The organism is Streptomyces poonensis, from assembly GCF_014650915.1.
Taxonomy (GTDB): Bacteria; Actinomycetota; Actinomycetes; order Streptomycetales; family Streptomycetaceae; genus Streptomyces; species Streptomyces poonensis.
Map to the genome: position 1 here is coordinate 115,344 of NZ_BMVW01000002.1, position 113,617 is coordinate 228,960.

Consider the following 113,617-nt stretch of genomic DNA (forward strand, 5'->3'; position numbering starts at 1 on the left):
GGCCTGGCCGTCCGCTACGCCGTCCAGCACCTCGGTCTGGACACCGGCACCCGGACCGCCGTCACCATCGCCACACCCCACCACGGCAGTCCGTGGGCCAGGACCGCACCCGGGATCGCAGCCGCCCAGATGCGCCCCGGCTCCACCCTCCTGACCACGCTGCCCGACCTGCCCGACCTGCCCGATCCGCCCGGCCTGGGGGACGACCACTCCGTGTCCTGGCTGCTCCTGTACAGCGACAGCGATCCCGTCGTCCCGTCGGCCAGCGCCACCGCCGGCAGGCCCGCCCGCGCCGTCCGGATTCCCGGACACGGGCACCTCAGTCTGCTCGCCTCGGCCCGGACAGCACAGACCGTCACCGCCCACCTGCGACGCGCCGAGACCGGCGCCGCGGCCGAGAGCCGTCGGTGTCTGCTCACCGCAGCGTGAATCCGGCCGGGGTCACGCCCGGCGGGGCACGGTGAAGTAGTCATGGCCGGAGGAGGCCAAGCCGCCGAGGCTGAAACTGAGGACGGTGCCGTGACGGGCCCGCGCGGCCGCCACGCTCATCGGGGACGCCGGAGCGGTCAGGCAGCGCCGGTAGATGAAGAAGCCGTCCGGGGGGCACGGGCCGGGCTCCTCGATCAGGTTCGGGAGCGGCAGGTCCGGCCTGTCCCAGTCGATCCGGAGCCCTGCGGCTGCCAGTGCCGGCGCGGACATCAGGGTGCCGTCCGGGCGCCGGCCCCGGGCTCGGTGGTAGTCGAGCGCATAGGTCACCGTGCCGGCCGCGTACGGCATGTCCTGTCCCTCGCCGTCCTGCGGCCCCCAGGCCGCGATGCCGGCCGCGCGGATGCGGGGCAGCACGTCGGTGATGTCTCCCCGGACACCGAAGTAAGCGACGGCCCCCATGCTGCAGGTGAGGACGTAAGGTGACCGGTTGTTCTCGAAGAGCGAGCCGTTGTAGGGCCTGGCGCAGGAGTCGGTGAGGCGAGTGAGGACGTGCTCCAGACCTTCCACAGCTGCCAGGCGTTCGATCAGGGAGCGCATCTTCTGCTCCTCCACCGCCCTGCGGGACTTCGCCGCGGGCGACGTGGCCTGCGACCGCAGGTTCTTCTCCGACGGCTCCCGGGAGCACGCCGTCGCCAGCCCCACCAACGCGAACGTCAGCAGCAGTCCGCCCGCCTGGGCACACCGCCTGCGGATCCGGCGCGACCAGGTCACCACGGTCTCGTTCACGATCCACCTCCACGCCCACCTTCCGGTGCGGAGGGATCGGGTGCATGAGTACGCGTACTCAAGTCCCGTTCTCCGGTTCCTGACTGACCGCCAACGGGAAAAGGCGCGTGCGTACGGGATCCCGGCCGTGCAGGATGGCGTCGGGAAGCGAGGTCTCGTGGACGAGTCGAAGAGATTCCGCCGGGCGCTGGTCGCGTGGGCGGCCGCCGGACCGGGGGCGGGCGCGGCCGCCGTGGTGGCGCGGGAACTGGCCGGCGGTGTGCGGACGATCGTGCTCGTCGAAGGGAGCAGTGATCAGGTCGCCCTCGAAGCGCTGGCCGCACGCCACGGCCGCGACCTCGGTGCGGAGGGCGTCGCGGTGGTCCCGCTCTCGGGCGCGACGAACATCGGGCGCTTTCTGGACGTGTGCGGTCCTGCGGGACTCGGTCTCCCGTTGGCCGGGCTCTGCGACATCGGCGAGGAACGGCACTTCCGGCGTCATCTGGAGCGGGTCGGGCTCGCCTCCGGTCTCACGCTCGCCGGGCTGGAGGAGCTCGGGTTCCATGTGTGCGTCGCCGACCTGGAGGACGAACTGATCCGCGCGCTCGGGGCCGAGGGTGTGCGGCAGGTGATCGAGGCTCAGGGCGAGACGCGCCCCTTCCGCACCTTCCGGAACCAGCCGGCGCAGCGGGAACGGCCCGTGGAGCATCAGCTGCGGCGCTTCCTGGGCACGCACAGCGGCCGCAAGGCGCTCTACGCGCAGGCGCTGGTCGCGCGTCTGGACCTCGAGCACGTACCCCGGCCACTGGAGCGCCTCCTCACGCACGTCTGACATGTCTTGCGTCGCAGTCGCCCTGCCGATGTGCGGTGCCGCACGGGCCGTAGCGCACACCCCCTGACGACCGGCCCGGCCGTCAGGGGGCGGTGAGGGGCAGGGAGTCCGTGTAGCCGTTCGACGGGCGGTCGATCCGCTTCACCGTACGGGCGTCCAGCGCGACCTCGGCGGAATCGGTTCCCAGGCTGCCGCCTCCGCCGGAGTGCCAGGAACCGGTGACCGACACCCACGTGTCCGCCTTCGGCGGCTCGCCCCCGTGGATCCGCACCTTCACCGACTGCGCGTCCGCCGCACAGCAGCTGAGCATCAGCCGGGTCAGGTACCAGCCGCCGTCCCCGTCGTCGGCGGGCGTGACGAAACCCGTCATCAGGACCGTCCGTCCCTTGATGTACTGCCGCTCGTCCTGCTGCACCCGGCGCGTGAAGTCGCTGAGTGTGATGGGAAGGGGCGAGGTGGCGGGCAGCGGCTCGAACTCCTCCTGCTCGCTGACCACCTTGGTCGCCTCACGGGCCGCTGTGTAGGAACCGAGCGCGGGAGGGGCGTAGAAGAGCAGGCTCAGGGCAGGGAGGAAGAGCAGCCAGGCGACGCGGGGAGTCGAGTGTTCACCGTGCCCGCCGTGCTCGCCGTGCGTGTCGTGTTCACCGTGCCCGTCGTGCCCGCCGAGCTCATCATGCTCACCGTGGCCGTCGTCGTTCTCGTCGTGCTCCCCGTCTGCGGTGCGCCGGATCTCCCGGTACGACGTCCAGGCCTCCGCCAGTCCCAGCGCGAGCAGGACGACGCCGGAGGCGATCAGCAGCGGGCGCATCCCCTCCTTGACGTACCGGAGGAACTGGTCGGTGAACAGGGCCGTGTGCAGCAGGCCGAGACCGCTGAGGGCGAGCAGGGCCGCCTGCAGGGGGCGTCTCACAGCAGGATCCCTCCGACGAGCGCACTGGCCAGGACGGCCACCACCGCTGTGGCCGCCGAGAACCGGAAGGCGAACGCCCGGCCGAACGTGCCCGCCTGGAGGGCGATCAGTTTCAGGTCGACCATCGGCCCCACCACCATGAACGTCAGCCGTGCGACCGGCGAGAAGCCGCTGAGCGAGGCCGCGACGAACGCGTCCGCCTCCGAGCACACCGCGAGCACCACCGCCAGCGCGGCCAGGAACAGCACCGACAGCCAGGGTGAGTCGGCGAAGGTGTCGAGGACCGAGCGCGGGACGGCCACGTTGAAGGTGGCCGCCGCCATGGCCCCCACCACCAGGAAGCCTCCCGCGTGCAGGAAGTCGTGCTGGAAGCCGCTGCGGAACTCCGCCCACCGGCTGTGTCCGTGCCGGTGCCCCGTGTGCCGTACGGCGGGCCGCAGCCACTCCTCCTTCCCCAGCAAGAGCCACAGCCAGCCCATCACGGAGGCGGCGGCGAGGGAGGCGAGCAGGCGGGCCAGGACCATGGCGGGGTCACCGGGGAAGGCGATGGCCGTGGCGGTCAGCACGATCGGGTTCACGGCGGGGGCGGAGAGCAGGAACGCGAACGCGGCGGCGGGGGTGACGCCGCGTCCGATCAGGCTGTTCGCGACGGGTACGGACGCGCACTCGCAGCCCGGGAGTACGACCCCTGCCGCGCCGGCGACGGGTACCGCCAGCGCGGGCCGCTTCGGCAGCAGCCGCTGGAACACCGACGCCGGCACGAAGGCGTTGATCGCCCCCGAGAGCGCCGTACCCAGCAGCAGGAACGGCATCGCCTGAACGGTGACCGCGAGCGCGACCGTGCGCCACGCCTGCATCGCGGGCGCTTCCGCCCAGCGCCCGAAGAGGAAGAGCGCCGCGCCGGGGAGCAGGGCCGCGCCGAGCAGCAGGAGGGGCCAGTGGCGGGGCCAGGCGCGGGTGGCCCCCGCGAGGGGCGGTGGCGCCTCCTCGGCGCGTTCCGCTGTGCTCTGCATTCCGGCTCCGCCCGTCACATGTGTGTCTCACCTTCGGTGATCAACATATCGGCAGCGGGGTGGGCCTCCCCATTCCGGTACAGGGGTCGGCTGCCTTCCCGACGGGTCCGAGGTGCTCGGCCACCGGGCCGCCTCGACGAACCACCGACCGACGGTCACGCCCGGAGCTGAGTGATGAACGTGTGGGCCGTGCCGAGAGGCCTGTTGACGTTTCTTGCTGAAAGGCGGCAGTAATTCTTGCGGTCGAGAGCGCACGATCCCCGTCCCCACTGGTCAGCCCTTCCGGTCAACCCTTCCCGCACGGGCTCACTTCCTCACGACAGGAGCCCAAGACCAGGCAGCCGTCCGGTGATTGATCTTTGAAAGCCCTTTCGCAACCCTTGCAGTGGTGTTACGTTCAACCACACTTCCGATCCGGCGGGCCGGAGGGACGGGGCTTTCCCGCATCCTCACGCGCCCGGCCTGCCGGACCGGTCGTACGGCCGGAGCGCCGGGGTCGCCTGCCGCCCCGCCGCCTCGTTGTCCCTGCACTGCTGGGACCCAGCGTCCGGGGACTCGACGGCGTCCGTTCCCCGGGCTCTCAGCCCTCCGGCACTCCTCCCGGCCTGCGGCCCTTCAGCCCTTGAGGCCGTAGAAGTGCACCGGCGAGTTCGGGCGGAAGCCGATACGCGGGTACACCGGCGCCCCGGCGGCGGTCGCGTGCAGAGTGGCGCGGGTCAGTCCGGTGGACCGGGCGCCCTCGTACAGCGCCTTCCGCGTCACCGCCTCGCCGTACCCCCTGCGCTGCCACTCCGGGTCCGTGGCGACCAGCACGACGAAGAGGCGGCCGTCCGCCTCGACCGTCCCCGCGCACGTCACCGGGACGTCGTTCCGCATGCCCAGGTAGGCGTACACCTCCTCCTTCCACAGCCTGGAACCGCCGAGTCCGTCACGGCCGTCCTCCAGAGGGAATCCATAGGCGCGCGAGTTGAGGTCCGCATAGGCCCTGAGCTGTTCGTCGGTGGTCACGCGCACGAATGTCAGGTCGGGGTGGACGGGCTCGGGGACGGGGAGCAGGTCTCCGGCCATGCCCGTACCGGGAAACGCGTACTCGAGGCCTGCCCGCCCGGCCGCCGCCCCCAGTGCCGACCGTGCCCCGTCGTCGAGGAGGTCCTCGAAGAGCCACAGGAAGCCCGGGTGCCTCTTCGCGCGCATGATGTCCGCTGCCTGGCGCAGACGCCGCTCGAGGAGCTCCGCGTCCGCGCCGACATCGGTCAATGTGACGCAGTTCCAGAAGGCGAACCGGCAGTCGGCCCAGCGCACGGCGATGCCGGGAAGATCCCGCACGTCCGCACCCGCATCACGGTCGAGCACCATGGCACGCCAGACCACGGCGAGTTGCTCCATCGACTCGATCGGCTCCGCAAGATCAGTCACCATGCCTCCATGAGTTCGCGCGTTGCCCTGCTCATGCCACTCCGACTCGGCTCGGCCTGAAACGGTTGCAGCGGGCCGCTCGGAATCCCCACGCGTCGGACGCCGGCCGCACCACCGGCACCCACCCCGCGCCCTGCTCCCGTCACCGTGAAGGGGACACTGGACAGCCGTACCATCGATATCCGGAGTCCCGCATGAGCGCATCATCGGCCGCCCTGGCGGGCGCGGCCGCCTTCACCTGGCTGGGCATGGTCCTGGCGATCTCCTTCCTGGAGGCGCCGCTGAAGTTCCGTGCCCCGGGCGTGACCGTCCCCCTGGGTCTGGGCATCGGCCGTCTGGTGTTCCGCGCGCTGAACATCGCCGAGGCCGTTCTCGCCGTGGCCGTCGTGGTGGCGGTCGCCACCGGGTCCCCCACCGACGCGGTCACCGTGCTCACCGCCGCCGTCGTGGTGGTCCTGGCGGTCCAACTCATCGCTGTCCGGCCCGCCCTCAACCGGCGCAGTGACCGTGTCCTGGCCGGCGAGGACCTGCCCCGCTCCCGCGCACACCACGCCTACATCGCGCTGGAGCTCCTCAAGACCGCGGGCCTGGTCGCGCTGGGTGTGACGACCCTGGCCGCCGCCGTCTGACGGTACGTCATGGGCGGCCGGCCGGCTCCTCGGCGGACGGCCGGCCGGTCACTCCCGGTCGTCGCCGATCCACTTCCGCAGCAGCGCTTCGCGCTCTTCACGGGGAGGGGTGCCGTGGTCGACGTGGTCACGTCGCCACGCGAGCAGCACGTCGACCGGCGTGCCGCCGTCGGCGAGCCGTGCCAGGAGCGTGCGGGAGAGCGCGTACTCGTCGGGCGTATAGATCCCGCCCACGACCGCTGAGACGACACTCACCTCCACGACGCCGTCGGCGGTCTCCACGGCCACGGTATAGGCGGGCGGGAGCTCGCCGTCCCCCGTCACCGCCACGACCAGGGAGTCGAAGGCCAGGGTCGCGAAACGCCGGGCGGTCGACCGTACGGCCACGTCGCGGACGTCGATGCTCCGCACCTCGCTCCAGCTCCATGACCTGCCGTGGTCGATGCCCAGGGCTTCGACGCCGTCCGCCGACAGCCGAACGCCGGATGCGGTACCGACGGGCTCGGCCCCCACATACACGGAGTCGTCGGTGATCCAGAACAGGCCTACCATGGCCATGAGGTGCCTCCAAGCAGCGATGTTTCAGGGGCAAGCGGACAGCGGCGCTCACGCCCGCGTGCCGGTGATCTAGACGCCGCGGACAGCCACACGGTTTCGCACGCAGCGGGGGAGGCTGGTCGGCCTGCTCGCACGAACCCTTTACGCCCCTGACATGTACGGGTAATCTCCGACCACCTGCAAGACATTGCTGCAAATTTCCGAGTAGCGAAGCGTCGCAGGCGTGGGCGTATCGGAGCCTCGAGGCGCGTCAAGGCAGCCGTCCCGCGTCCACGAGGAGCCGCACCCACCCCACCGCACTGGAGACGCGCATGAGACGCCACCGACCACTCGCCCGCCCCTGGGCGGCCGGAGCGCTCGCGGCGGGCATTCTCGCCCTGCCGGTCACCACCCTCTCCCCACTCGACGTTTCCGACGCCGAGCCGGCGGCCGCGACCGCCGGCTCGGCCACGGTCTTCTACTACACCAAGACCAAGAACTGGACGAACCACTACCTCCACTACGCCCCCGACGGGGGAACGTGGACGACGGTGCCCGGTACGCGCATGGAAGTCGCCTGCACGGACTGGGTGAAGCAGACGGTCGACCTGGGCTCCGCCACCGGGCTGCAGGCCACCTTCAACAACGGCTCCGGCACCTGGGACAACAACGGCGGGAAGAACTACGCCCTGGGCACCGGCAGCATCACGGTCAAGGACGGCGTGGTGGCGCACAGCGACCCGTGTGCCGGCACCGGAACCGACCCGGGGACGTCCGGCTCGGCCACGGTCTACTACTCGACCCAGACCCTCGGCTGGACCACCGCCAACCTGCACTACCAGCCGGCCGGCGGTTCCTGGACCACCGTTCCCGGCGTGGGCATGGAAGCCGCCTGTACCGGCTGGTGGAAGAAGACCGTCGACCTCGGCTCCGCCGCCTCGCTCAAGGCCGCCTTCAACAACGGCAACGGCACCTGGGACAACAACAACGGCTCCGACTACACGATCCCGTCCGGCACCAGCACGGTGAGGAACAACACCGTCACCGCGGGCGCGAAGGACCCGTGCGCCGCACAGACGCCCGACACCGAGGCGCCCGGCGTCCCGGCGAACGTGCGGGCGAGCGCGACGGACACCTCCGTCGTCGTGACCTGGGACGCCGCCACCGACGACGTCGGCGTGACCAAGTACCAGGTCACCCGCACCGGCGGCACCAAGGGCACGATGGTCACCGATGTCTCCTCCACCGTCTGGTCCGACACCGGCCTGGAGGAGGAGACCACCTACACCTACACGGTCAAGGCGGTGGACGCGGCCGGCAACACCTCCGCCGCCTCCGCCGGGGCGAAGGCGACCACCGGCAAGAAGCCTGCCACCCCGGCGTCCGGGACCCCGCTGGGCACCGACCCGCGCAAGGACCCGATCTACTTCGTCATGACCGCCCGCTTCTACGACGGCGACAGCTCCAACAACCGGGGCGGCAGCCAGCATGTGAAGTCCGGCAACGCGGCGAACGACGACCCCATGTTCCGCGGGGACTTCAAGGGCCTGGTCGAAAGGCTCGACTACATCAAGGCACTGGGCTTCTCGGCCGTCTGGATCACCCCGGTCGTCCTCAACCGCTCGGACTACGACTACCACGGCTACCACGGCTACGACTTCTACGAGGTGGACGCCCGGCTCGAGTCGGCCGGCGCCTCCTATCAGGACCTGATCAACGCGGCCCACGCCAAGGGCATGAAGATCTACCAGGACGTGGTCTACAACCACTCCTCCCGCTGGGGCGCCGAGGGCCTGTTCACCCCGACCGTGTACGGCGTCCGGGACACCCAGTGGAGCTGGTACTACGACGAGAGGAACGACGGCTTCGAGTACGACGGCCTGACCGTCGAGCCCAAGTCCGGGAAGTCGTACTACAACGGCGACCTGTGGTCGACCGCCGAGCCGACCGGTAACACCTGCCTCAACTGGGGCAAGCCCACCGGCGGCAAGAGCGCCGAGGGCTACACGATCTACAACTGCCAGTGGCCGAACCCCACGTCGGGCATGTTCCCGAAGACCTACTACCACCAGTGCTGGATCGGGAACTGGGAGGGCGAGGACTCCCGTTCCTGCTGGCTGCACGAGGATCTCGCCGACTTCAACACGGAGTCGACGGCCGTGCAGAACTACCTCATCGGGGCCTACGACAAGTACATCGACATGGGCGTCGACGGCTTCCGCGTCGACACCGCCGTGCACATCCCGCGCGTCACGTGGAACCGCCGCTTCCTGCCCGCGATCCAGGAGCGCGTCACGCAGAAGTTCGGTGCGGAGGCGGCGAAGAACTTCTTCGTCTTCGGTGAGGTCGCGGCCTTCGTCAACGACAAGTGGAACCGCGGGTCGGTGAACCACTCGGCGCAGTTCTACACGTGGAAGGAGCGCAAGGAGTACAGCGCGGACGACGCCACGGCGGCTCTGGAGCAGTACACCTACGAGAACGGCCAGGGCACCGGGAACCAGCCGACCTCCACCAACGCCTTCCTCGACGGCAACACGTACCACGCGCCCGACCACAGCAAGTTCTCCGGCATGAACATCATCGACATGCGCATGCACATGAACTTCAGTGACGCGCAGAACGCCTTCAGCAACGGCAAGGACTCCGACGACAGCGTCAACGACGCAACCTACAACGTCGTCTACGTCGACAGCCACGACTACGGCCCCAACAAGTCGAGCACCCGCTACAGCGGCGGCACCGACGCCTGGGCCGAGAACATGTCCCTGATGTGGACCTTCCGCGGCATCCCCACGCTGTACTACGGCTCGGAGATCGAGTTCCAGAAGGGGAAGCAGATCGACTGCGGCCCCACCTGCCCCCTGGCCACCACCGGACGCGCCTACTACGGGGGCCATCTGACCGGTGACCTGAAGGTGTCCGGCTTCGGCAAGGTCGACTCGGCCGACGGCGAGGTGGCGGACACCCTGAGCCAGCCCCTCGTCCAGCACCTCCAGCGGCTGAACCAGATCCGCCGCGCCGTCCCGGCCCTGCAGACGGGTCAGTACTCCACCGAGGGCGTCTCGGGCGGCATGGCCTTCAAGCGCCGTTACACCAGCGGCGGCACCGACAGCTTCGCGCTCGTCACCGTGTCCGGCTCGGCCACGTACACCGGCATCCCCAACGGGACCTACCGCGACGCCGTCACCGGCGACGTCCGGACGGTCTCCGACGGGAAGCTGAGCGTCGCGGCACCCGGAAAGGGCAACCTCCGGGTCTATGTCCTCGACGGTCCCGGGAAGATCGGTACGGACGGTCCCTACCTGAAGTAGGGGGCTCTCGATCACGAAAGCGGGTCCGCCGGAAGGGCGGACCCGCTGTGCCGTGCCGTGCCGTCCGACGATCAGTGTCTGCCCGCCGGCTTCAGCACGATCGCCCCGGAGTCGTTCCCGGGGTTGCCCTCGTTCGGCATCGTGTACCCGAAGAACGCCCGTCCGGTGGCCTTCTTGATCACCTTGTCGACGTGGAGGCCGAAGGTGAAGGTGCTGGCGGCGTCCTCCAGGATCGGCGTGTCGATGAAGCAGGCGTAGTCGCCCTCGGCGCCCTCCCCGCCGGGTTGGCAGCCCTCGGGAACCGTGGTGGCCGTGGTACCCGGGGGCAGGTCGACCCAGAAAAGAATCGGCTCGCCGCCGGAACGGAGCGAGGCCAGCCAGGCGGGACCGTGGTTGGCGAAGCCGATGTCCACCGACACCGTGTCGCCCTTGCGGACCCGCAGCCGCTCACCGGTCAGATCGAGGTCGAAGGTGTTCGTCGTCGGGAGGTCCATCTCCGCCCAGCGGCTGTAGCCGGCCGGGTCCGCCTCCGGCAGGCGGACCAGCTCCAGCGCCGGCCCCTCCCCCGCCTCGTAGTCGCCTTCGGCCAGCAGTTCCCGCGCCTGCTCGGCGGGCACCGCGCTGAAGCTGTAGGACAGCGCGTCGTAGAGCGCGAACCCGGCCGTGTCGACCGGGAAAGGCGTGCTCAGCCCGTACGCCGCCTCGCCGGCGAACTCGCTGTCGAAGACGCAGAGGGCCGTGGAACTCCCGAACAGATCGTCGGGGTCACGCGGCTCGTACCAGCAGTTGCCGAAGGAGCTGGGGAAGGACAGTCCCCGGCTGCCGTGGATGCGCAGCACGACGCCGTCGCCGCCCAGCCCGCCGACGTTGCGGAAGCCCAGCGGTGCCTGGAAGGTGTCACCGGCCTGGAAGCCCTCGGGCTCGGTCAGCTGCTTCATCAGCAGCTCCGGGCCGCCCACCAGTACGTCCACCGTGTGCCCGGTGAAGGACAGGCCCTCGCCCGCGGCCGTGATCTCGATGGTGCCGAAGTCGCCCGCGGCGCTCTCGTCGGTCGGGTCGAGGCGGATGCCGCCGAAGTCGTTGTAGTCCTGGCCCGCGTAGATCTCGTAAGCGCTGCAGGTGGCGACGAGCCCGTCGACGGAGCACCCCTGCCACCCGCCGAGCCGGGAGAAGTCCACCGCGGCGACGCCGGCCAGGGAGCTCGCGTCCACGGTGACCGTGTAGTCGCCGGTGTGGATCGGCCAGATGATGCCGTCCTCGTCCGGTACCGGCTCGCCGGGCGCCCGGAGCCCCAGCTCGATCTGCGGCTCACCCGGCTCGCCCGGCTCACCGGCCTCCGGGTGCAGCGAGAGGTTCACGCTGTCGGGGCCGGTGATCGAGACGGGCAGCGGTTCGTCCTGGGCCTGGGCAGGTCCGGTCAGCGCCGTGCCGACCAGCGCGGCCAGCGCGAACGCGGAGACGGTACGCCGCACGGCGGCGAAAGGTGTCATGAGAACCCCGTAACTCAGACATCACGCACACCTGATTGGTGACGCATACCCATGACCCACGAAGGCCCCGGAAGGTTGCATCACGGCTTCGGTCCGGCGGGGTGAGCCGGTGGTCCGACGACAAGTGCGGCGACATCCGGGGCCTGTTCACCGAAGTACTGCCGCAGATGGCGCTGGATGAACCGGTCACCGCTGCTCAGGAGGTACGCACGGCCCGCCGCGGTGCGGCCGAGAACCTGGTAGCGCAGGAGGTTGGCGACCAGCAGGGGCGGCACGGCCCAGGGCAGGGCCGGAGGCAGCCGCAGGTCCCGCATGCCCCGGCGGCCGAGGAAGTAGCGCAGCATGCTCAGCAGTCGCGCCCGGGCACAGGCGCGGCGCACCCGGGCGAAGCGGGTGAAGTGCAGGTCGCCCTGGGCTTCCACGAGGGCGTTGGCCAAGGGTGGTCCGGCCGAACCGCCGTAGCTCTGGGTGAGCAGTAAGTGGTAGTTGAGGCGGTGCTGCCGGAGTTCGTGGTCGCAGAGCCAGTCCTCGTCCACGCCCATCAGATGGCCGACGTACTTCCACAGGTGCATGAGCGCGCGCGACTCGGCACGGGTGACGCGTACCCCGAGCAAGCGGACTCCGAGGAGCTGGACCGCGTTGAACAGGCCCAGGGTGGCGGCCAGATCGGACCGGTTGACCGGGAGACCCCAGCGGCCGGTGTCCCAGCGGCCGCCGCGCTCGACCTGGTGGTTGACCAGGGCGTGCATGAGGCGGATGTGCACCGTGAGGTGGAAGCCGCGTCCGGTGCGGCGCATGGCGTCGTGGCCGGTGACCGCGGTCGCCCACTGCTGGGTCTCGGCGATCCTGCGCAGGGCGGAACCGCCGGTCAGACCGCCCGTCTCGACCAGAAGACGCGGTGGTCCGTCGAACCGGTAGGAACCGATCAGCGCGAGCTGCATCATGACGTCGGCGGCGTTGCGGCCGAATCTGCGGGCCACCCGCCCGCCCTCGTCGACCAGGTCGAAGTCCACCCAGTCCGGCACCGGATCGACCGCGGCGAAGAAGTCCCTCAGCGCCCGCGGTGGGTTCGGCACCGTGTCGATGCCGTCGGCGAGCGCACGGCGGAACTGTGTCATCGTCACCTTGCCCGGATGCGCGGTGTCGGTGATGCGCAGGGCGTCGGCCAACGCGGCGCCGTTCTCGTCGCGCGCTGTCAGCCGCTCTCCTATGGTGGCGAGCAGCCGCTCGTCCACACCGCCCCGTCCCACCAGCAGCAGGCGCAGCGGCCTCCCCCTGCGCCGGTTGAGCCGCTCGGTCTCGCGGAAACGCCGGGGATACGGGAACGGGTGCGGATGCGGGTACGGGTGCGTCGTCGTGTCACTCGGCCTGACAGAGGTATCACGCTGTGACGGCTCGTGTGCGACCATGGGTCGATGCTGACGGCCTGTCGTACTCGCGTTCAATTCGCCTTCTGACGCCCATGCCGCCGCCCCGCCGGAGCCCTCGGCGCACCGCGGGCGCTCGCGTTTCCCCGCGCAGAACACCGCGCCAGGAGCGGTCCCGGGCCATGGTGGGACGCATCCTGGACGCCGGCGGGCAGGTCCTGGCGGAGCACGGCTACGAGGGCGCCTCGACCAGCCGCATCGCGGCGGCGGCCGGGATCAGTCCCGGCTCGCTGTACCAGTACTTCCCCCACAAGGACGCGATCGTCCTGTCGGTGTTGGAACGCTACAGCGACACCCTTGTCTCCAGCGTCACCGCCCGGATGACCGGCCAGTTCGAGCAACCCGCGCCCGTGATCGTCCGGTCCACCCTCGCCACCCTGCTCGACGGGCTCGACGTGGCACCGCCGTTCCTCCGCGCGGCCGTCGAGCACGGTCCGCGGCTCGACGACGGCCGCGCGCTACGGGCCTTCGAGGAGCGCATCGGTGAGCTGGTCCTGGCCTATCTGACGACACAGCGCCCCGGTCTGCGCCCGGACACCCCCCTGGACACGGCGGTGTGGATGCTGGTGCGCACGGTCGAACACCTCACCGTGCGCTATCTGCTGGACCGGCCGCCCATCCCGCGGGAGCGGTTCCTGACGGAGCTCACCCATCTCGCGCTGAACTACCTCAGACCGACGTCATGACGGCCCGTCCGTACGGTGGGTGGCCATGGGCTGTGCATCTGCGCCACGACGTTGACTCCGGTCGGCTGATCGACCGCCGCTCCGGCCCCAACTGCTTCGGCCCGGCGCGGGATTGACCGGGCGTGAGAGAGCCCACCGTCCCTGGCCGTGATCGTGAAGCCCCGGTAGGTTGCCGATCATGTCTGACGGAATCGAGTGGATACATGAGGCCCTGAACGGGTGGGGTTTCCAGCTGGTCGCGCTGAAGGACGCCGGGGTCGAGGAGCTCGCGGTGATGCTGGGCGCGGAGCCGGGCACCGTCATGGCCGCGCCCGCCTTCAACGCCCTGGTGGCCGCCGCCGGTTCGACGGTGCGGCTGCCGGACCTCGCCCGGCTGGGCACCTGCGGCGGGTGGGCGTTCGCGTTCGAGACCGGAGGAGGCGTCTTCCGGCTCGACCGGGACCACCTGAGTCACCTGTGGGAGGGCCGCACCTATGTGCGCGTCAGCGACACCATGATGGACCCACCGACGCTCCACGCCGTCGTGGACGGTGCGTGGGACTGGAGGTACTTCGACGGCGTGGTCCACGAACAGGTCAGAGCCGATCACCCGCTCACCGCGCGCATGACCGCCGAGATCGGGCTCGGCGGCGCCGTACCCGACCCCGACTTCCCCGACGACCCCGACGAGTGGGCCCTGTACGTCCCGGCCATGGCCGATGTGTACCGGCTGTTCGGCGAGCACTACGGGCTGACCCTCCCGCGCCTGGCCATCGGTGAGCCGTACCACTACGGGAACACCGAGCTGTACGGGGTGTTCACCGCGCCACGCACCCTGCCGGACGGACGGCCGAACCCCAAGTACGAGAGTGTCCCGCGGCCCTGACCGAAGCACCCGTCGGACTCCCGTCACCACTCGCGTACCCTGCTCCCCGTGCCGCCAGCCTCCTCCCGCCTCCGTCGTGTCGCCGTGCTCGTGCTCGAGGGGGCGAAGCCGCTCGATGTCGGCATTCCCGCGCAGGTGTTCACCACCCGCGCGAGCATGCCGTACGAGGTGCGGGTGTGCGGCGCGGCACCGGGGCTCGTGACCGGCGGGGACGGTCTGGCGTACCACGTCGCCCACGGTCTCGACGCGCTCGCCTGGGCCGACATCGTCTTCGTCCCCGGCTACCGGTTCCCCGACCGCGAGGACCCGCCACGGGCCGTCGTCGACGCGCTGGTCGCCGCCCACGACGGGGGCGCCCGGCTCGCCGCCATCTCGACGGGCGCCTTCGCCCTCGCCGCCACGGGCCTGCTCGACGACAGGCGCGCCACGACGCACTGGCACTACACACGGGCGCTGGCGGAGAAGTATCCGCTGGTGCGGGTCGACGAGAACGTCCTGTTCGTCGACGAGGGCAGCGTACTGACCTCCGCCGGCGCCGCCTCGGGCATCGACCTGTGCCTGCACATACTCCGCGGCGACCTCGGGGTCGCCGCGTCGAACCACGCGGCCCGGCGCCTGGTCGCGGCCCCCTACCGCAGCGGCGGCCAGGCACAGTACGTGCCGCGCAGCGTGCCCGAGCCGCTCGGCGAACGGTTCGCCGCCACCCGCGAATGGGCGCTGCACCGGCTCGGCGAGTCCCTCACCCTGGAGATGCTCGCCCGGCATGCGGCGGTGTCGCCGCGCACGTTCTCGCGGCGCTTCGTCGAGGACACGGGGTACACACCGATGCAGTGGGTCATGCGCGCCCGCGTCGACAGGTCCCGTGAGCTGCTGGAGCGTTCCGAGCTGAGCGTCGAGCAGATCGCCGCCGACGTCGGTCTCGGCACCGGTGCCAACCTGCGGCTGCACTTCCAGCGCATCCTCGGCACCACACCGAGCGAGTACCGGCGCACCTTCGCCCGGGGCGAGTAGCCCGCCGACGGCCCGCCACCCCCCTGGCGCGATCCTTGCGAACCGTGGCATTCATGCCGCTGTCCGGGACGGACGCCGGGCGCGAACCTGATGGCGAACGGAAGGGACACCATTCATGACTCGCATCGCCATCAACGGATTCGGCCGCATCGGACGCAATGTGCTGCGTGCCCTGCTCGAACGCAACAGCGACCTCGAGGTCGTCGCCGTCAACGACCTCACGGAGCCCGCCACCCTCGCGCGGCTGCTCGCCTACGACACGACGGCCGGCCGGCTCGGCCGCCCGGTGACCGTGGACGGCGACACCCTCGTCGTGGACGGCCGGCGTATCAAGGTGCTCGCCGAGCGCGAGCCGGCGCAGCTGCCCTGGGCCGAACTCGGCGTCGACATCGTGCTGGAGGCGACCGGCCGCTTCACCTCGGCCAAGGCCGCCCGCGCCCACCTCGACGCCGGCGCGCGGAAGGTGCTCGTCAGCGCGCCGTCCGACGGCGCCGACGTCACCCTCGCGTACGGCGTGAACAACGACGCGTACGACCCGGCCGTGCACACGATCGTCTCGAACGCCTCCTGCACGACCAACGCGCTCGCGCCGCTGGCCGCGGTGCTCGACGAACTCGCCGGCATCGAGCACGGCTTCATGACGACGGTGCACGCCTACACGCAGGAGCAGAACCTGCAGGACGGGCCGCACCGCGACGCCCGCCGCGCCCGCGCCGCCGCCGTCAACATCGTGCCGACCACGACGGGCGCCGCCAAGGCGATCGGCCTGGTGCTGCCGAACCTCGACGGCAAGCTGTCGGGCGACTCGATCCGGGTACCGGTCCCGGTGGGCTCGATCGTCGAGCTCAACACGACGGTCGCGCGCGACGTGACGCGTGACGACGTGCTGGCGGCGTACCGCGCCGCGGCGGAGGGGCCGCTCGCCGGCGTCCTGGAGTACTCCGACGACCCGCTCGTGTCGGCCGACATCACGGGCAACCCGGCCTCGTCCGTCTTCGACTCGGCCCTGACCCGCGTGGACGGCCGCCACATCAAGGTGGTCGCCTGGTACGACAACGAGTGGGGCTTCTCGAACCGCGTGATCGACACGCTCGAACTCCTCGCCGGCCGCTGACCCGACGCCGGCAGGTCATGCAGGTCACGCCGGGGCCCTCCCGCCGAGGAGCGCCCCGGCCGCGGCCTGCGCCCACCGCGCCGGGCCGGAGCACGGTGATCCGTACTCGGCGGCGGTCGGCCGGTGGTCGACGGGCCGGTTACACCGGCCCTGTGCCTTGCAGGTACGCCCCCCGCGCGGCGGCCGCGGCGGCCGCGGCGGCCCGGTCCGCGGCGGCTTCGTCGAGGGGGGCGCCGCTGGTCAGCAGGCGGTAGCAGAGAGGCGCGGAGACAGCACGGACAGCCTCGTGCGGGTCGGTGCCCTCGGGTACCTCGCCCCGGGCGACGGCCTGCTGGACGCAGGGAGCCCACTCCTTGACGCGGATGTCGTAGAAGCGGTGCAGGGCCTCGGCCGTTCTCGCCTCGCAGGTGGCGGCCGCGATCACGGCCTTGAACAGTGCCCCCTGCCGCGGATCGGCCAAGAAACCCTCGGCCGGCGTGCAGGCCTTGCCCGCGGCCGTGTCGGCGGCCGAGGCCGGTCCCGCCGCCCACGTGCCCGAGGCGCCCAGCGTGATCAGGAAACTGCACGACGGCTACCACTGACACTCCGGACGCGCCGTCCCCCGTGCAACAGACGTCGGCATCGCAGGACCGGATGTGCCGGAGGTCTCTCAACCGCCCACCAGGGCGACCAGCTTGACGAAGACCAGGTCCGGATCGACGGTGAGATCGACGACTTCGTCGAGGTCCTCGACCTGGCGGTCGCCGGCCAGCACGAAGAACCCGTTGGACAGGAAGGCTCGCTGGGCTGTCTCGGCCTGGCGCTCCCAGTCGATGCGGCGGGGCTCGCGGAGCCGGTAGCCGTTCAGCTCGGTCTCGGCGTCGTCGGGGCGGACGAGGCCGTTGAAGCGGTTGCCCGGGCGGGCGTTGTACCGGGTGACCTCCTCGCGTACCCGGAGCCTGATCAGCTCCCGTACGGTCATCCGTTCCGGCAGCCCGGTGACTTCCCACTCGGCGACCGGGCGGCCCGTCGCGGTCTCGTCCCGGAACTTCACCGTGGCCATCAAGCACCTCGCTCGATCTGTACGAGGATGGACTCGTCGGTGATCTCGGTGTCGGCGGCGAGCAGGAACGCCTTGCTGAGGATCAGGGAGAGCCGGTCGTCCTCGAACGGCAGGAACACCTTGCCGTTCCCCGGGCGCCGTGCCGGGACGATGCACAGGTAGCTGTCGTCCGGTTCCATCAGGATGTTGGCCGAGCCCAGGTGGATCCGGTACGTGCGCAGATCGCCGCGGACGGTCAGGAAGCGGCCGTCGAGCGCGCACCGGTCGGCGATCTTCAGGCGCGGCAGGATCCGTTGCAGGGCTTCCCGGCGCGCCTCGGCGCTCTCCGTCAGCGCCGCGAAGGAGGCCCGCTCCCAGTAGGTGCGCCCAGGGCCGCCGTCGTTCCAGTCGGGATCGGCGGCGATCGAGGTCACGCCGACGAAGAGGTCCACGTCGCGCATCGCCTCGCTGAACAGCAGCGGGGGCACGTCGGCCAGCGGTGCCTCACGCCAGGCGCCCTCCACCCGGCGTTCGAAGCGCACCCGGTCGGTCGAGGCGAGTTCCTCGTCGCCCGACCAGTCGGCCCAGGAGTGGAAGAAGTGGACCCGCCACTCCCCCGCCGCGAGGGTGCGCTCGGCCGCGTCGCCGTCCCCTCCGTCCCAGGGGCCGAGCCGGTCGCTCCGCCATCCCCTGGTCCGGAACAGGGCACGCATCGTGCGGTAGCGGACGAGGTGCGCGGCGAAGCGGTTGGAGTACACGCGGGTCTGCTCCTCGGCCGGGGTGAGGAGGTATATCTCGCGGAACGCCTGCTTGAAGGGCTGCCGTATGCGCCGCTCGGTGAGCAGGTCACGCCAGGCCCGTACGGTGTGGAGGTCGGAGCGGAGCGGGTGCCAGAGCCGTACGGAGGCGTCGTCGGGCGCGTCGGGAAGGTGTTCGCCCGTCTCGGGGAGTACGGCCCGCCACTCGCCGGGTGCGATCTCGATTTCCCAGATCAGCCGGCGCACCAGGGTCCGGGCGAGGGGGTGCCCGGCCAGCTCGGTGCGCCACCAGCCGTACGGGTGGACGGCGTCGACGGTGAATCCGCCCTCCATCGCACGTAGCAGAGTGGCGAGTTGGGCATCCACGCGCTTCACCAGGTCACGCAGCTCCTTGACCAGGGCGGCGTGGTCGCGGCGGACCGGCGCCGGGACACCGCGCAGCGGGCGGCCGTCCTTCTCCCAGGTCAGTGTGGCGGTCTCGGCGACCGTGACGACGGCCTCGTAGTCGCCGGCCGTCCGGCGCAGGACGCCGCCCGCGACGGAGCCACTGGTGGATACGGTGTCGAACCCCAGCCTCGGCAGCCGCAGCGCCACGTCGGTGCGCTCGGCCAGGGCCGCGTCGGCCTTCTTGAGCATCTTGTCGAGCTGCTTGGGCACCCCGGCGTGCCGGACGGTACGGCGCACGGTACGGATCGCGGCCACCAGCTCGGGCGTCGGGAAGTCCTGCGCGGCGCGGACCACCTCGTACAGCAGGGCCTGCGACGGAAGCGTCCGCGCCGTCGTCGGGGCGAGGGCGACGCCGGGCAGCAGCCGCTCGAACAGCTCCGGCAGCCAGGGCTCGTCGCGCAGCAGCGCCACCCGCACGGCCTGTCCGAGCGAAGTGACCTCCCGGTCCGTGAACGCCTTGTCCGCCCGGTAGGGGATCTCCCCGGCCCGGATCGCGTCGGTGCGGTCGGCCGCCGCTTCCAGCGCGCGGCGGGCGAACGCCACGTAGGCGGGGCTGTCGGCCGCCCCGCGCCACGCGGGCGCGAGCGGCGAGTCGAACCTGCTGCCCCGGTCGATGCCGGACAGCAGCGTCTGTTCGGCCGCGGGCAGGGCGGCGACGACGGCGATCTCGTCGGCGACGATGGGGCCCACCTCACGGGAGAGGTGCGCCACGGCCGCGCGCAGTGTCCCGGCACCGGCGAAGCCCGCGATCGCGAGCAGCGCGTACGGCTGGCGCACGGTGTCCTTGTCCAGCCAGAACCCGACCAGGGCGCGGGCCGGTTCGGACACGTCGGGCAGCGGCCCGGTGCAGTGCTCCAGTGCGTCCAGGCCCAGGGTGAGGTCCGCCCAACCGCTCTCCTCGCACTCTTCGACGAGCGCCTCGAACATCCGGCGGCACGCGTCGGGCGTATAACGCGGCCGCCGTTCCCTGGCCGCGCCCCTGACCGCGCAGCGGACCGTCGTCATCGTGCGCGTGGCCGGGGCGTCCACCCGGTACGCCGCCACGAGCAGGCTGCCGAGTTCCTCGTCGGAGATCTGTGACAGATCCGGGTGCCCGTCCTCGTCATCGTCGTCGAGGGTGAAGTCCGGGTCGGTCAGCGCGCACATCAGCCGGGCCGCGAGGTCCATCAGGCGCACCTCGCGATCCGACGGCGAGGCGTTGTACGGGATTCGGCCACCAAGGCGTCGTACAGCATGGCGGGATGATGACAGAGGGGACTGACATCGCGATCGGTTCGCAGGCAACGGCCGAAGCGGACGCCGGTCCCAGGATCAGCCCCTGACGTCTCGACGTCTCACATCGTGATATTCGCTTTCCGGAAAATAAGATGCCTGAGATCGTTACGGTGCCCGTACAGTCCGCACGGTCTTCGGCGAGGGGGATGTGAGCGGAGGTCCGGGCCCTCGGCGACCGATCTCCACCTCGCGCGAAAGACCGAGCAATGCCCGCACCAGCCACAGCCACAGCCACAGGCTCAGCCCAGGCGCCCGTCAATCCGCGGTCCCGCGTCCTCATCGCCAGCCTCATCGGCACGACGATCGAGTTCTACGACTTCTACATCTACGCGACCGCCGCCGTACTGGTCTTCCCCACCCTCTTCTTCCCGAGCGGTGACCCGACCACGGCGCTGCTGTCCTCGTTCGCCGTCTTCGGCGCCGCGATGGTCGCCCGCCCGATCGGGGCCATCGTCTTCGGACACCTCGGCGACCGGCTCGGCCGCAAACGGACGCTGGTGGTCTCGCTGCTGACCATGGGGCTCGCCACGTTCCTCATCGGCCTCCTGCCCACCTACGCGCAGGCCGGCTGGATCGCCACCGCACTGCTCGTACTGATGCGGCTCGCGCAGGGCTTCGCACTCGGCGGCGAGTGGAGTGGTGCCGCGCTGGTCGCGACCGAGAACGCGCCCCGCGGCAAGCGCGCCCTGTACGGCACCTTCCCGCAGCTGGGCGCCCCGCTCGGCTTCATCATCGGCAACGGCCTGTTCCTGATCATCGGAGCGCTGCTGCCGTCCGAGGCGGGCGCCGACCCCACGCAACCCTCCGACGCCTTCACCAGCTGGGGCTGGCGCATCCCGTTCCTGTTCTCCGCCGTGATGGTCGTGATCGGCCTGTGGGTGCGGTCGCGGCTCGTGGAGTCGGCGGTCTTCGCCAAGACCCAGGAGGCCGGGAAGGTGCGGAAGCTGCCGCTGGCCACCGTGGCCCGCGACCACTGGAAGCAGCTGATCCTCGGCACCTTCATCATGCTGGCGACGTACGTGCTCTTCTATCTGATGACCACGTTCTCGCTGAGCTACGGACGCACCGCGAAGGACGCGGCCGTGCCCGGACTGGGCTACAGCTACACCACCTTCGTCCTGATGATGATTTTCGGGGTGCTGTTCTTCGCCGTGTTCACCCTCGTCTCCGGCCCGCTCGCCGACAGGTACGGGCGGCGCACCACCCTGATCTGGATCACCGCCGCGATCGTGGTCTTCGGCCTGGTCTGGGTGCCCCTGATCGGCCTGGGCACGCTCGGCGTGGTGCTGTGGCTCGTGCTCGGCTTCACCTTGATGGGCATGACGTTCGGGCCGATGGGCGCGCTGCTGCCCGAGCTGTTCCCGACGAGCGTGCGCTACACCGGATCCGGCATCTCGTACAACGTCAGCTCGATCCTCGGTGCGGCCGTCGCCCCGTTCATCGCGGTGGCGCTGTGGGAGGCCGGTGACGGCTCGCCCTGGCTGGTCGGCGTCTACCTCTCCGCGATGGCCGTGCTGACGCTGACCGCGCTCCTCCTCGGCAAGGAGACCAAGGACGTCTCCCTGGACGACGGCGAGGGCGCCCCCGCCGACGACGTCACCCGCGCCGCGGCCGCCTCCTCCGCCCCCTGATTCCGATACGCCTACGCCTGTGGGCCGCCTCCGTAAGGGGGGCGGCCCACAGGCGGGTCCGAGGGGACGTGGGTGCTCGTGGGCGGGATGGCGATGGGCCCGGCCCAGGCGTGAGAATCGGTAGTGAGGACCCAGCGCTTCCCACCGAGGAGTACGTCCGAAGGAGTTCCGCCATGCCGACACAGGAACCCGCACAGCACCCCACGGCCGAGCTCGACACCCGCTACAGCTCCGCGCTCAAGTCCCGCCCGGGCGCCGCGGACGTCACCGCCTCCGAGTGGGCCGAGGCCCAACGGCAGTTGGAGGCGGCGGAGATCTTCTGGGTGTCCACGGTGCGACCCGACGGGCGGCTGCACGTCACGCCCGTGATCGCGGCCTGGCACAACGGCGTGCTGTACTTCTCCACCGGGCCGGGAGAGCAGAAGGCGAGGAACCTCGCTCGAGACGCGCACTGCGCACTGACCACCGGAAGCAACTCGCTCACCGAAGGACTCGACCTCGTCATCGAGGGCAGGGCGGAGCCGGTCGCCGATCCGGCGGTGCTGGAGGAGGTGATCACGGCGTACGAGGCCAAGTACGGGCCGCACATCACCTCGCCCGAGGGCGCCTTCCACGGGATCGGGGACGCCTTCCGCAAGGGGGACGCAGTGCTGTTCGCGGTGGCCCCGGCCACGGCGTACGGCTTCGGCCGGGACAACGGGGTGTTCTCCCATACGCGATGGGCCTTCCGAGCCTGACTGTGTGGGGCGACTCGAGAAGCCCGGCATCAGTCGCCGGCCGCCCCCCTCGACGCGGAGGTCCCGGAGGGTGGCCGGTGTGCCCGGGGAACGGCTTCCTGGCGGCGCAGGGTGGTAGCCCGCTCGACACGTGACAGTTTCACGGCATTGCGCACGGCGTACAGCCCGGTGACGAGGCCGCCGTCGACGCGTACCGCCAGGACCGTGTCGATCCGGCCGTTGAGCCGGAGAATCAGCGCCGGGCAGCCGTTGACCTGCGCCGGCTGCAGTGCTGCCGCGGCGCCGAACCTGCCCAGCCCGGCCACCAGTCGAGCCACCGGGCCGGCTCCCACGACGGGTTCCAGCACGGCCTGCACGACTCCGCCACCGTCACCCAGGAGCACGACATCCGGCGCGAGTATGTCGAGCAGGCCTTGCAGATCGCCCGTCTCGACCGCCCGCTGGAACGCCGTGAGCGCTGCCCGGGTGACGGCCGGAGAGACGACCTCGCGCGGCCGGCGCGCCGCGACGTGCCGCCGCGCCCGGTGCGCGATCTGGCGGACCGCGGCCGGGCTCTTGCCGACGGCCTCCGCGATCTCGTCGTACTCCAGACCGAAGACCTCGCGGAGCACGAACACCGCCCGCTCGGTGGGCGTGAGCGTCTCCAGCACCAGCAGCATCGCCATGGAGACGCTGTCGGCCAGCTCGATGTCCTCGGCCACGTCGGGCGTGGTGAGCAGCGGCTCGGGCAGCCAGGGGCCGACGTAGGACTCCTTGCGCCGGCGGAGTGTGCGCAGTCGGCCCAGCGCCTGCCGAGTGGTGATGCGGACCAGGTAGGCGCGCGGGTCGTGCACGGTGTGGGGATCGACGCCCGCCCGACGCAGCCAGGCCTCCTGGAGGATGTCCTCCGCGTCGGCGGCCGAGCCGAGCATCTCGTAGGCGACGGTGAACAGGAGGTTGCGGTGGGCGACGAACGCCTCGGTGGCACGGTCGCCGCGGCCGTCCCGGGCGAGCGGCTCGGCTGCGCCCCGTGCTAGCTCGTCGCGCTCGCCCATGACTGGCTCCTGTCCGTCGCCTGTTCGCTGTCGGCCATGACGCACACAGGACGCCGGTCCCCGCCCCCCTGTGACACCCAGCCTCGGTGGCGTACGTCACATCACCGCGCTGTCACAGGGACCGGAGCGGCGGCATCTCCATGTCCGTCACGACGCCGGGCGGACGACCCGTGCGGTACGCACCCTCCAGAGGCGAGGACGGAAATCATGGAAGCTCGTTTCAACCTGTTCGACAGCCCGACGGCCGCGAAGATCGCGAAGCGGTTCTTCAACGTCTCGTCGGTCCTGGAGCAGTCGACGTTGCCGAAGACCCTGAGGGAGCTGGTGGAGCTGCGGGTCGGCCAGCTCAACGGCTGCGGCTTCTGCGTCGACGTCCATACCAAGGAGGCGGCGGCCGCCGGTGAAACCGCGCTCCGGCTCAACCTGGTCGCCGCCTGGCGCCACAGCACCGTGTTCACCGAGGCCGAGCGGGCCGCGCTGGCGCTCGCCGAGGAGGGCACCCGGCTCGGCGACCACGGCGTGTCCGACGAGACCTGGGCCGCGGTGCGCAAGCACTACGACGACGACCAGGTCGGCTCGCTGGTCTGCCTGGTCGCCCTGATCAACGCGGCCACCCGGATGAACGTGATCGTGCACAACCCGGGTGGTTCGTACGAGCCCGGCATGTTCGCCGGTGTGTCCGACTGACCGGCGGACGAGGCGTGGACCGGCCCGGGACTGCCACCCCCGGGCCGGGTCCGCCCCTGGTCCCGCTGATCGACGCGTATGCGCTCAGCCCTGCTGCGGACTGTCCGGACGGGCCGTGTGATCGGGATGCCTGACGGTGCGGCGGGCCTCCTTCATCTCGGCCTCGTACAGGTGGTCACGGCCGTCGACGAGGTCGGCGAGGGCCTGGCGCTCGAGATCCCTGAACGGCTCGTAGTACGTGCGGTCGTACGCCTCGACGATCTGGAACGTCCAGTGCCCGGGGATGACGTTGCGGCCCAGGATCTCCTGCTGGACGCGGTCGGCCCAGGCGCCGTGGCCGGCCTTGCGCAGCAGTTCCACGGCCCGGTCCAGTTCCAGGTCGGCGCTTCCGGTCAACTGGTGGAAGGCGTACAGGTGGCCGCGGGCCCGCTCGGTCGTCTCCAGCGACTTGGACAGCGAACCGAGGGCTTCCACCGTCTCGTCGCTGACCCCGTCGGGGCGCCGGTGGGCGCGGTCCGGGCCGTCCTCGTGGTGACTCATGACCTGTTGGGTCCCCGGGCCACAGGGGGATACACCCGGCTCGAGGAACAAGCGCCCGATCAGCCCGCTCCGGGTCCGCGCCGGTCGCCCGTCGAACGGCCCCTCCCACCCCGTACATCGGCCCCTCACACGCCCGTACGCTCCCAGCCGCGCCGCGGTGCTCGCGCCCCGAGCCGGGTGTCGCGGCTGCGGTAGACGACGTAGGGGCGGGTCAGATAGCCCAGCGGGGCGGTGAGCATGTGGACGAGCCGGGTGAAGGGCCAGAACGCGAACAGCAGCATGGCGCTGAGCGCGTGCAGCTGGAACAGCACCGGGACACCGGTCATCAGGTCCGGGTCGGGCTGCAGCAGGAAGATGGAGCGGAACCAGGGCGAGACGGTCTGCCGGTAGTCGTAACCGCCGCCGGCGATGTTCGCGGCCACGGTGGCGGCCAGTCCCAGCCCGATGGTCAGGGTCAGGGAGACGTACATGGCCTTGTCGTTGCGGGTGGTGGCCGAGAAGACCGGGCCGACCGTGCGGCGCCGGAAGACGAGGATGACCAGTCCGCCGACGGTGGCGACGCCGGCGATCGTGCCGAGGACGACCGCCGCGACATGGTAGACGTCCTCGCTGATGCCGGCCGCGTCGGTCCAGCTCTCCGGGATGACCAGGCCGCCGATGTGGCCGAGGAGCACGACGAGGATGCCGAAGTGGAACAGCGGGCTGCCGATGCGCAGCAGGCGCCGTTCGTAGAGCTGGGAGGAGCGGGTGGTCCAGCCGAACTTGTCGTAGCGGTAGCGCCAGACGTGGCCGAGGACGAACACCGCGAGGCAGACGTAGGGCAGGACGACCCACAGCAGGATGCCGCCGGTGCCGGTCTGGAACGCGAGCGGGACGGAGGGCGTCTGTGCGGTCATCGCGGGCCTCCTACGACCGGGTCGGGCAGGAAGACGGGGGATGCGGGGGACGAAGGCGATGCGTACGGGTCGAGGCCGACCTGTTCCTCGGGCGGGCCCTGGGCGGCCAGGCGGGCGACGGCCGCACGCTCGTCGCCCGCGAGGGCGGGCAGCGTGGCGGAGACGGAGTCCAGGACATGCGCCCAGGGCGAGTCGGCGTCGCGCAGGGCCAGGCGCAGCAGCTCCAGGCCGGCGCGGTGTTCGGTGAGCAGCCGGTGACCGGTCGGGGGGTCGGTGGCGGCGAACTCGAGGACCACGGCGAGGTGGTCGGGCAGCTCGTCGTCGCTCAGCCGCCGGCCGGCCTCGGCGTAGGTCTGCTTCAGGCGCAGCAGGGCGATACCCCGTTTCCGGGTGTCACCGTGCGCGTAGTAGGTCAGGTACGGGCAGCAGCGCTTGCGGTGGTCGAGGGTGGCGACGTACTCGGCGGCCAGGTCCGGCAGCGGGGTACGGGAGGCGTGCTCGGCGAACGCCTCGAGGGGGTCCCCGACCGGCTTCGGCTGGGTGGCGGCGACCCTGAGAGCCAGAGTCAGGTACTCGGGGAACTGTTCGTCGGGGTAGGCCAGCAGCAGCGACTGCGCCTGCCAGGCGAGGGCGTTGCGGGCGTGGACGGCGGACGGCCTCATGACGCGCCGCCCTTGTCGCCGCCCCTGCCGCCGCCCCTGCCGCCATCCGCGGCACCGTCCCTGTAGCCGTCCTCGGCGCCGTCCTCGGCGGGTGGGAAGAGCCCCGGAGGTTTGCCCTTGCCGTCCCAGTTGAGGAGGTTGACTCGCGTCGCCTTGTCAGTCGGGGCGGCCGGCGCGTCGGACGTCTGCCGGTCGCGCAGGGCCCGGTAGTTCTCCACCGCGATCGGGGCGGCGCCGCCGGAGGTCTCCCCGAACGGACCGGAACCCCCCATGCCGGGCCCGCCCTCGTAGTCCAGACTGCACTCGGTCACCGACTCCTCCAGTTCGTGGGCCTGTTCGGCGTGGGCGGGCGGGATGACGTACCGCTCGTCGTACTTGGCGAGCGCCAGCAGCCGGTACATGTCGTACATCTGCTCCTCCCCCATGCCGACCGCCTCCGGGATCGCGGCGTCCGGTGCGCGGCCGAGGTTGATGTCGCGCATGTACGAGCGCATCGCGGCCAGCCGGCGCAGCACCGCGTCCACGGGCGCCGGATCGCCCGCGGTGAAGAGCTGGGCCAGGTAGTCGACGGGGATACGCAGGGCGTCGACGGCGGCGAAGAGGGTGCCGTGGTCCTCCGCGTCCCGGCCGGTGCCGCGGACGGCGTCGACCACCGGGGACAGCGGGGGGATGTACCAGACCATGGGCAGCGTGCGGTACTCGGGATGCAGCGGCAGCGCGACCTTGTACGTGTTGATCAGGGCGTACACCGGGGAGCGCCGGGCGGCCTCGATCCAGTCCCACGGGATGCCCGCCTGCTCCGCGTGGGCGGCGACCCGCGGGTCGTGCGGGTCGAGGAAGACCTGCCGCTGGGCCTCGTACAAGCCCGTCTCGTCGGGTGTGGCGGCGGCTTCGAGGACGCGGTCGGCGTCGTACAGGACCAGGCCGATGTAGCGCAGCCGGCCGACGCAGGTCTCGGAGCAGACGGTGGGCAGGCCGACCTCGACGCGGGGAAAGCAGAAGGTGCACTTCTCGGCCTTGCCGGTGCGGTGGTTGAAGTAGACCTTCTTGTACGGGCAGCCGGTCACGCACATCCGCCAGCCGCGGCAGCGGTCCTGGTCCACCAGGACGATGCCGTCCTCGCTCCGCTTGTAGATCGCGCCCGACGGGCAGGAGGCCGCGCAGGACGGGTTGAGGCAGTGCTCGCAGATGCGCGGGAGGTAGAACATGAAGGTCTGCTCGAACTCGAGCCTGATCTTCTCCGAGACCTGGTTCAGCAGGACGTCCCGTTCGCTCGTCGCGGCCGATCCGCCGAGGTCGTCGTCCCAGTTCGCCGACCAGGTGATCTTCATGTCCTTGCCGCTGATCAGGGACTTGGGGCGGGCGACCGGGGTGTGTTCCTGGAGCGGGGCGTTGGTCAGGGTCTCGTAGTCGTACGTCCACGGCTCGTAGTAGTCGTCGAGGGTCGGCAGCACCGGGTTGGAGAAGATCTCGATCAGCTTCTTGAACCGGCCGCCGGCCTTGAGCGCCAGCCTGCCGCGCCTGTTCAGTTCCCAGCCGCCCTTCCAGGTGGCCTGGTCCTCGTAGCGGCGCGGATGGCCCTGGCCGGGGCGGGTCTCGACGTTGTTGAACCACACGTACTCGACGCCGGTGCGGTTGGTCCACGCCTGTTTGCAGGTGACCGAGCAGGTGTGGCAGCCGATGCACTTGTCGAGGTTCATCACCATCGCCATCTGGGCCATGACGCGCATGTCAGTACTCCACCTCCTGGTTCGTACGGCGCCGGATGACGGTGACCTCGTCGCGCTGGTTGCCGGTCGGGCCGAGGTAGTTGAAGGCGTACGAGAGCTGGGCGTAGCCGCCGATCAGATGGGTCGGCTTGATGAGCAGGCGGGTGAGGGAGTTGTGGATGCCGCCGCGGCGGCCGGTGGTCTCGGTGCGGGGCACGTCGATCAGCCGGTCCTGGGCGTGGTGCATGTAGACGGTGCCCTCGGGCATGCGGTGCGAGACGACGGCGCGGGCGGCGACCACGCCGTTGCGGTTGACCGCCTCGATCCAGTCGTTGTCGCTCACTCCGGCCCTGTCGGCGTCCTGCGTGCTCATCCAGATCGTCGGGCCGCCCCGGGACAGGGAGAGCATGAACAGGTTGTCCTGGTACTCGGAGTGGATCGACCACTTGTTGTGCGGGGTGAGGTAGCGGACGGTCAGGCCCAGTTCCCCGACGTTCCCGAGCGGCGGCTCCTCGAACAGGGCGTGCATGTCCAACGGGGGCCGGTAGACGGGCAGTTGCTCGCCCAGCGCGGCCATCCAGTCGTGGTCGAGGTAGAAGTGCTGCCGGCCGGTGAGGGTGTGCCAGGGCTTCAGTCGCTCCACGTTGACCGTGAACGGGGAGTAGCGGCGCCCGCCCGTCTCCGAGCCGGACCACTCCGGTGAGGTGATGACCGGCACCGGGGCCGCCTGGGTGTCGGCGAAGGTGATCTGTTTGCCCTCGTGCTCGGCTGCCAGGTCCGCGAGCCGGGTGCCGGTGCGGGCCTCGAGGGTGCGGTAGCCCTGGGTGGCCAGGTGCCCGTTGGTGGTGCCGGACAGGGCCAGGATCGCCTCGCAGGCGTGCACGTCCCGGGCGAGCGACGGCCGTCCGTCGGCCGGTCCCCCGCGCACGGTGCCGTTCTTGTGCCGCAGGTACTCCACCTCGCGGCCGAGCCGGAAGGTGACGCCCTTGGTGGCGGCGCCGAGGGAGTCCAGCAGGGGGCCGAGCGCGCCCATCTTGTCGGCGACGGCGGCATAGTCCCGCTCGACCGTCACGAGCTTCGGCATCGTACGGCCCGGTACCGGCTCGCACTCCCCCGCCTTCCAGTCGCGCACCCGGCCGTGCGGGGTCGCCAGTTCGTCGGGGGTGTCGTGCAGCAGCGGGGCGGCGACCACGTCCGTACGGGTGCCGAGGTGACCGGCGGCCTGGCGGCTGAACTCCGCGGCGAGCGCCCGGAAGGCGTCCCAGTCGGTGCGGGTCTGCCAGGGCGGGGGGATCGCCGGGTTGAAGGCGTGCACGAAGGGGTGCATGTCCGTGCTGGAGAGGTCGTGCTTCTCGTACCAGGTCGCGGCGGGCAGCACGATGTCGGAGTAGACGGTCGTGCTGGTCATCCGGAAGTCCAGCGTCAGCAGCAGGTCGAGCTTTCCGGTCGGGGCCTCCTCCCGCCACACCACGTCGCGCGGGCGCGCTTCGGGCGGTGCCTCGGCGGCCCGTACGGAGGAGTCGGTGCCGAGCAGGTGCTTGAGGAAGTACTCGTCCCCCTTCGCCGACGAGCCCAGCGGGTTGGCCCGCCACACCGTCAGCACGCGCGGGAAGTTCTCCGGCGCGTCCGGGTCCTCGCCCGCGAAGCGCAGCCGTCCCGCCTTGAGTTCGTCCACGACGTGGTCGGCGACGGGACGGCCCGCTGCCGCCGCCTCGTCGGCGAGGTCCAGCGGGTTGCGGTCGAAGGTCGGGTACGACGGCATCCAGCCCAGCCGCGCCGACTGCGCGATCACGTCCGCGACGGTCATCCCGGCGAACGGCCCCGTAGGTCCTTCCGCACCGGCCGCCGCGAGGGTGTCCGCGGAGAACGGGTCGTAGCGGAACTGGTCGGTGTGCAGGTACCAGTAGGCGGTCTGGATCATGAGCCGGGCCGGCCGGTTCCAGTCCGAGGCCGTCGCGAGCGCCGTGTAGCCGGTGATCGGGCGGACCTTCTCCTGGCCGACGTAGTGCGCCCAGCCGCCGCCGTTGACGCCCTGGCAGCCCGTCAGCGTCGTCAGGGTCAGGAAGGTGCGGTAGATGGTGTCGGAGTGGAACCAGTGGTTGGTGCCCGCCCCCATGACGATCATCGAACGGCCGCGGGACTCCTCGGCGTTGGCGGCGAACTCCCGGGCGACGCGTGCCGCCCGGCCCGCGTCCACTCCGGTGATCGCCGCCTGCCAGGCCGGGGTGCAGGGCTCGTCCGCGTCGTCGTAGCCCGTCGGCCACGCACCGGGCAGACCGTCGCGGGCCACGCCGTACTGGGCGAGCAGCAGGTCGTACACCGTGGTGACCAGGTGCCCGGCGATCCGCCGCACGGGGACGCCGCGCCGCAGCCGCCCCGCGCGGCCGCCGGGAGCGTCGAAGCGGGGCAGTGCGACCGTGACCGGCGCCTCGTCACCGCCTTCGGCGGACAGCGCGGGCCGGATGTCACCGAGGTCCAGGTTCCACTGGCCCGCGCCCGCCTCGCCGTAGCGGTCGCCGAGCGTTCCGCCCGGCACCGCCGGCCGGTCCGTGGCCGCGTCCAGCAGTACGGTCCGGAACTCCGCGTTCTCGGCCTGCGCGGCCTCGCCGCCCAGGTCGGCGGCGGTCAGGAACTTGCCCGGGGTGAAGGTGCCCGGCTCGCTTCCCTGCCCTTCGGCGTCGAGGACGACCAGGAAGGGAAGGTCCGTGTACTTCCTGACGTAGTCGGTGAAGTACGGCGTGGCCCGGTCGACGAAGAACTCCTTGAGGACCACGTGCCCCATGGCCATCGCCAGCGCCCCGTCGGTGCCCGGCCGGGCCGCGAGCCACTCGTCGGCGAACTTCACGTTGTCCGCGTAGTCGGGCGACACGGCGACGACCTTCTGGCCCCGGTAGCGGGCCTCCGCCATCCAGTGCGCGTCCGGCGTACGGGTCACCGGCAGGTTCGAGCCCCACATGATCAGGTATCCGGCGTCCCACCAGTCCCCCGACTCGGGTACGTCGGTCTGGTCGCCGAACACCTGCGGCGAGGCCACCGGCAGGTCGGCGTACCAGTCGTAGAACGACAGCATCGCCCCGCCGAGCAGCGAGTAGAAGCGGGCGCCGGCCGCGTGGGACACCATCGACATCGCCGGGATCGGCGAGAACCCGGCCAGCCGGTCCGGACCGTACCGTTCGATCGTGTGCACATGCGCGGCGGCGGCCAGCTCGACCGCCTCGTCCCAGCTCGCCCGGACCAGTCCGCCCCTGCCCCGGGCCGCTTTGTAGCGCCGTGCGCGCTCCGGGTCGGACACGATGTCGGCCCAGGCGGCCACCGGGTCACCGAGACGGGCCTTCGCCTCGCGGTACATCTGGAGCAGCGCCCCGCGCACATACGGGTGGCGCACCCGCGTGGGCGAGTAGGTGTACCAGGAGAAGGCGGCGCCGCGCGGGCAGCCGCGCGGTTCGTACTCGGGGCGGTCCGGGCCGACCGAGGGGTAGTCGGTCTGCTGCGCCTCCCAGGTGATGATGCCGTCCTTGACGTACACCTTCCACGAGCAGGAGCCGGTGCAGTTCACCCCGTGCGTGGAGCGCACCACCTTGTCGTACGACCAGCGGTCCCGGTAGAACGCGTCCGCCTGCCGGCCGCCCTTGCGGTGCAGGGTGCGCAGGTCGTCGGAGACCTCCGCCCGGGTGAAGAAGCGGCGGCTGCGCACCAGTGCCTCCGCCAGGTCGCCGTCCAGGTGCGCCCGGGTCGCCCGGGTCGCCCGCGTCTGCTTCCGGCTGGTCTCCCTGCTCACCGTGCCACTCCGCCCCGGGCGCCGCGGCCCGTTCGAGTTGTGATCGGTCCGGCCGCACACGACTGTACGACCGCCGTTCCGCGGAAGGCCGACAGCCACACCGAACGACGGGGGCCTGGTGGACATCGCCTGCGGGCGGGGACGGCGGCGCGTGGCCGACGGCCTGGCGGACGGGCGGCCTCAGGCGGCGTGGCCCGCGGTGTGGTGCCAGTGCCAGTGGCGCGTGCGCGGCTTGCGCTCGCCTCCCGCGGCGGCGGCGCGGACACCGGTGAGGGTGTAGCCGAGCGCGGCGGCCGCCACGATCGCGAGCAGGGCGAGGCCGAGCGCGTACGAACCGTACGCGCCGTACAGCGAGCCCATCACCAGCGGCGGTACGAAGCCGCCCAGTCCGCCCGCGGCGCCGACCACACCGGTGACCGAGCCGACCTGGTCGCCCGGGGTCAGCAGGGACACCAGGGCGAAGGTCGCCCCGCTGCCCGCGCCGAGCGCGGCGGCCATGGCGAGGAAGGCGATGGTGCCCACCGGCATCAGGGGCGGGGTGAACGACTGCACGATCGCCCCGGCCACGACCACGGCCAGTGAACCGGCCAGCACCCGGACCGGGCCCAGCCGGTCGGACAGCCAGCCGCCCGTCGGGCGCATCGCCACCGCGAGGAGCACGAACCCGGCCATGCGGCTCGCGGCGTCGGCCTGGGTCAGCCCGTAGCCGGTCCTGAGGTAGGTGGGCAGGTAGACGGAGAAGGCGACATAGCCGCCGAACGCGACCGCGTAGAGCGCGGACGCCTGCCAGGTGATGCCGAGGCGCAGGGTGGCGGCGAAGCGGCGGGCCGCCGGCTCGGTCGGCACGGCGCGGCCGGGTGCGTCACGCAGCAGCAGCGCGGCGGCCACGGCGTACACGGCCAGCACCGCGGCGGTGATCAGGAACGGGGTGGCCATGCCGCTCGCGTCGACCAGGTTCACCGTGGTCAGCGCGCTGATGGCGGTGCCGCCCATGCCCGCGCCGAAGACGCCGACGGCGAGACCGCGCCGCTCGGGCGGGAACCAGGCGTTGACGAACGGCACACCGACGGCGAACGCGGTACCGCCGATACCGAGGAAGAATCCGCCGATCAGCAGGGCGGCCAGGGAGGAGTGCCCGGCCAGCCCCAGGTAGAGCACCGGCACGATGGTGGCCGCCGACACGATCGGGAACATCGTCCGTCCGCCGAACCGGTCGGTCAGCGCGCCGACCGGGATGCGGCCCAGCGAGCCGACCACGACCGGCACCGCCACCAGCAACGACTGCTCGAACGACGACAGGCCGAGGCTGTCCTGGAAGCGGGGGCCGAGCGGACTGAGCAGGGCCCACGCCCAGAAGTTCACGGCGAAACCGACCGTGGCCAGCCCCAGCATCAGCCACGCCCGGCCCGACACCGGTGCACTACCCGTACCCGTACCCGTCCTGGGCTTCAGCGGCTGAACCATGGCTTGGCCCCTTTCCTCCCTCTTTATGGTATTGCCGCACCAAGAGGTCCACCCGCCCACGAGGAATTCGGTCACTTCTCCAGGTCGTCAGGCGGTGCGCGGGGCCACAGCGGTCACCTCTCGTGGCGGCCGCGTGTCGGCGGCCGGGTCCGTCCACGGACCGTGGTGCGCGTGGGCGGCCCGCAGATACGTCTTCAGCTGGAGCGCGGCCTGGTCGTTGTCGGCGGCCTGGGGGACGAGGAACTGCGGGATGACGATCTCGGGTGCCAGGGCGACGGGCACGGTGAGGCTGTCGTAGAGGGCCTGGGTGCGGCTGCGGACGAAGTCCCTGAGCGGAATTCCGCCGTAGAAGGAGACGGAGTGCCCTTGTTCGTACATGCTGTCGGCCGCGTGGTCGGCGGTCTCCGCCACGGCCTGCTGGGCGGGCATCGTCTGGATCGGCGCCCGCTCGGGGGTGAACCACGCGAAGTCGCCGCTCTTCTCCCCGTCGCCCAGAACGACCGCGGCCAGGTGGCGTGCGATGACCGGGGAGCAGTGGAAGCCGTCCCGGTAGGTGCCCGTGGCGAAGACGAGGCCGCGCAGGGAGCAGGTGCCGATGAGGGGGAAGCAGTCCAGCGGAACGGGGCGGGCGCCCACCATCCACTGCTGGATGCGGGAGAACCTGATGCCCTGGTCCAGCTGCTCGCACACCTGGCGCATCAGGGCGTGCAGGGAGCCGAACTCCGGGCCGGAGACGGGATCGCAGGTGAGGAGGTTCGAGGCCCCGACGTACTGCTCCCCCAGCGGGTTGAGGGGCACGACGTGCAGACCGCAGGTGGCGGCGCGGTTCGGTGTGCGCAGCACGTGGCGGGCTCCGGGACCGGTGGACGGGGTGCGCCTGACTCTCAGGGAGGCACCGGTGCCGTGCAGCACGGGCGGCACGGCACCCGGCGGCAGGACGTCCGCGGCCAGGGCCCCACTGGCGGCTCCCGCGGCGAGGACGACGGTGTCGGCCGCCAGCACGCTGCCGTCGGCCAGGCACACCCCGGTGACGGCCTGCTCGCCGGTCAGCAGGGCGCGCACGGCATCGGGCACGATCTCGACACCGAGCCCGCGGGCGGCCGCCTCGAGGGCCCGCAGGACCGCTCGGGCGTCGACGGAGCCCTCCCTCGGCAGGTGCAGGATCTGCGAGGGCCGGGAGTCCAGCGCGGGCCGGAGGCCGTCGACCTCCTCCGCGGCGACGAACTCGTGCGGTTCGTCGTGCGCGACCGCCGCGGCGTGGACGGCCTGGAAGTTCTCCGCCCCGATCGGTCCCGACTTGCTGCTGAGCACCACGAAGGTGCCGTCCGAGTACGAGGCACGCGCCACCGTGCCGGCCTCCGGGCCGGCGTCCTCGGCCAGCGCCTCCAGCCACTGCGGCCACAGGTCCAGCGCCCGCCGGGCGACGGCGAACCGGGCCTGGTACGCGGGGTGTGTGGTGGTGTAGCGGGTGACCTCGGCGAAGCAGTTGAGCATGGCCCCGGCCGCCACGGTGGCCGCCATCGGCCGTTCGGGAGGTCCCGCGACCGTCACGCGGACCTCGGGATCCCGGCGTGCGATCTCCACCGCGACGGACAGCCCCAGTACTCCGTTGCCGACCACCACCACATCGGCACTGCCGGATCCGGTCATGACGCTCCTTGTTCCACCAGGGTTCGCGGGGCCCACCTGGTGCGACCGCCGCCAGGTCAGGTGCCCGGGCGCACCGCCGCCGGGCTGCTTCTCCGGCCCGGCGGCGGTCGACGCCCGCACCTCAGCCTGCATCCCGCCCCGGCACGGTGCAGCGGATCGGCATCCGACGGAGTGACCGGCGCGCGACAGCCCGCCGGCGGGCGCTCGGGCCTCGCTCCCGGCCATCGGAACGCCGTACGGGATCCGCACGCAGCACCGCCGCGCCGGCCGGCCCTCCGGCGGTACCGGCGGCCGCGCACGAGAGTGCCGCGGCGCCCGTCGGGCGCCGCGGCGGCTGTTGCGTCCTCGGGTCAGCTCGCGTTGGTGAAGGTCAGCTCCAGCGTCGCGTAGTCCTTGCCGCCGTTCTCCTTGTTCTTCAGGTAGATGGTGTGCGACACGGACTCCCCGGCGGCCACTTGGAACCGCAGGTCCCTGACCTCGGCGTCCAGGTCGGTGTTGGTCTCGTTGGTTCCCTCGTAGAAGAGGGCGTCCGCCCCGAACAGCAGCGTGCCCTTGTCGTCCACGACCTGCGCGAAGGCGTGCAGTTCCACGCGGATCTCGCCGCCGCAGTAGGCCCGCCACCACTCCTGGGGCCCGTACATGCCGTCCGTCCAGCGGACGGCGTTGATGTCGCCGCGGCAGTACTTGCCCGCCGCCAGGCCCTCGTCGTCGCGGATGACGAACGGCCCGCTGATCACGGCCTTGCGCAGGGTGCCCGCCGCGAGGGCGGCCCCGTCGGCGGCCGGGGAGGCGGACGCGGCCGACGCGGTGACAGTGGGCACGGCGAGGAGACCGAGAGCCGCTGCCGTCACGGCGAGGACACGGGCCGGCCGGTTGGGGCGGTGCGTCTTTCTGCTTGCGTTCATGCTGCGCATGTGGGTGTTCCCCCCTGGGTCGGTGATGCGTTTTCAGTGCGTTGTGCGTTGTGCGTTGTGCGTTGTGCGATGTGCTGTCGTGCTGCGTCCGGCGGGGCCGCGGGCGGGAAGGGCCCTCATCGCGCGTAGACCGCGGGCCGCCGGCCAGATCACTGTCGCACCGGGCGTGTCCCGACTTCATGAGGCACGCGTCCCGGGCCGCACGGGGCATCCGTCCCGTCCGGGCCCGGGGCCCGGGGCGCGCCGCGTCCGCGCGCACCGCGCTCAGGGTCCGCCCAGACCCGCCCGCCGGGCCCGGACGATCACCTCGCCACGGCTCGTGGCCTGGAGCTTGGTGAGGATGTTGGACAGGTGATTGCGGACCGTCTTCTGGCTGAGGGTGAGGTGCCGGGAGATCACCCGGTTGTCCAGCCCTCTGGCCACCAGGTCCAGGACCTCCCGTTCCCGGGCGGTCAGCCCGCCGAGCGCGTCCGGGGCGGGCGCCGCGGACGCCGTCCCGGTCAGATGGGCCACGGCCCGGCCGGCCACCGCGGGGCCCAGGATCACCTCGCCGTTGGCGACCGCCCGCACCGCGCGCTCGACCTCGGCGGGGCCCGCACCCTTCAGCAGGTAACCGCGGGCCCCGGCCCGTATGGAGGCGAACACCGACGCGTCGTCGTCCAGCATCGTCACGACCAGGACGGCGGTGCCGGGGCACAGCCGCAGGATCTCCCGGGTGGCCTCGACGCCGGACGCGTCCCGCTCGCCCAGGTTCAGGTCCATCACGACGACGTCGGGCCGCTGCGCCACGACCGCCGCCACCGCGGCGTCGGCGGTGTCCGCCTCGCCCGCCACGACGATCCCGGGGAGGGAGCCGAGCAGCGCGGCCATCCCCATCCGGAAGACCGGATGGTCGTCCACGACCAGGACCCGCACCAGGTCCTCACCGCCCTGCCTCCCGCCCACGTCCCCGCCCAAGCCCGCGTCCGTGCCCGCGTCCGTGTCTGTGCCGGCGCCCGTCTCTGCGCCCGCGTCCGTGCCCGCGCCCGTGCTGCCCATGTCAGACCACCTCTTCCTTCGCCGCTGCCGCCGCCCGCAGGGGAACGCGGAGCACGAGGCGCGTGCCCCGGCCCCCCGCCCCCGGGCCCCACTCCACCGTTCCGCCCACCTCCTCGGCGCGCTCGCGGGCCGAGGACGTGCCGACGCCGGGGCGGAGCTCCTCGCCCATGCCGCGGCCGTCGTCCTCCACCGCCGCCGTCAGCATCCGGCCGCCGGCCAGTTCCACGACGCAGGTACGGGCTTCTGCGTGCCGGGCGACGTTGCGGACGGCCTCCGCGATGATCGCGTACGCCGCCCCCGCCACCCGCGGCGGCACCTCCCCGACGCCGTCGTCGCGCACCGTCACGGCGAGCCCGTCCGCCTCGTACCGCATGACCAGTTCCTTCACGGCCTGCCCGAGGCCCAGCTCGGCCAGGACGGGCGGGACCAGGCCGCGCGCCAGCACCCGGACGTCCTCCGCGCACGCCTCCACCTCCGTGCGCAGCCGGGCCAGCAGGGTGCCGGCCGCGTCCGGCCCGTCCCGGAGCAGGTTGCGGGCCGCCGCGAGACCGAGCCCGATGCCGGCCAGCGCCGGGCCGATCTGGTCGTGCAGCTCGCGGCGCAGGGCGCGCCGTTCGTCGTCGCGGGCGGCCGCGAGACGGCCCCGGGACTCGCGCAGCTCCCCGCTGACGGCGGCGAGGTACACGGCGGTCGCGACGACCTGGGCCACCTCCTCCAGACCGGCCCGGGCCCGCCGGTCGAAGCGTTCGCCGGGACGGGCGGTCACGCTCAGGGCGCCGACGGGCCGTCCGCGCACCACCAGCGGGATCTCGATGCCGTCCGTGCCGTGACCGAACGGATCCGCGACGGCGGCCAGCGGCTCGCCACGGGTGTCCAGCAGGCGTACGCAGCCGAGGTTCAGGGAGGCGGCGAGGCTCACGGCCACGCCGGTCAGCGCCTCCTCGTCGGTGGCCGCGCTGCCCAGGTGCCGTCCGATACAGCTCAGCGTGGGCGCCGTTCCCTCGCCGTGCACCAGCAGGTCCACGCGGCGTTGCAGCCAGCCGCGCGCCGGCTGCGTCCCGACCGCCAGGGCCACCGTCGCCAGTACCCGGACCGCCGTGCCGTCCTCGGGCAGCGCCAGCCCCAGCACCGCGACGACCAGGACGTATCCGACCACCAGCAGCCCGGTCAGCAGCGACCAGACCAGCGTGCGGCTGACCGCGAGGTCGATGCCCCACAGCTGCTGCCGCAGCACGGCGACGAGGACGGCCGCGGGGAAGAACGCCTGCGACGCGAGGTGGGCGAGCGGTGTGAACAGGACAACGGCCGGCTCGGTGCCGTCCGGCCGCACCACCAGCGGCAGAAAGGTCATGGCGATCAGCGCGGTGCCGATCGCCAGCCAGCCCAGCCCGCGCGCGGCCGGGTCCCGGCGGCGCCGGAGGGCGGCGTGCCCCGCGGCCAGCAGCCCGAGCGCCGCGACGGCCCCGTACAGCCAGCGCAGCGCGGGATCGGCGAGCCGGGCCCATGCCTCGTGCCGTACCGCCAGCGGCGCGAACGGTTCCCCGCCGTCCGGCCACGGCCACGGGTCCGTCAGTCGGACCGCCATCACGATCACGGTGAGCACGATCCCGGCGAGGACCGCCGCCCGCGCCACCCGGCCGGGCCGCTCCGCCGACACCAGGTACGGCACCACGAGGATCAGCGCCAGCGTTCCCGGCACCCACGCGACGTTCTGGAGCACGGCCCAGGACGGCGGCACCCGTGACCCGTCCGCCATCGCCAGTTCCCCGAGCGGCGCCGCGACCGCGGCCACCCCTCCCCCGACCGCCGTCAGCGCCACCAGCCACGCCACGGGATGGGCGCGCCGGCTCAGCACCACGCCCGCCACCAGCCCGTACACCACCGCGTCGGCGACGTCCACGACGAGATACCAGCGGTCCGTGGTCCACGGCCCCCCGGCCGCCCCCGCCAGTACGCCCGCCGCGGCGGCCAGCCCCCAGGCCGTGACCACCACCGCGACCGCGGCCCCGCGCCGCCCCCGCGTCATCTCTGCTCCCCCCTCGTTCCCCCCACGGCCCAGAGTCCCAGGAGTAACGGCCGATGTCACCGGCACACCGGCGCCTCAGCGGGACGCCCGCCATGTCTCCGCGCATGACACCTCCACGACACCGCCTCGAAGCGAGAAATCGGTGGCGGGCCGGAACCGTCATGGACGATCATGCACCGCATGGATGACCGCCCCGCGCGATGGAGCCAGGCAACCGTCTACCCCGACATGTGGGCCGATCCGGACGACGACCCCCGCAACAGCGAAGGGCCCGGTCCGGACGGCGAGCTCGCGACACTGGGGGGCTATCTGGCGGACTACCGCATGACGCTGCGGATGAAGTGCGAGGGCCTGGACGCGGAGCAACTGGCCCGGCGGTCGGTGCCGCCGTCGACGATGTCGCTGCTCGGCCTGATCCGGCACCTCGCCGAGGTGGAACGGGACTGGCGCAACTGGATCAGCGACGCCGACCCGCTGCCCAAGCTGTACGGCGAGCGTGACGCGGACTTCGACGGGGTTGTCGCGGAGCAGGCCGTGGTCGACGCCGCGTACCGCGATCTGGAGCGCGAGCAGGCCGCGACCGATGCCGCGCTGGCAGACCACCCGGACCTGGGCGAACGCGTGGGGAAGGACGGGATCGCGGTGCGGGAGCTGCTGGTGCACAGGATCGAGGAGTACGCCCGTCACTGCGGGCACGCCGACCTGTTGCGCGAGTGCGTCGACGGAAGAGTGGGCCAGTGACGACGGCCGCCGAGATTCCCACCGCGGCCGACCGGCCGTGACGACCGTGCGAGGCGTAGGAGCCCGCTCCCTGCCGCCCGGGAAGCGCAGCCGCTTCCTATAGATTCGATCACATCCCGTCGGGAGAACGGGACCGGATCCACGCGTGAGGGAGCTCGCATGGCCACCATCCACCGCACCACCATGACGCCCACCAAGCTGGAGCTGCTCACCGAGTGGCTGCCGAAGCAGAGCTGGTACGTGGGCGCCTCGGGAACGCCGGAACTGGTCAAGGCCGGTGGGTTCCGGCTGGACGATCCGGAGGGCGAGGTGGGGATCGAGTTCATGGTCGTGGCGGACACCGACGGGCGGGAACCGGTGGCGTATCTGGTGCCGATGAGCTACCGCGGCGCGGCGCTGGAGGGCGTCCCCGACGAGGCGCTGATCGGCACCTCGGAGCATGGGGTGCTCGGTACCCGGTGGGTCTACGACGGCATCCACGACCCGGTGGTGATGGCACAGTTGCGCGCGCTCCTGCGCGGCGAGGCGGTGCCCCAGCAGCAGAGCGAGAGCGACACCCCCGACCCGACCGTCACCGTGCACGGCGCCGGCCCGCAGGGCGCGTTCGACGTTCACGTCCACCGCGTCCTGCGGCCGGCGGAGGACACGGAGAGGTCGTCCACCCACCTCGTCGCCGGGTGGGCCTGGCCGGACGGAACGGCTGCACGCGGCGTACTCGCGGCCGTGGTCCCGCGGTGAGAAGCCGCACGGAGGGTGGGCGTCCGGTCATGGTCGGCGGTCCGCGGCGCTGTTCCGGTCAGCGCCCGCCGTGCTGCTCGGAGCCGGGTGACTCGATGTCCCGTACTGCCCGCATATGATCACCATGAAGGTCTCGTCCGGGAGGAACAGCGCGTGTGCGAAACCGTCGAAGCCGCGGGTGCGGATCCTGAGCCCGTCCCCCGTTCCTTGTGCGATGTGACGCGCCTCGTCGCCTCGCCCGCGTCCGCCGGAGTCGCGTGGAAGCTGACCGAGGCCGGGCGGCAGCTGGATGCGAATGTCGTCCATCTGCCGCCGGGCAGACGCGTGGACGCGCATGTCGAGCCGGATCTGGATGTGCTGCTCCTCGTCGTCGCGGGCGAGGGCACCGTGACCGGTGCCGACGGGAGTGAGGATCTCACGGAAGGGACGTTGCTGTGGCTCCCCCGTGGCAGCCGTCGCAGCCTTGCCGCGGGGGATGACGGTCTGTCCTATCTGACGGTGCACCAGCGGCGCCCCGGCCTGTCGATTCGCCCCCGCAGGGACTGATCACCCCACGGTGACGAGCTGTTCGACGACGCCATGCTCCCGCCCGTCGGCACCTCGCCCGACCAGTACGCACAGCGCGCGGGCGACCGCGACGACCTCTTTCTCGTCCTGGACGACGACGGCACGGTGCGCGGCCACCGCGGCCCGTGCCGGGAGGTCTTCGCGACCCAGGACCTCGACCGGGTGCTGTACTTCGCCGCGGAGGAAGCGGTCCGTCATCTCGCCGAGTACATCGTGGCCCGCTCTCCGGGGCACGGCCCGGTCGCCAACCTCGTCACCGGACAGGCCGAGATGCTGGACGAGATCGACCCCGCATGGGGAAGCGCGTTCCGCGGCGGCGGCATGGACGGCACACGGACGGCACAGCCGTGCGGACGGGACCCGTGGGAACGCCTCGCCCGGATCGCCGGCTCATGGCGCGAGCAGGCCCCCTACACCACCCTCGCCTTCTTCGCACGAACACGTCGCCGGGCATTCATCCGGATGTCGACGGAGTGTCACGCCCCGGCCACGCGCGCTGCCCATGAGCCAGGAAAGGCTCGGACGCGAGCACACACCACGAACAGGAGAACGGTACCGGTGAACGGCTTTCTCATGACTGTACTGGCCAAGGCGGCCATGGCGCTCGCCGAGGCCATCGTCGTACGCCTGGCGTTGGAACTCTGGGACACGTACGTGCGGTCGCGCGGCACCTCCGCACCCGCGACCGCCTGACGTGACACGGACGCTTCCGTGAGCTGGGCAGCGTCGGCGCCGGGCAGGGCGGACCGCTGCTGAGCGCCGACGTGTGTGCCGTCAGGTCTTCGTCTCGGTGGACTCCTTCTCCCCCGGCTCCTCCTGACGCTCCATCCCTTCTTCCTTGCCCCGGCCGCGCAGAACGGCCGTGGCGCCGCCGATGGCCAGAGCGACGGGCCATTCGAGGGCTCCGGCCAGCGCGAGTGCGCCCAGGCCGCCGTAGAAGAGCACGTCCCCGGCCGGCAGCCGTGATGTGAGTGTCCGTGTGTTGGCCACGACGTCCCCCGCGGTGAAGTAGGGGATGCGGACCGGCGCGTGGACATCCAGTGTGTGCATACGCAGCGACTGCTCACCCCTGTCGGGAGATCGCGGCTGTTCCGTCTCCTTGGTGCGGGATGTGCCGCGTGCCGCGGTGGTCTTGCGTCCAGTAGTGGCTGTACTAGGCATCGCCACCCCCTCGATTCGTCCGAGTACGGTGTGCTGTGCGTACGCCCATTCTCCCGCGCACACCGCGTCGGGGAAGCGTTCGCGGGCCACGGGCCGGTCTCTTCCGACGTCGGATCGTCCGGGCTCGTCCGGGCCCGTCCGGGGTCTAGTCCGACGACAGCCGTCGCAGGAGCTTGTCCAGGGTGATCGGCAGGTCCCGGACACGGACTCCGGTGGCGTGGTGCACGGCGTTGGCGATCGCCGCGGCGGTGCCGACGATGCAGACCTCGCCAATGCCCTTGGCCCCCATCGGGTTGGTGTACCGGTCCTCCGTATCCAGCCAGTACGCCTCAAGCGCGCCGACGTCGGCGTTGGTGGCGATGTGGTAGGCGGCGAAGTCGGAGTTGACCACGTGCCCGGTCCGGGGGTCGAGCACCCCCTCCTCGTGCAGCGCCATCGACAGGCCCATGGTCATGCCGCCGAGCAGTTGCGAACGGGCCGTCCTGGGGTTGATCACCCGGCCCGCGTCGAACACCCCGAGCAGCCGCGGCACCCGCACCTCGCCGGTGCCGACATGGACCCGGACCTCGGCGAACTGGGCTCCGAAGCTGTACATCCCGTAGCGGGCGGCGTCGGCGTTGTCGGGCATGTCGGCGGTGACCTCAAGCCCTTGCGGGGGGACGGTGCCGCCGTGGCGGGACTCCATGAGCGCCCGCAGCCTGCGGGCCGTCTCGACGACGGACGTGCCCCAGCTGTTGATCCCCGAGGAGAGCCCGGCGGGCGAGGCGTCGGGCAACGCCGTGTCCCCGATCCGCAGTTCCACCTCCGCGACGGTGACGTCCAGCGCGTCCGCGGCGATCTGGGTGAGCGCCGTCCAGGTGCCGGTGCCGATGTCGGCGGCGGCGATCATGACCGTGTAGTGCCCGTCGGGGCCGACCCGGATCGTCGTGGCGTTGCCCGGGAAGCGGGGCGAGGGGTACGTCGAGGCGGCCACGCCCGTTCCGACCAGCCAGTCCCCGTCCCGCCGCGCCCGGACGGCGGGGTCGCGTCCTGCCCAGCCGAACCGCCTGGCACCGTCGCGGAGGCAGGCCACCAGGTGGCGGCTGGAGAACGGGAGGCCGGTCTCGGGGTGGCTGCCGGGCTCGTTGCGGATCCGGAACTCGACGGGATCCAGACCGCAGGCGGCGGCCATCTCGTCCATGGCCGACTCGAGCGCGAACATGCCCTGGGCCGCTCCCGGCGCCCGCATGATCGTCGGCACCGGCAGGTCCAGGGGTGCCAGGCGGTGAGTGGTGCGCCGGTGAGGAGCGGCATACATCCAGCGGGTGCATTCCGCGACCTGTTCGGCGTACCCCTTGGCCTTGGCGGTCTGCTCGATCACGTCGTGGGCGATCGCGGTGAGCCGTCCGTCCGGGCCGGCGCCGAGCCGGACGAGCTGAACGGCGGCGGGCCGGTACCCGACCAGGGAGAACATCTGCCGGCGGGTGAGCGCGAACTTGACCGGCCGGTCGACGACCTGAGCGGCCAGCGCGGCGAGGACGGCGTACCCGTGCGGGGAGATCTTCGCGCCGAAGCCGCCCCCGACGTACGGGGAGACGACGCGGACCCGCCGCGGCTCGAGCCCGAGCGCGGCGGCGATCAGGTCCCGGCTCACGGTCGCGCCCTGCGTGGAGCAGTGGACCGTCAGCTCACCGCCCTTCCAGACGGCCACGGCGGTGTGCGGCTCCATCGGGTTGTGGTGGTTCATCGGCGTGGTGTACGTCGCGTCCAGCGCCACCTCCGCCGAGGCGAGAGCGGCTTCGACGTCTCCCAGGGCGGTGTCGGCCGGCGAGCCGTTCTGGAGTTCCCCGCGGCCCCGGCCGAACCTGGCCGCGTTCAGCGGCTTGTAGAGGTCGTCGCGATCGGGCCGCAGTACGACGTCGTGCGGCCGCTCCGCGCACTCCACGCGCACCAGGTGCGCGGCGTGCCGGGCGATCTCGGGAGTCTCGGCGATCACGCCACCGATGATCTGGCCGCGGTAGCGGATCTCGTCGGTCTGCAGCACCGCCAGTTCGGCGTCGTCGGCCACGGCCAGGCGCGGGGCGTCGTGGTGGGTGAGCACGGCGAGCACGCCCGGTTCGGCACGCGCGGCGGCGACGTCGAGGCCGGTGACGCGCCCGGCGGCGACGGTGGCCTGCAGCGGGTACAGGTAGGCGGGCCGCTCGACCGGGTGCTCGAAGGCGTAGGGGGCGGCGCCCCGGACCTTGGCCGGTGCGTCCAGCCGGTCGAGCGGTGTGCCGATGGCTCGCGGAACGATGCTCACGGTGACCTCTCCGCCAGATCGAGGAGGGTGTCGACGATGACGTTGCGCGCGAGCGGGACCTTGAACGCGTTGCCGGGCAACGGCCGGGCGGCGGCCAGTTCGGCCTCCGCGGCGGCACGGAAGCGTTCGGCGGTCGCGGGCGCGCCCCGCAGTGCCCGCTCGGCCGTGGTGGCCCGCCACGGTTTGTGGGCCACACCGCCCAGCGCGATGCGTACGTCGCGTACGGCACCGTCGGCGATGTCCAGCACGGCGGCGACGGAGACCAGTGCGAACGCGTACGAGGCACGGTCGCGGACCTTGCGGTAGCGGGACCTCGCCGACCGTGCGAGCGGCGGCACGTCCACGGCCATGATCAGCTCGCCGTGGTTCAGGACGGTGTCGCGCTCGGGCTCGTCGCCGGGCAGCCGGTGCAGCTCGGTCAGCGGGACGGTCCGTTCCCCGTCCGGCCCGCGGGTGCGGACGAGCGCGTCGAGCGCGGCCAGCGCGACGGCCATGTCCGACGGGTGCGTCGCGACGCACTGCCGCGACCAGCCGAGAACGGCGAGTTCGCGGTGGTGCCCGTCCCGTGCCGGGCAGCCCGTTCCCGGCTCGCGCTTGTTGCACGGAGTGGTGAGGTCCTGGAAGTACACGCAGCGCGTGCGCTGGAGCAGGTTCCCGCCCGTGGTGGCGACATTGCGCAGTTGCCCCGAGGCAGCCGCCAGCAGCGCCTGGGAGAGCACCGGGTAGCGCCGCCGGACCGTGCGGTCGGCGGCCAGTTCGCTGTTGGTCACCGTGGCCCCGATGCGCAGGGTCCCGTCGGGCAGTCGCTCGATCCGGTCGCAGGCCAGCCGCCGGACGTCGACAAGCAGCTCCGGCGTGGTCACGCCCAGCCTCATCAGGTCGACGAGGTTCGTACCGCCGGCGAGGAACGCCCCGTTCGGGGCCTGGGCGAGCATCGCGACCGCCGTCGGTACGTCGTCGGCGCGCTGGTAGCGGAACGGTTTCATCGGCGTGCCGCTTCCGCGATGGCCGGCCGGATGTTGGCGTAGGCGCCGCAGCGGCACAGGTTGCCGCTCATCCGCTCGGCGATTTCGGCGTCGTCGAGGACGACTTCTTCGGCCTCGACGGCTTGGTGGGTTTGGTGGGTTTGGTGGGTTTGGTGGGCTTGATTGGGTTGACCGGGTTGACCGGGTTGATCGGCGTCCGGATCGGCGCTCACCGCGCTCGGCCAGCCCGCCCGCGCCTCCGCCAGCATCCCGACCGCCGAGACGATCTGGCCCGGCGTGCAGTAGCCGCACTGCAACGCGTCGTGCTCGATGAACGAGCGCTGCATGGGGTGCAGGCCGTCACCGTCGGCCAGCCCGGCGGCCGTGACGATCTCCACGTCCTCGTACGCCACCGCCAGCGCCAGACAGCTGAGGGCCCGGCGGCCGTCGAGCAGTACGGTGCAGGCGCCGCACTGCCCGTGATCGCAGCCCTTCTTCGGGCTGGTGATCCCGAGCCGTTCGCGCAGCGCGTCCAGCAGGCTCGTGCGGGTGTCGACGACGAGGGCGTACTCCTGCCCGTCGACCCGCAGCGTGATCTTCATGTCCACGGGGCACTCCCCCAACACCACGTGCCGGGACTACGGCAGACACTGCCACTGCACGACAGAGCCTCCCGCGAAGTCCCGTCAGGGGCAAAGCCGTTGGGCTTCGGCAAGCCAAGACGATCAGCATGCTCCGGGCGGCGGCGGAACCTTGTCGGGTGCGACGGCCGAGACCCATGATGTCCGCGTGAACATCCACCAGGAGGGAGGGTCGCGGGGGACGCCCGCCGGGTCGGTCGCGCTGGCGCTCGGCGGCTTCGGGATCGGCCTCACCGAGTTCGTGATCGCGGACCTGCTGCCGCAGGTGAGCCGGGATCCGGACGTCTCCGAGGCCGCGGCCGGGTGGCCCGTCTCGGGATAGGCCCTCAGCGTCGCGATCGGCGCGATCCTGCTGACCGCCGCCACGACCCGCCGTTCGGTGCCCTGGTCGGCGAACGTCTCGGCCTCCAGGCCGAGCGTCACGATCGCGGCGCCCACGTACAGCGGCGCGGTGTAGCCCAGGCCGGCGCTGATCGCGAGGCCGCCGAGCCAGGCGCCGAGGGCGTTGCCGACGTGGGCGCGGCACCTTATCGGCGCTGCCGTCGGCAACGACGAGGCCACCACCCGGCGAGGGCGGGAGCAAGTGCGTTGCGCACGCCTGGCCTGCCGTGGTTGGCTCCCGCGGTGAATCTTCTGTTGACGTCCGGCGGCCTGCGCAACGAAACCTTGCGGGAAGCGCTGCGGGACATGCTGGGAAAGCCCTTCGGGTCCGCGAACATCGTGTACATACCGACGGCGTCCGTCGCCGAATCCGGGGACCACGGGTGGTTCGTCGCGGACATCAACCGACTGCACGGCCTCGGCTGGCGGGAGTTCGACGTCCTGGAACTGAACGGTCTGCCGCAGAAGACGGTGCTCGACCGACTGCTCCGTGCCGACGTCGTCCACGTCGGCGGCGGCAACCACTACCACCTCGCGCGCAGCATCACCGGGAACGACCTCGCCGAAGGCTTTCTGAGGGCGCTGGAGAGCCGGGTCTACGTAGGAGTGAGCGCCGGATCGATGATCTTCAGCCGGAACCTCACGGAACACTCCGCCGACGTCATCGGGGACGCCGGCGACCTGCACGCACTCGGCGCGACGACCGTGGAGCCGCCCTTCGGGCTCTTCGACTGGTATCTGAAGCCGCATCTGTACTCGCCGGACTTCCCGGAGCGGGACGACGCCTGGGCAGATCGCATCGTCGAACGGGCGGACTTCCCCGTCCACTTCATCGACGACGAGACCGCCGTCCGCGTCAGTGACGACAAGGTGGACGTCGTCTCCGAAGGCCGGTGGCGGTTCCATCCGTAAGGCGTACGCGGCAACCGGCCGGTGCACCGCCACGAGGGGCGCCGCACCGGCCGGTCCTCACCGATTCCGGCGTTGCCGGTGATCTACCGGACCACGCCGCAGCTCTTGCCGCCGAGCGTGAAGGCCTGCGGATCGGACGGCGAGCCGCTCGCCGTGCCGTTGAAGCCGAAGTTCACCGTGGCGCCGGGCGCGATGGTGGTGTTCCAGCTCTCCGGCCGTGCGACCACGTCCCGCCCGGTCTGGGTGACCTTGGCGCTCCAGGCCTGGGTGATGCGCTGGTCGTCCGCGAAGGACCACTTCAGCTCCCAGGGGCTGATCGCGGTCTCACCGGTGTTCTTCAGCGTGACCTGCGAGGTGAAGCCGCTGTTCCAGCGGTACGAGTGGTAGGTGACCTCGCACACCTCGCCGCCGCCGGGGTTCCCACCGCCCGGCTCCCCGCCGCCGAGGTCGTCCAGGTACGACGCGACCCAGGCCAGCGGGGCGTTCCAGTTGATGGTGATCTCGTTCGTCGCCCAGGACTCGATGTCGTCGATGTAGCACATCGCGGGGGCGCAGCCCTTGAGCTTGTCCTGGGCCACCGGGTCCTCGATGCCGACGTTCGGGCCGCCCGCGACGGAGCCGGGCGCCGGGTTCGGCAGCGAGGCGTCGAGCTGGTGCGCCCAGAAGCGGTGGTGCTGGTTGCGGGAGTCCCGCTCGCCGTAGCCCGTGATGTAGGACTGGTTGAGCGGGTTGCGGCCGAGCAGGTACTCCATGCCGTGCAGCACCGCGTCCCGGTAGCCGGTCTCACCGGTCAGGTCGTGGGCCGTGGCGAGGACGACCATGTTGTTGAGGACCTGACTGTTGGAGCCCCAGACATAGGCGTCGTCCTCCGGGGCGTACGGCACTCCGTAGGCCGAGTTGCGGGAGTCCGCCGCATAGCCGTCGGCCGCCTCCAGCACCATCGCGCGGACCGAGGAGAGCTGGCTGCCGGTGAGCTTGCTGGGCACGGTGGCCAGGCTCAGCGCGCCCAGCCCGCCCACGGAGCCCCAGGACAGCCCGCCGCGGGGGAAGACCGCGTCGGTGTCACCCTGCAGCGGGGACTCCAGCACCGCCTGGCGGAAGGTGTCCTCGCCCGTGGTCACGAACAGCTCGGCCGCCGCCCAGTAGAACTCGTCGCGCACATCGGTGTCGGGGTAGGCGCCGCCGCCCACGCCGTCGTTCGGGTCGGCCAGCACGTCCGGGTGTGCCTTGGCGGCCGCCCAGGCGCTGCGGGCCGTCTTCAGGCACTTGGCGGCGAACTCCGCGTCGTACGGCTTGAACAGCCGGGCGCACTGGGCGGCGGTGGCCGCGACATTGAGGGTCGCCGCCGTGGTCGGCGGGTGCAGTTCGCGGGGCTGCGGGTCCGCGGACGGGAGCAGCGGCAGCCCGGTCCAGGCGCGGTCATGGATCTTGTGGTGCACCATGCCGGCCAGCGGCTCGCCCTCGGGCACCTGCATCCGCATCAGGAAGTCCATCTGCCAGCGGGCTTCGTCGAGGATGTCGGGGATGCTGTTGCCGCGCTCGGGGACGCGGAGCTTGCCGTCGCCGAGGGCGGTGCCGTCCGCGCCGTCGGTGTGCAGGGTGCGCTCGTAGGTGGCCATCACCTGGGCGACGGAGATACCGCCGTTGACGACGTACTTGCCGTGGTCGCCCGCGTCGTACCAGCCGCCGGAGACGTCGAGCCGGTAGTCGCAGTCGCCCGCCTGGCACGGCACGTCGGTGTCGCCCTGGTTGGGCGCCACGCCGATGTGCCCGGCCGGGCGCGCGTACTCCTCGCCGACGAGGTCCCCGTCGATCTCGATGCCGCTGCGGTTGTGGTAGAAGTACGCGAGCGAGTCGCTGCGCAGGTCGGAGTAGAGGTCGTCACCGATGGTGAACGGCTCGCTGGTCTCCTCACCGATGCTGACGGTGTAGCCGTCACCGGCCTTCGTGACCGCGCTGAAGTCGAAGGTGTGGACGTTCTGCCGGGAGGTGGAGTCGACGCCCGCCGGGCTGGTCCTCCCCCGCGCCCGCTCCGTGCCGTCGCCGTCCTTCAGCACCCAGGTCTGGGGCTCGGTGCTCTCGGTGACGAAGGTTCCGGTCTTGGGCCCGTCGGTGAGGTATCCGACCTGGTTCACACGCACCGGTGAGCCGGTGTCCGGCTCGTAGACGGGCGGCTCCGCGCCGCCGGTCAGCGAGACGTCGTCCACGCAGAAGGTGTACGCCCCCTCACCGCCGCCCACCTGGAAGGCGAGCTGGGCCGCGGTGTGGTCGGCCCCGGCGGTGAAGACGTGCTCGAAGGTCTCCGCCGTCGTCCCGACCGGGTCGGCCGCGTTCAGCTCGGCGGTGTACGGCTCGGTGGCCATCTGCACGTTGGCGCGGATGGTGAGCGGGGTGGTGGAGGTGGCGGTGTAGCGCAGGGTGTAGCTCTCGCCCGTGGTCAGGGGCAGGCCGTTCTGGCCGAGGATGGCGTCCCAGGGGTTGGCCGTACCGGCGGGGACATCGGCGCACAGGCGTCCGTCGACGACGGCGCCCGGGGAGTTCTCGGTCCACCACCAGCCGGTGGTGCCGGCCGAGAAGTCGCCGTTGGAGACGAGTTCGGGTCCGTCCGCCGCGCGGGCCTCGGCGGCGGTGGCGGTGGCGGACCCTGCTATGGCGCCGCCCAGCAGTCCGGCCACGGCGACGGTGGCGAGCACCGCGTGTCTGCGGCGGCGCGTTCGTCCGCGCCGGGCCGGCGCGGGCAGCGGGGATCGGGGGGATGGAAGGTGGGGCACGGCTCAGTGTCCTTCCGCACGGGAGGGGCGGGAGTGGTGACAGTGATGACAAGTGTCGAACGTTCGACTTTGGGAGCGCTCCCACGGCATCGTGGTGCCGCCCGGGGCCCCCGTCAAGATGTCGTCACCGTCGGAGGCCGATGGATTGAGCACCACGACTGTGCCCGCTGTGAGCAAAACCCGCTCATCTACAACTTCCGCCACCGTCACGGCCTGGCTCCCGAAGCCGGCCACGGCTCCCGCTCGCAGACGGTCAGAAACGCGGCACGCGCAGGGTCGACCCCGCCGACGCCCCGGCCCGTGCCCACGCGCCCGGTATGGCCGCGTGTGGCTGACTCGAGGATCTCGGCACCCCGCGCGGGCCGGTGCCGGTGCCGGTGAGGTGTCGCCGCAGGCCGCACGGTCCTCGCCGCGGCGGGGCGGTCACGGTAAAGCGGTTGCCCGCGGGCAGGAAGCTGACGATCATCACCGGGGTCCGGTGAACATCTTCTGCGTGGGAGCTGCGGTGGCGATCGTGACGAGGGCTGACGGATGCGATCCGGCTCGTCTGGAGGAAGCGGTCACCGAGGTGGCGGCGGAGAAGGGGTTCTCCGGCACGGTCCGTGTCACGCGGCGGGGAGAGCCCGTGCTCGCCCGCGCGTTCGGGATGGCGTCACGGCGGTGGTCCGTACCGAACTCGTGCGACACGCGCTTCCGGGTGGCGTCGGTCTCCAAGACGTTCACAGCGGTGGCCGTCCTGCAGCTCGTCGAGCGGAAGCAGGTCCGCCTGGACGACGCGCTGGTGGACTTCGTGAAGGACCACATGCCCCGGCTCGATCCGCGTGTCACGGTCCGTCACGCCCTGACGATGACGGCGGGCATCGGGGACTGGTTCGAGGAGGGCAGCGACGACTGGGCGGCCGAATGGGCCGCCCTCACTTCCTCCCACCCGCTCTACCTGCTGCGGAGCAACAAGGACTACCTGCCGCTGTTCACCGGCAAGCAGTCCCACTTTCCTCCCGGCGAACGTCATCTCTACAACGGCGCCGGGTACATCCTGCTCGGCCTGCTCATCGAATCGGTGACCGGCCGCTCGTACGAGGAGGTCGTCGCCGAGGACGTCTTCGCCCGTGCCGGAATGGGCACGGCGGGCTTCTGGGCCCTGGACGACCTGGGGCCGGACATCGCCGAGGGATACCTCACCCCCGCAGACAGCCCCACCCCGTACCGGACCAACCACTACGCCACCACTCCCGCTGCCGCCGCCGACGGAGGGGCCGTCTGTGCCGCCGCCGACCTGACGGCTTTCGCCGACGCACTGCGCGGCGGGCGGCTGCTGAACGAGGAGACCACCCGCCTGGCGCTCACCCCGCAGGTCGACGAGCGCGAGGAGAAGGTCCGCGGCTACCGCTGGATGTACGGCTTCGGCCTCACCCACATCCTCGACGACGAAGGGACCGTCGTCCGCTGGGGCCACACGGGCGAGGAGGACGGTGTCAGTGCCCGCCTCTACCACTACCCGCGGCACGGTCTGGACGTCGCCGTCCTCGGCAACATCAGCTGGTGCGCCGGCGACATGGGGTGGGCGGTTCACGACGCCGTCGAGGGCGCCTGAGAGCCTGGGCGGACCCGATGGGCTCGGCGGGCCCGGCGGGCTCGGCGGACCTGCCAGGTGAGCAGAACGCGAATGCCCGCCGGGCAGGTGAGCGGGAGCCAGTGCCAGCCAGTGACCGCCGGCCGAGCGAACAGGACGCGCCCCGCCGTACGTCTCGCGGGGCGCGTCCGCCGCTGCATGCCGTAGGGCGGGGGTTTCCGCCCGGCGGCTCAGGTGACGCTGATGGCGCCGGTGACGACGGCGAACAGGATGTAGGCGGCGGAGACGAGGATGCCCCAGCGCAGGGCGTGCTTCTGGAAGTCGCCGAGTTCGGTCCTGACCAGGCCGAGGAGGACCCAGAGGGGCGCGCTGGTGGGGCCCATCGAGTGGAGGATCTGGCCGATGGCGCCGGCCCGGGCGATCTCGTTGGCGTCGATGCCGTAATGGGCGGCCGATTCGGCGAGGACGGGGACGACGCCGAACCAGTAGCCGTCGTTGGACATGAAGAAGCCGAGCGGCAGGGCGAGGACGGCGGTGAACAACGGGATGAGGTTGCCCATGGAGTCGGGGACGATCGCGAGGGCGGCGTCCGCCATGGCCTTGATCATGCCGGAGTCGGTCATGATGCCGGTGAAGACGCCGGCGGCGAGGACGAGGATCACGACGGGCACCGCGTTGGCGGCCTGGCGCTTGATGAGGTCCTGCTGATCGCCGATGCTGCGGACGTTGACGAGCAGGGCGATGACGAACGCGACCATGAACAGCACCAGGAGGTCGGCGACCTCCAGGATGAGCAGCACCATCAGCAACAGGGTGAGGCCGGCGTTGAACCACATGCGCCAGTCCGCCTTCACCGGTTCGAACGCCTCGCCGGAGGCGATCTCCAGCTTGTAGGCGGCGAGCTTCTCGGCGTCGATCTTGTGGCGTTCCCGCAGGCCGAGCCAGTACGCGACGGCGATGATGGCCAGGCTGGTGAGGGCCATGGGACCGATCATGTGGACGAAGTAGTCACCGGCGTTCAGGTGCAGCACGCTGATGCCGCGGGTGGCGGCACCGCCCCAGGGGGTGGTGCCGGAGATGGTGCCCAGTGCCATGGTGGCGAGGGTGGCGAGGATGAGGGGATTCATGCCCAGGCGCCGGTAGATGGGCAGGAACGCCGAACAGATGATCATGTAGCTGGTGGTGCCGTCGCCGTCGAGGGCCACGCACAGCGCCAGGACCGCGGTGCCGACGCAGATGCGGACCGGATCGCCTTTGGAGGCGCGGACGATGGCCTGGCAGACCGGCTCGAAGAGCTTGGCCTCCATCATGAGGCCGAAGTAGAGGACGGCGAACAGCAGAAGCGCGGCGGTGGGCGCGACGGTGTCCAGGCCGTTCATGATCATGTCGCCGAGCTCGGCTCCTTCGCCCGCGACGAGGGCGGCGGCGATCGGCGTGAGCATGATGGCGGTGAACGCGGAGAGGTACTTCCGCATCACGAGCAGCATGAAGCTGCCCAGGGTGGCGAAGCCGAGGACGGCGAGCATCGTTGCTCCTTGGGGCAGGGCTGAAGAGCCGCTGTTGGTCGGGCGGCGGAGGGGACTTCGCTGCTCAGTGCGTGGCGGGCCGGGCGGCGTCCGGCAGCGGTGGTGGCGCCGTGCTCGGCTCGAGCAGCGGGGCGGTCATGGTGCGTGCGGCTCCTGTGGGTGCGTGCCCGCCCGGCGCTGGGCGTGGCGAAGCCCGGTGAACGCGGCGGACGGCGAGGGTGCGCCTGACGAGGCGAGGGCTTCCCGGGCGGCTGTGGAGATCGAGGAAGACCCATCACCGGCGTTCCGGACAACCGGTTAACCGGATTGCCGGTAGGTAACTAGAATCCTGCTGTCGCGTCAATACCTGCGTCCATACCGAAGTGAGGAATGCGATGGCCGAACTCGCCAGGATCACGGTCGAGCCACGGGAGCCGCTGGCCGCCGAGGTCTCCCGCCGACTGATCGACTACCTGATGTCCGGCGAGGTGCAGCCCGGCGACCGCATCCCCTCCGAGCGGCAGCTGACGGAGATGCTCGGGGTGAACCGGCCCACCGTGCGGGAGGCGATCAAGTCGCTCGGCTTCCTCGGGCTGCTGGAGATCCGGCAGTCCAGCGGGACGTACTTCCGCGGCGCCGACTCGGATGTGCTCTACCGGCTGTTCGAACTGGGGCTCGTCCTGGGCGAGCGGGGGGCCCGGGACATGGTGCAGGCCCGTGCGGAGCTGGAGGTGGTCGTGGCCGGCCTGGCCGCACAGGCCCGTGACGAGGCCGGGGTCGAGCTGCTGCGCGCCCGCCTGACCGCCATGCGGGAGTGCTCGGACGAGGAGTTCCCCGAAGCGGACACCGCCTTCCACGCGGCGCTCGGGGAGCTGGCCGACAACGTGGTGCTGCGGGACATGCTCAAGGGCATGCGGGCGATGATCCAGCGCGGATGGGTGGAGCGCACGGGGTCGGTACGGACCCGCAAGGTGGCCTACGACGACCATGTGCCGATCTTCGAAGCGGTCGCCCGGGGGGACGCCGAGGCCGCTCGCTCGGCGATGGCCGCCCACATGGAGGGCGCGTCCCGGCGCCTGATGGAGGCACTGGAGCAGCGCGAGGAGTAGTCCGCCTCGCTCTGGGGCGTTCCACCTGGGTCGTACCTCGCCGGGGCGTCCCGCGCAGGCCGTATCTCGCCTGGGCGTCCCGCGCCAGGCCGTATCCCGCCTGGCGGTATCCCGCCTGGGCGTCCTGTGCCGGGTCGTCCCGCGCCAGGCGGCCCTACCTCGCCTGGGCGTCCCGCGCCGGGTCGTCCCGCGTCGGGCCGGTGGACCCCGCGCCGACGGGCCATGGACCGAAGGACCATGAACTGGCACCCTCCGGACCGTCGGCCTCCGGGTCGCCCCCCGGGCCGGCACCCCCCGAACCGGCGACCCCCGGACCGGGACCCCCGGACCGGCAACCTCCACACCCACAAGGTCAACCGGTTGACCGGTTTACCGGTTGCTTCTACAGTGGCGGCACGGCAGCAGCACGAAACGCTGCCGTCACCCCATCCGAGCCTGCGAGCCTGCTCACCCTCCGCGTCACGGAGCGTTCCCCGCGCGGACCGCGGCGGGCCGGGATCGGGACCCTTGCCGGTCCCCGCCTACCGGAAGAGGAAGAAGCCCCGGTGATCGAACCCCAACCCCTGGTCGCCATGATCCACGCCGTGCCGGCCGCGGCCCGCACCGCCCAGGAGGCGTTCGCGCATGAGTTTCCGCAGGCCACGGTCTGGAATGTGCTGGACGACCGGCTGCTGGACGACGCCCGCGCCGTCGGCGGCCTCAGCGACGCGCTGCGCCGGCGCATGCTCCGCCTCATCGGCCATGTGATCGAGGGCGGCGCCCAGGCGGTGCTGCTGACGTGCTCCTCCTACGGAGAAGTGGTCGACACCGCCCGCACCCTGTGGGACGTGCCCGTCCTGAAGTCCGACGAGGCGATGTTCCAGGCCGCCCTGGCCGGCCCGTTCGCACGGGTCGCCGTCGTCGCCTCCACCGCGCCCGCCGTCCCGGCCGCCGTGGCCCAGCTCGAGGCGCTCGCCCCGGCGGTGCGGGCCGGCCGGCCCGTCGACATCGTCACCGCGCTGAGCGAGAGCGCGGCCGGTCCGGCCGATGCCGAAGAGACCGCCCGCCACCTGGCGGACGCCCTCCAGGCCGCCGGAGCCGGCGACGCCGACGCGGTGCTGCTCGCCCAGTACTCCCTCACCCCGGCCCGCGCGGCCCTGTCCGCCCTGCTGGGCGTGCCCGTCCTGGACGGTGCGGGCGCCGCCGCCCGTGAACTGCGCGGCCTGCTCACCCGCGCTCCCGGCCGGGCGGAAGCCGCGGTGACGCCGTGACCGCGCCCCTGCCCTGGCCGCTCGCCTACACCGTCTCCGGCGACGACTGCCGCACGCCCGTGCCGCTCGGCTTCGCCGCACCGCTCGCCGAGGCCGTCCGGCAGCTGGCCGAACTCGGCTACGACGGTGTCGAGGTCCAGGTCCGTGAGGTCACCGCGCACGACGCGGACGCACTGGTCCGGACCGTCGGGGGAAGCGGCCTGACCGTCCTCGGCATCGCCACCGGACCGGTCGCCGGGCAGGACGGCCTGACGCTGACCGACCCCTCGCCGGACGTACGCCGTCACGCCCTCGACCGGCTGCTGGGCGCGGCCCGCCTGGCCGGAGCCCTCGGCGTACCGCTGACCCTCGGTCAGACCCGCGGCAGATTCCTGCCGGGGCTGGAGGACGTGCAACGGGCCTGGGCCACGGGGGCGGTGCGGCGGCTGGCCGAGGAAACGGCCGCCTGCGGCAGCCGACTGCTGCTGGAGCCGCAGTCACGGGCCAACACCTCCCTGTGGCACACCCCCGAGCAGGCCCTCGCCGTCGTCGAGGCGTTCGACGCCCCGGCCGGACTGGTCCAGGACACCCACCACCTCGAAGCCGAAGGCATCGACGCCGTGCGGGCCGTCACCGACCACGCCCGCGTGACCGGATGCCTCCAGCTCGCCGCATCCGGCACGCGGGGCCCGCTGGAGGCCGGCGACCCCCGGCTGCCCGCCTTGTTGCAGGCCCTGCACCAGGGCGGCTTCACCGGGTGGCTGACGCTGGAACACACCCAGGACGATGACAGCCGCGAGGCCGCGGCCCGGTCCCGGACCGCCCTCACCCGAGCCGCCGCCACCCTGACGTAGCAGCCGCTACCGGCCTCGCCCCCACACGACCGACAGATCCAGATCCCCAGAGAGGAACCGCACCATGAGCACCACCACCTACCGCCTCGGCGTCCTGGAGGGCGACGGCATCGGCCCCGAGATCGTCCCCTCCTCCGTGGAGATCGCCACCGCCGCCGCCCGGGCCGCCGGCGTCTCCGTCGACTGGGTGACCCTGCCGCTCGGCGCATCCGCGATCGAGTCCCACGGCACGCCCGTCCCCGAGGAGACCTCAAAGGCCCTCGCCGGTCTGGACGGCTGGTACCTCGGCCCGCACGACTCCGTCAGCTACCCCGAGCCGCACAAGTCCGCCCTCAATCCCTCGGGCACCCTGCGCAAGCACTTCGAGCTGTTCGCCAACATCCGCCCCGCCAAGAGCTTCCCCGGCGCCAAGGCCGTCTGCGACAGCGCCGACCTGGTCATCGTCCGCGAGAACACCGAGGGCTTCTACGCCGACCGCAACACCTTCGCCGGCACCGGCGAGTTCATGCCCACGCCCGACACCGCGATCGCGATGGGCATCATCACCCGCGAGGCCACGGAGCGTGTCGCCCGGGTCGCCTTCGACCTCGCGCGCTCGCGCCGCAAGAAGCTCACCATCGTCCATAAGGCCAACGTCCTCAAGCTCACCACCGGCCTGTTCCGCACCGTGTGCCAGGAGGTCGCCAAGGACTACCCGGACGTGGCCGTGGACGACTTCCACATCGACGCCATGACCGTCCACCTGGTGCGGCGCGCCCAGGACTTCGACGTCATCGTCACCGAGAACATGTTCGGCGACATCCTCTCCGACCTGGCCGGCGAGATCTCCGGCTCGCTGGGCACCGCGCCCTCCATCAACGCCTCCGCCACCACCGCCATGGCCCAGGCGTCCCACGGCTCCGCCCCCGACATCGCCGGGCAGAACATCGCCAACCCGGTCGCGATGATCCTGTCCGGCGCGATGCTGTTCGAGTGGCTCGCCGCCCAGCACGGCGACGAGAAGCTCGCCACCGTCGCGAAGACCATCGAGCAGGGGGTGGCCGACGCCATCGCCGCCGGCACCTCCACCCGCGACCTCGGCGGCTCCGCCTCCACCACCGAGTTCACCGCCGCCGTCATCAAGGCCATCGGCGCCGCAGGCCAGAACTGACCCATCCGCTCCGGGGCGGGTGACTCCGCCGCCCGCCCCGGTCCCACGCTCCGCCCGCACGCCCGCACGCCCGTACGCCCGAGGAGAGACCCCCGACCATGACCCTGCGCATCGGCTGCACAGCCGACGACTTCACCGGCGGCACCGATGTCGCCGCCGCCTTCCGGCGGGCCGGCCTGCGCACCGCCCTGGTCTTCGGCACCCCGGACGGGACCACCGCGCTGCCCGCCGACTGCGACGCCGCCGTGGTCGCCCTGAAGTCCCGTTCCACGCCCGCCGACGAGGCCGTCGCCGACTCGCTCGCCGCCCAGCGCTGGCTGTGGAGCAAGGGCGCGGCACAGGTCTACTTCAAGTACTGCTCCACCTTCGACTCCACCGACCGGGGCAACATCGGTCCGGTCACGGACGCGCTCCTGGACGCCGCCGGTGCCGCCGTCACGCTGCACTGTCCGGCCTCCCCGCCCAACGGCCGCACCGTCTACCAGGGGCATCTGTTCGTCCACGACCAGTTGCTGTCCGACTCCCCCCTGCGCCACCATCCCCTCAACCCCATGACGGACTCCGCACTGGTGCGCCTGCTGTCCGCGCAGACCCGCCACCAGGTGGCCCTGATCGACTGGCACACCGTGCGCCGTGGCGTCCAGGCCGTCCGCGAAGCGCTCGTGGCCCATCAGCAGTCCGGTGTACGGCATGTCGTCGCCGATGCCCTGACCGACGACGACCTTGCCGTGCTCGGTGCCGCCGCGCTCGAACTGCCGGTCGTCGCCGGGGCCGCCGGACTGGCCGAGGGACTCGGGCATGCCTACCCCGCCGCCGGGCCGGCCGCCGGCGAGCCGCTGCCGCGCGGAGGACGGGCAGCCGTCCTCGCGGGCAGCTGCTCCGCCCGCACCCTGGAGCAGATCGCGCACTTCCACGCCGCCGGCCTGCCCTCCCTCCGCCTCGACGTCCTGGCCGCCGCCTCCGGCCGCGACGTCACCGGCGAGGCACTGGCCTGGTACGAGCGGCAGGATCCCGAGCTGCCCGTCCTCGTCCACGCCTCCGCTTCGCCGGAGGAACTGGCCGCCGTCCAGGCCCGGCTCGGTGTCGCCGAGGCCGCCGCACGGGTCGAGGAACTCCTCGGCACCCTCGCCTCCCACCTCGTCGAACGCGGCGTACGGCGGCTGCTCGTCGCGGGCGGGGAGACCTCCGGCGCCGTCACCACGGCCCTCGGCATCCGGACCGTCCTGGTCGGCGAGGAAGCCGATCCCGGCGTGCCCTGGACCCACGCCACCACCGGGGCCGGAGACGTGGCCCTCATGCTCAAGTCCGGCAACTTCGGCGCCCCCGACCTGTTCACCCGCGCCCTCGAAACCACCGGGAAGGCCACATGACCGCCTACACCGACGAGACGGCGGCGCGCGCGCTGATCGTACGGACCGCCCGCTCACTCTTCGGGCGCGGACTGACGCACGGTTCCACCGGCAACCTGTCCGTCCGCCTGGCCGACGGCAGCCTGCTGCTCACCCCCACCGGCGCCGGCCTCGGCACCGTCATGGAGACCGAGCTGTCCCGCACCGACTTGACGGGCCGTCACCTCGACGGCCCCCGGCCCACCAAGGAGGCGTTCCTCCACGCCGCCTTCTACCGGGCCCGGCCCACCGCACACGCGGTCGTCCACCTGCACAGCCCGCACGCCGCCGCGGTCTCCTGCCTCGGCGGCCTCGACCCCGCGAACGTCCTCCCGCCGCTGACCGCGTACTACGCCATGCGCGTCGGGACCCTGCCCCTGCTGCCGTACCACGCTCCCGGCGACAGCGGCCTGGGGCCCCTCGCCGAGCGGACCGCCCGCACCCACCACGCGGTCCTCCTCGCCAACCACGGTCCCGTCACGGCCGGAGCCACGCTGGAGCAGGCGGCGGACGCCATCGAGGAGCTCGAGGAGACCGCGAGGCTCCACCTCCTCCTGCGGGGGCACACCACCCGCCCCCTCACCCCCGAACAGGCTGCCGCGCTCGCTCCCGCACTCCCCTGACGGGCCGCGCTCGCTCCCGCATCCCCCTGACGCCCCGGCAGGAAGCCGGCGCCGCAGCCCCTAGCGAAAGACCGCCATCAGTGCCCCGAACAGTCAGCCTCGTCCCCACCGCCGACCTCGTCGACCAGTACGGCCCCGCCCTGCGGGTGTGCGATCTGCCGTTCCGCCAGTTCGGCGCCCGGCGCGGTTTCGCCGGCCCCGTCCGTACCGTCTCCTGCCACGAGGACAACGGCCTGCTCCGCGATCTCCTGCGCACTCCCGGAGACGGCGGTGTCCTCGTCGTCGACGGGCAGGGCTCCCTGCGCACCGCCCTGGTCGGCGATCTCATCGCCACCGCCGCTCAGGACAACGGCTGGGCCGGCCTCGTCCTCCACGGCGCGGTCCGCGACAGCGCCGCCCTCGCCGGCCTCCGGCTCGGCATCAAGGCGCTGGGCACCATCCCCCGGAAGAGCGGCAAGGACGCCACCGGATCCGTCGACGTCCCCGTCACCATCGGCGGCATCATCTTCCGCCCCGGTGACATCCTCCACGCCGACGACGACGGCATCGCTCTCCTCCCCGATCACGCCTGACCACACGGCGCAGGGAGACCCGTACCCACAGGATCGAGGAGCCAGTGCTTCTGAAAACCTTCGGCTGGTCGTTCGCGGTCACCGCGCTCGGCCTCGTCGCGGCCGTCCTCTACGGGGGATGGACCGCCTTCGGCATCGCAGCGATGCTGTCGATCCTCGAGATCTCGCTGTCCTTCGACAACGCGGTCGTCAACGCCGGAATCCTGAAGCGGATGAACGCCTTCTGGCAGCGCGTCTTCCTGACGGTCGGCATCCTGATCGCCGTCTTCGCGATGCGGTTGGTCTTTCCCGTGGTCATCGTCGCCGTCAGCGCGCGACTGGGTCCGATCGAGGCCGTCGACCTCGCGCTGACCGACCAGGACCGTTACCAGGAACTGGTCACCGACGCCCACCCGGCGATCGCGGCCTTCGGCGGCATGTTCCTGCTGATGATCTTTCTGGACTTCGTGTTCGAGGAGCGCGAGCACAAGTGGCTCGCCTGGATCGAGCGGCCGCTGGCCAAGCTGGGCAAGGTCGACATGCTCTCGGCCTGCGTCGTGCTGATCGTCCTGCTGATCACCTCGATGACCTTCGCCACCCACGCCCATCTGCACGCCGGGCCGGCCGACAAGGCCGAGACGGTGCTGCTCTCCGGGGTCGCCGGTCTCATCACCTACCTGGTCGTCGGCGGCCTCTCCGGCTACTTCGAGGACAGGCTGGAGGAAGAGGAAGAGCGCGGGCACGAGGCGGAGGAGGAGGCCGGGCGCGCCGGAAAGCGGCAGTCCCCCGTGCTGCTCGCGGGCAAGGCCGCGTTCTTCATGTTCCTCTACCTGGAGGTCCTGGACGCCTCCTTCTCCTTCGACGGCGTGATCGGCGCGTTCGCCCTCACCAACGACATCGTGCTGATGGCCCTCGGCCTCGGTATCGGCGCCATGTACGTCCGCTCGCTCACCGTCTACCTGGTCCGCCAGGGCACCCTCGACGACTACGTCTACCTCGAGCACGGCGCGCACTACGCGATCGGCGCCCTCGCCGTGATCCTCCTGGTCACCATCCAGTACGAGATCAACGAAATCGTCACCGGCCTGATCGGCGTCGTTCTGATCGCCGCGTCCTTCTGGTCCTCCGTACGCCGCAACCGCGCGTCGGCGGCCCGCCCTTCCCGCACACCACACTCCCCGAACAGCGGCGAAGTCCTGCCGCACCCCGAGCACACCGGAGAAACCTCCCGATGATCGTCTCCACCGACCCGGCCACGGGCGCCGAACTCGCCCGTTACCAGCCCCAGTCCGCCCAGGAGGTCGACGGCATCCTCGACGCCGCGGCCTCGGCGCAGGCCGCCTGGCGCCGGCGCCCGGTCACCGAACGCACGCCGCTGCTGCGGGAGATGGCCCGCGTCCTGCGTGAGGGCAGGGACACCTACGCGGCGCTGATCACCGCCGAGATGGGCAAGCCGATCACCGAGGCACGCGCGGAGATCGACAAGTGCGCCTGGACCTGCGACTACTACGCCGACCACGCCCCGGCCCAGCTCGCCGACCGCCCGGTCACCAGCAACGCCGCCGAGAGCGCCGTCGTGTACGACCCGCTGGGTGTGGTGCTCGCGGTGATGCCGTGGAACTACCCCTTCTGGCAGTTCTTCCGGTTCGCCGCCCCCGCGCTCGCCGCGGGCAACGGCGCCCTGCTCAAGCACGCCAACAACGTGCCGCAGTGCGCACTCGCCGTCGAAGAGGTCGTACGCAAGGCAGGCGCCCCCGAGGGCCTCTGCCGGACGCTGCTGGTCGAGGTCGGCCAGGTGGCCGGTCTCATCGCCGATCCGCGGATCGCGGCGGTCACCCTCACCGGGTCCACCGAGGTCGGTGCGATCGTCGCCGCCCAGGCCGCGGCCGTACTGAAGAAGCAGGTGCTCGAGCTCGGCGGCTCCGACCCCTTCGTCGTCCTCGCCGACGCCGACATCGCGCAGGCCGCCGCGACCGCCGTCAAGGCCCGCTACGTCAACGCCGGCCAGTCCTGCGTCAACGCCAAACGGTTCATCGTCGAAGAAGCCGTGGCCGATGAGTTCGTGCAGGCGTTCACCGCCGCCGCGGCCGCCCTGAAGGTCGGCGACCCGACCGACCCGGACACCGCGATCGGCCCCATGGCCCGCGCCAACCTCCGCGACACCCTGCACGACCAGGTCCGGCGCAGCGTGGCGGCCGGTGCCGTCCTCGCGCTCGGCGGTGAGGTGCCCGACGGGCCGGGCTGCTACTACCCGCCCACCGTTCTCGACCACGTCCGTCCCGGTACGGCCGCCTTCGACGAGGAGACCTTCGGCCCCGTCGCGGCCGTCACCCGCGCCGCCGACGCCGACGAGGCCGTCGCGCTCGCCAACCGGACCGAGTACGGCCTCGGTGCCGCCCTCTGGACGTCCGACCTGGACCGCGCCCGCCGGCTCGCCCGCGTCCTGGACGCCGGCGCCGTCTTCGTCAACGGCATGGTCGCCTCCGACCCGCGCCTGCCCTTCGGCGGCATCAAGAAGTCCGGCTACGGCCGGGAACTCGGCGCCGAGGGCATCCGCGAGTTCGTCAACGTCAAGACGGTCTGGATCGGCCCCGCCGTACCGGCCACCTGAGCCCGCCCCGCCCCGCTTCACCCCGCCCCGCCCGCCCCGAACACGGAGAGACACCTCATGAGCTCCACGCCCACCGATGACAAGCCCTGCTGCGGCGCCTTCCCGCCCGCCGTCCTGCGCCCGGCCGAGCTGACCGCCTTCAGCCGCGGAGGCGGCGCCCGTACCGTCCCCCTGGTCACCCGGGCAGTCGGAGCGGAGGTCTTCCTCACCGGCCAGACGCTCTTCGACGGCGGCGCCGGCATCCCGCTGCACACCCACAACTGCCCGGAGAGCGTGACCATCCTCGAAGGCGACGCCGTCGTGGAGATAGACGGCACCGAACACCGCCTGACCCGCTTCGACACCACCTACGTCGCCGCCGGCACCCCCCACCGCTTCCGCAACGCCTCCGCCACCGAGCCCATGCGGATCCTGTGGATCTACGCCTCCGTGGACGCCACCCGCACCCTCGTCGACACGGGGGTCACCGCGCGAGTCGACGCGGAGCACACCAAGCCCTCCGAGACCCGCGACTGACATCGCGACGACACCGCGACGACACAGGCAGGAAGAAGCCGGCAGAAGCAGAAAGAAGCCGGCAGAGACAGGAAGAAAGAAACAGGACCATCACCGTGATCACCGAGATCGCCCAGATCGAGATCAGCCCCGGCCACGAGGAGGACTTCGAGAAGGCCGTCGCCGAGGCCGTCCCCGTGTTCCTCGCGGCCGACGGCTGCCGTGGAGTCGACCTGCACCGCGGCGTCGAGCACCCCACGCGCTACCGGCTCATGGTCCAGTGGGAGACGGTCGAGCACCACACCGTCACCTTCCGGGCCTCCGAGGGCTTCACCCGGTGGCGGGCCCTGGCAGGCCCTCACTTCGCCGCTCCACCGCAGGTGGAGCACGTGCGCTCGGTTCTCGCCCCTTGATGCGCCGGGGGTCGCCGCGGTGGCTGGCTGGTGGTGGACCAGGCTGAGCAGCTGTTGCGGCGCGAGGAGACGGGTGGCCCGGGGAGCAGGAGCGCCGGGTGTTCATGGAACATCCTGCGGCACAGCCCGCGCGGCGACCCGGCGGTGTGGGTCGTGCGCACCCTCCGTTCCGAGTTCCTGGGCCCGATGACCGCGGACCACGACCTCGTCGACCTCGTCCACGGCCTTCTGGTCGTCGGCCCGTTGGTCGTCGGCCCCTTGGTCGTCGGCCCCTTGGTCGTCGGCCCGTTGCGGCGTGCGCCCCCGGACGGGCCCGACGGACCAGCTGGTGCTCGTCAGTTTGTCAGGGACGAACTCGGCGAGACCGATCGCGGACACCTCACGTCATCCCTCATGCAGTTCCGCGATCAAAACCTGACAGGTCGCCTGATTCCCTGCCGCCACCGCTCCATGCGCTCCTAAAGTGCTCCGCGATTCGACGCCATGCCGTGGGGAGGCGACACGCCATGGCGTGCGGTGACAACGGGGAGGGCGCGTGTCGGACGAAGCGGACTCGGTGCTGGGGCGCCTGACCGTCAGGGAACGGCTGCGGTGGGGAGGGGCGCGCTTCGGGCGGCGAGCCGGGGCGCTGATCCTGCAGATCGAGGGTGACGACGGCAGTTGGCCGCTCCGGTGGATCGACGGATGCCGGGGAGTCCTGCCGGTCGGCGTGACGGACGCGGTCGTGCAGGGCATGGACGAGGAGCAGGAAGTCGTCGCACTCCTGCGCGCCATGACGGACGGGTGCGGTTACGAGGGAAGACCGCCCTATGCGCTGCCCATCGTGTTTCCGCGCTTCGCCGCGGCCCGCACGGCGCTCTACGTCTGGCGTCCCGAGGACGGCCACAACCAGCACGAACAGCTCAACGACCTCATGCGCACCGTCAAGGAGGCCATCGCCCGGGCGAAGAGGCTCACCCTGCCGACGGCGCGCGAGCACCTGACGGCGGCGCTGCAGGGGCCTTTCGTGGCAGGACTGTTCAACGGGCTGGTCGGAGCCGTGCTGGACGTGGCCCATGTGGTGCGCTTCCCCCACCGCCGAGCGATGCGGTGGTTCCGCACCGTTCGTTTCCCAAACGCGAGGACCGACGCGATGACGTGCCATGCCCTGCGAGAAGGGCGGACGCAGTGGACGCCGGAGCAGAAGCAGGAACTGCTCGTCGAGGCACTGCTGGCCGACGTCGAGGCCCACTACGGGTTCTGGAGACGGCTGAACCGGGTCAGGCGTCCCGTGTTCCTCGTCCCCGACGTGGACACGCATCCGGCGCGGCGGGTCGTCCGCGACAGACTGCTCGCGGCGTACGACGGGAGGTCCCGGGAGCTGCATGCGTACCCCGTGGTGATCACGACCTGCCGGCCGGACGCCGCCACGCCGATGCGCGGCGCCCGCCCCGCCGTGCCGCCGGACCGCCTGGCGAACGAGATCCCGGCACGTTTCCGGGAGCGGGAGCGGGTGGCGAGGCTGCGCGTCGTCGATGCCGACGTGCCGATGCCGAGCCGCGTGGTCCGGCTCGCCCTGCGGCCCGCGTCCGTACAGCAGCCCGTCGTTCCGGGGAGCAGGTCATGAGGATCTGCCCTTCTCCGGGGCCCGTCACTGTCGGCGCGGTGGTGCTGGGCGTCCTGGCGGCAGGGCTCTGCCTCCACAGGTTGCCCGACGAGCCCGACCCCCCGCCCGCGTGCGGCAAGCACCTCGTCCTCCACGGCGACGACTGCCTGGGCGTCTCCGACGGCACGGACGTGTTCGCGTCCGGCGTGCCCGGCATGCGTCAGGTCTTCGCGCGCATCGCCGAGCAGAACAAGGCCGTCGCGGGAGAGAAGCACGCGACCGTCGCCCTGCTGATCCCGCTGGAATCGGACAGCCCCGCTGTGCGGCGGCAGATACTCAGCGAGGTGCAGGGCGCCTGTCTCGCACAGGCCCGGGCCAACGGCGAGGACGCCGCGAAGCCGCCCATCCGGCTCGTCCTCGCGAACCCGGGGCGCGAGTACCGGCACTGGAGGTACACGGTCGGCGAACTGCGGCGGCGGGAGCCCCACCTGAGGATCGTCGCGGGCTTCAACCTCAGCCTGGAGGACACCCGCGAGGCCATGGAGTACGTGACGAACACGCTGCGGGTCCCGGCCGTGGCGAGCCTGGTGACCGCGAGCGACTTCGCCAATCCCGAAGGGCGTGACGAGGTGCCGTTCCCCGGCCTGGCCCGGGCGATTCCCACCAGCGAGAAGCAGGCGGCAGCCCTGCTCCGGTTCGATCCCGGGCTCGTCGGCGCGGAGACCGCGCTGGTCGCCGACCACCGGCCGGAGGACAGCTACAACCGGGCCCTCCGGGAGGCTTTCACCGAGGCCAGGGAGGAGAACGGAAGGAGCGCCGGGATCCAGGACATGAGGTTCGTGTCGCCCGGCATGGAGAAGCCGGGCGTCACCGCGAACGAGTTCCAGGACTTCGCGGCCAACATCTGCCGGTCCAACGCCCGGGTCGTCTACTTCGCCGGCCGGGCCTTCCACCTCGAACTGTTCATCAAGAAGCTCGCCGGCGCCTACTGCCGGGAGAAGCGGTCCTACACCGTCATCACGGGCTCCAGCGCCACGACGCTCGACGAGCGTCTGGACGCGCGGGACCGCGCGCTGCTGAGCGGCGATCCGGGAGCGGGCAAGCCCTCGGTCTCGGTGCTGTACCCGGCTCCGGCACACCCCGACGCCTGGAGCACCGCGATCGCGGAGTGGAAGGCGGCGAAGGACGGGCGGAGAACACCGCCGGGTTACCTCACCGAGCCACAGGACGCCTTGGAGACGCTCCGTCGCGACATCGCGAGGGAGGCCGGGGGCATCGGCCCGGTGAGCCTCGACGACGGACGGACGATCATGACGCATGACGTCGTGCTGCTCGCCTCCGAGGAACTGGCCCGCGCGGCGCACACCAGCGGCACGGAGCTCCCCTCCGCGGACCGGGTCAGGAAGGATCTCGGCAAGCTGAACGCCGAGCTGCGGGTGGTGGGCGCCGGGGGCTGGACCTGCCTCACGAACGCGGGAAACCCCTATGACAAGGCCGTTCCCCTGGTCCGCCTCGTCCCCGCCTCCCGCCGGCTGACCCTCGAGGGAGTCGCCTGGCCGGAAGGACAGCCGCCCCAGGAGGACTGTGTCGTGCCGGCCAATCCCCAGTAGGCCGCACCGGTCCCGAGCGGGACTCCCTCACCGAGGAGCCCAGCCCTTTCCCGGCAGCCGGACGCCGGGATCGTCTCGGCTCTCCCGGCCTCGGTGTCCAGCTCGGCGCCCGGCCGGCGGCCGGGACCGGCGACGACCGCCGACGGCTCGCCGATGCCATCGGTCCGCGTCGGATCTGCCCGCATCTCGGCGAGGCCGACGGCTGCGGAGCCCGGGGCACAGGACCGCGGACTCCGCAGCCGTCGGCCTCGCCCTACCGCACCAGGCAGGGCCGCTTCGCGTCGAACTCCCAGCCCGGCACCAGGTACCGCATCCCGACGGCGTCGTCCCGCGCCCCCAGCGCCTTGCTCAGATAGAGCTCATGGGCGGCGAGGAGGCGGTCCATGTCGAGCTGGACGCCGAGGCCGGGGGCGTCGGGCACGGCGATCTCGCCGTCGACGATACGGGGCGGGGTGACGGTGAGCCGCTCCAGGCCCTCCTGCCATATCCAGTGCGTGTCCAGGGCGTTGTACGCGCCGGGCGCCGCGGCACCGCAGTGCGTGACCATGGCGAGTGAGATGTCGAAGTGGTTGTTGGAGTGGCAGCCCCAGGTCAAGCCCATCGCGTTGCACAGCTGAGCCACGCGGACGGACCCCTGCATGGTCCAGAAGTGCGGGTCGGCCAGCGGGATGGAGACCGACTGCAGGGCGAGGGCGTGGGCCAGCTGCCGCCAGTCGGTGGCGATCATGTTGGTCGCGGTGGGCAGGCCGGTCGCGCGGCGGAACTCGGCGAGGACCTCCCGCCCGGAGTAGCCGCCCTCGGCTCCGCAGGGGTCCTCGGCGTAGGCGAGCGTCCCGACCAGGGGCGTACAGAGTTCGATGGCCTCGCGCAGTGACCACGCACCGTTGGGGTCGAGGGTGATCCGGGCCTCGGGGAAGCGTTCCTTCAGCGCGCGTACGGCCTTGACCTCCTCGGCACCGTCCAGAACGCCGCCCTTCAGCTTGAAGTCGCGGAAGCCGTACAGGTCGTAGGTGGCCTCGGCCTGGCGGACGATCGCCTCCGGCGTCAGGGCCTCCTCGTGCCGGATCCGGTACCAGTCGGCGTCCGCGTCGGGCTCGCGGACGTACTCCAGGTCCGTACGGTCGGGGTCACCGACGTAGAAAAGGTAGCCCAGCACCCGCACCGAGTCGCGCTGCTGACCGTCCCCGAGGAGCGCCGCGACCGGCACGTCGAGGTGCTGGCCCAGGAGGTCCAGGAGAGCCGACTCCACAGCGGTCACGGCGTGCACGGTGGTCCGCAGGTCGAAGGTCTGCGCGCCGCGTCCGCCGGAGTCGCGGTCGGCGAAGCGGTCCCCGATCTCGCGCAGGACACGCTTGTAGTCGCCCACCTTCGCGCCGACCACGAGGGACTCGGCGTCCTTGAGGGTCTGCGTGATCTTCTCTCCGCCGGGCACCTCACCGAGGCCGGTACGGCCCTCGGAGTCCTTCAGGACGACGATGTTGCGCGTGAAGTACGGGCCGTGGGCGCCGGAGAGGTTCAGCTCCATGCAGTCGCGGCCCGCTACGGGGTAGACGGAGAACGCGGTGACGGTCGGCTGGGTGGTGCTCATGCTCTCTTCGAGTTCCTTGTGTAGGGGATGTGCGGGGTTCAGGGCGCGCGCAGTGGTCACAGGTTCAGCACTTCAAGGGCCCACTCGACCGCCAGGACGCCGCCCAGGCCGAGGACCGACAGCACGGTCGTGTAGGTGGTACGGACCTTGATGGCCTGGATGACCGACAGGTTGAAGTACTCCTTGAAGAGCCAGAATCCGGGGTCGTTGACGTGTGAGAAGGCGATGGAGCCGCAGGAGACGGCGAGCACCATCATCTCGGCGTGCGTTCCGCTGCCGGCGAGCAGGGGCAGCACCACACCGGAGGCGGTGACGACGGCGACGGTCGCGGAGCCGAGGGCGATCCGGAGGATGACGGCGATCAGCCAGGCGAGGACGATCGGCGAGATGGACCAGGAGTCGGTGACGTCCTTGATGTAGTCGGAGATGCCGCCCTCGACGAGGACGTTCTTGAAGGCTCCGCCGGCACCGATCACCAGCAGGATCATCGCCATCGCCTTGACCGCCGAGGTGCAGGAGGCGCTGACGTCCTCGAGGCTCCGGCCGATCCTCGGGCCGAACGCCCAGATCGCCAGGAGCAGGGTCAGCAGGAGTGCGACCGGCGCCGAGCCGATGAACGCGACGGAGTGCAGGAACGGGCTCTCGCCGCCGGCGGCCATGTCGGTCACCGCGGCGCCGGCGATCAGGATGACGGGGAAGAGCGCCACGAACAGCGACCAGCCGAGGCCGGGCATCTCCTCGTCGGTGAACTCACGCTCGCTGACCAGGCCCTGGGGGATGGAGGGGTTCATGGCCTTGATGAACGGCAGCCGCGGCCAGAGCAGCGCGATGAGCGCGCCGGCCGGGATCGCGATGAACAGGCCGTAGAACAGCGTCAGCCCGACGGAGGCGTGGAAGGTAGCGGCGACGGCGGTGGGACCGGGGTGCGGCGGCAGGAAGCTGTGCATGGTGGACAGCGAGATGGACATCGGCAGCCCGACCCACAGCAGGTTCGCCCCGGTGACCCTGACCAGGGTGAAGGCGATGGGCACGATGATGATGAAGGCGACCTCGTAGAACATCGTCACGCCGATGAGCATGGAGGTGACGACCATGGCTACCTGGACCCAGCGCGGGCCGAAGGCGTCGAGGAGTGTGCCGGCTATGCGCTGGGCGGCGCCGGAGTCGCCCATGATGCGGCCGACCATGGCACCCAGCCCGATGACGAGCATCGTGTCACCGATCTGCCCCCCGATGCCCTCGGAGAGGATGTCCGGGATGTCCACCACGGGTATCCCCTGGACCAGGGCGACCCCGACGGCGACCAGCAGGAGGGCCGCGAAGCCGTTGAGCTTCAGTCTGGTCATGAGCAGCAGCAGAACCACGACGCTGATTCCGACTACGACAAGTGGCATGTCAGTTCCCCTTTGAACTGTGGGTTGAGCAGCCGGGCCCCGGACGGCGGAGGCATGGCGGAGACATGTGGCGCGGCTGTGATGCGAAGCGAAGCGGGACGGCCGACCGGACGCGGTACGGCGGCGGTGGCTCGAGTGCCGTGGCGGCCGGCGGCGGAGCGGGGAACGAGCGGCGCGGGTGACGGCCCTGGAGGCTCCGAGCGGGCGGGGCGAGGGTCGGGTCTCTTCGCCGCCGCGGGGGCCGGCCCGGTCTACGGCGAGGGTGACCGGCCCGGGCGGCCGGTCGTCCCGGTCGTCATCGGCCGTCGGGCCGAGGACCGCCGTGGCCGGAGCGGTCCGTGGGCTCCGCACTGGGGGGTGTGTCCAGTGCCGCGCGTGAGGTGACCGGTAAGCGTGGCGCGTTGTGGTGCCGAAGGCCCTGGCCCGGGCCGGACACCCGGTGCGCAGCACACAGGCGTCGGCTCGGGACGGCGGTCGCCGGCTCGTCCTGCCGGGCGAAAGCGGGCATGGTCAATCTCCTAGACCTGGGTGATGCGACAGCAGCGCCGCGTGCGGTCCGAGCCACGGAACCGGTGGCTGAGTTGACCGTAGAGATCGTTTCGATTCACGTCTATGTCGAATTTTGTTGCGTGCAATACCTTCCTTGTATGACCGTTCCGTGACGCACATGTGTCCGGCGCACGCCATAGATGTCACGTCACAGATGTCGCAGTAGGGCATCCAGAGCCGGATTGTCGTTGTTCTTCCGCCATACGAAGTTCAGCTCGACCGGCTGCGGGTCCGGCAGCGCCAGCTGCCGGAAGACGATCCCGCCGTAACGCGTCCGGGCCGCGGCCTCGGGTACGAGGGCGATGCCCCAGCCGCCGTTGACGAGGTTCAGGATGCTGTGCACCTGCGCGAGGTACTGGGTGAAGACGGGCCGGACGTGGGCGGCCCGGAAGACGCTGATCAGCAGCTCATGGAAGTAACGGGCCTCGATGGGCGAGTACATGAGGAAGTCCTCGCCCTCCAGGTCCTCGATCCGCACGGGCCCGTGCGCGGCGGCCTTCGGGTGCTCCGCGGGAAGGGCGGCCAGCAGTCCTTCCCGCACGGCCGCACGGGTGGCGAGATCCGCGCCTGCGGCCGAGGGCCGGATCAGCCCGAGATCGAGCGAGCCCTCGCTGAGGGCCTTCAACTGGTCGCGGGTGACGAGCTCCTGCAGGACGATCTCCACCCCCGGCAGCGCCGCCCGCGCGGTCTTCAGGAGGTCGCCGAGGGCGGAGTAGGCGCTGGCGGCCGTGAAGCCGACGGCGATCGCTCCCGCCTCACCGGTGGCGACCCGGCGCACGGCGAGGGTGGCGTGCTCGGACTGGCGCAGGATGCGGCGGGCCTCGACCAGGAAGGCCCGGCCGGCCGGGGTGAGCCGGACGGTGCGGTTGGTCCGGTCCAGCAACTGCACACCCAGCTCGTTCTCCAGCAGCTGGATCTGCCGGCTCAGCGGCGGCTGGGTCATGTTCAGCCGCTCCGCGGCGCGGGTGAAGTGCAGTTCTTCGGCGACGGTCACGAAGCTCGTCAACTGGGCGAGGGTGAACATTGATGCTCTCCTGGTATGACGACATCCAAAATCTATGTTGGACGTGAATCATTCGTGACCGTAGCGTCAGATGTCGACAGGGAGCGACCCGGCCCGTGCCTCCGCCGCCGCCGGCGTGCGCCGGGCACGCGTGAGCCGCCGCCTGTCCGGCCCCGACAGCCACCGCACCCGCACCGCTCCGCATCCCTCGGCGCCCGCCGTGAGGGGGCGCGACACCGGAGCCCGGCCGCGGTCGCGGGCCGTGCACCGACCGCCTCAACCCGAGGGACTCGAAGTGGTGACCACGACACACACGACTCCGCATACCGCACACACCGAAGGCGAGGCCACACTGGACCGGATCGTCTGGCTGCGGCTGTCCTCGGTGGCCCTTCCGCTGGCCACGCCGATCAGTGACGCGAAGGTCTTCACCGGCCGTCAGAAGCCGATGACCGAGGTGGCCTTCCTCTTCGTGGAGATCGCCACCGAGCAGGGGCACGAGGGCGTCGGCTTCAGCTACTCCAAGCGCGCCGGCGGCCCCGGCCAGTTCGCCCACGCCAAGGAGATCGCCGAGAACCTGATCGGTGAGGACCCCAGCGACATCGGCAGGCTCTGGACCAAGCTGGTGTGGGCGGGGGCGTCCGTCGGCCGCAGCGGGCTGGCCACCCAGGCGATCGCCGCCTTCGACGTCGCCCTGTGGGACCTCAAGGCCAAGCGGGCCGGGCTGCCGCTGGCCAAGCTGCTGGGCGCGTACCGCGACTCGGTGCGCTGCTACAACACCTCCGGCGGCTTCCTGCACACCCCGACCGAGCAGGTTCTGGAGAACGCCACCGCGACCCTGGGCAGCGGCATCGGCGGCATCAAGATCAAGGTCGGGCACCCCGACGGCAAGTACGACCTGGCCCGCCTCACCGCGGTGCGCGAGCACATCGGCGACGACGTCCCGCTGATGGTCGACGCCAACCAGCAGTGGGACCGGCCCACCGCCCAGCGCATGGGCCGCGCGCTGGAGGAGTTCAACCTGGTGTGGATCGAGGAGCCCCTCGACGCCTACGACGCGGCGGGCCACGCCGCGCTCGCCGCCTCCCTGGACACCCCCGTCGCCACCGGCGAGATGCTGGCCAGCGTCGCCGAGCACGTGGAGCTGATCCGCCACAACGCCGCCGACGTCATCCAGCCCGACGCCCCCCGCATCGGCGGCATCACCCAGTTCCTCAAGCTGGCCGCGCTCGCCGAGCACCACCAGCTCCAGCTCGCCCCGCACTTCGCGATGGAGATCCACCTCCACCTGGCCGCCGCCTACCCGATCGAGCCGTGGGTGGAGCACTTCGACTGGCTGGAACCGCTGTTCAACGAGCGCCTGGAGATCCACGACGGACGCATGTACGTCTCGTCCCGGCCCGGCCTCGGGTTCACCCTCAGCGACCAGGCCCGCGCCTGGACGATCGCCGAGCAAGAGGTCGGCACCCGTCCCTGAGCCGCACCCCCGCCCTCGTACCCCGGCCGCGGCCGGCGTCCCCCGGGACCCGGCGCGGGCAGCGCCGACAACGGACAGCCGCGCTGCCCGCGCCGACACCACCATGACCTGTCGAACACGACCCGTCGGAGCAATCCCATGTCATCCCTCACTCCCGCAGAACTGGGCCACCGCGTCGGATCCGGACTGCTGTCCTTCCCCGTGACCCACTTCCGCGACGACCTCTCCTTCGACGAGGAGGCCTACCGCGAGAACATCGTGCGCCTGGCCCAGTACGACGTCGGCGGCCTGTTCGCCGCCGGCGGCACGGGCGAGTTCTTCTCCCTCACCCCCTCCGAGGTCGAACGCGTCGTGACCGCCGCCGCCGAGAGCGCCCCCGACGCCACGCCGATCCTGGCACCGGCCGGGTACGGCACCGCCACCGCGATCGAGTTCGCCGCGGCCGCCGAACGCGCCGGTGCCGACGGCATCCTGCTCTTCCCGCCCTACCTCACGGAAGCCGGCCAGGAGGGTCTCGCCCGGCACGTCGAGGCGGTCTGCCGCGCCACGTCCCTGGGCGTCGTCATCTACAGCCGCGCCAACGCCGTCTACTCCCCCGACACCGTCGCCCGCCTCGCCGACACCTGCCCCAACCTGATCGGTTTCAAGGACGGCGTCGGTGACATCGACACCATGACCCGTATCTACGCCCGCCTCGGCGAGCGCCTCACCTACATCGGCGGCCTGCCCACCGCCGAGACGTACGCCCTGCCCTACCTCCAGCTCGGCGTGACGACCTACTCCTCGGCCATCTTCAACTTCCTGCCCGAGTTCGCCCTCGCCTTCTACACCGCCGTCCGCGAGCGCCGGCACGCCGACGTCACCCGGATGCTCTCGGACTTCGTGCTCCCGTACACCGAGATCCGCAACCGCCAGGCCGGTTACGCGGTCAGCATCGTCAAGGCCGGCATGACCGCCACGGGCCACAGCGCGGGCCCGGTCCGCCCCCCGCTCACCGACCTGACCCCCCAGGAACTCGACGAACTCACCAACCTCATCGCCAAGCTGCCCGCCACCACGGCCTGACCCGTACGCGGAAGCGGCGGCTCATCCCGTCGGCAGCCTGCTGTCGACCAGCTGATCGAGCTCGGTGCGCAGTTTGGTGCACTCGCGCACCGGGTCCTCCGTCGGGCAGGTCAGCAGGTGCTCGAGCAGCCGCTGGGCCGCTTGCAGGTCGGCGATCTGTTTCCGGATCGAGGCGGCGAGCACCGCGCGGCCCGGGGGCCGGCCTTCCGGCGGCGGCTCGGCGATCAGTACGCCGGTGTCCGCGAGGGAGACCAGACCGTGCTGGTGCAGCCGCTGGATCAGGACCAACCGCCGCAACTCCCGCCGGCCGTAGCAGCGCACGTTCGCTCGTCGTCCGGCGGGAGGGAGCAGGCCCAGTTCGTCGTAGTAGCGCAACGTGGACACCGGCACGCCGAAGCGGCGCGCGACCTCACTGATCGAGTAACGCTGGTCCGTCATCCCATCAGCTTGAGCTCAAGCCGACTTGAGCGTGCAGGGTGGCGGCCAGTCGTGCGACGACGTCAGGAGGCCGCGTGATGCGTACCGAGAACGTGCCCGTACTGGTGGTGGGCGGTGGTCCGGTGGGGCTGACGGCGGGGATGTTCCTCGCCCACTGGGGCGTACGCCCGCTGGTGATCGACAAACGGGACCCGCTGTCCGCGCCGCCCCGCGCGGGCAGCAGCCTGCGCACGCGCCGCATGGCGAGTCCGGGCAGGTAGGCGACCTGGCAGCCCACGTCGCGTGCGACGGTCAGGGGCAGTGCGCCGATCGAGGCGGGCTGGTCCACGATCACCAGGACGGTGCCGAACTTGGTCTTCAGCCTGGTGAAGACGTCCCGCAGCTTCGGCTCGGTGTTGGGCAGTTGCCTGTCGAACACCTTCTTCCCGGCCGGGGTGAGGCCGTGCCCGTGGTGGGCGCTCTTGCCGACGTCCAGGCCGAGAAAGACGCCTATCTCGTCGTTGTCGTTCACGCCGTCCTCCCGGACGCATGTCGTGTGTGCTGGCCTGGGCGTTGGCGTCGTGCGCGCATCCACGTTATGCAGACCTGCCGCCCGCAAGCGGCCAGGTGTGGCACCAGGCCAGGCGGGAGTCGGACCTCTCATCAGCGTCTTCAACGGCGCCTCGCGGACCCGGTGACACCACCCCCCAGGTCATTGGTTCGACAGGGGGGACCATCATGCCGGGCCCGGAGGCCAGCGGCCCTCTTGCAGGGCCGCGAGAAACATAACGGGGGTTGCACCACGGCGTGCTTGCCGCTCAGCAGCGCCGCCCTGCCGTTCCGGTGGTGGAACTCCCGGGGTGTACCGACGTGCACCAGGTCGATGTCGTCGCGTCGCAGCATCCGCCGGTACGAGTCGGCGGAGCCGCCGAACAGCAATGCGCATTCTCGACGTCTCCCGGCTCCCAGCAGCTGCGCCCCGCCGGTGATGTGTCCGGTTCGGCGCTCACCGAGCATGCCGGGGCTCTGAAGAATGGGACCTCCCTCGGCCGTGCCCCGCGCCGCGTGCCGTCGGACTGTGCGCCGGGGTCCGGTGACCGTGGCCCCCTGAGGGCGGCGGTCAGGGCGCAGCGGCGGGTCGAGCGAGGGAAGGGGCGTTCCGTGCGCGAGGCGTACGAGCCCCTGGTCGTCGGCGAGGGTTCGGCGGACCGGGCCCGGCCGGCGGCAACGGCCCGAGCGGACAGCCGAACCGGACGATGCCCCGTACAGCCTCGACAGCCGGAACCGCAGGAAACGCCGGAACCCGCAGGAGGAGACCCGTCATGGCCCACACCGACGAGCAGCCGCGCTCGGAGGCATGGAAGACCGCGCTCACCGTGCTGCAGGAAGCCACCCCGCCCGTCATCCCGGAGGGCGCGCATGTGATGACCGTCCGGATCGAGTTCCCGCCCGGTGATCCGGGCACCCCGCCGCACCGCCATCCCGGGGGGCCGGCCTTCGGCTACGTACTGGAGGGCGAGATGCGCTTCGAGCTGGAGGGCGAGCCGGAGCGGATCGTCCGTGCCGGCGAGACGTTCTGGGAGCCCGGCGGGGACGTCATCCACTACCAGGACGGCAACGCCCGCGCCGACACGCGCCTGCGCTTCCTCGTCACCATGCTCTGCGTTCCGGGACAGCCCATGCTGGTCCTCGTCGACGACGATGAGCTGAAGCAGCGGGCGCACCTGCGCGCTCCCCGGCCGTCCTGACGGGTTCCCTCCCTCGTCGAGCAGGCCACCGAATCACCGTCCGGGCGCCGTCCGGACACCGGCAGAACGCGAGCAGAACGCCCGCGGCACTGCCCTCGGATCGCCCAGCCCGCAGCCCGCAGCCCGCAGCCCGCAGCCCGCAGCCCGCAGCCCGCAGCCCGCAGAACAAGGAGCACACGACGTGAAGATCGTGGTCATCGGAGGCACCGGCCTCATCGGCGGCAAAGTGGTCGGCAAGCTCAACGAGCGCGGGCACGAGGCGGTGCCCGCCGCGCCCGGTACGGGCGTCGACACCCTCACCGGCGAGGGCCTCGCCGCCGCGCTGGCCGGCGCCCAGGTGGTCGTGGACGTGGCCAACTCGCCCTCCTTCGAGGCGTCGGCGGTGCTGGACTTCTTCACCACCTCCACCCGCAACCTGCTGGCCGCCGAAGAGGCGGCGGGTGTGGGACACCACGTGGCGCTGTCGATCGTCGGCCTCGAGAACCTGCCCGACAACGGCTACTTCCGGGCGAAGGCGGCGCAGGAGCAGCTCATCAAGAAGGGGCCGGTGCCCTGTTCGATCGTCCGGGCGACGCAGTTCTTCGAGTTCGTCAAGGGCATCGCCGACACCGCCACCGACGGCGACACGGTGCGTCTGCCGCACGTGCTCTTCCAGCCCATGGCGGCCGACGACGTCGCCGAAGCGGTGTCCAGGACCGCCGCGGAGGCCCCGTTGAAGGGCACCGTCGAGGTGGCCGGACCGCAGCTGTTCCGCTTCGACGAGCTCGTCGCCGACGCGCTGCGCGCATGGCACGACCCGCGCACGGTCGTCCCCGACCCGCACGCCCGCTACTTCGGTTCCGAACTGGCGGAGCGGACGCTCGTCCCCGACGAAGGACGCGCCCACCTCGCCGGAACCCGCTTCGAGGACTGGCTGCGCCGCTCCTCCTGAGCCTTGCGGCAGCCGAGGGCCTGGGGCCGTACGGCACAGCCGAGCGCTTCGGGCCGTACGGCAGCCGAGGACAGCAGGCCGACGGCACCCGGCACCCGGCGTTCGTCGAGAGCCCGGGTTCGCCGTGGACTCCGTGGACGGATGTCAGCAGCGACGGGTCTGGTAGGGCACGGGTGCGGGTGTCGGCGGTCCGGGCGAGGTCGGGCAACCGATCAGGGCGACGACGAGGGTGAGCACGATGCCGCCCGCCACCACGAAGAAGGTGGTGCTGATTCCGTCCGCGGTGGCGATGCGCAGTCGTTCGCCCGAGAGGTCGTCGAGGCCGGCCGTCGCGATCAGTACGAGGACGGCCAGGCCGACCGCCGCACCCACGCCGGAGCTCGTCGAGGCGATGCCGGAGGCGATGCCCTGTTCACGGTCGGGGATTCCCGTGGCGGCCGTGATGAACATCGCGGTGAAGACCACTCCGTCGCCGATGCTCAGCGCCATGAGACCGGGGACCATTTCGAGGTACGAGCCGTCGGCGGAGATCGCGAGGCCGAGGGCGACAGCGCCGACCGCGCCCACGGCGAGGGCGGCGGTCAACGTGCCCTTGAGGCCGAACCGCGTCACCATCTGGCCTGCCATGGTCGAGGCGGCGACCACCACCACCGTGGGGACGAGGAAGCCGCCGCCGGTCTGCAGGGCGTCATAGCCCAGCACTTCCTGGAAGTAGATGGACAGGAAGTACAGCATCGAGCCGAAGGTGGCCATGAACAGGAAGGCGATGACGACGCCGGTGACCAGATTGCGGTTGGCGAGCAGCCGGGGCGGCATGAGCGGGTCGTGACCACGCCGTTCGATCATGGTGAAGACCGCGATCAGTACAAGGCCGGCCGCCCCGCTGACGAGGATGCGCGGTGACAGCCAGCCCCACACGGGGCCCTGGACGAGGGCGAGAACGATCAGCGTGACACCGGCGGTGACACTGAGCGCACCGGGCAGGTCGAAGGTGCGGCCCTTCTGGTGCCCCCCGTCCGCCGGGAGCAGCACAAAGGCGAGCACCAGCGCAGGACCTGCCAGGACGACATTGACCAGGAACACCGCCTCCCAGCCGAACGCCCGGGTGAGAAGGCCGCCGAGCAGCACACCGATCACGAGTCCCGTGGCCCCTGCTCCGCCCCAGATCCCCAACGCGCGGTTGCGCATGTGTCCTTCGGCGAACGTGGTGTTGACGAGTGCCAGCGTGGTGGGGAAGACGAGCGCTCCGCCGAGCCCTTGGAACGCGCGGGCGGCGAGCAGCATTCCGGGTCCGGTCGCGAGCCCGCCCGCGAGTGATGCCGCGGCGTAGAGAGCGAGACCGGTGACCAGGATGCGGCGGCGTCCCAGCAGGTCCGCGGCTCGGCCGCCGAACAGCAGGAAGCCGGCGGAGGCCACGGCATACGCGCTGATCACGGACTGCAGTGTCTGCGTCGAATACCCGAGGTCGCGCGCTATGTCCGGGAGGGCCACGACGACGATGTACTGGTCGAGCGAGACGATCAGCATGGCGAAGGACAGCAGCGCCAGTGCACCTGTCGCGCGGTTCCGGCCCAGGGCGTCGGGCGCGGACGACGTCTCGATGGGGCGCAACGGCACGGCTCCTGCTGGTCGGTCAGGTCTGCGCGCGCACGGACCGGAGATCTCGCACCGGTCCGGAGCGCTCGACTCCGAGAACGGACAGTCACCAATTGTTGGTGTAGCTCACCGCGAGCGACACCGTCAACGGCCGTTTGTCGCCACCTTCTCCCCGGCCGGCTCCGCCGCCACCCGCTCCGGTCCGCGCCCGCCGCGGCCGCGTCCCCGGACACCCGTCGCCACGGACACCGCCCCCAGGGCGACCATCACCACGGGCACCACCAACGCCGTCCGGAACGCCTCCAGCGGGGACGCGCTCCCGCTCGCGGCCGCCAGGCCGTGAACGGCCGTCACCGCCGAGATCGCCACCGCCGAGCCGAGCTGGGTCGCGGTGGTCAGCAGCCCGCCGGCGAGCCCCTGCTCCTCCTCCGCCACGCCGTCCGTCGCCGCGATCGTCAACGGCCCGTACGCCAGGGCGAAGGCCACTCCGGTGAGCAGCAGCATCGGGAACATCGCGGCGTACGTCCAGTCCGCGCCGGCCCGGAGGAAGAGCGCGTACGCGGCGGTGGCGGAGACGAAACCGCCGAGGGCGACGCGGACGTTGCCGAAACGGGCCACCAGCCGGGGGGTGAGGGTCGGCGCGAGGATCGCGTCCGCGCCCATCACCACCAGCGCCAGCGATGTCCGGAGGGCGGACCAGCCCAGCAGTTCCTGAAGGTAGAGGGTGAGGAGGAACTGGAAGCCGAAGAACGAGCCGACGAAGAGCATCGCGCCCAGGTCGGCCCGGACCGTCGCCGCGTTGCGCAGCAGACCGAGCCGGACCAGCGGCTTGGCGGTACGGCGCTCGATCGCCACGAACAGGCCGGTCAGCAGCGCTCCGGCCGCGAGGACACCGAGCGTCGCCCCCCAGCCGTCGAGGCCGTGCTCGAACCGTACGATCCCGTAGGCCAGCAGCAGCATGGCGCCCGCCACCGTCACCGCGCCGGCCACGTCGAAGCCTCCCGCTGCCCGCGCCGGACGGAGACCCTCCGGAACCAGCCGGACCGCCGCCACCAGCAGCACGGCCGCCAGCAGCACCGGGGCGAAGAACACCCACCGCCAGCCGAGCTGGTGGGTGAGCAGCCCGCCGATGACCATGCCGAGCGAGAAGCCGCCCGCGGCCGTGCCCGCGAAGACCAGCAGCGCTTTCTCGCGCTGCGGGCCCTCCGGGTACGACGTGGTGATGATCGACATGGCGGCGGGGGTCATGAACGCCGACGCCACGCCTGTCACGAAACGGGCCACGATCAGTGTCCAGCCGTCCTGGGCGAAGCCGCCGAGTCCGGAGAAGAGCAGGAAGACGGTGAGCCAGGTCAGGAACATCCGCCGGCGGCCGAGCAGGTCGGCCGCCCTGCCACCCAGCAGGGTGAAGCCCGCATAGCCGAGGACGTACGCGCTGAGCAGCCAGGAGGCCGTGCCGGTGGACAGGTCCAGGTCCGACCGGATCGAGGGCACGGCGACGGCGAGCATCGCGATGTCGATGCCCTCCAGGAAGACCGTGCCGCTGAGGACGAGCAGCAGTGACCAGGCACGTGCGGACATGGCTGTCTCCGGTGAGGTCAGGTGAGGTGGGCGGCGAGTGGCAGGTGCCGGACGGTTACCGGGGCGAGGGTCGGTTCCCTCTTGTAACCAAGGAAATCCTGCGGCAGCATAACGGGTCATGGAAGACGGCACTTCGAAGTCACCCGGTCACTGCCAAGTAACCGGCCCCGTCACGGAGTTCCCGGACACCGATCCCTTCCAGTGGGACGCCCGCGAGGACTGCGAGGTCAGGCAGATCCTCGACCGGGTGGCCGACAAGTGGTCGCTGCTGGTCATCGCCCTGCTCGACCGCCGCAGAATGCGTTTCACCGAGCTGCGCCGCGAGATCGACGGGGTCAGCCAGCGCATGCTCACCGTCACCCTGCGCCAGCTCGAGCGCGACGGCCTCGTGGAGCGCACCGTGCACCCGGTGGTCCCGCCCCGGGTGGAGTACGAGCTGACCCCGCTCGGCGCGACGCTGCACACCACCATCCGCTCCCTGGTCACGTGGACCGAGGAGCACCAGAAGGAGATCGCCGCCGCCCGCGCCGCCTACGACGCACGCGTGGCCCGGGAGGCGGCCATGCGAGACGCCACTCCCTCGGGACAGACCGCCACCGGACAGGCCACCACCGGGCACGCCGCCACCACCCGCTGACTCTTGACGGCGGTATGCGGTACCTGGTGAAGAGCCGCTCCGCCCGTCGCCCGTCAACCGTCAACCGAACCGATCGGCCAGGGCCGGCCTGGGGACGGCCGGCCCGGGCCGAGACGTGCCGTGCCGTTCCTCACCGTCTGGGTCGGTGACCTCGACGGCGACGGACGGTCGGAGGTCGGGCGGCACCGTGGAGGTCCGGTTCCCGGACGGCACGATCGAGCGGGTGCCCTCCCAGCGGCTCACGCCACCGCCCTCGGCTCCATGACGCTCACCGAGGGGCGTCCGCGGCGAGCGGCACCCCGAGTCCGAGATCCTCGACGAGTACCGGCCGACCGGTCAGCAGTGACTCGTTGGCGGCCACGCCCACGGCCACGGCCCGCACTCCGTCCAGGTACCCGGCCGCGCGGCCCAGGGGATCCGGTCCCCGCCGCAGGTCGCGGCGGAAGACGTCCTTCAGCAGGATGGCGTCGCCGCCGCCGTGGCCGCCGATGCCGTCCGGGACGGTGACCTCCTCGGCGCGGCGCCAGTGCCGCTGCACGATCAGCCGGTGCCCGGCGGGACGGACGAAGTCGTCGTCGGCCGCGTCCGGAGTGGCGGAGGGGTCCAGGAGGCTGTCGCCGTCGAACTCGATGTGGCCGCGCTCGACCACGCACAGTTCGGCTCGTCCCCGGGTGCCGTTGACGGAGACCCGGTAGCCCTCCCAGGGGCTGTGGGCGTTGAGGGAGTAGGTGAGGGTGGCGCCCCGGGCGTAGTCGACGAGGACGGACATGTTGTCCTCGATGGTGATGCCCGGGGCGAAGGGGTCCTGGTCACGGCGGTATCCGTCGTGGTGCTCGGCCCGGAGGTAGAGCGCCTCCAGGCGGGGGTCGTCCCGCAGGTCGAGGGAGAACGGGTCGCCCTCGGCCCCGGTGCCGCGTTCGGGGCGGGGGCCCATGCCGCGGGCGGCGGCGTTGGCGTCCCCGTAGAAACGCAGGGCGCCCGACGCGTAGACGCGCGTGGGGACGTCGTCGATCCACCAGTTGACGAGGTCGAAGTGGTGGCTGGCCTTGTGGACGAGGAGTCCGCCGGAGTTGGCCTTCTCCCGGTGCCAGCGGCGGAAGTAGTCGGCTCCGTGCAGGGTGTCCAGCACCCATTCGAAGTGGACGCCGGTGACCTCGCCGACGGTCCCGTCCGCGATGACCTGACGCAGGGCCGCATTGCGGGGCGCGTAGCGGTAGTTGAACGTCATGACGACGTCCTTGCCGGTGTCGGCGACGGCCCGGGTGATCCGCCGGCAGCCGGCGGCGTCGGTGGTGAGGGGCTTCTCGACCACGACGTCGGCTCCGGCGCGCAGGCTGCGGTCGACGAGTTCCGCGTGGGTGCGGTCGACACTGGTGACGACGACCGTGTCGACGGACTGCTCGGTGACCATGCGCTCCAGGTCGGCGGGGGTGTAGCGGGGCAGTCCCGCGGGTGCGCCGCCACCGAGGGCGTGTCCGGCCTCGGCGTCGTAGTAGTCGATGCGGGCCGGGTTGGGGTCCAGCCAGGCGACGAGTTCACCGACGTCGGCGTGCTCGCCGGTGAGGGCGGCGACGTACATGCCGGCGCGGTGTCCGGTGCCCGCCACCGCGTACCGCCGCCGGGGCCGGCCGGCGGGCAGCGGCGCGAAGTCCGGTACGACGCCGGGTCCGGGTGTCGTGCCGGCGCCCACCGCCGGCAGGGGGGCGGTGGGATTCTGGTCGATGGGGCTGTACTCGGTCACAGGGTCTTCAGTGCCTTTCGGTGGTCGGACGGCTGCGCAGCATCAGGACGCCCGCGGCGTCGAGGCGCACCATGTCTCCCCCGGCCAGCGTGCGGCCGGAGAGCGCGTCGGTGCCCGCGCGCCGGAGCTCCAAGGTGACGGGCTCGTCGAGGTGGTTGAGGAAGAACAGGAAGGAGTCGCTCTCCGTGTGACTTTCAGTTACCTCGACGCCCCGTGGCACCTCATGCACCGGCTGGACGCCCGCCCGGTCGAGGACCGCGCGGACGACCTGTTCCAGAGCATCCTCTTCGAGGCTGGTGCCCAGGTAGACGGCCGTCCCCTCGCCGAGCGCATGGTCGAGCACGGCCGGGCTGCCCGAGAGGTGACCGTCGGTGTAGGTGGCCGCGGGCCGCCCGGTCTCGGCGGCCAGGTCGTCCTGCCAGGTCGAGGCCCGGGCGTGAAGTCCTCGCCGAGGAGGGAGCCGACCACTCCCCGGACACCGGCCGTGGTGCCGGGAGCGAGCGGAGACAGCTCGCGTAAGTGTCCCCCGATGACATCCCGCAGGCCGCCGGGGTGGCCGTTCGCGTGCACGCGGTCGTTCTCGTCCACGATGCCGGAGAAGTACGACACCAGGACATGACCACCCGCCCTGACGAAGGCGTCCACCGCCTCGCGCTGCGCCTCGCTGAGCAGGTACTGGTTCGGTACGACGAGAACCCGGTGGCGGCTCAGGTCGTCGTCGAGACACACCACGTCCACGGCCACGTGGGCGTGCCACAGGGCCCGGTAGTGACTGGAGACCACTTCCTGGTAGCTGTAGGAGTCGAGCGGGTGGTAACAGCCCTCGACCGCCCACCAGTTCTCCCAGTCCCAGACGATGGCCACCTGTGCCGTGGTGACGCCGGTGACCACCTCGTCCAGCGCCGTCAGTTCGTTGCCCAGTGCCCGGACCTGCTGCCAGCCACGGGTGGACTCACCGCCGTGCGGCAGCATGGCCGAGCGCGGCTGTCCGAACGCTCGATGTCGGGTAGCACCCCCATCGCCGTCTCGGCGGACTACGACGACCGGATGCGCGGCATCGGCGAACTCGCCGACGCGTCGGCCATGGCCGAGATCGTCGAGCGGCCGGCCCGGCAGGGACACCGCCGTTTCCTGCACCTCGCCGGCGACTACGCCCACACCTCCGCCCGATGGCGCAAGCAGGTGTACCTGGAGACGATCGAGCGCCTCGGACTGGAGTCGTACGGCGTCGTGGACTGCGACTGGCAGGCGGAGAAGGGCCGCCTGGCCGTGCGCGAACTGCCGGACGACAGCGGGGTCACCGCCGTCGTCTGCGCCAACGACCTGCTCGCCACGGGCGCCATCCGCGGCGCCGTGGAGCGCGGCTGGCGGGTTCCCCGGGACCTGAGCGTCACCGGCTGGGACGACAACCCGCTCGGTGCGGCCATGATGCCCTCCCTCACCGCCGTGTCGGTCGACCACGAGCGGCTCGGGCGCCGTGCCGTCAGGCGTCTGCTGGCCGTACTGCGGGACGAGCCCGAACCCGAGGAGAATGACGCGATCACCGCTGTGGTGTGGCGCGAGTCGACGGCTCCCGCACCTGGGCGCTGACCGCGGCGGCGCACAAGAGCGTCGACCGAAGAGACGGAAGAGGACGTATGGGAGAGGACGTATGACCGAGGCCGTGCTCCGCAACCCGGTGATTCCCGGATTCATGCCGGACCCGAGCATCTGCCGCGTGGGCGAGGACTACTACCTGGCGGCATCGAGCTTCGAGTACTTCCCGGGCGTACCGATCTGGCACAGCCGGGATCTGGTGCACTGGGAGCTGATCGGCAACGCCCTGGACCGGCCCGATCAGCTGCGCCTTCCCCCCGACATGCCCTCGTCCGGAGGCGTGTACGCCCCGACCCTGCGCCACCACGACGGACGCTTCTATCTGGCCACCACCGTCGTGGGCGGCGCCGGCAACATCATCGTCACCAGCGAGGACCCCGCCGGCCCGTGGTCCAAGCCGGTCCTGGTCGACCTGCCCGGCATCGACCCCGACCTCGCCTGGGACGACAACGGCGACTGCTGGTACACCCGCGCGGGCGTCAGCACCGTACGCATCGATCCGGACACCGGCACCGTGTTCGGCGAGCCGGTGTCCGTCTGGTCCGGCACCGGTCTGCGTGCCCCCGAAGGCCCGCACCTCCACCACATCGGGCGGTACTGGTACCTGCTCATCGCCGAAGGCGGCACCGAACGGAGCCACGCCATATCCGTCGCCCGCGGTACCTCGCCGCAGGGCCCCTTCGAACCCTGCCCCTCCAACCCCCTCCTGACCCACAGCGGCCACGACCACCCCTTCCAGAACACCGGCCACGGTGACCTGGTCCAGGCGCACGACGGAACGTGGTGGATGGTCCTGCTGGGCGTGCGGCCGCGCGGCCGCACCCCGTACTTCCACGGGCTGGGGCGCGAGGTCTTCCTCGCTCCCGTCCGCTGGGAGGACGACTGGCCTGTGGTCGGCCCGCTCCAGGAACAGGGACCGGCTCCCGCGCTGACGTCCACGGAAGCGCCGCCGCCCGAGCCGGCCACGGACCACTTCGACGGCGACCGTCTCGCCGCCCACTGGGTGTCCGTGCGCGAGCGGGACGAGGAAGCGGTCCGTCTGGACGAGCGGCCGGGCTGGCTGACCCTCCACGCGCGCGGGACCACACTCGACCGGCCGGGAACCGTGTTCGTCGGACGGCGCCAACGCCATCCCGACTGCACCGTCCGCGCCCGCGTCGACGCCACCGGTGGGCAGGGCGGTCTCGTGGTGCGCATGGACGAGGCGCACCACTACGAAGTGGAGGCCGACCCGGATTCCGGCGAGCTCCGCGTGATCGCCCGCATCGGACCTCTCCGGCAGGTGGTGGGACGGGGACCGCTCCCCGGAGAACCGGTGCTCCGCGTCGACTTCAGGACGTCCGACATCCTTCCGCCGTCACTCACCGAGGCGCCCGGCCCCGGTGACGACCCGACCGGAACCGAGCCCGGGGCACCCGACACCATCTCCCTGGGCTACGAGTCCGACGGGCGGCACGTGGTCCTCGCCGAACTCGACGGACGCTATCTGACCAGCGAAGTCACCACCGGCTTCACCGGCCGGGTCATCGGCATGTACGTGACCGAGGGCACCGTCGCCTTCGACTGGTTCGCCATGACCCACGCGACCGACTCGACCGACGCGGCCGACGCGGCCGACGCGACGTGACCGACGGGTCCTGAACGGCAAGGGGCCGGGAGCCCACGAGGCTCCCGGCCCGGCAGCGGCGGTCTGCGACACGCTGCCGTCGGCGGCTGTCAGCTTTTGGGGTGGGTGCCCGGCGTATGGCCGAAAGTGCGGCGGAAGACATCGATGAAGGCACTGGCGGACGACCAGCCGCATCGGTGCGCGACCGTGGTGACCGGCGTGTTCTCGGCCAGCAGGACCAGTGCGTGGTGGAGCCGCAGCTGAGTGCGCCACTGGGGGAACGTCATGCCGAGGTCGCCGCGGAACCGCCGGGACAGCGTACGGTCGCTCGCCCCGACGGTACGGCCCAGTTCGGCGAGGGTGCGGCGGTCGGACGGGTCCGCTCGGAGGATGTCGCACAGCGCCCGCAGCAGGGGATCGGCCGGGGTGGGCAGGTGCAGCGGCTCCTGGGGTGCGGCCCGCAACCGGTCGATCAGCACGGCGCGCAGACGAACCCGTGGAGGGCTGTCGTCCATCAGGGTCTCCGCCGAGGTCCGGGTGTAGGCGACGATCAGTTCGCGCAGCAGCGGTTCCACCGCGAGGACGGTCGGGGAGTCGAGCCCCAGTGGGTTCTCGGTGGCGGGCAGCCCGACCAGGTGCAGCCGGAGTTCGCCGTGAGCCTGGTGGGCGTGGACGGTCCCGGCGGGTACCCAGAGGGCGCGGGTGGCCGGGGCGACCCAGGAGCCCGCGCCGGTGGTGACCGCGACCACTCCGCGGCCCGCGTAGACGATCTGGTGGTCGTCGTGCCGGTGGGCGTCGATCGCGGCGCCCGGGGCGAGGCGCTGGGTTCGGGTGGGGGCGATCGGCTCGTGGCGGATTTCCGTCATCGCCTGGCAGGTTAACGGAAGCGTGCCACGGCGTCAGGCACTCATCCTGACGGGGTGCGAAGGAAGCGAAGGTTCTCATCGATCACCCTGCTGTCCGTCGGGCACGCCTGCGTCGACGTATACCAGGGCGCTGTGGCGTCCCTGGTGCCGTTCTTCGTCACCGAGCGCGCCTACGGTTACGCCGCCGTCTCGGGCATCGTGCTGGCCGCCTCCCTGTTGTCGTCGGTAGCGCAGCCGGTGTTCGGTGTGCTGACCGACCGCCGGGCGATGCCCTGGCTGCTGCCGGTCAGCACGCTGCTGGGCGGTCTGGGTGTCGCGCTGAGCGGGCTCGGCGGCTCCTACGCACTGACCCTCGCGTCCGTGGCGGTGTCCGGGGTGGGCGTGGCCGCCTACCATCCCGAGTCCGCCCGGGTGGCCCGAATCGCCTCCCGGGGCAGTCACCGCGCGATGGGCTGGTTCTCCCTGGGCGGCAATCTCGGCTTCGCCCTGGCCCCGCTCATGGTCGCCGCGGTCGTCGGCACCGGTGGTCTGCGCCTGACGCCGATCCTGGTCCTGCCGGCGCTCGTCGGCGCCGTCCTGTGTCTGCCCGTCCTGCGCGCGGCGGAGCGGCGCACGTCCGCCGCGACGGGCGCGGTGAGCGCGGCCGGGGACGACCGGGCCTCGTTCATGAGACTGTCGCTGGCCGTGGTGTGCCGGTCGGTCGTCTTCGTCGGTCTGAGCACCTTCGTCTCCCTCTACGTCACCGAGCGCATGGGCGGCAGCACGGCGGCGGGCACCGCTGCCCTGTTCGTGCTCTACCTCGGCGGCGCGGCGGGCTCCGTACTGGGCGGGGCCCTGGCCGACCGCTGGGACCGGGTCACCGTCTCGCGCTGGTCGTATCTGCTCACCGCCGGTTCCGTGGCGGGCCTTCTCCTCGTACCGGGCCCCGCGCTGTACCTGTTCGTCGCAGTGACCTCGGCCGGCCTGTACGTCCCGTTCTCCCTGCAGGTCACCCTCGGGCAGGACTACCTGCCCTCCCGCGTCGGCACCGCCAGCGGCATCACGCTCGGGCTGACCGTCAGCATCGGCGGCCTGGTCAGCCCGCTCATCGGCGGCCTCGCCGACGCGACCTCCCTGCGCACCGCCCTGACACCGCTCGTGCTGCTGCCCGTGCTCGGCTGGCTGCTCTTCCGCACCCTGCCCGAGCCCGCCCCGCCCCCGTCGCGGAGTTCGGCAGGCCCTGCCCCGGCGAGCCCTCAAGGAGAGACTCACGTCACATTCGCCCATGTCACAGGGGATCGGGCTACCTCGTCTCAGGAGATGAAGGCACCCATCACCACCGAGGAGCACACATGGACGCGCGACTGAACTACTTCGCCGACCCGACCGCCGGCAAGGCCCTCAAGCACCTCATGGCGGCGGGCAGGACGCTCAAGGAGTCACCGCTGCCGGCCGCCACGCAGGAGCTGGTCGCACTGCGTGTGAGCCAGATCAACGGCTGCGCCGTCTGCATCGACATGCACACCAAGGACGCCGCCGCTGCCGGGGAGACCGCGGTGCGGCTGCACCTGGTCGCCGCATGGCGGGAGGCCACGGTCTTCACCGAGGCCGAGCGTGCGGCGCTGGAGCTGGCGGAGGCGGGGACCCGGGTCGCGGATGCGGCCGGCGGTGTCGGCGACGAAGTGTGGGCGCACGCCGCCCAGCACTACGATCAGGAGCAGCTCGCCGCTCTGGTGCTCCTGATCGCCTTCATGAACACGGCCAACCGGCTGAACATCATCGCCCAGCAGCCGGCCGGCGACTACGAGCCCGGGCAGTTCCACTGATCGTCGGACGCACGGGGACGAGCACAGGCACGAGCACAGGCACGTGCTGAGGCACAGGCACGTGAGTACGTGCACAGGCAATCGGCCCGGGGGCCGGCTCCGGCCCACCGGGCCCCGGACTCGGCAGCACTCCTGTGGCCTGCCGATGGTCCGGGTGGTCAGGAGCGACTGCCTGCGCCGGCGAGTACGGCCGGACGGGCGGGCTTCAGGGGGAGGGGTGTCTGCGTGAGCAAGACCGAGAAGGCCGAGGAGTTCGAGGAGTTGCGGCCGCTGCTGTTCTCGATCGCCTACCGCATTCTGGGCAGCGTGGGCGAGGCCGAGGACGCGGTGCAGGAGACGTGGCTGCGCTTCGACGGCTCGGCGACCCGGCCCGCGTCGGCCAAGGCCTTCCTGTCGGCCACGGTGACGCGTATCTCGATCGATGTGCTGCGCTCCGCGCGGGTGCGACGGGAGGAGTACATGGGCCCCTGGTTTCCCGAGCCGCTGCTGAACGATCCCTACCAGGATCCGGCGCGGGCGGTGGAGCTGGCCGACTCGGTGTCGATGGCGGCGCTGCTGCTGCTGGAACGGCTCAGTCCGCTGGAGCGGGCGGTGTTCGTGTTGCGGGAGGTCTTCGGCTTCGGGTTCGACGAGGTCGCCGCCGCGGTGGGGAGGTCGGAGGCGGCGTGCCGGCAGTTGCTGGTGCGGGCGCGGCGGCACATGGAGGCCGGGCGACCGCGCTTCGCGGCGGACCGGCAGGAACGGCAGGAACTGGCGACGCGGTTCTTCGACGCCCTTCGCGAAGGCGACGTCACCGGCCTGCGGGAACTGCTCGCCGCGGACGTGTCGTTCGCCGGCGACGGCGGCGGCAGGGCGCCGCAGCTGGCCAGGGCCGTCATCGGCGCCGCGAACGTGGCCCGGCTGCTCGGCTCCCTCCTCCCCTTGATGGCCCGGGTCGACGTGACGTTCGAGCGGCACGAGGTCAACGGCCAGCCGGGGGCGATCTTCCGCGACCGGGACGGCAAGGTGCTCCACTCCCTGGTGCTCGATGTGCTCGACGGGAAGATCCAGACGATCCGCTCGGTGATCAACCCCGACAAGCTCGGACACATCGGGCCGGTCGCCGACGTCTGGGCGGTCCACCGCGCAGTACAACAGGCCCGCCGATCGACGCGATGACCGCGACAGCCGTCCGTACGTCGCCGAGGCAGGAACGAAAGTCAGACACGAAAGTCAGGAACGAAAGGCGGGCGCGAAAGGGAGGCTCGAAAGGCGGGCCGAAAGCCAGCGCCCAAAGAGAAAGGCAAGGAGGTCGTCTCCTTGCCACTCTCAACTTATAGCGCACCAGGGGGCTTGCGGCAAGGCCCCCATCGTGCCGCAGAATCGCCGGCCTAAGCCGAAAACAGCCGGAGAACGGGGTACGACGTGCGTGTGGTGTTGTCGACGTACGGGTCGCGCGGAGACGTGGAACCGCTGGTGGCACTCGCGGTGCGGTTGCGGGGGCTCGGCGCGGAGGTGCGGGTGTGCGCGCCGCCGGACGAGGACTTCGCACAGCGGCTGGCCGGTGCCGGCGTACCGATGGTGCCGGTCGGCCCGTCGGCGCGCGCGCTGACGACCGCGGCGAAGCCCCCGACGCCGGCCGATCTGCCCCGGCGCGCGGCCCAGGTGATCGCCGCCCAGTTCGCCGCGGTCACCGCGGCGGCCGAGGGATGCGACGCGTTGGTGGCGACCGGCATGATGCCGGCCGCGGCCGGCGCGCTGTCGGTGGCCGAGAAACTGGGCATCCCCTCGGTGTCCGTGACCTTCCAGCAGCTCACCCTGCCGTCGCCGCAGCGCCCGCCGCTGGCGTATCCGGGCCGGCCGTTCCCGCCGGAGGTGACCGACAACCGGGTGCTGTGGGACCTGGACGCCCAGAGCATCGACGCGCTGTTCGGTGAGGCGCTCAACACCAACCGGGCGTCGTTCGGCCTGCCACCGGTGGACGGCGTCCGCGACTACGTCATCGGCGACCGGCCGTGGCTGGCGACGGATCCGGTCCTGGACCCGTGGCGGGAGCCGGTGGACCTCGACGTCGTACAGACAGGCGTGTGGACCCTGCCGGACGAACGGCCGCTCCCGGCCGAGCTGGTGGCCTTCCTGGACGCCGGCGCACCACCGGTGTACGTGGGCTTCGGCAGCATGCCCGTGCGCGGGTCGGCGGATGTCGCCCGGGTGGCCGTCGACGCGGTCCGGGCGCAGGGCCGTCGCGTGGTCGTGGCCCGCGGCTGGGCCGGTCTGGCCCCGGCCGACGACCGGGACGACTGCTTCACCGTGGGCGAGGTGAACCACCAGGCACTGTTCGGCCGGGTGGCCGCCGTCGTGCACCACGGTGGCGCGGGCACCACGACGACGGCCGCCCGGGCCGGCGCGCCCCAGGTGGTGGTGCCCCAGGCGGCGGACCAGCCGTACTGGGCCGGCCGGGTGGCCGACCTGGGCATCGGCGCGGCGCACGACGGTCCGACCCCGACCTTCGAGTCCCTGTCGGCCGCGCTCGGGACGGCCCTGGGCGGCGGGACCCGCGCACGGGCGACCGCCGTGGCCGGCATGGTCCGCTCCGACGGGGCGAGGGTGGCCGCGGAGCTGCTGCTCGACGCAATCAACCGGAACGCGACCAGCCGGAACGCGGCCAGCCGGCTGCAGCCGCCCGTCCCCGCGCGCACCACGCGGGACCCCCGGGCCAGGGACCGGAACGACCGGACAGACCTGCCGACTTCTGCCACCTGAGCCGACGACGACGGCCGCAGGTCCCGGGCCGGGCGGAGCGTCACTCGTCATGGCCACGGGTTCCGGACGCCTGTCCACCGCTTTCGGCACGCCTGTGCACCGCTTTCGCGCGCCTGTCCACCGGGTCCGGCGCGCCTGTCCACCGGGTTCGCCACGCTCGCCCGGCACGTTCCTCACGCCTGTCCCCACGCCTGTCCCCACGCCTGTCCCCACGCTTTGCCGCGCGCCATGGCCGCAAGCGGCCCCAGATCGGAGCTGATGACATGAAAACCCCGACCACCAGCGCGTTCGACCTCCCCGACTCCCTCTCCCCCAAGGCCGATGCGGCGCTGATCTCCCGCGACGAGCGGCACTTCGCGGCGATCGCGGAATGTCTCGAGCAGTCGATCGCCGAGCTGTCCGACCGCCTCGACGCCGAGCGCAGGGCACCCGGTGGCATGGGCCGGCAGGCGATGGACCGGGACGCGGAGATCCACCGGCTGACCGCTCGCCTGCGCACACTGCGCCGCTTCGGGCTGGATCTGTGCCTCGGGCACATGGTCGGCACGGACGATCCCGAGCCCTTGTACGTGGGACGGCTCGGTCTGACGGACAGCGCGGGCCGGCGGCTGCTGCTCGACTGGCGTTCCCCCGCGGCCGAGCCGTTCTTCGCGGCGACCCACGCCAACCCGATGGGCCTGGCGAGCCGCCGCAGGTACCGCTGGACCCACGGCCGGATCAGTGACTACTGGGACGAGGTCTTCACCGCCGACGGACTCGAAGGGCACGCCGCGCTCGACGACCAGTCCGCCTTCATCGCCAGTCTGGGCGCCAACCGGTCGGACCGGATGCGGGACGTGCTCGCCACCATCCAGGCCGACCAGGACGCCGTCATCCGGGCGGGATCCCGCGGCGCCCTCGTCGTCGACGGCGGTCCGGGCACCGGCAAGACGGTCGTCGCCCTGCACCGTACCGCCCACCTCCTCTACTCCGACCCCCGCCTCGGTCACCGTCGGGGCGGCGTGCTGTTCGTCGGCCCGCACCGGCCCTATCTGGCCTACGTCTCCGATGTCCTGCCCAGCCTGGGCGAGGAGGGCGTGCAGACCTGCATCCTGCGCGATCTCGTCGCCGAGGGGGCCGCGGCCACGGTCGAGGCCGACCCCGAGGTGGCCCTGCTGAAGTCGTCCGCGGACATGGTGAAGGCGATCGAACCGGCCGTCCGGTTCTACGAGGAGCCGCCCACCGAGGCCATGACGGTCACCGTCGACTGGACCGACATCCCGCTGACCGCCGACGACTGGGCCGAGGCGTTCGAAGCCCCGGAACCAGGCACCCCGCACAACGAGGCGCGCGGCCAGATCTGGGACAGGCTGGTCTCCATCCTGAGGGACAGGTACGGCAGTGACGACCTTCCGCCCGCGCAGTTCCGCAGGGCGCTGCAGCAGGACAAGGAGCTCGTCGGGACCCTCGACCGGGCGTGGCCGCTGCTCGAGGCGGCCGATCTCGTCGGTGACCTGTGGTCGGTTCCCGCCTATCTGCGGATGTGCGCTCCGTGGCTGAGCCGTGCCGACGTCAGCAAGCTCCAGCGCCCTGATCCCCAGGCCTGGACGGTGTCCGACCTGCCGCTGCTGGACGCGGCACGGCAGCGGCTCGGCGACCCGGAGGAGGCCCGGCGCCAGCGCCGGAACGAGGCCGCCCTCGCCGCCCAGCGGGAGCGGATGGCGCAGGTCGTCGACAATCTGATCGCGGCCGCCGCCGACTCGGGCGCCGACGGTGACGACGGCGAGGGCCTGGTGAGCATGTTGCGCGGCCAGGACGCCGAGGTCAGCCTGGTCGACGAGAGTGCGCTGCCCACCGCCGAACCGGACCTGCTCGCCGGTCCGTTCGCGCACATCGTCGTCGACGAGGCACAGGAACTGACCGACGCGGAATGGCAGATGCTGCTGCTGCGGTGCCCGTCCCGGAGCTTCACCGTCGTCGGGGACCGCGCCCAGGCCCGGCACGGGTTCTCGGAGTCGTGGCGGGAGCGGCTGGAGCGGATCGGGCTCGACCGGATCGAAGTGGCGTCCCTGAACATCAACTACCGGACGCCGGAAGAGGTCATGGCGGAGGCCGAGCCGGTCATCCGGGCCGTGCTCCCGGACGCCAACGTGCCGGCCTCCATCCGCAGCAGCGGCGTTCCCGTCGTCCACGGATCCGTCTCGGAGCTGGACTCGGTCCTCGACAGCTGGCTCGCCGCGCATGACGAGGGGATCGCCTGCGTCATCGGCGACCCCACGTTCCGGGCCACGTCGCGTGTCCGGTCGCTGACCCCGGAGCTGTCGAAGGGGCTCGAGTTCGACCTGGTCGTCCTCGTCGACCCGGAGAAGTTCGGCCAGGGCGTCGAAGGAGCGGTCGACCGCTATGTCGCGATGACCCGGGCGACCCGGCAACTCGTCGTCCTGACGAGCTCCTGACGCCCGCCCGCCGGACTGCCCAGAGCTGTCCTCGCGCGCGAGTTGTACGGATCTGCGCGGCACAGGGACGCGGGACGGCCTCCGGAGCCGGCCCGTCAGCCTCGCAGGTCGGACAGGTCCTGGTCGCCGAGACGGAGACGGTCCGCCGCGAGGTTCTCCTCCAGGTGGTCGAGGGAGCCGGTGCCCGGGATCGCCAGCACCGACGGTGACGTCGCCAGCAGCGCGGCGATCGCGACCTGTGCCGTGGTGGCGCCCAGGCGCGCCGCGACCTTGCCGAGCCGTTCGGCGCGCAGCGGGTCGCCGCCGATGCCGCCACCGAGCGGGAAGTACGGCACGTACGCGCTGCCCGACGCCTCGCATTCCGCGAGCAGTTGCCTGTCGGCGGTGTGCTGGTTCTGCACCGCCGTGACGGGTGCGATCGCCCGGGCCTCGGCGAACTGGGCGGCGTCGACATTGCTGACGCCCAGGTGCCGGATCAGTCCCTCCTCCCGCAGTCCGGCCAGTACTTCGAACCGTTCGGCGATCGTTTCGCCGCCCGGCCCGGTCGTCCCGCCCACCCGCAGATAGACCAGGTCGAGCCGGTCCAGGCCGAGGGAGCGCAGATCCGCCTCGACCAGGCCGCGCAGCCGGTCGGGCGTCGCCTGCCCGCTCGGCACACCGTCCGGCCCGGGCAGCGGCCCGACCTTCGTCGCGATCACCAGGTCGTCACGGTAGGGGGCCAGTGCCGTACGGATCAGCTCGTTGGCCCACACCGCTCCCCTGCCGTAGAAACCGGCCGTGTCGATGTGGTTCACACCGAGTTCCACGGCGCGCCGGAGCACCGCGATGCCGTCCCGCGGGGTTCGCGCCGGACCGTCGAAGGTGCCCGCCGCCAGGCGCATCGCGCCGAAACCGAGCCGGTTGACGGTCAGTTCCCCGCCGAGGGAGAACGTCTTGCCGGTGGACAAGGTCCTGCCGGTGATGATGTCGGTCATGGCGCTCATGGTGTCCGCCGCCGCGACGCCCGGCGAGGTCGTGGCAGCTTGCTGCCAGGCCGGCCAGTCACTGCCAGGCCGGCCAGTTGCTGCCAGACTGGCGGGGTGCGGAATGAACAGGTGTTCTCAGTGCAGGGGGACGCGGAGTTGATCGCGCGTGCCGGCCATCTCTTCGAGTCCGCGTACACCGAGTTCCTGTGCGCCGCCCGGGACCTCCGGACCTGGGGCCGGCCGGAGGCCGGCGCAGCGGTCCGGAACCGGCTGCGTGCCACGGCCTCCCCGGACTTCACGGTGCGCAAGCTGCTCAGCCCGGTCGCACTCGCCGACGAGCAGGCCCGCGCGCACCTGCGGCAGGTGCGGAGCAAGGGGGCTCTCGTCCGCATCAGCCACGCGCCGCTGCCGCACGAGACCATCCTCATCGACCGGCGGGTGATGATCCTCGCCGGCCGGGAGACCCCCACCGGCCGTGAGTACACCGTGACGACGTCGCAGACCCTGGTCGACGGCGTCCACTCGCTGTTCCGGGCGCTCTGGGACGGCTCCGCCGACCTCGACGCCTATCTGCGCGGCGACGTTCCTCACCTCGACGCCGACGGCCGCCGGATCCTCGACGCCCTCGCTTCGGGACTCACCGACGAGTCGGCGGCCAGACGGCTGGGCGTCTCGCTGCGCACCTACCGACGGCGCGTGGCCGAACTGATGGCCACGCTCGAGGCCGGCTCCCGCTTCCAGGCCGGGCTGCGGGCGGGCGAGCTGGGGCTGTCCCGCTGAGTCACCGCGTACGTCCGCCGGCGGTGACGTACCGTCGCTCACACCCACATCGCCGTCGGGTACGCGGCCGTGGCCCTGGGTGGATCCCGCGCCGGCCGAACTCGCCGCCGCGCTCGACCCCGACACCCTCACCCCCGAGGAGGTCGCGGGCGTCCTGGCGTTCGCGGGGCCGGGCGGAGAGGCGGTCCGGCCGGCGCGGATGGCACCCGTGCTGGTGCTGCTGGACGTGCTGCCGCCCCGGCTGAAGGAGCGTCTGCTGACGGAGTTCATCGGTTCGCTGTTCCGGGTGTGAGTGGTGCGGGTCGCCGCGCAGGGCTGCGCGCTCGCAGGTGGGCGCGTGTGGACGCGTGGTGGGGTCGCGGCCGTAGTTCCGGTGGGACAGGCGGCAGCGGAGGGGCGGCGTCCGCACCGGGCCGCCTCGTGAGGCCGGAGCGGCCGGGGGTGGCCGAACGCCGTACCGTCGTGTATCGCCGTCTCCGCGTCGCGGGGCGAGCGGCACGGAACGGCTGGTCGGGAGGGGCGGCTGCGGCCGCGTGACGGCCCCCGGGCCGCGACGTCCGGCGTTCGTCGACCACCTGCCGTACGAGCTTTACGGCGGGACGGCACGCGGGAGGGGGCCCGGGCCCGGTGTTCAATGCGGCCTGAGGTTCAGTGAGCGGCCGACCCCCCGCGGGGCGGCCGCTCCGCCTTCACTGGAGACTCCCGCTCCGGTGCCCGTGCCTCCCGTCAGAGGAGGAAGACCTCGTGAGCGTCACACGAACCGCCCCACCCGCCCTCGCGCGTGAACGCGCCGTCTTCTCCCGCGCACGGCTGCGGAGCGCGACCGCCGTCGCGGCGGCGGCCCTGCTGCTGTGGACCGGCACCGGTCCCGCCGGCGCCACCTCGCAGTCGCCGTCCGACGGTGGCGACGCCTCTCTCGCCGCCGACGCGGTGAACGCCTACGTCTACGGCTACCCCCTGGTCCTGATGCAGGCCACCCAGCAGCTCTCCACCAATGTCCCCCACCCGAGCCCCGCCACCGGCCAGGCGCCGGTGAACCAGTTCGTCACGCAGAACAACGTCCCCGGCCCCGCGTTCAAGACAGTGGTCTCACCCAACGTGGACACCCTCTACAGCTCGGCCTGGCTGGACCTGAAGGCCGAGCCGGTGGTCCTGCACGTGCCCGACACCCAGGGCCGCTACTACCTGATGCCGATCCTCAGCGCCTGGACGGACGTCATCGCCTCGCCGGGCAAGCGGACCACGGGCACGAAGGCGGGTGACTTCGCGATCACCGGGCCCGGCTGGCACGGCGCCCTCCCCGCCGGGGTGAAACAGATCAAGTCCCCCACCGACATGGCCTGGGTCATCGGGCGCACCCAGCTCGACGGCCCCGCGGACCTGCCCGCGGTGCGCGACCTGGCGGCCCGTTACAGCCTCACACCGCTCAGCGCGTACGGCCGCTCCCACACCCCGCCCGTCGGCCGGGTCGACCCGGCGGTGCCCGCCACCTCGCCGCCGGACCGCGTCGCCGGGATGGAGGCCCCGGCGTTCTTCTCCCGGCTCGCCTCCGCCATGGCGACCAACCCGCCCGGTCCCGCGGACGCCCCCATGGTCGCCACCCTGAACCGGCTCGGCATCAGCCCGGGCAAGCCGTTCGACATCGACGCCAAGGGCACGGCCACCGCCCGGGCCCTGCGGCAAGCCGTTCCCGCGGGCCAGCGGATGATCCAGCAAGCGGTCCCCGCCCTCGGCGACGACGTGCACGGCTGGCGGGTCGCCCTCGACCTCGGCCGCTACGGCACCGACTACCTGCGCCGGGCCGCCACGGCCTGGCAGGGCCTGGGCGCCAACCTGCCCCAGGACGCCGTCTACCCCCTCGTCCTCGACGACAGCCAGGGCCGGCAGCTGAACGGCGCGCACCGCTACACCATCCACTTCCCGCCCGGCCGCACCCCGCCGGCCAACGCCTTCTGGTCCCTCACCATGTACGACCAGCAGGGCTTCCTGGTGCCCAACCCCATCGACCGCTACGCCATCGGCCACACGGTCGCGCCCCGGCCCAACAGCGACAAGTCCGTGACCATCTACGTGCAGCACGACCCGCCGGCATCCGACAAGCGGTCCAACTGGCTGCCCGCACCCGCAGGACGGTTCAACGTCATGCTCCGCATGTACTGGCCCCGGCAGACCGTGCTCGACGGCACCTGGTCGCCGCCTCCGGTCACCGTCGCGGACGGCTCGAGCGGTTCGGAGCAACTCGCCCGGACCGGCGACAGCGGCTTCTCCGGCGTCATCGCCGCCGGCGCCGTGCTGTGCCTGGCCGCAGGGAGCGCCGTGATCGTGGCGGTCCGGCGCCGTAGGACGGCCTGGGGCCGTAAGACGGTTTGAGGCCGTAGGACGGCCTGAGACGCGGACAAGGAGACCGGCGGGCTCACGCGGTCGTCGAGATGCGCTTCGGCCTCGAACTGCCCCCGGTTCTCCTCACGGACGCCTGCGCGCCGGTCCTCCCGGTCATGTGTTCCCCGGCCATGACCAGCGGAGATGCGGCACCTTCGACGGCCAAGAACACGCGCAGGCCGCCGACCGCCGACCGCCGACCGCCGACCGCGCCATCGTCGTCTCCGGTCACGGCTCCCGCGCCGCCCGCCGGCTCGGAGACCTCGAACACCTCGTGAACCTCGGAGACCTCGGAGACCCGGCCCCCGACACCGGTGACCCGGGTGTCGTCGCCCTCCCCTCGGTGGCGGTGTGTTCTCACTGAGCGCGACGCGCTGATGGACGTCCGGCCCCTACAGCCCGATCATGGGACGGGACGGGTGCGAGAACCGGGTCCCCTGCCGCCGCGGGGGACTTCGCCGATGCGGGGGTCCGGGGAGATCCGGGCGACCGGGGGAGGAAACACATCATGGGAGAGCTCCGTGTCAGCGTCACGCTGACCTTCGACACCGACACTCCTCCCCCTGTACTGGCCATGGCCGTGGGGCAGGCGGTCGCCGCCCAGGTGCCCGACCAGCTCACCGGGATCGACTGGTACACCTTCGACCTGGACGACGAGACCGAGGGAGCGGGCGGCTGAGCCGGGCCCTGCGGTCCGGTGGCTCGGGATCAGCCGAGTTCGAGCGTCGTCACGGCGAAGATGCCGCCGGAGTCGACGTCCGGGGTCGGTCCCGTGTACATGCGGGCGCACTCGAACGTGGGCTCCAGCCCGAGGCGTTCCATCAGCTCGACGGACGGCGTGTTGATGTCCGGCACGTCCAGCGCGACCGGCTCGTCCGGGGTGTCACCGGTCAGGCCGTGGACGAGGGCGGAGGCGATGTCCTGCGAGGCGGCGTGGAGCGGGCCGATCCGGGAGCCGACCGTGGCGGGGCGCATGACCGCGAACCCCTGCAGCCGTCCGTCGCGCACGGCGGCCAGGGACGTGTGCGACGGAAGACCGATCCACTGGGACAGGAACGCCTCCCGCTCGGCGGGGAAGAAGCGCCGGTCGTACTCCGCCAGCCGGTCGAAGGGCACGTCACGGCCGTCCACGAGCCGGACGCCCGCCGACGCCTCGGCGCCGGCGGGCACACCGGCGTAGCGCACATGGGTCCAGACCCGGCGGAAGCCGGACCTGCGGTAGTTCTCCTGCTGCTGCACCACACCGTCGAGGCCGATGTTCCGGCCGTCGAGATGCCTCATCGCCGTGCGCCAGATCCGGATGCCGTACCCCTGGCCACGGACCGCCGGGCGGGCGATGTAGAACCCGATGAATCCGAAGTCGGTGCCGTAGCGCACGCCTGAGACGGAGACGACCGGCTCACCGTCGAGCCGCCCGAGGAAGAAGCCCCGTGGGTCCGCCGTGTGGAAGGGGACGATGTCCGACCGGCCCGGGTTCCAGCCCTCCTCGTCGGCCCATTCCCTGAACCGGTGCATCTCCGCGGCGCTCGCGGTGGTCACCTCGTAGGACGGCATTCGTTCGCTCCCTGAGGAATGCGGCGTGACGCGACTGCGCTGTCCCGACGCCGAAAAGCGGATCGCGCCGTCCGCGCCTTCGATGGCAGCACCCTAGTCCCGTCCTTCCCCCCTCCGCCCGCATGGGCTTCGCCCGTCCACCGCCCAGGTCGCCTCCGGCGGTCCGCCGGGCCCCCGCCCGAGTGATGTTCTGCGTCCGCCCGGGGGACTTTCCGCGTGCGCCTGTGCCCGCCCGGTTACTGCCATGTGCACAGGCGGGCCCGGGACCCGGGCCCGCCACGACGGAGAAGACGGAAAAGGGAGTCCCCTGATGCGTATGCGTGTCTTCCTGAGCACCACCGCCCTGGCCGCGGGCGTGCTCCTCGCCACCGCCGCCCCGGCGACCGCCGGCCCCCACCACGATGACGACGACCACACCATCAGCCATAGCGTCGACAGCCACGGCTACACGTACACCTACGGCCCCGCCGACAAGACCGATGCGCCCGGCGCCGACACCACCGTGGGCCGCGGTGGCCTGCTCGGACTCGGACTGTTCGGCATCCTCTGACGCAGGCGCCACCTCGTCCGCCGTACCGGCTGAGGCCTGCCGGGCTCAGCCGGATCCGGACAGGAAAGCGGTGACGGCGGCGGTGAACCCGGCCGGGGCGTCATGGTGCACGACGTGACCGGCGGCGAGTTCGACCAGGCGGGCCGCGCCGGCGCGACGGGCGATCATGTCGCGGGCGTGGCCGGCCGCCAGTTCGTCGCTGCGCGTGCCGCGGATCAGCAGGGTGGGGCAGGCCACCGCCGTCCAGTCCGGCCAGTGATCCCCGCTGAGGGCTTTCTGGGACGCCACCGTGTCCTCGATGTCGAACGACAGCCCCCAGCCGTCCTCCGACCGGCGGACGGAGCACTCCAGACAGCCGGCCAGCGAGCCGAGGGCGTCGAGCAGTGCCTGACGCGACGGCGCCCGGCGGGGCAGACGTCGGGTGAACCGCCAGTCGGAGTCCACGACCGCGCCGATGTCCTCGACGATCAGGGCGGTGACCCGGTCCGCGTGGCGGGCAGCGTACTGGTAGGCGTTCACTCCGCCCAGCGAGTGGCCCAGCACCGGCACCGGACCGAGCCCCAGATGCCGGTGGAAGGCGGCGACGTCGGCGACATAGCCGTCGCGCTCGTAGTCGGGGGCGCGGTCGGAGTCGCCGTGCCCGCGCTGGTCGAGCGCGATCACCCGCCACCGCGGTGCCAGCGCCTCGGCCAACGGCGTGAACGCCGACGCTTCGTTGTAGTGCCCGTGCAGGGCCAGGACCGGAGTGCCCGGGCCACCGAAGTCCAGATACGACAGCTTCCGGCCGCCCACCATGAAGAACGCACGCATGACCCGGATGCTAAGCCGCGCCACTGACAGCCCCCGGGGTACGGGCGCCCCGCGCACGCGCCGGTCACGGCTCCGTGTCCCGGCCGGGATGTTCACCGGGACCGTCGGCCTGCGGCAGCAGCGGTGTGGGTGACAGGTCGGTGGGCTCCTCGCCGCTCTCCAGGAGGGTGTTGGCGGCACCGATGACGCGGATGTCGGCGGTGCCGACGGCCTCCTCGTCCTTGGCCGTGTAGTCGCAGCGCAGCAGCAGGTGCCGCATGGCCTCCAGCCTGCCCCGGCGCTTGTCGTTGTTCTTCACCACGGTCCACGGGGCGTGCGAGGTGTCCGTCGCCCGGAACATGTCGACCTTGGCCTCGGTGTAGGCGTCCCACAGGTCGAGCGAGGCCAGATCGGTCGGGGACAGTTTCCACCGCCGCACCGGGTCGACCTGGCGGATGGCGAAACGGGTGCGCTGCTCGGCGCGGGAGACCGAGAACCAGAACTTCACGAGGATGATGCCGTCGTCGGTCAGCAGCTTCTCGAAGACCGGCGCCTGGGCGAAGAAGTGCCGGTAGTCGTCCGGTGTGCAGAAGCCCATGACCCGCTCCACTCCTGCCCGGTTGTACCAGGACCGGTCGAAGAACACGATCTCGCCGGGTGCGGGCAGATGCGTCACATAGCGCTGGAAGTACCACTGGCCCGCCTCGCGTTCCGTCGGCTTCTCCAGGGCGACGACCCGCGCGCCGCGGGGGTTGAGGCGTTCGGTGAAGCGTTTGATCGTGCCGCCCTTGCCCGCGGCGTCGCGGCCCTCGCACACCACGACGACGCGCTGCCCGGTGTCCTTCACCCACTTCTGCAGCTTGAGCAGTTCGATCTGCAGGATCCTCTTCCGGCGCTCGTACTCCTTGCGGCCGAGCTTCCTGTCGTACGGGTAGTTCTCGCGCCAGCTGTCGAGGGGGCGGCCCTCGGCGTCCAGCAGGATCGGCTGCTCGGGGCGCTCCTCGTCGACGAGCAGACCCTCGAGCAGGTCGGCGTCGTCGCGGGTGCCCGCGGCGTTCGCGGGGATCGCCTCGCGCGCGGGTACGGGTTCGGCCATGTGCGGGTCCCTCTCCGGACCGGTGGAACGGGGTGCGGATCGATCGCTCAGAACGGCATACGGCCACGGGCCCGGCGCCCCGTGGAGCCACTGCGGCCCACCGCGCGGGAGCTGCTGCCGAACGGCCTGCTCAGCCAGTGGCCGAGCCGTCCCGGAGCCTTGCCCGCCGCCCGCGAAGCGGCCCCGAGCGAGCGCTGCGTACCGCGCTCGGGATGACGCGACAGCCGCGGCACCAGTAACGCCAGGACGAGCAGTACGGCACACACCGCCACGATGCCTGCGACGACCATGACACACCTCACCTCTGCCGGCTGACGGAACCGGCGGCCGCCGTGCCGCGTGACCGCGTCCGGAGGACACGGACGGCGGGACATCGGCAGCCGCACAGTGGTGCGAATGCCCGGAAGTGCCGGGACTACGCCCGGTCCATGAGGCCGTGGCGACCCGCGGTGCGGGAACCGCCGTGGTGGAAAACCGGTGTGCCCCGTCGGACGCCGGTCGGGTAACGTGCGGGCCATGTCGAGCCCTGAGTCATCCGAGGTGGGGGCTGCCGGTCACGCCGTCAGCCCCCTGCATCACTGAGTCCGCACTCCTTCCGTCCCGCCGCGTGCCGCGGCCGGACGAGCCGGACGGGTGTGCCTCCGGGCGCTGACCGCGGTGACGAGACGTCCCTTCTCGTGCTTCTCCTCACCTCGGAGCTCCTTGATGCCTCTTCCGCTGTACCTGCTCGCCGTGGCGGTCTTCGCCATGGGCACCTCGGAATTCATGCTCGCCGGCCTCCTGCCGGACATCGCCTCGGACCTCGGCGTGAGCGTCGGGTCGGCAGGCGCGCTCACCTCCGCCTACGCGATCGGGATGATCGTCGGTGCCCCGCTGACGGCCGGGTTCGCCCGTGACCGGCCAGGACGGACGAGTCTCCTCGGGTTCGTCCTCGTGTTCTCGGCGGCCCACGTGCTGGGCGCTGTCACCGGGAGCTTCACGGTCCTCTTCGCGACCCGGATCGTCGCGGCGCTCGCCAACGCGGGGTTCCTGGCCGTGGCGCTGACGACCGCCGCCGCACTGGTCTCTCCCGACAGGAAGGGACGCGCGCTGGCCGTGCTGCTGTCGGGGACGACGGTGGCCACGATCGCCGGGGTCCCCGGGGGATCGGTCCTCGGCACCCTGCTCGGGTGGCGGGCCGCTTTCTGGGCCGTCGCCGTGCTCTGTCTGCCCGCGGCCATCGGCATCCTGAAGGCGGTCCCCGCGCGCCCGGTACCGGAGAACGCGGCCGGCAGGCCGACCCTGCGAGCGGAGTTCGCGCAGCTCAGGAGGGGGCGGCTGATGCTCGTCATGCTGCTCGGCGCGCTGGTGAACGCGGCCACCTTCGGCAGCTTCACCTTCCTCGCCCCCGTCGTGACCGGCACCGCCGGGCTGGGCGAGCTGTGGGTGCCCGTCGTCCTGGTGCTCTTCGGCACCGGTTCCTTCGCCGGCGTCACCCTCGCCGGCCGGCTGTCCGACCGGCGCCCCGGCCTGGTCGTCGCCGCCGGCGGTCCACTGCTGCTCCTCGGCTGGCCGGCCCTGGCCGTACTGGCCGGGAAACCGGCCGCGCTGCTCGTTCTCGTGTTCGCGCAGGGAGCGCTGTCGTTCGCGCTGGGCAGCACGCTGATCACGCGTGTCCTCTACGAGGCGGCAGGGGCTCCCACCATGGCCGGCTCGTACGCGACCGTGGCACTCAACGTCGGCGCCGCCGTCGGACCGCTCGTCGCCGCGACCACCCTCGGCACCGGGGCCGGGGACCTCGGGCCGCTCTGGGCCGCCGGACTCCTCGTGGCCACGGCTCTGCTCGTCGCGTCGCCCTTCCGCGAGGTGCTCACGACCGGCCGGAGCGACGAGGTGCTCCGGTGACGCACGGCCCGGGTCACGTACGGCCCGGGCGTCTCCGAACAGCGGTGATCCGACAGCAGTGACCCGGTGCCGGGGCCTGCGGGAGGGTCAGCCCCCGCCGCGGAGTGCGTCGAGGAGGTGGGGCCAGGCGGCCGCCCCCAGGAGCGCGTCGGCTTCGGGCGTGCCCCCGTACCGGAAGCGCGGGGATGCCGGCGCGGGGCTCTCGCCGGGGAGCCTCGGGCGGTGGCCGGCGTCGGGGCGGGCGATCAGACGCACGGCGGACCCCGTTGAACGCCGGCGCCGTGCCAGTTGCCGGGCGAAGGGGAGGGACGGCCACATCGCGTCGTCGCCGCCCGCGACCAGCACCAGATCGGCTCGCGCCCGCTCCACGGGGATCTCCGCCGAGGGGACCAGGTGAGCGAAGGTCCGCTCGCTGAGCTCGTACCAGCCCCGGACGGCGACCGGCCCGCCGTCCGGCTCCGCGGGCGTCCAGGAATCGTCCAGCGGCACGAACGGCAGCGCCCGCCCGCGCCAGGTCCAGGACGACCGCCAGGGGTGCCGCACCCCGTCACGGCCCGGTCCGACGTTGCACCAGACCCGGGACGTGGGCGACAGCGCGACGACGACGTCCACGCGCGGATCGTGCACGGCCGTCAGCAGAGCCGCCTCCGCTCCCTTGGAGACGCCCAGGACGCCGATGCGCGCGGCCCCGTGCGCCCGGAGGAGGCCGACGGCGGCGGTGAAGGTCTCCAGGGGGATCTCGCAGACACCCGGAGACTGCCGCGGCCCGCCGAACCAGCGGATGGACACGGCCGTCATGCCCTGCCCGGCGAGGAGGCGTGCCCTTTCCCGTTCGACGCGCCCGCTGGAACCCGCCAGGACCAGAACGCCGAGGTCACTGCCGTGGGCAGGGGTGGCCAGCACGCCTTGCCAGGGGTCGGTCAGCTCACGCTCGACGACATCCATGTGGTGCCCCTCCCGTCGGCCCGCCCGCTGATGGCGTGTCATCGTGGCCGGTATGGCAACTGGTGTGGACGTGGCCGTGCTCGTCGGGCTTCAGGCGTCCGGGAAGTCGACCTTCTACGGACAGTGTCTGTCCGGCCGGTACGGACTGGTCAGCAAGGACCTGTTCCCCCGGGGTGCCCGCAACAAGCAGCGGCGGCAGATGCGGCTGGTGGAGGAGCACCTGGCCGCCGGCCGGTCGGTGGCGGTGGACAACACCAACCCGTCGCCGCGCGAGTGGGCACCGTTGGTGGACCTGGCGCACGCGTACGGTGCCACCGCGACCGCCTACTGGTTCCCGCCCGACGTGTCCGGCTCGCTGCGGCGCAATGCCGCCCGCGAGGGCCGCGACCGCGTCCCGGACGTCGGTGTCCTGGCCACGCTCGAGCAGCTCCGTGAGCCGTCACCCGCGGACGGGTTCGACGTGGTGCGGAAGGTGTGCTTCGACGGCCGCGGCGGTTTCGAGGTGCGGGTGCCGGCCTGAGCCGCCGTACGCCGCCGTCCAGCCGGTCCCGGCCCGCTTCAGCCGCCCGCACGGTCATCCGAGGACGAGCGGGAGTGCGGCGGCGACCTCGCCCAGGCCGGCCCTCTCCGCGGTGGTCGGGGCCCGCCGTCCGGTGCCGACCAGCAAGGCGTCCGTGTCGGGGAACGACGCCGGGAAGGCGGCCCCCGCGATCCTCTCCAGCATCTCGCGCGACCGGGCGAGCCCCTCCGCGGGCGGGCCCGCCACGTCCGGGAGGTGCGCCACCAGGTCGAGATGGTGCAGCGTCCACTCCAGGACGTACGCGGAGAGGTAGTCCTCCGCGGTGAGGACCTGGTCGCGGGTACTGACCCGGAGGCGCGGGTCGGCGAGACCGGCGGCGCGGCCGGCGGCGGAGCCGACGTCGTCGAGGTGGAACCTGAGCAGCCACGGCTCCTGGTACGCGGCGGCCAGCCGGACGATCAGCGCGTCGAGGGGGTCGTCACCGGCCGGCGGCGTCGTGGCGACCTCCCAGTAGGTCACCGCGTCGCGGGTCGGTTCCGTGTCGGCGGGGGTGACGAGGGTGATCAGGACGTCCTGTGCGTCGATGACCAGGTGGCACACCAGGTCCCGTACGAGCCAGCCGGTGCAGCCCGACGGCTGGGCGAAGGCCTCGTCCGGGAGCCCGGCGACCGCCGCGCGCAACGCCGTCCACGAACGTGAGAAGAGGTCCACGCCGGCAAGCTAGTCCGGTGCCGGAACCACGGACAAGTGCTCGCCGGCCCGCTCCTGGGGGCGACATGGCCGTCGGGCGGCGCGGCGGGCCGCGCGTGCCGTGGACAGGTAGCGCAGGCGCTCGGGGAGCAGGGGGACCACGGTGCGTACGACGGTGCCGAGGCGGCGCAGTCTGCGCTCGTCCCGTGACGTCCAGGTCAGGCCGAGGTGTTCACGGACGACGGGCGGGAGCAGGCCGGTCGTGACGAAGACGTGCAGCCGGGCCAGCGGCGGGCGGAGCGCCGGCCAGAGTCCGCGCAGCAGCGTGCCCGCGCCGTCCGGGGGCGGTATCGGACGGCGCGGGTCGAGGAGTTCGGCCGCCACGGCCGTCTTCTCCAGCTCCTCGCGGACCGTCGTGTCGAAGTACGGCCAGTACTCCTCGGGAGTGCCCGGCATGTCGCGCTGCTTGATGCCGAGGACGGCGCCGAGCTGGAGCAGCTCGTCGTAGAGACGGCGCTCGTCCTGTTCGTCGAGCGGGCGGGACAGGTACCGCGCGGCCCGCAGGAAGACCGGGTAGGCGGTGGCGTGCACCCAGGCGTAGTAGGCGGGGGTCAGCGCGTGGTAGGCACGGCCGCGGTTGTCGGTGCCGGCGATGGTCCGGTGCAGCTTGCGGAGCCTGCGGCCCTCCTCGATCGCCTGCTCACCGCCGTAGACCCAGAGTTGCAGGGACTCCAGGGAGCGCTGGGCCCGGCCCCAGGGGTCGGTGCGGAACACGGAGTGGTCGTCGACGCCGGCGCCGACCGCCGGGTGGGCGACCTGGAGGACCAGGGCGGCCGGGAGCGAGAGCAGCAGCCGGACGTCACCGGCGATGTCCCAGAGGATGGATCCCGGGGCGAGCGGGACCGGTTCGGGCCGGGTTCCGGAAGCGTCATGTGCCGGCCGGGTGCCGGACGTCTCATGCGCGGATCGGCTGTCGGAGGTCTCACGCGCGGACCTGGCGTCCATGTCACCACGCTCCGAGCGGGCGCCGCGCGGCCGGGTCGGTGCCCGGCCGGTGAGTGGCCCAGTAGGCGATGGCCAGGGAGACGGTGATGCGGAGCGGCGGTGGTACGAGCGCCATCAGCAAGCGCACCAGCCGGGCGAAGCGCCGCAGGGCGCGTTCCTGCCGCGGGGTCCAGGTCAGGTGCAGTCGCTCGCGGAGTGCGGGGGGCAGGGTGCCGACGGTGACGAGCAGCGCGTAGTGCGCGGCGACGCGGGCGAGCGGCGACCAGAGCGGGCCGGGCAGCCGGCGGAACGGCTTCGCGGGCCGGGTGAGTTCGTCCAGGACGTCCTGGACCGACTGGTTGTGCTCCAGCCGGTTGACCACCATGTCGTCGTAGTAGGCGACGAACGACGTCCAGTCGGCGGGCAGGTGATGGTCCTTCAGACCCCATACGCGGCCCACGTCCCGCATGCCGCGGTAGTACTCCTCCAGTTCGTCGGCCGTCATGCCCTTGCCGAACAGGCGCTGTGCGTCCACGGGGCCCTTGACGAGGGTCGCGTGCACCCAGTGGTACGCCTCGGGGTTGAGGGCGTGGTAGCGGCGGCCCGACGAGTCGGTGCCCTTCATCTCGGCGTGCACCCGTATCAGGCGGCGGGCCTCGGCGGTGGCGGCTTCCTGGCCGCCGTAGACGACCGTGGTGAGCGAGAGCAGGGTGCGTATCAGGCGGGGCCAGGGTTCGGCGCGGAAGTTGCTGTGGTCCGCGACGCCCGCTCCGACGACGGGGTGCGAGACCTGCAGGAGCAGCAGCTGGGGTGCCATCAGGGTGGAGCGGGCGTCACCGAAGCAGCGCCAGACCACCCCGCCTCTGCGGGGCGCCCGGATGCGGGAGGTTTCCTCAACTCGGCTGTCCGAAGGGCGAGTTGGACTGTCGGACGTGTGCGGCAGACCGGTCATGACGCCTCCGTTTCTCCGTCGTGTCCGGAGTATTGACGCGGCCTGTGAAACAAGTCAATAGTTTTTGTATCTTCGACTCTCTCGACGATACCCCGGCACGTGACCCCCGCTATCCGGCACCCCTCGGGAAGGAGCCCTCATGAGGGACAGAGAGGCACGTAACGGCAGAAACCCTTCGCCTTCTCCTGAAGGCCGCACGCACTGGAAGCGCAGCGCCGTCATGTTCGTCCCGTGCACCCTGGCGGTGGGCGCGCTGGGGATCGCCCTCGCGCAGGGCGCCCTCGCCCGGGTCCGGGACCGGACGCCGCCTACGGCCCGATGACGATGCCGGACCAGACGGCCGTGGTGCGGCGGCACGTCCACGGCGCCCTGGCCGCCGGGGCACGCGCGGCGCTCGGCGGCGAGGAGTCGCTGTCCGGCGGGCCGTTCGTGGCCCCGGTGGTCCTCGTCGACGTACCGGAGGACGCGCCCGCCATGACCGAGGAGACCTTCGGGCCGACCGTCGCGGTCAACGCCGTCGCGGATGTCGACGAGGCGGTGCGCCGCGCCAACGCGTCCCGCTACGCGCTCGGCGCCGCGGTGTTCTGCGGCAGCCGGCGCACCGGTGCCGCGATCGCCGCCCGGCTGCGCGCGGGCGCGGTGTCCGTCGACTCCGTGCTCGGCTTCGCCGCCGTGCCCGCGCTGCCGTTCGGCGGGTCGGGCGACTCCGGTTTCGGGCGGATCCACGGGGCGGACGGCCTGCGGACCTTCACCGCGCCGCAGTCGGTCACGGTCCGGCGCTTCGCGGCCCCGGTCGACCTCACGTCCTTCCGTACCCCCGCCGCCGCGAAGGCCCGTGCCGTCGCGCTCATGCGGTGGCTGCACACGAAACGCTGAGGGCGCGGAGGAGGTGTCGGGGCGGACGGAGTGGGCCGGGCCGGCGAACGCGGAGGCCGGCCCGTCCGCCGCCCGGTCAGGCGGCGAGCAGCGGCGCGAGGTACCGGCGGGCGAAGGCGCGGGCCTGCTCCTCGTCGTCCAGTTCGATGCAGCCCGCCGGGTTGAGGAGGAAGGAGACGGCGACGCGCACCATCAGCTCGGCCACCGGCCGGGGATCGGACTCGGGACGGCCCTCGGCCTGCTGGGCACGGCGCAGATGGCCCGTCAGATAGTCGGTGGCGGCCGTGAGGTAGGGCCCGCCCTGCACGGTCAGATAGGGCAGGACGACCTCGGGTTCCAGCCGCAGCAGCCCCCCGAAGAGCGGATGCGCCCTGGTGTACCTGAGGACGACCACGAAGCCCTCGACGACCCGGTCCTCCATGGCGGGCAGCGACGCCACCGCGGAGTCCAGCTTCTGGAAGAAGCGGCTGCCCTCACGCAGCAGGCACGCCTCGACCAGCCCGTCCTTGTTCTGGAACCGGCGGTACACCGTCACCCGCGAGACGCCGGCCCGTTTGGCGACGTCGTCCACCGAGGAGCGGCGCAGGCCGAAGGTCGTGAACTGCTCCAGAGCGGCGTCCAGGATCTGCCGCGCCAGCTTTTCCTCCGTCTCCGGACGCGCGATGGCCCGGGCGAGCAGGGAGTCGTTCGCAGAAGTCGTCATGGTGCCCTCCACGGTACCGGCACAGCCTCCGACGGAAACACGTGACAGAAACACTGACACGTAAATCGTATATATGTATCTCCAGCGACTTCAGGAGAGTTCCATGGGAAGCCGTCTCACCGCCCAGCAGTCGGATTTCGCCACCGCCGTCCGCGACTTCGCCAAGCGCGAGTGCGGGACACGGGAACGGCGGGAGGAACTGACCCGGGGCGGCCGGGAACCCCACAACCCCACGATCTACGGCATGCTCGCCGACCTCGGCTGGCTCGGTGTCTGCCTGCCCGAGGAGTACGGCGGCGCGGGCGGCGGCCTCGCCGACGCCTGTGTGTTCCTGGAGGAGACCTCCTACGGCCTGGTGCCCGCGGGCGGCTTCGTCACCACCGTCATCACCGCCAAGGCGTACGAACGGTTCGGCACCGAGCGGCAGCGGCAGGAGGTGCTCTGCGGCGCCACGCGCGGCGCCGTCCTCTCCATCGCCATGTCCGAGCCCGCCGCCGGCTCCGACGTGGGCGCCCTGCGCTGCCGCGCCGAACCGCGGGCGGACGGCGGCTGGCTGATCAACGGTCAGAAGACCTGGATCTCCAACGCCCACATCGCCGAGAGCATGCTGCTGGTGGCGCGGACCGGCACCAGCGGGGACAAGCACAAGGGACTCACCATGTTCCACGTCCCGATGGACACGCCCGGCGTCGAGGTCCGGGGCATCGAGACCATGGGCGGCCGCGAGGTCAACGACGTCTTCCTCACGGACGTACGGCTGCCCGCCGACGCGGTGGTCGGGGAGGTGGACGACGGCTGGCGCCAGCTGATGGCCGGGCTGAACCACGAACGGCTGTTCCTGGCGGCCGGCATGCTCGGCCTGGCCCGCCGGGCCTTCGACGACGCGGTCGCCTATGTCCGCGAGCGCGAGCAGTTCGGCCGCCCGATCGGGTCCTTCCAGGCGCTGCGGCACCGCGTGGCCGATCTCGCCACGGAGATCGAGTGCACACGGCTGCTGGTGCGCGAGGTGGCGGCGGACTGCGACGCCGAGCCGGACCGGCTGTTCCCCCGCGAGGCGTCGATGGCCAAGCTCAAGGCCACCGAGACGGCCAAGCGGGTCGCCCTGGAGTGCATGCAGATGATGGGCGGGTACGGCTACGCCACCGAGTACGGCATGGAGCGCCATCTGCGGGCCGCCGTCGTCTCCACCGTCTACGGCGGGACCAGCGAGATCCAGCGGGACATCATCGGCAAGAGCTACGGACTCTGAGCCGGCGCGCTCCAACCGACGGACTCCGAGCAGACGCACTCCGAGCAGACAGCGGTACGACGACGGCCGCCCCGCCTTCACCCGGCGGGGCGGCCGTCGGCCTGTGGTGCTCCCGGTGCTCAGCCGGCGTAGAGGTCCGCCAGCTCGGTGGCGTACTTGTCCCTGATGACCCGGCGGCGCATCTTCAGCGACGGTGTCAGTTCGCCCGTCGCCGGCCCCCACTCCCCGGTGAGCAGCCGGTACCGCTTGACCTGTTCGGTCCGGTTGAGCCGGCTGTTGGCGGCGGCGACGGCCCGGTCCACCTCCTCGCGGACCGAGGGGTGCGCGGCGAGGGCCGCCGGACCGTCGAGGACGTCGATGCCGTGGGCCGCGGCCCAGGCGGGCGCCGCCTCCGGGTCGAGCACCAGCAGCGCGACGAGGTACGAACGGTTGTCGCCGTGCACCAGTGCCTGCCCGATCAGCGGGTGTTCCTTGAGGGTGTTCTCCACGAGGGCGGGAGAGACGTTCTTCCCGGTCGAGGTGACGATCATCTCCTTCTTCCGGTCGGTGACCCAGACATAGCCGTCCTCGTCGACCCTGCCGATGTCGCCCGTGCGCAGCCACCCCTCGTCGTCCAGTGCCGGGCGCACCGACCCGTCCTCCTGGAGGTAGCCGGAGAAGACGGAGGCGCCGCGCACCTCGATCTCCCCGTCCTCGGCGATCCGTACCTCCACGGACGACACCGGACGCCCGACCGAGCCCAGCCGGAATCCGGTCCGGGGGCTGTTGGCGGTGGCCACCCCCGTCGTCTCGGTCAGCCCCCACGCGTCCATGACGACGACCCCGAGTCCGGCCCAGAACCGCACCACGTCGAGGGGCATGGGCGCGGAGGCGCTGGCGGCCCAGGTGACCCGGTCGAGCCCGCCCAGGGACAGCAGCGGCAGCAGTACCTCCTCCCGGCATCGCGCGTACGCCGCCGCCAGCTCGGCGGGCGGTTCCTCGCCGCGCTCCCGGTACCCGACGTGCTCGCGGGCCACCCGCCCCGCCTCCTCGACGGCCCGCTGCCGCTCCGCCGGCAGCAGGGCCAGCCCGGCGCGGACCGCCGCCGCCAGCTTCTCCCAGATCCTCGGCACCCCGAAGAACTGCCGCGGCCGTATCTCGCGCACCGCGTCGGCGACGGCCGCCGGGTCGGCGCACAGATGGACGTGCGAGGCGCGGTGGCAGGGCAGGTAGATGCCGAGCATCCGCTCCGCGATGTGCGCGAACGGCAGATAGCAGATGTGCTCGACGTGCGGCGGCAGTTCGACCACCGCGTCGAGCGCGCGGGCGTTGGCGAGCACCTGCTGATGGGTGAGGACCACGCCCTTGGGTTCACCGGTGGTGCCGGAGGTGTAGACGACGGTCAGCGGGTCCTCGGGGCGGGCCGTGTCCAGTGCCTTGCCCAGCTGCTCCGGCGCCGGTTCTCTGCTCAGCGCCCCGTACGGGAGGTGACGGCCCTCCTCGCCGGGCGTCACGACGACGAGCCGGTCCAGCGGTGTGCCGTCGTCGTCCAGCAGCGGCGCCCAGACCTCCGCCTCGGCGGCGCCCTCCACCACGGCCACCGCCGCCCGGCAGTTACGGGCGATGTGGGCGATCTGCGCGGGCGCGGCGGTGCCGTAGACACTGACCGGTACGGCGCCGAGGCGTACCAGGGCCAGGTCGGACAGCCAGTGTTCGGGCCGGTTGGACATCATCAGCAGCACACGGTCGCCGCGGCCCACGCCGAGCGCCGCGTACCCGGCCGCGAGGCGGGTGGTGTGCTCCCGGACCTGCGCCCAGCTGAGCGTGGTCCATCCGGTGCCGTCGCCGTCCGGGGCCCGCCAGGACAGGGCGGGCAGGTCCGGATACAGGCGGGCGTTGCGTTCCATGAGCAGCGGCAGCGTCTGCCGTGCCGCTTGTTCCCCGTCGGTGCGCGGGGCTGATGTCATGACGGCCTCCTGGCGGGATGGGGCGGATCGGGGTGGGTCGGGGAAGCGGGGGCGGCACCGGAGCTCAGCCGTCGGTGAAGGTCTCTCCGCGCTCGGCCTTGCGGATCAGCAGCTCGGGCGGCGCGAAACGCTCCCCGTGCAGGTCCCGGAGTTCGCGGGCGCGGGCCAGGAACCCGGGCAGACCGCCCGGATAGCCGTTGACGTACTGCAGGACGCCGCCCGTCCACGCCGGAAAGCCGATACCGAGCAGCGACCCCACGTCGGCGTCCGCGACGGAGGTCAGGACGCCCTCCTCAAGGCAGCGCACGGCGTCGAGGGCCTCGACGAAGAGCATCCGCTCCTTGAGCTCCTCCAGGTCGGCCTGGCCGCGCAGGGCCGGGTCGGTGAAGTGCTCGCGCAGTCCGGGCCAGAGCCTTCCGCGCCTGCCGCCGTCGCCGTACTCGTAGAATCCGGCGCCGCCGCTGCGGCCCGTACGCCCGAACTCGTCGATCATGCGGTCGACGACGGCGTCCGCCGGGTGCGGCCGCCACTCCTCCCCCGCCTCCTCGGCCGCGCGGCGGGTCTCCTCACGGATCCTGCGCGGCAGGGTGAGGGTCAGTTCGTCCATCAGGGCCAGCACCTTCGCCGGATAGCCGGCCTGCGCGGCGGCCTGTTCGACGGTCGCGGGGTCGTGGCCCTCGCCGACCATGGCGACGCCCTCGTCGATGAAGCGGCCGATGACGCGGGAGGTGAAGAAGCCGCGGCTGTCGTTGACGACGATCGGTGTCTTGCCGATCTGCCGGACGAGGTCGAAGGCGCGGGCCAGCGCCTCGTCACCGGTCTCCCTGCCCTTGACGATCTCCACCAGCCGCATCTTGTCCACGGGTGAGAAGAAGTGCAGTCCGATGAAGTCCTTGGGCCGTCGCACCGCGCCGGCGAGCAGGGTGATGGGCAGGGTGGAGGTGTTGGAGCAGAGCAGGGCGTCCGCGGCCACGGCGCCTTCGGCCTCCAGAAACACCTTCCCCTTCAGCTCGGGGTCCTCGAACACCGCCTCGATCACCGCGTCGCAGCCCGTCAGGTCGTGGGCGTCGCCGGTGGGGGTGATCCGGGCGAGGAGCGCCGCACGTCCGGCCTCGGTCGTACGGCCCTTGGCCACGGCGCGGTCCAGCAGTCCGGCCGAGTACGCCTTGCCCCGCTCGGCGGCCTCCACGGAGACGTCCTTCAGGACGACCTCGATGCCCGCCTTGGCACAGGAGTACGCGATGCCCGCGCCCATCATGCCCGCGCCCAGGACGGCGACTCTGGTCACCGTGCGGGTGGGTATCCGCTGGGGCCGGTTGGCGCCCGAGTCGACCGCCTGGAGGTCGAAGAAGAACCCCTGGATCATGTTCTTGGCGGTCTGTCCGGTCACCAGGTCGGTGAGGTACCGCGCCTCGATCACGA

The 113,617-nt window shown here is 71.9% G+C and carries 99 protein-coding genes and 7 pseudogenes (2 of these 106 only partly in view); 54 read left to right on the forward strand and 52 right to left on the reverse strand.

Annotated features, from left to right (window positions below; all coding sequences use genetic code 11):
* On the forward strand, positions 1 to 429 hold the 3' portion of the coding sequence (locus IE242_RS07440; RefSeq protein WP_189856640.1) for an esterase/lipase family protein. Its footprint begins 399 nt before the window's first position; only the last 429 of its 828 coding nucleotides appear in the window; its start codon lies beyond the left edge, outside the window; its stop codon occupies positions 427 to 429.
* A 12-nt stretch (positions 430 to 441) separates the two neighbouring features.
* On the opposite strand, the gene IE242_RS07445 is transcribed toward IE242_RS07440, so the two are convergent.
* Positions 442 to 1,215, reverse strand: a complete 774-nt coding sequence (locus IE242_RS07445) for a hypothetical protein (protein WP_189856642.1) — start codon at positions 1,213 to 1,215, stop codon at positions 442 to 444.
* 157 nt (positions 1,216 to 1,372) lie between these two features.
* Here IE242_RS07445 and IE242_RS07450 point away from each other — a divergent pair, with 157 nt between their 5' ends.
* Positions 1,373 to 2,026 carry a TOPRIM nucleotidyl transferase/hydrolase domain-containing protein gene (locus IE242_RS07450; RefSeq protein WP_189856643.1) on the forward strand — a complete coding sequence of 218 codons (654 nt, stop codon included), beginning with the start codon at positions 1,373 to 1,375 and terminating at the stop codon, positions 2,024 to 2,026.
* A gap of 82 nt (positions 2,027 to 2,108) precedes the next feature.
* Here IE242_RS07450 and IE242_RS07455 read toward each other — a convergent pair whose 3' ends face one another.
* The 3 genes from IE242_RS07455 to IE242_RS07465 form a co-directional block, all read right to left on the reverse strand.
* On the reverse strand, positions 2,109 to 2,936 hold the full coding sequence (locus IE242_RS07455; RefSeq protein WP_189856645.1) for a TIGR03943 family putative permease subunit: 828 nt from the start codon (positions 2,934 to 2,936) through the stop codon (positions 2,109 to 2,111).
* Positions 2,933 to 3,949, reverse strand: coding sequence for a permease (locus tag IE242_RS07460; protein ID WP_189856646.1), 1,017 nt, complete (start codon positions 3,947 to 3,949; stop codon positions 2,933 to 2,935). Before IE242_RS07460 ends, IE242_RS07455 begins: the two co-directional genes overlap by 4 nt.
* Positions 3,950 to 4,564: 615 nt before the next feature.
* Positions 4,565 to 5,365, reverse strand: a complete 801-nt coding sequence (locus tag IE242_RS07465; protein ID WP_189857517.1) for a GNAT family N-acetyltransferase — start codon at positions 5,363 to 5,365, stop codon at positions 4,565 to 4,567.
* 194 nt (positions 5,366 to 5,559) lie between these two features.
* On the opposite strand from IE242_RS07465, the gene IE242_RS07470 reads away from it, so the two are divergent.
* Complete coding sequence (locus IE242_RS07470) at positions 5,560 to 5,994, forward strand: hypothetical protein (protein ID WP_189856647.1); 435 nt, start codon at positions 5,560 to 5,562, stop codon at positions 5,992 to 5,994.
* 48 nt (positions 5,995 to 6,042) lie between these two features.
* Here IE242_RS07470 and IE242_RS07475 read toward each other — a convergent pair whose 3' ends face one another.
* The gene (locus IE242_RS07475) at positions 6,043 to 6,552 is read right to left on the reverse strand and encodes a hypothetical protein (protein ID WP_189856648.1); all 510 of its coding nucleotides are present in this window, start codon (positions 6,550 to 6,552) and stop codon (positions 6,043 to 6,045) included.
* 311 nt (positions 6,553 to 6,863) lie between these two features.
* Between IE242_RS07475 and IE242_RS07480 the strand changes: the two genes are divergently transcribed.
* Complete coding sequence (locus IE242_RS07480; protein WP_189856649.1) at positions 6,864 to 9,842, forward strand: carbohydrate binding domain-containing protein; 2,979 nt, start codon at positions 6,864 to 6,866, stop codon at positions 9,840 to 9,842.
* A 71-nt stretch (positions 9,843 to 9,913) separates the two neighbouring features.
* Here the strand turns inward: IE242_RS07480 and IE242_RS07485 are convergent, their stop codons facing one another.
* Positions 9,914 to 11,332 (reverse strand): hypothetical protein, encoded by a 1,419-nt coding sequence (locus tag IE242_RS07485; RefSeq protein WP_189856650.1) that lies wholly within the window; start codon positions 11,330 to 11,332, stop codon positions 9,914 to 9,916.
* 80 nt (positions 11,333 to 11,412) lie between these two features.
* A complete protein-coding gene (locus IE242_RS07490; RefSeq protein WP_189856651.1) occupies positions 11,413 to 12,741 on the reverse strand; it encodes an oxygenase MpaB family protein in 1,329 nt (442 codons plus the stop codon).
* Between the two features lie 140 nt (positions 12,742 to 12,881).
* Here IE242_RS07490 and IE242_RS07495 point away from each other — a divergent pair, with 140 nt between their 5' ends.
* The 4 genes from IE242_RS07495 to gap all read left to right on the forward strand — a co-directional run bounded on the left by IE242_RS07495 (position 12,882) and on the right by gap (position 16,435).
* Positions 12,882 to 13,445 (forward strand): TetR/AcrR family transcriptional regulator, encoded by a 564-nt coding sequence (locus tag IE242_RS07495; RefSeq protein WP_189856653.1) that lies wholly within the window; start codon positions 12,882 to 12,884, stop codon positions 13,443 to 13,445.
* A 178-nt stretch (positions 13,446 to 13,623) separates the two neighbouring features.
* On the forward strand, positions 13,624 to 14,310 hold the full coding sequence (locus tag IE242_RS07500; protein ID WP_189856654.1) for a hypothetical protein: 687 nt from the start codon (positions 13,624 to 13,626) through the stop codon (positions 14,308 to 14,310).
* 48 nt (positions 14,311 to 14,358) lie between these two features.
* Entirely contained in the window at positions 14,359 to 15,321 is a 963-nt protein-coding gene (locus IE242_RS07505; RefSeq protein WP_229858417.1) for a GlxA family transcriptional regulator, read from the forward strand.
* Positions 15,322 to 15,436: 115 nt separating this feature from the next.
* Positions 15,437 to 16,435 carry a type I glyceraldehyde-3-phosphate dehydrogenase gene (gene gap / locus IE242_RS07510; RefSeq protein WP_189856656.1) on the forward strand — a complete coding sequence of 333 codons (999 nt, stop codon included), beginning with the start codon at positions 15,437 to 15,439 and terminating at the stop codon, positions 16,433 to 16,435.
* A 139-nt stretch (positions 16,436 to 16,574) separates the two neighbouring features.
* Here gap and IE242_RS07515 read toward each other — a convergent pair.
* The 3 genes and pseudogenes from IE242_RS07515 to IE242_RS07525 all read right to left on the reverse strand — a co-directional run.
* Positions 16,575 to 16,895, reverse strand: a pseudogene (locus tag IE242_RS07515) (TetR-like C-terminal domain-containing protein); the annotation flags it as partial.
* 189 nt (positions 16,896 to 17,084) lie between these two features.
* Positions 17,085 to 17,477, reverse strand: coding sequence for a hypothetical protein (locus IE242_RS07520; RefSeq protein ID WP_189856658.1), 393 nt, complete (start codon positions 17,475 to 17,477; stop codon positions 17,085 to 17,087).
* Positions 17,477 to 19,828, reverse strand: coding sequence for a DUF4132 domain-containing protein (locus IE242_RS07525; RefSeq protein ID WP_189856659.1), 2,352 nt, complete (start codon positions 19,826 to 19,828; stop codon positions 17,477 to 17,479). The genes IE242_RS07520 and IE242_RS07525 overlap by 1 nt, the downstream gene beginning before the upstream one ends.
* A gap of 314 nt (positions 19,829 to 20,142) precedes the next feature.
* On the opposite strand from IE242_RS07525, the gene IE242_RS07530 reads away from it, so the two are divergent.
* Together IE242_RS07530 and IE242_RS07535 are read left to right on the forward strand one after the other, a co-directional pair.
* Entirely contained in the window at positions 20,143 to 21,567 is a 1,425-nt protein-coding gene (locus IE242_RS07530) for an MFS transporter (RefSeq protein ID WP_189856661.1), read from the forward strand.
* 173 nt (positions 21,568 to 21,740) lie between these two features.
* Positions 21,741 to 22,304: a pyridoxamine 5'-phosphate oxidase family protein gene (locus IE242_RS07535; protein ID WP_189856663.1), complete on the forward strand. Its 564-nt coding sequence runs from the start codon at positions 21,741 to 21,743 to the stop codon at positions 22,302 to 22,304.
* A 29-nt stretch (positions 22,305 to 22,333) separates the two neighbouring features.
* On the opposite strand, the gene IE242_RS07540 is transcribed toward IE242_RS07535, so the two are convergent.
* Positions 22,334 to 23,338: an RNA polymerase sigma-70 factor gene (locus IE242_RS07540; protein ID WP_189856665.1), complete on the reverse strand. Its 1,005-nt coding sequence runs from the start codon at positions 23,336 to 23,338 to the stop codon at positions 22,334 to 22,336.
* Positions 23,339 to 23,545: 207 nt separating this feature from the next.
* Between IE242_RS07540 and IE242_RS07545 the strand changes: the two genes are divergently transcribed.
* On the forward strand, positions 23,546 to 24,025 hold the full coding sequence (locus IE242_RS07545) for a carboxymuconolactone decarboxylase family protein (protein ID WP_189856667.1): 480 nt from the start codon (positions 23,546 to 23,548) through the stop codon (positions 24,023 to 24,025).
* Between the two features lie 84 nt (positions 24,026 to 24,109).
* Here the strand turns inward: IE242_RS07545 and IE242_RS07550 are convergent, their stop codons facing one another.
* The 10 genes from IE242_RS07550 to IE242_RS07595 all read right to left on the reverse strand — a co-directional run bounded on the left by IE242_RS07550 (position 24,110) and on the right by IE242_RS07595 (position 38,702).
* Complete coding sequence (locus IE242_RS07550; RefSeq protein ID WP_189856670.1) at positions 24,110 to 24,565, reverse strand: hypothetical protein; 456 nt, start codon at positions 24,563 to 24,565, stop codon at positions 24,110 to 24,112.
* A gap of 125 nt (positions 24,566 to 24,690) precedes the next feature.
* Positions 24,691 to 25,461, reverse strand: coding sequence for a respiratory nitrate reductase subunit gamma (gene narI, locus IE242_RS07555; protein WP_189856672.1), 771 nt, complete (start codon positions 25,459 to 25,461; stop codon positions 24,691 to 24,693).
* Positions 25,458 to 26,123, reverse strand: coding sequence for a nitrate reductase molybdenum cofactor assembly chaperone (gene narJ, locus IE242_RS07560; protein WP_189856674.1), 666 nt, complete (start codon positions 26,121 to 26,123; stop codon positions 25,458 to 25,460). The genes narI and narJ overlap by 4 nt, the downstream gene beginning before the upstream one ends.
* Complete coding sequence (narH, locus tag IE242_RS07565) at positions 26,120 to 27,853, reverse strand: nitrate reductase subunit beta (RefSeq protein WP_189856676.1); 1,734 nt, start codon at positions 27,851 to 27,853, stop codon at positions 26,120 to 26,122. Before narH ends, narJ begins: the two co-directional genes overlap by 4 nt.
* A 1-nt stretch (position 27,854) precedes the next feature.
* On the reverse strand, positions 27,855 to 31,610 hold the full coding sequence (locus IE242_RS07570) for a nitrate reductase subunit alpha (RefSeq protein WP_373299477.1): 3,756 nt from the start codon (positions 31,608 to 31,610) through the stop codon (positions 27,855 to 27,857).
* A 180-nt stretch (positions 31,611 to 31,790) separates the two neighbouring features.
* On the reverse strand, positions 31,791 to 33,074 hold the full coding sequence (locus IE242_RS07575; RefSeq protein WP_308436758.1) for an MFS transporter: 1,284 nt from the start codon (positions 33,072 to 33,074) through the stop codon (positions 31,791 to 31,793).
* Positions 33,075 to 33,161: 87 nt separating this feature from the next.
* A complete protein-coding gene (locus IE242_RS07580) occupies positions 33,162 to 34,724 on the reverse strand; it encodes an NAD(P)/FAD-dependent oxidoreductase (protein WP_189856678.1) in 1,563 nt (520 codons plus the stop codon).
* 350 nt (positions 34,725 to 35,074) lie between these two features.
* Entirely contained in the window at positions 35,075 to 35,629 is a 555-nt protein-coding gene (locus IE242_RS07585) for a hypothetical protein (protein ID WP_189856680.1), read from the reverse strand.
* Between the two features lie 273 nt (positions 35,630 to 35,902).
* Positions 35,903 to 36,676 carry a response regulator gene (locus IE242_RS07590; protein WP_189856682.1) on the reverse strand — a complete coding sequence of 258 codons (774 nt, stop codon included), beginning with the start codon at positions 36,674 to 36,676 and terminating at the stop codon, positions 35,903 to 35,905.
* Position 36,677: 1 nt separating this feature from the next.
* On the reverse strand, positions 36,678 to 38,702 hold the full coding sequence (locus IE242_RS07595) for a sensor histidine kinase (protein WP_189856684.1): 2,025 nt from the start codon (positions 38,700 to 38,702) through the stop codon (positions 36,678 to 36,680).
* Between the two features lie 171 nt (positions 38,703 to 38,873).
* On the opposite strand from IE242_RS07595, the gene IE242_RS07600 reads away from it, so the two are divergent.
* The 4 genes from IE242_RS07600 (at position 38,874) to IE242_RS37435 (ending at position 41,441) form a co-directional block, all read left to right on the forward strand.
* Positions 38,874 to 39,443, forward strand: coding sequence for a DinB family protein (locus tag IE242_RS07600; RefSeq protein ID WP_189856686.1), 570 nt, complete (start codon positions 38,874 to 38,876; stop codon positions 39,441 to 39,443).
* Between the two features lie 159 nt (positions 39,444 to 39,602).
* On the forward strand, positions 39,603 to 40,181 hold the full coding sequence (locus IE242_RS07605) for a maltokinase N-terminal cap-like domain-containing protein (RefSeq protein ID WP_189856688.1): 579 nt from the start codon (positions 39,603 to 39,605) through the stop codon (positions 40,179 to 40,181).
* Between the two features lie 153 nt (positions 40,182 to 40,334).
* Positions 40,335 to 40,727 carry a cupin domain-containing protein gene (locus tag IE242_RS07610; protein WP_189856690.1) on the forward strand — a complete coding sequence of 131 codons (393 nt, stop codon included), beginning with the start codon at positions 40,335 to 40,337 and terminating at the stop codon, positions 40,725 to 40,727.
* Between the two features lie 33 nt (positions 40,728 to 40,760).
* A complete protein-coding gene (locus IE242_RS37435; protein WP_229858421.1) occupies positions 40,761 to 41,441 on the forward strand; it encodes a hypothetical protein in 681 nt (226 codons plus the stop codon).
* Between the two features lie 81 nt (positions 41,442 to 41,522).
* Here IE242_RS37435 and IE242_RS07620 read toward each other — a convergent pair whose 3' ends face one another.
* From IE242_RS07620 to IE242_RS07635, 4 genes are all read right to left on the reverse strand, one after another.
* On the reverse strand, positions 41,523 to 41,798 hold the full coding sequence (locus IE242_RS07620) for a hypothetical protein (protein WP_189856692.1): 276 nt from the start codon (positions 41,796 to 41,798) through the stop codon (positions 41,523 to 41,525).
* A 256-nt stretch (positions 41,799 to 42,054) separates the two neighbouring features.
* Positions 42,055 to 44,190, reverse strand: coding sequence for a xanthine dehydrogenase family protein molybdopterin-binding subunit (locus IE242_RS07625; RefSeq protein ID WP_189856694.1), 2,136 nt, complete (start codon positions 44,188 to 44,190; stop codon positions 42,055 to 42,057).
* Positions 44,187 to 45,176, reverse strand: coding sequence for an FAD binding domain-containing protein (locus IE242_RS07630; protein WP_189856696.1), 990 nt, complete (start codon positions 45,174 to 45,176; stop codon positions 44,187 to 44,189). Before IE242_RS07630 ends, IE242_RS07625 begins: the two co-directional genes overlap by 4 nt.
* Entirely contained in the window at positions 45,173 to 45,763 is a 591-nt protein-coding gene (locus tag IE242_RS07635; protein ID WP_189856698.1) for a (2Fe-2S)-binding protein, read from the reverse strand. The genes IE242_RS07630 and IE242_RS07635 overlap by 4 nt, the downstream gene beginning before the upstream one ends.
* Before the next feature lie 187 nt (positions 45,764 to 45,950).
* On the opposite strand from IE242_RS07635, the pseudogene IE242_RS37440 reads away from it, so the two are divergent.
* Positions 45,951 to 46,115, forward strand: a pseudogene (locus tag IE242_RS37440) (MFS transporter); the annotation flags it as partial.
* Positions 46,116 to 46,420: 305 nt separating this feature from the next.
* Complete coding sequence (locus IE242_RS07645; protein ID WP_189856699.1) at positions 46,421 to 47,089, forward strand: Type 1 glutamine amidotransferase-like domain-containing protein; 669 nt, start codon at positions 46,421 to 46,423, stop codon at positions 47,087 to 47,089.
* A gap of 83 nt (positions 47,090 to 47,172) precedes the next feature.
* Here IE242_RS07645 and IE242_RS07650 read toward each other — a convergent pair whose 3' ends face one another.
* Positions 47,173 to 49,782: a glycoside hydrolase family 9 protein gene (locus tag IE242_RS07650; RefSeq protein ID WP_373299492.1), complete on the reverse strand. Its 2,610-nt coding sequence runs from the start codon at positions 49,780 to 49,782 to the stop codon at positions 47,173 to 47,175.
* 592 nt (positions 49,783 to 50,374) lie between these two features.
* Between IE242_RS07650 and IE242_RS07655 the strand changes: the two genes are divergently transcribed.
* Complete coding sequence (locus IE242_RS07655; protein ID WP_229858424.1) at positions 50,375 to 51,454, forward strand: serine hydrolase domain-containing protein; 1,080 nt, start codon at positions 50,375 to 50,377, stop codon at positions 51,452 to 51,454.
* Positions 51,455 to 51,663: 209 nt separating this feature from the next.
* Here IE242_RS07655 and IE242_RS07660 read toward each other — a convergent pair whose 3' ends face one another.
* On the reverse strand, positions 51,664 to 52,959 hold the full coding sequence (locus IE242_RS07660; RefSeq protein WP_189856700.1) for a CitMHS family transporter: 1,296 nt from the start codon (positions 52,957 to 52,959) through the stop codon (positions 51,664 to 51,666).
* A 374-nt stretch (positions 52,960 to 53,333) separates the two neighbouring features.
* Between IE242_RS07660 and IE242_RS07665 the strand changes: the two genes are divergently transcribed.
* The 11 genes from IE242_RS07665 (at position 53,334) to IE242_RS07715 (ending at position 63,361) form a co-directional block, all read left to right on the forward strand.
* Positions 53,334 to 54,047 carry a FadR/GntR family transcriptional regulator gene (locus IE242_RS07665; RefSeq protein WP_189856701.1) on the forward strand — a complete coding sequence of 238 codons (714 nt, stop codon included), beginning with the start codon at positions 53,334 to 53,336 and terminating at the stop codon, positions 54,045 to 54,047.
* 545 nt (positions 54,048 to 54,592) lie between these two features.
* A complete protein-coding gene (locus IE242_RS07670; protein WP_189856702.1) occupies positions 54,593 to 55,297 on the forward strand; it encodes an aspartate/glutamate racemase family protein in 705 nt (234 codons plus the stop codon).
* The gene (locus IE242_RS07675) at positions 55,294 to 56,130 is read left to right on the forward strand and encodes a sugar phosphate isomerase/epimerase family protein (protein ID WP_229858428.1); all 837 of its coding nucleotides are present in this window, start codon (positions 55,294 to 55,296) and stop codon (positions 56,128 to 56,130) included. The genes IE242_RS07670 and IE242_RS07675 overlap by 4 nt, the downstream gene beginning before the upstream one ends.
* 64 nt (positions 56,131 to 56,194) lie before the next feature.
* Complete coding sequence (locus tag IE242_RS07680) at positions 56,195 to 57,280, forward strand: isocitrate/isopropylmalate dehydrogenase family protein (protein ID WP_189856703.1); 1,086 nt, start codon at positions 56,195 to 56,197, stop codon at positions 57,278 to 57,280.
* 98 nt (positions 57,281 to 57,378) lie between these two features.
* A complete protein-coding gene (otnK, locus tag IE242_RS07685) occupies positions 57,379 to 58,650 on the forward strand; it encodes a 3-oxo-tetronate kinase (RefSeq protein ID WP_189856704.1) in 1,272 nt (423 codons plus the stop codon).
* Positions 58,647 to 59,291 (forward strand): 3-oxo-tetronate 4-phosphate decarboxylase, encoded by a 645-nt coding sequence (gene otnC, locus IE242_RS07690; RefSeq protein WP_189856705.1) that lies wholly within the window; start codon positions 58,647 to 58,649, stop codon positions 59,289 to 59,291. The genes otnK and otnC overlap by 4 nt, the downstream gene beginning before the upstream one ends.
* An 80-nt stretch (positions 59,292 to 59,371) precedes the next feature.
* Positions 59,372 to 59,863, forward strand: a complete 492-nt coding sequence (gene rraA, locus IE242_RS07695) for a ribonuclease E activity regulator RraA (RefSeq protein ID WP_189856707.1) — start codon at positions 59,372 to 59,374, stop codon at positions 59,861 to 59,863.
* 44 nt (positions 59,864 to 59,907) lie between these two features.
* Positions 59,908 to 61,077 carry a DUF475 domain-containing protein gene (locus IE242_RS07700; protein WP_189856709.1) on the forward strand — a complete coding sequence of 390 codons (1,170 nt, stop codon included), beginning with the start codon at positions 59,908 to 59,910 and terminating at the stop codon, positions 61,075 to 61,077.
* Complete coding sequence (locus IE242_RS07705) at positions 61,074 to 62,453, forward strand: NAD-dependent succinate-semialdehyde dehydrogenase (RefSeq protein ID WP_189856711.1); 1,380 nt, start codon at positions 61,074 to 61,076, stop codon at positions 62,451 to 62,453. Before IE242_RS07700 ends, IE242_RS07705 begins: the two co-directional genes overlap by 4 nt.
* Positions 62,454 to 62,510: 57 nt before the next feature.
* Positions 62,511 to 62,969, forward strand: a complete 459-nt coding sequence (locus IE242_RS07710; RefSeq protein WP_189856713.1) for a cupin domain-containing protein — start codon at positions 62,511 to 62,513, stop codon at positions 62,967 to 62,969.
* 95 nt (positions 62,970 to 63,064) lie between these two features.
* The gene (locus IE242_RS07715; RefSeq protein ID WP_189856715.1) at positions 63,065 to 63,361 is read left to right on the forward strand and encodes an antibiotic biosynthesis monooxygenase family protein; all 297 of its coding nucleotides are present in this window, start codon (positions 63,065 to 63,067) and stop codon (positions 63,359 to 63,361) included.
* 102 nt (positions 63,362 to 63,463) lie between these two features.
* Here the strand turns inward: IE242_RS07715 and IE242_RS07720 are convergent, their stop codons facing one another.
* A complete protein-coding gene (locus tag IE242_RS07720; RefSeq protein ID WP_189856717.1) occupies positions 63,464 to 63,739 on the reverse strand; it encodes a hypothetical protein in 276 nt (91 codons plus the stop codon).
* A 157-nt stretch (positions 63,740 to 63,896) separates the two neighbouring features.
* Here IE242_RS07720 and IE242_RS07725 point away from each other — a divergent pair, with 157 nt between their 5' ends.
* Positions 63,897 to 64,967, forward strand: coding sequence for a hypothetical protein (locus IE242_RS07725; RefSeq protein WP_189856719.1), 1,071 nt, complete (start codon positions 63,897 to 63,899; stop codon positions 64,965 to 64,967).
* Positions 64,964 to 66,556, forward strand: a complete 1,593-nt coding sequence (locus tag IE242_RS07730) for an ABC transporter substrate-binding protein (RefSeq protein ID WP_189856721.1) — start codon at positions 64,964 to 64,966, stop codon at positions 66,554 to 66,556. The genes IE242_RS07725 and IE242_RS07730 overlap by 4 nt, the downstream gene beginning before the upstream one ends.
* 253 nt (positions 66,557 to 66,809) lie before the next feature.
* On the opposite strand, the gene IE242_RS07735 is transcribed toward IE242_RS07730, so the two are convergent.
* The 3 genes from IE242_RS07735 to IE242_RS07745 form a co-directional block, all read right to left on the reverse strand.
* The gene (locus IE242_RS07735; protein WP_189856723.1) at positions 66,810 to 68,144 is read right to left on the reverse strand and encodes an enolase C-terminal domain-like protein; all 1,335 of its coding nucleotides are present in this window, start codon (positions 68,142 to 68,144) and stop codon (positions 66,810 to 66,812) included.
* Positions 68,145 to 68,200: 56 nt separating this feature from the next.
* Complete coding sequence (locus IE242_RS07740; RefSeq protein WP_189856725.1) at positions 68,201 to 69,538, reverse strand: gluconate:H+ symporter; 1,338 nt, start codon at positions 69,536 to 69,538, stop codon at positions 68,201 to 68,203.
* Positions 69,539 to 70,235: 697 nt separating this feature from the next.
* Positions 70,236 to 71,111 (reverse strand): LysR substrate-binding domain-containing protein, encoded by an 876-nt coding sequence (locus IE242_RS07745; protein WP_189856727.1) that lies wholly within the window; start codon positions 71,109 to 71,111, stop codon positions 70,236 to 70,238.
* 274 nt (positions 71,112 to 71,385) lie between these two features.
* Between IE242_RS07745 and IE242_RS07750 the strand changes: the two genes are divergently transcribed.
* Entirely contained in the window at positions 71,386 to 72,567 is a 1,182-nt protein-coding gene (locus IE242_RS07750) for an L-talarate/galactarate dehydratase (RefSeq protein WP_189856729.1), read from the forward strand.
* A 138-nt stretch (positions 72,568 to 72,705) separates the two neighbouring features.
* The gene (kdgD, locus tag IE242_RS07755; RefSeq protein WP_189856731.1) at positions 72,706 to 73,632 is read left to right on the forward strand and encodes a 5-dehydro-4-deoxyglucarate dehydratase; all 927 of its coding nucleotides are present in this window, start codon (positions 72,706 to 72,708) and stop codon (positions 73,630 to 73,632) included.
* 21 nt (positions 73,633 to 73,653) lie between these two features.
* Here the strand turns inward: kdgD and IE242_RS07760 are convergent, their stop codons facing one another.
* Entirely contained in the window at positions 73,654 to 74,070 is a 417-nt protein-coding gene (locus tag IE242_RS07760) for a MerR family transcriptional regulator (protein ID WP_189856733.1), read from the reverse strand.
* Positions 74,071 to 74,263: 193 nt separating this feature from the next.
* Positions 74,264 to 74,581: pseudogene (locus IE242_RS07770) on the reverse strand (IS110 family transposase); the annotation flags it as partial.
* Between the two features lie 790 nt (positions 74,582 to 75,371).
* Between IE242_RS07770 and IE242_RS07775 the strand changes: the two are divergent.
* Positions 75,372 to 75,797 (forward strand): cupin domain-containing protein, encoded by a 426-nt coding sequence (locus IE242_RS07775; RefSeq protein WP_189856734.1) that lies wholly within the window; start codon positions 75,372 to 75,374, stop codon positions 75,795 to 75,797.
* 181 nt (positions 75,798 to 75,978) lie between these two features.
* Positions 75,979 to 76,728, forward strand: a complete 750-nt coding sequence (locus tag IE242_RS07780) for an SDR family oxidoreductase (protein WP_189856736.1) — start codon at positions 75,979 to 75,981, stop codon at positions 76,726 to 76,728.
* Positions 76,729 to 76,872: 144 nt separating this feature from the next.
* Here the strand turns inward: IE242_RS07780 and IE242_RS07785 are convergent, their stop codons facing one another.
* Positions 76,873 to 78,339, reverse strand: a complete 1,467-nt coding sequence (locus tag IE242_RS07785) for an MFS transporter (protein WP_229858431.1) — start codon at positions 78,337 to 78,339, stop codon at positions 76,873 to 76,875.
* A gap of 129 nt (positions 78,340 to 78,468) precedes the next feature.
* Positions 78,469 to 79,905, reverse strand: coding sequence for an MFS transporter (locus IE242_RS07790; RefSeq protein ID WP_189856738.1), 1,437 nt, complete (start codon positions 79,903 to 79,905; stop codon positions 78,469 to 78,471).
* Between the two features lie 118 nt (positions 79,906 to 80,023).
* On the opposite strand from IE242_RS07790, the gene IE242_RS07795 reads away from it, so the two are divergent.
* A complete protein-coding gene (locus IE242_RS07795) occupies positions 80,024 to 80,542 on the forward strand; it encodes a winged helix-turn-helix transcriptional regulator (RefSeq protein ID WP_189856740.1) in 519 nt (172 codons plus the stop codon).
* Between the two features lie 268 nt (positions 80,543 to 80,810).
* On the opposite strand, the gene IE242_RS07800 is transcribed toward IE242_RS07795, so the two are convergent.
* From IE242_RS07800 to IE242_RS39085, 4 genes and pseudogenes are all read right to left on the reverse strand, one after another.
* On the reverse strand, positions 80,811 to 82,283 hold the full coding sequence (locus IE242_RS07800) for a Gfo/Idh/MocA family protein (protein ID WP_229858435.1): 1,473 nt from the start codon (positions 82,281 to 82,283) through the stop codon (positions 80,811 to 80,813).
* 7 nt (positions 82,284 to 82,290) lie between these two features.
* Positions 82,291 to 82,503, reverse strand: a complete 213-nt coding sequence (locus IE242_RS07805) for a Beta-galactosidase C-terminal domain (protein WP_189857639.1) — start codon at positions 82,501 to 82,503, stop codon at positions 82,291 to 82,293.
* A 75-nt stretch (positions 82,504 to 82,578) separates the two neighbouring features.
* Positions 82,579 to 82,692, reverse strand: a pseudogene (locus tag IE242_RS39080) (beta-galactosidase trimerization domain-containing protein); the annotation flags it as partial.
* 74 nt (positions 82,693 to 82,766) lie between these two features.
* Positions 82,767 to 83,255 (reverse strand): annotated as a pseudogene (locus tag IE242_RS39085) (beta-galactosidase); the annotation flags it as partial.
* A gap of 27 nt (positions 83,256 to 83,282) precedes the next feature.
* Between IE242_RS39085 and IE242_RS07815 the strand changes: the two are divergent.
* Together IE242_RS07815 and IE242_RS07820 are read left to right on the forward strand one after the other, a co-directional pair.
* Positions 83,283 to 83,873 (forward strand): LacI family DNA-binding transcriptional regulator, encoded by a 591-nt coding sequence (locus IE242_RS07815; RefSeq protein ID WP_189856744.1) that lies wholly within the window; start codon positions 83,283 to 83,285, stop codon positions 83,871 to 83,873.
* Between the two features lie 61 nt (positions 83,874 to 83,934).
* Positions 83,935 to 85,506: a glycoside hydrolase family 43 protein gene (locus IE242_RS07820; protein WP_189856747.1), complete on the forward strand. Its 1,572-nt coding sequence runs from the start codon at positions 83,935 to 83,937 to the stop codon at positions 85,504 to 85,506.
* An 89-nt stretch (positions 85,507 to 85,595) separates the two neighbouring features.
* Here the strand turns inward: IE242_RS07820 and IE242_RS07825 are convergent, their stop codons facing one another.
* Positions 85,596 to 86,351, reverse strand: coding sequence for an AraC family transcriptional regulator (locus tag IE242_RS07825; protein WP_189856749.1), 756 nt, complete (start codon positions 86,349 to 86,351; stop codon positions 85,596 to 85,598).
* 54 nt (positions 86,352 to 86,405) lie between these two features.
* On the opposite strand from IE242_RS07825, the gene IE242_RS07830 reads away from it, so the two are divergent.
* From IE242_RS07830 to helR, 5 genes are all read left to right on the forward strand, one after another.
* Entirely contained in the window at positions 86,406 to 87,698 is a 1,293-nt protein-coding gene (locus IE242_RS07830; protein ID WP_189856751.1) for an MFS transporter, read from the forward strand.
* Entirely contained in the window at positions 87,683 to 88,156 is a 474-nt protein-coding gene (locus IE242_RS07835) for a carboxymuconolactone decarboxylase family protein (RefSeq protein ID WP_189856753.1), read from the forward strand. The genes IE242_RS07830 and IE242_RS07835 overlap by 16 nt, the downstream gene beginning before the upstream one ends.
* Before the next feature lie 225 nt (positions 88,157 to 88,381).
* Entirely contained in the window at positions 88,382 to 89,314 is a 933-nt protein-coding gene (locus IE242_RS07840; RefSeq protein WP_189856755.1) for an RNA polymerase sigma-70 factor, read from the forward strand.
* Between the two features lie 246 nt (positions 89,315 to 89,560).
* Complete coding sequence (locus IE242_RS07845; RefSeq protein WP_189856757.1) at positions 89,561 to 90,898, forward strand: glycosyltransferase; 1,338 nt, start codon at positions 89,561 to 89,563, stop codon at positions 90,896 to 90,898.
* A gap of 263 nt (positions 90,899 to 91,161) precedes the next feature.
* A complete protein-coding gene (helR, locus tag IE242_RS07850; protein WP_189856759.1) occupies positions 91,162 to 93,333 on the forward strand; it encodes an RNA polymerase recycling motor ATPase HelR in 2,172 nt (723 codons plus the stop codon).
* Positions 93,334 to 93,428: 95 nt separating this feature from the next.
* On the opposite strand, the gene IE242_RS07855 is transcribed toward helR, so the two are convergent.
* Positions 93,429 to 94,307 (reverse strand): oxidoreductase, encoded by an 879-nt coding sequence (locus IE242_RS07855; protein WP_189856762.1) that lies wholly within the window; start codon positions 94,305 to 94,307, stop codon positions 93,429 to 93,431.
* A 105-nt stretch (positions 94,308 to 94,412) separates the two neighbouring features.
* Here IE242_RS07855 and IE242_RS07860 point away from each other — a divergent pair, with 105 nt between their 5' ends.
* The 5 genes and pseudogenes from IE242_RS07860 (at position 94,413) to IE242_RS07880 (ending at position 98,136) form a co-directional block, all read left to right on the forward strand.
* Positions 94,413 to 95,078 carry a helix-turn-helix domain-containing protein gene (locus IE242_RS07860; protein WP_189856764.1) on the forward strand — a complete coding sequence of 222 codons (666 nt, stop codon included), beginning with the start codon at positions 94,413 to 94,415 and terminating at the stop codon, positions 95,076 to 95,078.
* A 79-nt stretch (positions 95,079 to 95,157) separates the two neighbouring features.
* Positions 95,158 to 95,370 (forward strand): annotated as a pseudogene (locus tag IE242_RS07865) (aspartate aminotransferase family protein); the annotation flags it as partial.
* Between the two features lie 452 nt (positions 95,371 to 95,822).
* On the forward strand, positions 95,823 to 97,448 hold the full coding sequence (locus tag IE242_RS07870) for a DUF1254 domain-containing protein (RefSeq protein ID WP_229858439.1): 1,626 nt from the start codon (positions 95,823 to 95,825) through the stop codon (positions 97,446 to 97,448).
* A gap of 127 nt (positions 97,449 to 97,575) precedes the next feature.
* Positions 97,576 to 97,821 (forward strand): hypothetical protein, encoded by a 246-nt coding sequence (locus tag IE242_RS07875; protein ID WP_189856766.1) that lies wholly within the window; start codon positions 97,576 to 97,578, stop codon positions 97,819 to 97,821.
* A gap of 144 nt (positions 97,822 to 97,965) precedes the next feature.
* Complete coding sequence (locus tag IE242_RS07880; protein WP_189856768.1) at positions 97,966 to 98,136, forward strand: hypothetical protein; 171 nt, start codon at positions 97,966 to 97,968, stop codon at positions 98,134 to 98,136.
* 29 nt (positions 98,137 to 98,165) lie between these two features.
* Here IE242_RS07880 and IE242_RS07885 read toward each other — a convergent pair whose 3' ends face one another.
* Positions 98,166 to 99,011, reverse strand: a complete 846-nt coding sequence (locus tag IE242_RS07885; RefSeq protein ID WP_189856770.1) for a GNAT family N-acetyltransferase — start codon at positions 99,009 to 99,011, stop codon at positions 98,166 to 98,168.
* A 310-nt stretch (positions 99,012 to 99,321) separates the two neighbouring features.
* On the opposite strand from IE242_RS07885, the gene IE242_RS07890 reads away from it, so the two are divergent.
* On the forward strand, positions 99,322 to 99,561 hold the full coding sequence (locus IE242_RS07890; RefSeq protein WP_189856772.1) for a hypothetical protein: 240 nt from the start codon (positions 99,322 to 99,324) through the stop codon (positions 99,559 to 99,561).
* Between the two features lie 45 nt (positions 99,562 to 99,606).
* On the opposite strand, the gene IE242_RS07895 is transcribed toward IE242_RS07890, so the two are convergent.
* The 3 genes from IE242_RS07895 to IE242_RS07905 form a co-directional block, all read right to left on the reverse strand.
* The gene (locus tag IE242_RS07895; protein ID WP_189856774.1) at positions 99,607 to 100,371 is read right to left on the reverse strand and encodes an alpha/beta fold hydrolase; all 765 of its coding nucleotides are present in this window, start codon (positions 100,369 to 100,371) and stop codon (positions 99,607 to 99,609) included.
* Positions 100,372 to 100,435: 64 nt separating this feature from the next.
* Positions 100,436 to 101,446: a polyphosphate kinase 2 gene (ppk2, locus tag IE242_RS07900; protein ID WP_189856775.1), complete on the reverse strand. Its 1,011-nt coding sequence runs from the start codon at positions 101,444 to 101,446 to the stop codon at positions 100,436 to 100,438.
* Between the two features lie 47 nt (positions 101,447 to 101,493).
* On the reverse strand, positions 101,494 to 101,736 hold the full coding sequence (locus IE242_RS07905) for a DUF6411 family protein (protein WP_189856777.1): 243 nt from the start codon (positions 101,734 to 101,736) through the stop codon (positions 101,494 to 101,496).
* 415 nt (positions 101,737 to 102,151) lie between these two features.
* Between IE242_RS07905 and IE242_RS07910 the strand changes: the two genes are divergently transcribed.
* Positions 102,152 to 103,330 carry a Cmx/CmrA family chloramphenicol efflux MFS transporter gene (locus tag IE242_RS07910; RefSeq protein ID WP_189856779.1) on the forward strand — a complete coding sequence of 393 codons (1,179 nt, stop codon included), beginning with the start codon at positions 102,152 to 102,154 and terminating at the stop codon, positions 103,328 to 103,330.
* 87 nt (positions 103,331 to 103,417) lie between these two features.
* Here the strand turns inward: IE242_RS07910 and IE242_RS07915 are convergent, their stop codons facing one another.
* Positions 103,418 to 104,275: an acyl-CoA thioester hydrolase/BAAT C-terminal domain-containing protein gene (locus IE242_RS07915; RefSeq protein ID WP_189856781.1), complete on the reverse strand. Its 858-nt coding sequence runs from the start codon at positions 104,273 to 104,275 to the stop codon at positions 103,418 to 103,420.
* A 52-nt stretch (positions 104,276 to 104,327) separates the two neighbouring features.
* On the opposite strand from IE242_RS07915, the gene IE242_RS07920 reads away from it, so the two are divergent.
* Complete coding sequence (locus IE242_RS07920; RefSeq protein WP_189856783.1) at positions 104,328 to 104,795, forward strand: ATP-binding protein; 468 nt, start codon at positions 104,328 to 104,330, stop codon at positions 104,793 to 104,795.
* A 54-nt stretch (positions 104,796 to 104,849) separates the two neighbouring features.
* Here IE242_RS07920 and IE242_RS07925 read toward each other — a convergent pair whose 3' ends face one another.
* The 3 genes from IE242_RS07925 to IE242_RS07935 are packed head-to-tail and all read right to left on the reverse strand — an operon-like array spanning position 104,850 to position 107,412.
* The gene (locus IE242_RS07925; protein ID WP_189856785.1) at positions 104,850 to 105,506 is read right to left on the reverse strand and encodes a maleylpyruvate isomerase N-terminal domain-containing protein; all 657 of its coding nucleotides are present in this window, start codon (positions 105,504 to 105,506) and stop codon (positions 104,850 to 104,852) included.
* Between the two features lie 9 nt (positions 105,507 to 105,515).
* Complete coding sequence (locus IE242_RS07930) at positions 105,516 to 106,490, reverse strand: oxygenase MpaB family protein (RefSeq protein ID WP_189856787.1); 975 nt, start codon at positions 106,488 to 106,490, stop codon at positions 105,516 to 105,518.
* Between the two features lies 1 nt (position 106,491).
* Entirely contained in the window at positions 106,492 to 107,412 is a 921-nt protein-coding gene (locus IE242_RS07935) for an oxygenase MpaB family protein (protein ID WP_268249439.1), read from the reverse strand.
* Between the two features lie 148 nt (positions 107,413 to 107,560).
* Here IE242_RS07935 and IE242_RS07940 point away from each other — a divergent pair, with 148 nt between their 5' ends.
* Positions 107,561 to 107,743: a hypothetical protein gene (locus IE242_RS07940; protein ID WP_189857641.1), complete on the forward strand. Its 183-nt coding sequence runs from the start codon at positions 107,561 to 107,563 to the stop codon at positions 107,741 to 107,743.
* Positions 107,689 to 108,297 (forward strand): annotated as a pseudogene (locus IE242_RS07945) (aldehyde dehydrogenase family protein); the annotation flags it as partial. The gene IE242_RS07940 and the pseudogene IE242_RS07945, both read left to right, overlap by 55 nt.
* Positions 108,298 to 108,373: 76 nt before the next feature.
* Here IE242_RS07945 and IE242_RS07950 read toward each other — a convergent pair.
* Entirely contained in the window at positions 108,374 to 109,000 is a 627-nt protein-coding gene (locus IE242_RS07950; RefSeq protein ID WP_189856791.1) for a TetR/AcrR family transcriptional regulator, read from the reverse strand.
* A gap of 103 nt (positions 109,001 to 109,103) precedes the next feature.
* Between IE242_RS07950 and IE242_RS07955 the strand changes: the two genes are divergently transcribed.
* A complete protein-coding gene (locus tag IE242_RS07955; protein WP_189856793.1) occupies positions 109,104 to 110,249 on the forward strand; it encodes an acyl-CoA dehydrogenase family protein in 1,146 nt (381 codons plus the stop codon).
* Between the two features lie 119 nt (positions 110,250 to 110,368).
* Here the strand turns inward: IE242_RS07955 and IE242_RS07960 are convergent, their stop codons facing one another.
* Together IE242_RS07960 and IE242_RS07965 are read right to left on the reverse strand one after the other, a co-directional pair.
* Positions 110,369 to 112,195: an AMP-dependent synthetase/ligase gene (locus IE242_RS07960; protein ID WP_189856795.1), complete on the reverse strand. Its 1,827-nt coding sequence runs from the start codon at positions 112,193 to 112,195 to the stop codon at positions 110,369 to 110,371.
* Between the two features lie 64 nt (positions 112,196 to 112,259).
* A protein-coding gene (locus IE242_RS07965; RefSeq protein WP_189856797.1) for a 3-hydroxyacyl-CoA dehydrogenase NAD-binding domain-containing protein crosses the window boundary here: on the reverse strand, positions 112,260 to 113,617 show its 3' portion. 823 nt of this gene lie beyond the right edge of the window; the window shows 1,358 of its 2,181 coding nt (coding positions 824–2,181); its start codon lies beyond the right edge, outside the window; it ends in the stop codon at positions 112,260 to 112,262.

What these genes read in the sequence shown, in the direction of transcription:
- IE242_RS07940 (WP_189857641.1), top strand. Translation starts at nt 107,561, where the DNA reads ATGAGGGACAGAGAGGCACGTAACGGCAGAAACCCTTCGCCTTCTCCT.
- IE242_RS07885 (WP_189856770.1), bottom strand. Translation starts at nt 99,011, where the DNA reads ATGCCGTCCTACGAGGTGACCACCGCGAGCGCCGCGGAGATGCACCGG.
- IE242_RS07665 (WP_189856701.1), top strand. Translation starts at nt 53,334, where the DNA reads ATGGCCGAACTCGCCAGGATCACGGTCGAGCCACGGGAGCCGCTGGCC.
- kdgD (WP_189856731.1), top strand. Translation starts at nt 72,706, where the DNA reads ATGTCATCCCTCACTCCCGCAGAACTGGGCCACCGCGTCGGATCCGGA.
- IE242_RS07590 (WP_189856682.1), bottom strand. Translation starts at nt 36,676, where the DNA reads ATGGGCAGCACGGGCGCGGGCACGGACGCGGGCGCAGAGACGGGCGCC.
- IE242_RS07710 (WP_189856713.1), top strand. Translation starts at nt 62,511, where the DNA reads ATGAGCTCCACGCCCACCGATGACAAGCCCTGCTGCGGCGCCTTCCCG.
- IE242_RS07740 (WP_189856725.1), bottom strand. Translation starts at nt 69,538, where the DNA reads ATGCCACTTGTCGTAGTCGGAATCAGCGTCGTGGTTCTGCTGCTGCTC.
- gap (WP_189856656.1), top strand. Translation starts at nt 15,437, where the DNA reads ATGACTCGCATCGCCATCAACGGATTCGGCCGCATCGGACGCAATGTG.
- IE242_RS07530 (WP_189856661.1), top strand. Translation starts at nt 20,143, where the DNA reads ATGCCCGCACCAGCCACAGCCACAGCCACAGGCTCAGCCCAGGCGCCC.
- IE242_RS07855 (WP_189856762.1), bottom strand. Translation starts at nt 94,307, where the DNA reads ATGACCGACATCATCACCGGCAGGACCTTGTCCACCGGCAAGACGTTC.
- IE242_RS07575 (WP_308436758.1), bottom strand. Translation starts at nt 33,074, where the DNA reads ATGGTTCAGCCGCTGAAGCCCAGGACGGGTACGGGTACGGGTAGTGCA.
- otnC (WP_189856705.1), top strand. Translation starts at nt 58,647, where the DNA reads ATGACCGCCTACACCGACGAGACGGCGGCGCGCGCGCTGATCGTACGG.
- ppk2 (WP_189856775.1), bottom strand. Translation starts at nt 101,446, where the DNA reads ATGGCCGAACCCGTACCCGCGCGCGAGGCGATCCCCGCGAACGCCGCG.
- IE242_RS07910 (WP_189856779.1), top strand. Translation starts at nt 102,152, where the DNA reads ATGCCTCTTCCGCTGTACCTGCTCGCCGTGGCGGTCTTCGCCATGGGC.
- IE242_RS07500 (WP_189856654.1), top strand. Translation starts at nt 13,624, where the DNA reads ATGTCTGACGGAATCGAGTGGATACATGAGGCCCTGAACGGGTGGGGT.
- narI (WP_189856672.1), bottom strand. Translation starts at nt 25,461, where the DNA reads ATGACCGCACAGACGCCCTCCGTCCCGCTCGCGTTCCAGACCGGCACC.
- IE242_RS07960 (WP_189856795.1), bottom strand. Translation starts at nt 112,195, where the DNA reads ATGACATCAGCCCCGCGCACCGACGGGGAACAAGCGGCACGGCAGACG.
- IE242_RS07955 (WP_189856793.1), top strand. Translation starts at nt 109,104, where the DNA reads ATGGGAAGCCGTCTCACCGCCCAGCAGTCGGATTTCGCCACCGCCGTC.
- IE242_RS07495 (WP_189856653.1), top strand. Translation starts at nt 12,882, where the DNA reads ATGGTGGGACGCATCCTGGACGCCGGCGGGCAGGTCCTGGCGGAGCAC.
- IE242_RS07930 (WP_189856787.1), bottom strand. Translation starts at nt 106,490, where the DNA reads ATGGACGCCAGGTCCGCGCGTGAGACCTCCGACAGCCGATCCGCGCAT.
- IE242_RS07470 (WP_189856647.1), top strand. Translation starts at nt 5,560, where the DNA reads ATGAGCGCATCATCGGCCGCCCTGGCGGGCGCGGCCGCCTTCACCTGG.
- IE242_RS07950 (WP_189856791.1), bottom strand. Translation starts at nt 109,000, where the DNA reads ATGACGACTTCTGCGAACGACTCCCTGCTCGCCCGGGCCATCGCGCGT.
- IE242_RS07545 (WP_189856667.1), top strand. Translation starts at nt 23,546, where the DNA reads ATGGAAGCTCGTTTCAACCTGTTCGACAGCCCGACGGCCGCGAAGATC.
- IE242_RS07595 (WP_189856684.1), bottom strand. Translation starts at nt 38,702, where the DNA reads ATGACGCGGGGGCGGCGCGGGGCCGCGGTCGCGGTGGTGGTCACGGCC.
- IE242_RS37435 (WP_229858421.1), top strand. Translation starts at nt 40,761, where the DNA reads ATGCTCCCGCCCGTCGGCACCTCGCCCGACCAGTACGCACAGCGCGCG.
- IE242_RS07890 (WP_189856772.1), top strand. Translation starts at nt 99,322, where the DNA reads ATGCGTATGCGTGTCTTCCTGAGCACCACCGCCCTGGCCGCGGGCGTG.
- IE242_RS07475 (WP_189856648.1), bottom strand. Translation starts at nt 6,552, where the DNA reads ATGGCCATGGTAGGCCTGTTCTGGATCACCGACGACTCCGTGTATGTG.
- IE242_RS07680 (WP_189856703.1), top strand. Translation starts at nt 56,195, where the DNA reads ATGAGCACCACCACCTACCGCCTCGGCGTCCTGGAGGGCGACGGCATC.
- IE242_RS07735 (WP_189856723.1), bottom strand. Translation starts at nt 68,144, where the DNA reads ATGAGCACCACCCAGCCGACCGTCACCGCGTTCTCCGTCTACCCCGTA.
- IE242_RS07790 (WP_189856738.1), bottom strand. Translation starts at nt 79,905, where the DNA reads ATGTCCGCACGTGCCTGGTCACTGCTGCTCGTCCTCAGCGGCACGGTC.
- IE242_RS07630 (WP_189856696.1), bottom strand. Translation starts at nt 45,176, where the DNA reads ATGAAACCGTTCCGCTACCAGCGCGCCGACGACGTACCGACGGCGGTC.
- otnK (WP_189856704.1), top strand. Translation starts at nt 57,379, where the DNA reads ATGACCCTGCGCATCGGCTGCACAGCCGACGACTTCACCGGCGGCACC.
- IE242_RS07835 (WP_189856753.1), top strand. Translation starts at nt 87,683, where the DNA reads ATGGACGCGCGACTGAACTACTTCGCCGACCCGACCGCCGGCAAGGCC.
- narH (WP_189856676.1), bottom strand. Translation starts at nt 27,853, where the DNA reads ATGCGCGTCATGGCCCAGATGGCGATGGTGATGAACCTCGACAAGTGC.
- IE242_RS07895 (WP_189856774.1), bottom strand. Translation starts at nt 100,371, where the DNA reads ATGCGTGCGTTCTTCATGGTGGGCGGCCGGAAGCTGTCGTATCTGGAC.
- helR (WP_189856759.1), top strand. Translation starts at nt 91,162, where the DNA reads ATGAAAACCCCGACCACCAGCGCGTTCGACCTCCCCGACTCCCTCTCC.
- IE242_RS07600 (WP_189856686.1), top strand. Translation starts at nt 38,874, where the DNA reads ATGCACCGCATGGATGACCGCCCCGCGCGATGGAGCCAGGCAACCGTC.
- IE242_RS07905 (WP_189856777.1), bottom strand. Translation starts at nt 101,736, where the DNA reads ATGGTCGTCGCAGGCATCGTGGCGGTGTGTGCCGTACTGCTCGTCCTG.
- IE242_RS07585 (WP_189856680.1), bottom strand. Translation starts at nt 35,629, where the DNA reads ATGAACGCAAGCAGAAAGACGCACCGCCCCAACCGGCCGGCCCGTGTC.
- narJ (WP_189856674.1), bottom strand. Translation starts at nt 26,123, where the DNA reads ATGAGGCCGTCCGCCGTCCACGCCCGCAACGCCCTCGCCTGGCAGGCG.
- IE242_RS07760 (WP_189856733.1), bottom strand. Translation starts at nt 74,070, where the DNA reads ATGACGGACCAGCGTTACTCGATCAGTGAGGTCGCGCGCCGCTTCGGC.
- IE242_RS07540 (WP_189856665.1), bottom strand. Translation starts at nt 23,338, where the DNA reads ATGGGCGAGCGCGACGAGCTAGCACGGGGCGCAGCCGAGCCGCTCGCC.
- IE242_RS07745 (WP_189856727.1), bottom strand. Translation starts at nt 71,111, where the DNA reads ATGTTCACCCTCGCCCAGTTGACGAGCTTCGTGACCGTCGCCGAAGAA.
- IE242_RS07460 (WP_189856646.1), bottom strand. Translation starts at nt 3,949, where the DNA reads ATGCAGAGCACAGCGGAACGCGCCGAGGAGGCGCCACCGCCCCTCGCG.
- IE242_RS07490 (WP_189856651.1), bottom strand. Translation starts at nt 12,741, where the DNA reads ATGGTCGCACACGAGCCGTCACAGCGTGATACCTCTGTCAGGCCGAGT.
- IE242_RS07730 (WP_189856721.1), top strand. Translation starts at nt 64,964, where the DNA reads ATGAGGATCTGCCCTTCTCCGGGGCCCGTCACTGTCGGCGCGGTGGTG.
- IE242_RS07550 (WP_189856670.1), bottom strand. Translation starts at nt 24,565, where the DNA reads ATGAGTCACCACGAGGACGGCCCGGACCGCGCCCACCGGCGCCCCGAC.
- IE242_RS07920 (WP_189856783.1), top strand. Translation starts at nt 104,328, where the DNA reads ATGGCAACTGGTGTGGACGTGGCCGTGCTCGTCGGGCTTCAGGCGTCC.
- IE242_RS07620 (WP_189856692.1), bottom strand. Translation starts at nt 41,798, where the DNA reads ATGCACACACTGGATGTCCACGCGCCGGTCCGCATCCCCTACTTCACC.
- IE242_RS07480 (WP_189856649.1), top strand. Translation starts at nt 6,864, where the DNA reads ATGAGACGCCACCGACCACTCGCCCGCCCCTGGGCGGCCGGAGCGCTC.
- IE242_RS07705 (WP_189856711.1), top strand. Translation starts at nt 61,074, where the DNA reads ATGATCGTCTCCACCGACCCGGCCACGGGCGCCGAACTCGCCCGTTAC.
- IE242_RS07815 (WP_189856744.1), top strand. Translation starts at nt 83,283, where the DNA reads ATGTCGGGTAGCACCCCCATCGCCGTCTCGGCGGACTACGACGACCGG.
- IE242_RS07775 (WP_189856734.1), top strand. Translation starts at nt 75,372, where the DNA reads ATGGCCCACACCGACGAGCAGCCGCGCTCGGAGGCATGGAAGACCGCG.
- IE242_RS07535 (WP_189856663.1), top strand. Translation starts at nt 21,741, where the DNA reads ATGCCGACACAGGAACCCGCACAGCACCCCACGGCCGAGCTCGACACC.
- IE242_RS07820 (WP_189856747.1), top strand. Translation starts at nt 83,935, where the DNA reads ATGACCGAGGCCGTGCTCCGCAACCCGGTGATTCCCGGATTCATGCCG.
- IE242_RS07525 (WP_189856659.1), bottom strand. Translation starts at nt 19,828, where the DNA reads ATGGACCTCGCGGCCCGGCTGATGTGCGCGCTGACCGACCCGGACTTC.
- IE242_RS07795 (WP_189856740.1), top strand. Translation starts at nt 80,024, where the DNA reads ATGGAAGACGGCACTTCGAAGTCACCCGGTCACTGCCAAGTAACCGGC.
- IE242_RS07520 (WP_189856658.1), bottom strand. Translation starts at nt 17,477, where the DNA reads ATGGCCACGGTGAAGTTCCGGGACGAGACCGCGACGGGCCGCCCGGTC.
- IE242_RS07485 (WP_189856650.1), bottom strand. Translation starts at nt 11,332, where the DNA reads ATGACACCTTTCGCCGCCGTGCGGCGTACCGTCTCCGCGTTCGCGCTG.
- IE242_RS07880 (WP_189856768.1), top strand. Translation starts at nt 97,966, where the DNA reads ATGGGAGAGCTCCGTGTCAGCGTCACGCTGACCTTCGACACCGACACT.
- IE242_RS07825 (WP_189856749.1), bottom strand. Translation starts at nt 86,351, where the DNA reads ATGACGGAAATCCGCCACGAGCCGATCGCCCCCACCCGAACCCAGCGC.
- IE242_RS07605 (WP_189856688.1), top strand. Translation starts at nt 39,603, where the DNA reads ATGGCCACCATCCACCGCACCACCATGACGCCCACCAAGCTGGAGCTG.
- IE242_RS07660 (WP_189856700.1), bottom strand. Translation starts at nt 52,959, where the DNA reads ATGCTCGCCGTCCTCGGCTTCGCCACCCTGGGCAGCTTCATGCTGCTC.
- IE242_RS07580 (WP_189856678.1), bottom strand. Translation starts at nt 34,724, where the DNA reads ATGACCGGATCCGGCAGTGCCGATGTGGTGGTGGTCGGCAACGGAGTA.
- IE242_RS07915 (WP_189856781.1), bottom strand. Translation starts at nt 104,275, where the DNA reads ATGGATGTCGTCGAGCGTGAGCTGACCGACCCCTGGCAAGGCGTGCTG.